This window comes from Pseudomonas sp. Y5-11 (assembly GCF_022368695.1).
In the GTDB taxonomy this organism is placed as follows: Bacteria; Pseudomonadota; Gammaproteobacteria; order Pseudomonadales; family Pseudomonadaceae; genus Aquipseudomonas; species Aquipseudomonas parakoreensis.
Map to the genome: position 1 here is coordinate 720,897 of NZ_CP058974.1, position 115,343 is coordinate 836,239.

A 115,343-nucleotide genomic window follows, 5' to 3' on the forward strand; every position below is an offset into this window, starting at 1 on the left:
TAGCTTCACAGGCTTTAGGGATGGAGTAATTCATCTCCACGACCAAGCGAATGGCTTCTGCTTTTTCCTCTGACGTAACAACCCGATATCCCATGATGCTTCCTTAAATCGACGCTCCTACATCATGGTCTAAAAAAATTCGACCACAACACGGCAGCTCCTACATGATGGATGTAACACTGTAGGAGCTGCCGAAGGCTGCGATCTTTTGATTTTGCAGCAACTCTCGTTTCGTCGCTTGCACCACGAGCGTGCAGACGGGCGCCGCACTGATCGGTATAGTGCCGCCCCTCTTCGCGTGAGCGGTCGTCGGTAACGAGGCCATAACCCATGCGAAACCCGAACTAATAACAAACCCGCGAAATGGACCGGGACGAAACCTTCGCCTCACCTGTTGTGCCGTGCGCAAACCGGTGTAACGCGATGTTTCTGAACATCCAGCATTTGCTTACACAAAAAACAGCGAGGAAAAATCCATGCTCGAAGTCATCAACGACTTCCTCTCAGGGAAAGTACTGATCGTGCTCATTGTCGGGCTCGGTAGCTACTTCACGATTCGCTCGCGTTTCGTTCAATTGCGCCACTTCTTCCACATGTTCGCGGTGTTCCGCGACAGCCTGAAAAGCAGCGGCGGGCAACTCAGCTCGTTCCAGGCCCTGATGCTCAGCCTTGCCGGCCGCGTCGGTGCAGGCAACATCGCCGGTGTCGGCATCGCCGTGACCCTCGGTGGTCCGGGTGCGGTGTTCTGGATGTGGGTGACCGCACTGGTCGGCATGTCCAGCAGCTTCTTCGAATGCACCCTGGCGCAGGTCTACAAGCGCGCCGACGGCGACGGCCTGTACCGTGGCGGCCCGGCCTACTACATCCAGCACGGCCTGAAACTCAAAGGCATGGCGGTGGTGTTCTCGATCCTGCTGCTGGTCACCTACGGCTTCGCCTTCATCGGCCTGCAGTCCTACACCGTGACCCACTCGCTGCAAAACGCCTTTGCCTTCGACCCACGCCACACCGGGATCGTCCTGGCGGTGCTGCTGGCCATCACCTTCATCGGCGGCATCAAGCGCATCGCTGCAGTGTCCGACCTGCTGGTACCGGTCAAGACCCTGGCCTATATCGGCGTGACCCTGTACGTGATCGGCACCCAGATCGAGCACGTGCCAGCCATGCTGGAAACCATCTTCAAAAGCGCCTTCGGTCTCGACCCGGCCTTCGGCGGCCTGCTCGGCAGCGCCATCGTCATGGGCGTGAAGCGTGGCGTGTTCGCCAACGAAGCGGGCCTGGGCAGTGCGCCGAACGTCGCCGCCGTGGCCTCGGTGAAACACCCGGGCGCTCAGGGCGTGGTTCAGGCCTTCAGCGTGTTCCTCGACACCTTCGTGATCTGCACCTGCACCGCGCTGCTGATCCTGTTGTCGGGCTTCTACACCCCGGGCTTCGAAGGTGACGGCATCGTCCTGACCCAGAACTCGCTGGCCGCCGTGGTCGGTGACTGGGGGCGCATCTTCGTCAGCGTTGCGCTGTCGCTGTTCGTCTTCACCTGCATCCTCTACAACTACTACCTGGGCGAAAACAGCCTGCAGTTCCTCAGCCGCAACCGCGCTGTGCTGATGGTGTTCCGCGGTCTGGTGCTGGCGCTGGTGGTATGGGGTTCGATGCAGGATCTGTCGACCGTGTTCGCCTTCGCCGACATCACCATGACCTGCCTGGCCTTCGTCAACCTGATGGCCCTGGCCATGCTGTTCAAGGTCGGCATGCGCGTGATGCGCGACTACGACGAACAGCGCCGCGCCGGCATCAAGCAGCCGGTGTTCGACTCCAGCAAATTTACCGATCTGGATCTGGACCTGAAGGCCTGGCCGACCGAGGCGCCAGCCGCCGGCAAGACCGCAGTCGAGCCGCAAGGCATCCCTGCAGCGCAACGCTGACAGGTGAATGACGGGCGCATCCCCTGCGCCCGTCAGTTATTGTGATGCAATAACCTGTAGGAGCGAGCCTGCTCGCGATAGCTGTCTTTCAGCCAACATCAATGCTGAATGATGAATCGCCATCGCGAGCAGGCTCGCTCCCACAAGGACCTCATCCTTTCGGAGAATCCCCATGAATTCGTCGACTTATCCCGCCGCCCAACACGTCATGGTGCTCTACACCGGTGGCACCATTGGCATGCAGGCCAGCGCCAACGGTCTGGCCCCGGCGTCCGGTTTCGAAGCCCGCATGCGCGAGTACCTGCACAGCCAGCCCGAACTGGTGGTGCCGCAATGGCGCTTCCGGGAAATGTCACCGCTGATCGACAGCGCCAACATGACCCCGGCCTACTGGCAGCAACTGCGCGAAGCGGTGGTCGATGCGGTGGACGTGCAAGGCTGCGACAGCGTGCTGATCCTGCACGGCACCGACACCCTGGCCTACAGCGCTGCGGCGATGAGCTTTCAGTTGCTCGGCCTGCATGCCCGTGTGTGTTTCACCGGCTCGATGCTACCGGCCGGCGTCACCGACAGCGATGCCTGGGAAAACCTCGGTGGCGCGCTGGTCGCTCTCGGCCAAGGTCTGGCGCCGGGTGTGCACCTGTACTTTCACGGTGAGCTGCTGGCGCCGACGCGTTGCGCGAAAGTGCGCAGCTTCGGCCGTCATCCGTTCAAGCGCCTGACGCGTCAGGGCGGCGGCATGAAAGCCACGTCGATTCCGGCAGCGCTGCACTACGACCAGCCAAAACAATTGGCGAATGTCGCTGTGCTGCCACTGTTCCCCGGCATCAGCGCCGGGATTGTCGACGGGTTGCTCGACGGCGGTATCCAAGGGCTGGTGCTGGAGTGCTACGGCAGCGGCACCGGGCCGAGCGACAATCCCGAGTTCCTCGCCAGCCTTGGCCGCGCGCGGGATAACGGCGTGGTGGTGGTCGCGGTCACGCAGTGCCATGAAGGCGGGGTCGAGCTGGACGTTTACGAGGCCGGCAGCCGCTTGCGTGGCGTGGGTGTGTTGTCCGGTGGCGGTATGACCCGTGAAGCGGCGTTCGGCAAGTTGCAGGCGTTGCTCGGTGCTGGCCTGGAATCGGCTGAAGTGCGCCGGCTGATCGAACTCGATCTGTGTGGCGAGCTGATCTGACACCACCCGCCCCCTTGCGGGAGTGATCCCCTGTGGCGAGGGCGCTTGCTCCCGCTCGACTGCGCAGCAATCGCCGTGTTTTGNTGGCGAGCTGATCTGACACCACCCGCCCCCTTGCGGGAGTGATCCCCTGTGGCGAGGGCGCTTGCTCCCGCTCGACTGCGCAGCAATCGCCGTGTTTTGGGGCCGCTACGCGCCCCAGCGGGAGCAAGCTCCCTCGCCACAACAGCGCTCCCACCGTTTGATCTGTGTGCGGCATATAACTTGCTGCCGTTTTCAGCACCCCCAGGCTGGAAGATCACATGCTGCACTCCCACCTCACTACCCTCAACGCCGTCTCTCTAATCCTCAACATCTTCAAAGATGAAGGCCTGTCGAGCGACGCGCTACTGGCCGGCAGCGGCATCAGCGCGGCGGATCTGAACCGCGCCGACACGCGCATCACCACCAATCAGGAAATGCAGGTGTGCGCCAACGCGGTTGCGCTCAAGCACGACATTGGCCTGGAACTGGGCCGGCGGATGCACGTTTCCTGCTACGGCATCCTCGGTTACGCGCTGCTGACCTGTGCCACCTTCGGTGACGCTTTGCGCCTGGCGATTCGCTATCCGGCGCTGTTGGGAACACTTTTCGAACTGAGCCTGGAAGACAATGGCGAGCGCGTCTGGTTCGTCGCTGCCGATTACCGCGAGAGCCCGGAGATGGCGGTGTTCAACGCGGAATTCTGCCTGGTGTCGCTGAAGGTCATCTGCGACGACCTGCTCGGGCATCCGCTGCCATTGCTGGCGACGCGTTTTGAACATGCCGCGCCGGATTATCGCGACAGTTATGCCGAGCACTTCGCCAGCCCGCTGCACTTCGCCGCCAAAGACAACGCCTTCGCCTTCGACCGGCGCTGGCTCGATCAACCGTTGCCACTGGCCGACAGCATCACGCATCAGGCCATGGCCGACCGCTGCCGCAAACAGAACATCGAATTCACCGGACGGCAGGCGTGGCTGGGGCGGATTCGCCAGCTGCTCAGTGCCCAGCTCAATGCAGCACCGGGCCTCGAGGGGCTGGCCCAGCAGATGAAATGCTCGCCGCGCACCTTGCGCCGTCACCTCAAGGACATGGGCAGCAGTTATCAGGAGCTGCTCGACGAACTGCGTTTCGAGCGCGCCAAGCAGATGCTGTGTGAGGATCAGTTGCCGATCTACCGCATCGCCGAGACCCTGGGTTTCAGCGAAACCGCAAGCTTCCGCCATGCGTTCGTGCGCTGGAGCGGCGTGGCGCCGAGCCAGTTCAGACCCTGAAGATCAAAAGATCGCAGCCTTCGGCAGCTCCTACGCCGATCTGTGTAGCAGCTGCCGAAGGCTGCGATCTTTTGATCTGCTGGAAAGGGGCGAATTGCGGTCAGTTTTTTTGGCCATATCGATCCCCTTTTGGCCTTTCCTGCCGTTCTCCGTTGCGCCGCGCGCCGCAACACTGGGGGCAACCGAATCAGCCCCTGCGGAGAACAACAAATGCTGACCATCTACTCGGACGATCACCACCTGCACCACGGCCGCTGCGAGCTCATCGACGGCCAGCTCAAGCCGTGCTTCGAGATGCCATCGCGTGCCGACCACGTACTGCAACGGGTACAGCACCAGAACCTCGGTTCGGTGGAGGCGCCGAAGGACTTCGGACTGGAGCCGATCGCGCGGATTCACAGCCGCGACTACCTCGACTTCTTCAAAGGCGCCTGGGCGCGCTGGACCGAATTCAACACCGACGGCGACCTGCTGCCTTACACCTGGCCGGCACGCACGCTGCGCCAGATCAAACCGACCAGCTTGCACGGCCAGCTCGGCTACTACAGCTTCGACGGCGGCGCGCCGATCACCGCCGGCACCTGGCAAGCCGCCTACAGTGCAGCGCAAGTGGCGCTGACTGCCCAGGCGGAAATCCAGCGTGGCGCACACAGTGCGTTCGCCCTGTGCCGGCCACCGGGACACCACGCCGCCAGCGACTTGATGGGCGGTTATTGCTACCTCAACAACGCCGCCATTGCCGCTCAGGCATTCCTCGATGCCGGCCACAAGAAAGTCGCGATCCTCGACGTCGACTATCACCACGGCAACGGCACCCAGTCGATTTTCTACGAGCGCAGCGACGTGCTGTTCACCTCGATCCACGGCCATCCGGAAGCCGAGTTTCCGTTCTTCCTCGGCTACGAGGATGAACGCGGCGAAGGCGCCGGCGAAGGCTTCAACTTCAACTATCCGCTGCCGGCCGGATCTGGCTGGGAGGTGTGGAGCGCGGCACTGGAGCAGGCCTGTAACGAGATCGACAGCTATGGCGCCGACATCATTGTCGTGTCGCTGGGCGTCGACACGTTCAAGGACGACCCGATCTCGCAGTTCAAGCTCGACAGCCCGGATTACCTGGCGATGGGCAAGCGCATCGCCGCCCTCGGCAAACCGACGCTGTTCGTGATGGAAGGTGGCTACGCCGTCGAAGAAATCGGCATCAACGCGGTGAACGTGCTGGAAGGGTTCGAACAATGAACCGACTCAAGCACTGCATGGCGCCAGCCCTGTGCGCGGCGCTGCTCAGCGTCGGCGTCCACGCCGAAGAACGCACCTTGCGCGTCTACAACTGGTTCGACTACATCACGCCCAAGGCGCTGGAAGACTTCAAGGCGCAGAACAGCCAGACCAAACTGGTCTACGACATCTTCGACACCAACGAAGCGCTGGAAGCCAAGCTGCTGACCGGTAACTCCGGCTATGACGTGGTGGTGCCGTCCAATGTGTTCCTCGCCAAGCAGATCGAGGCCGGGGTGTTCCAGCCGCTGGACCGCAGCAAACTGCCGAACTGGAATCACCTCGATCCGAAACTGATGAAGCTGATTGAGGCCAACGACCCGGGCAACCAGTTCGCCGTGCCATACATGTACGGCACCATCCTGATCGGTTTCAACCCGGCCAAGGTCAAGGCCGCACTGGGTGACAGCGCGCCAGTGGACAGCTGGGACCTGATTTTCAAGGAAGAGAACATCAGCAAGCTCAAGCAGTGCGGCGTCGCCCTGCTCGACTCGCCGTCGGAGATTCTGCCGCTGGCCCTGCAACACCTGGGTCTGGATCCCAACAGCAAAAATCCGGCGGACTATGCCAAAGCCGAAGCGCTGCTGATGAAGATCCGACCGTACATCACTTACTTCCACTCATCCAAGTACATGGCCGACATCGCCAACGGTGACATCTGCGTCGCGGTCGGTTATTCCGGCAGTTTCTCGCAAGCGGCCAACCGCGCCAAAGAGGCGAAGAACGGTGTCGTGGTCGACATGCGCCTGCCCAAGGAAGGCGCACCGATCTGGTTCGACATGCTCGCCATTCCCAAGGGCGCGAAGAATCCGCAAGACGCCTACACCTTCATCAACTACCTGCTGCAACCGGCAGTGATCGCTCCGGTCAGCGACTTCGTCGGCTACCCGAACCCGAACAAGGACGCCACCGGGCTGGTCGATCCGGCGATCCGCAACAACCCCAACCTGTACCCGACCGATGCGGCGATGAGCACGCTCTACACCCTGCAACCGCTGCCGCGTGATGCCGAACGGGCGCGCACACGGGCCTGGACCAAGATCAAGTCCGGCACCTGATCGCTTCGCATGACCAAGACCTGCGCACGCGCAGGTCTTTTTTTGCCTGCAATATCTATCTACCACCTCGAATACTTCACCTGTCACTACCTTGCAACGGATCGCCCACCGCACCCGCGCTGTGCCTGCCGCCCTGCACAAAGGATGTGACCATGACCGAAACACCGAGCCCCTCTTCCACCCCTGCGCTGTCTACCGACCGGGATGCCCTTCTCACGCAACTGGTCACCGGGCCGTCTATCAGAGAGGTGGCGACCAACGCCCTGCAACCTTCGCTCAACAGTCTGTACCCGACACTACGAATCGATCCTCGACTGGCCATGGTCGTGACACCAGGCTGGACCGTTCAGGATCAGCAGGTCGTCCCCGGACCGTGGTATTTCGAATCCCTGACTGACATCCTCGTGCGTCTCGGCGTTGGCGCCACATCGGTGACCTGGCTGGACGGCGAGCACTACCTGACGCTGCAACCTCTGGCACCGACCCCAGTGCAACTGCCCGTCGACATCGAAGCCATCGCCAGACTGCTGAATGAACTGGCACCGTTGCTGTTCGTTGCGTTTGCCGAACAACAGGTCGAATACTGGAATCAGTTGACCCGCGCGTCGATGCCACGCTGGAAGGAGCTCGCCAGATCCCTGCGCGAGCTGTGGAACGTGCAGTCCCATCCAGCTTGGGACGACGACCAGCGCGCCATGGCTCGCGGTCTTTTCGACTATCCGCAAAAAACCACGCGCCATGTTCATGACCACTTTCTCTCACGCGCCTGCCTGATCGACCTGGATACCGATGACAACGGCGTTTCCAGGCACCTCAACGTGCTCGATATGGCGGTCCTGATCGGCACGCTCGGCAAACGTACGCTGATTCTCACGCACACCATCACTCAAGGCTTTCAGGCCTTCGACTCGTTGCAGGCATTGGGCGCGTCACTGCACACGCAGATCGAAGGCAGCCCGCCAGGCACCTTGCAATGGCGATTGATCGAACCTGAGGGCGATTACTTCGACCACTTGGCGTGCAACCTGATCGCCCTCCAGGCCGATGCCATCACTGCGCTCGCCACACAAACCGACTCAATCAGTCTGGCCCCGCCTATCAGCCGCACCACTCACGGACTCAATCCGACAGACAGCCAATCGCCCTCTCGTTTCAAGCAGCTACAGCAAGCACTGCCCGAATGGATGGCCAAGGCATCGTCTACCGATCTGACCGCTTACAGCCGCCACTTGATGGAATTGGCGCAGGTGCAGATCCAGAACAGCGGGCAGTCGTTCGATGACGGTATCCCGCCGATTCAGGAGTTCGCACTGAAGCAACTGCGCGAGGCGATGCTCAAGGACCATCCCGATGCGGCGGAACTGAATCTGGCCGACATCCGGATCGTGGTGGAGAGTGTGGTGGTGTGGGGCGCGTTCGCGCCGCCGCTTGAATCCGAGCGCAGTACCTTCAGCCTTGGCGACCTGGCGCTACAAAACCTCATCAGCCTGCCAACGGGCAACAAAACCGTGTGCAGTCTCAACGGCAGCCCGGTGCCGGCGTGGATGACGGCAAGCTATCTGGCAGCGCTGATCACCACGGTCGACATTGGCCGGACCTATCCCGCCCTGATCAAAAGCAAACTGCGTGATGATTCGCTGGAAAGCCTGCGCCGGCAGAACCTGTTCACCAGCCGCTTGCGCGTTGAACTGCCGCTGCTCGCCTTGCAACAGAAAATCCGCGCACAGGCCGGCGTCGATGAGACGGGGTATCGCTATATCGCTGCCGTCGTGCAGATAGTCGATGCCAATCGCCGGGTTGACGGTCAAGAGATCGTCATTCGCCCGCTGGCCCTCAATCCGGCGTGGCGCCCGGGCCAATCCACGGACGAAGTCGCCAACATGTACGTCATCGGTCCCCGGCAGATGGACAAGGGCCCATGCCTGCTGTACCGGCCTTTGCTTGATCATTGCCTGAGCCAGTACCCCTCGCCGGCCAACCTGCTTTACGCGATCAAGCATTCGCCGACACTGCGGCAATCAGTCCTTGCCTGGCTGCCAGGTAACGTCCGTGCCAATTACGCCAACTATGTGTTCAGCGACGACCGGCCGACGGTATGGTCGCTCTCGCAACTGCTCGCCGACCCACTGACGTCGCTGCAAATGAGCGGAACCCTGGCGCTGGGAACACAGGTTCTCAACACCGATTACCTGGCGTCTGTCTTCAAGGCCAATGTCAGCGCCATGATCGAGCTGGCTGATCGACAATCGATCTCTAACAGCGAAAATCGCTGGGAAAGTTTCAAGCGAGCGGGTTGGCTGATTCTCAACGCCGCGCTGCCGTTTTTCGGGCGTACGGCAGGCACCGCCGCGTGGATCTGGCAAATTCTGGACGACTTGCAGCAAACCCTCGATGCCGGCGTCACCGGTGACACCGAGCAGCAGAAAAGCGCAATGACCGATCTGTTGTTGACCCTGGCCATGGTGCTCGCCCATCACGCCAACACGCGCAACTGGGCACATGACAGAACCGAAAGAGCGTCAGCGACCCTTGCCGACACCGTCAGCAGGCCTTCGACACGCACGCCTGTGACGATTGTTCAGCAGGCCGATGTGCTGGGCGAGCATCCGGTTCAGCACCGAAGTTCATTGCACACCGATACCGCATTGAACCTGGCCAAAACCCTTGATCGCTTCGCCGTCACTCGCCCGGCTTCACTGGTGCCACCGGCCAGCGAAACCGGCCTGCATGCCTATCTTTACCGTCACGCCACCCGCTACTACGCACCAGTAGGTGAACGCTGGTTCGAGGTAACGGTTGAGGCCACGGGTGACGTATCGATCATCAATAGCGAACAGCAGCCTGGGCAACATGGGCCTGCGTTGATACGTAATCGACGGGGCGAATGGTTCGTCGACACCCGCCTGCGTCTGCGCGGAGGAGGCCTGTCCAGACGCCGCCTGGCTAAACGCCAGGAAAACCGCGAACGCATCGCGGCGCTCAAGAAACAACTCACGGAGTTCGATGCCCAGCGCGAACAGGCACGTCAGGAACTGACAGCCGCTTATAACGCCATGAAGGCGGCCAGCGACCAGACATTACTGACCGAGCAGACTCGCTTCCTCGAACTGCTGGAGCGCCGGACCGGAGAATACGCGGCCCCGATCGAGCAGTTGAAAGCGTTGAATCTGCTGGAGACGGTGCCCAACTTCCGTAGCGCCATGACCGAGATGCTCGGTACGCAGTTGTTCTTCAACCAGACCTGGCTCGATCAGCGCAACCCCACATTCGCTCAAGCGCTCAGGGAAACCCTGGTACTGCTTGAAGCACAAGAGGCGGCCCAAGGTGCCGGTGACGTTGCGACCTATCGCAAGATGTCAGACTTAAGCGAAGGCATGATCAACAGGATCGAATTCGCCCACTCGCGCTTCCAGGAACTGAGCCGGTTGGGCAAGAGCGCCGCACAAATCGCCAATACCTATCGCACTAAGCTTCCTGCTTACAGTGTCAACGATCTCAAGGCGCTGCAGGTTTCGCTGGCGCGCGATCTCTGTTTGAAAGAACAGGCGCCGGCAGGCCCGAGCCAGGCGCAAGCCGATCTCGTACGCTTGATCGACAGCAGCAATCTGGTCATCCAGACCTCTCAGGAACTGATGACCGAACACCCCAGCCTCGGGACCAGCGAACGGATCGAAGGCCTCAACGACCTGCTGGAACAGTTTGCCGACATCGCTCAGTCGCTCGAAGATTTTCAGGTCAACCACAAGGACGAAATCCTTGATCTGCCGTTCGAACATCTACGCACCCGAATCGGCGAATTCCAGCAGCAGACCGAAAAGCACCTGGCGCAACTGCTGCTGGATCACGCGCCTGTCAAACCTCTTCCCGGCCCTTCGAGGCCAGCGCCGGCTTCACGCAAACGAGTCATCAAAACCCGTTTCAAAGGCACGGTCGTTGGGGAACTGCGTCCTTCGGCGCCAGGACAACCGATCCTGCTCGATGTAAAAGCGCCCATGACCGGCAACGTGATTGCCACCTTTCATGAAAAAACTCCGGGAGTCTGGGTCGAGCGCGTACAGCCCGGTCGTCGTCACCCCACGGCCTCCGCCACGGATCTCGCCACGCAACTGACTCAAGGCCAGACGCTGCTGGAGGGCGTGGAAGGATTCATCCGACAGACCGAGGTGCACGCGAAAAAGCCCGGGCGCATCCCGATAGAAATCGAAGAATTGTTTCAGCACAAGGCCGAACAGCTTGATGAGCAGGCAAAAAACCTGGAGCAGGCGCGCCTGCGGGCCAACAGCACCGAGGAACCACCCGCGCTGATCGCGCAGCTGCATGCAGCCTGTGGGCGCCTGTACGCCGAGGGTTACCGGGTGCGGGTGCAAATGATCAAACAACAACCGCCCACGGCTGCCCGGATCCAATGGTTATTAAGCAAGGAGGAAGTCGTCATTGTCTCGAGCGGAGCCCGACGCCGATTGAAAGGGCCGCGCAAGGATTACTTGCAGGAGTATGAGATTCGCGAGCGAGGCACCGGCAGGCCGTTATGGTACGCCCACTTCCATTACGACAGCCTCGACGCGCCTGTCGATGCCTTCACGGCGGCCCACCTGAAACTTCAGGAACAGCGGCGCCTGGCCGGCGCCATCGATTTGAGCTCCGCCAGCAGCAACCCGCAAATCATTGCCATCTATCGCAGCGCGATCAGCCCGCAGCAGGCACGCGCACTGTTTTTCAAATGAACCCGCCACGTCAAAAGGAAGTGACCATGAGCAACGATTCAGAGAACGGCGAAACCCGGACACTGCTACAAAAAAGCCTGATCATCCACCAGACCAGTCGCGGCCCGACAATCGATGAGGTCGCCGCCACCATGCTCCGCAAGGCACTGAAAGCGCGCTATCCGCAACGAGATATCGATCCCGATGTGACCAAGATCGCAACACCGCAATGGCAGTGGCTCGACGGTAATCTGATGGCCTTGCCCACCCGATACGAATCGCTGACCCAGACCCTGATCCGCCACTGTCTGAGCGGTTCCAGTGCCAATTATCTGGAGGGCGAACACTATCTGACCCTGAATCCCCAGGCCACGCCCGTGGTGCATCTGGACGTCGATATCGAAACCATTGCCGTTGTACTCAATGACTGCTCGCCCTTGCTGTTCGTGGCTTTTGCCGAACACCAGCTGGAATATTGGAACAGTACTCAACACCAGGTGCCGCGATGGCAGGCCCTGTCCGAAGCATTGCGCAAAGCGCTGGACGTGAGCAGCGCTGACGGTTGGGATGAGATTCAGTGCCGGGTCGCGCGGGCCATCTCTCAGCAACCCGATAAACAGAAACGTCTGATCCAGGACAAAACACTGGCGGCCATTCGGGTATGCCTGCTGGATATGGATGGCGTCGATGCTCAAGGCATCGCACATCACTTTCTTCTGGGGGGCGCTGCCGTGGTGACCGGACGTTACGAGCAACGCGATCTGGTCATGATGTACACCGTGGAAAACGGTTATGAAACGTACGACTCTCTTGAGCAACTGGGTGATTCATTGCCTTCGCGCATCGCATTGCCGAGCGGTCAGAACCTGCAGTGGCAATTATTCGAACCCGAAGGCAATTTCTTTGATCACATGGCCTGGGCGCTGGTCTCCAGCCAGCTGGATGCCATTAAGGCATTGACCCGACAAAGCCTCGTCACCGCAGCACAATCGCCGAGCGGCACTCTTCCCTCTGTGCTGGACGACAGCGAGCCGCCAGCGAACGCACTCATCGGTCTGAACGAGGCAATACCCGACTGGCTGTTTGGCGCATCGGCCGCCGACCTTGATCAGTACAGCCAATCGATCAATGCCCTGGGCCAGCTTTATCGCCAGGCAGACACTGCCCTGCAACCGATTCCGGCTATCGACACTTATGCACAGAACCGTATGCGTGAGGCGATTCTTGCCGAGCAGAAAACTGCTGTCGGGCTGCCGCTGGAGAACTTGCGCATCCATGTCACCCATAGTTTCGAATCGGGCGGCGTGACGCTGCCCAATCCGCACGACACTCACACCGAAACCCTGGCTGAGTACGCACTGCAAAACAGCGCGCCGTATCTGGCCTCCATTACGTTCAGCCCGGCATACCCGGTGCCGTCCTGGCTGACGGTCGCCTACCTGACGAACATGGCGGCCAAGGTTGATATTGGCCAGGCCTACCCTGAACTGATCAGAAACAGATTGATTGACGATCCGGTGCAAGCACCGTTGCAGCAGGCTTTTTACATCAGCCAACTGCAAGCGCTGCTTCCCTTGATTGCGCTGGAGTGCAAACGGCGTGGCCTTGGCGGTATCGATGAGCAGGGTTATCGCTTTGTGCGTGAATGGCTCAAACCGACGCCCGGCCGGCCGCGTACCGTAGGCATCCGTCCCCTGAAGTTCGTGCAGGCCGGGCAGGACAACGGTGACACCGTCACCAATATGTTCATCATCGCTGATCGCAATAACGAGACCGGGCCTTGTCTGCTGTATCGCCCCTTGATGGATCAGCCACTGCTGCAGTTCCCTTCGACACAAAACCTGTTGTACGCCTTGCATCAATCAGGCGCCTTGAGAGATTCGGTACTCGCCTGGCTGGCGGATTCGCAAACCAGCTTCAAATATGAGCAATACACGTTCCCTGTCGGCCTGCCGAGTCCATGGCTGGGGGCACAAATGCTTGCCGAGCCCTGGACCTCCGCGAACTGGGCCGGGCCTGTCGAGTTGTCCACACAAGAGCTGACCGGGGACATGTTTACGGTCCTGTTCAAGACCCATGCACTGGCGATGGCCGAGCTCGCGGACCGTCAATCACTGTCTAATGCGCAACGACGCTGGAACCTGCTGCGCGACAGCGGCTGGGCGCTGCTCAACGTGGCCGCAAACTTTCTCTGCGGCCCGGCCGGAGCCGCGATCTGGGTCTGGCAAAGCATCAGTGAAACTGATCAAGTCGTTGACGCATACAATCGCGGCGATCAGCGTGCCCAATGGAGCGCCATTGCCGACATGCTGCTGAACATGGGGATGATTCTGGCCCATCACGCCGCCGCTCGACGCAAGACCGGCACCCGCACCGCAACAATGCCCAGAGTCGAAATCATCCGCCCGACGAGGCCTGCGCTGCCCACGGTTACGCACATCAATACCGTCATGACTGGCGAGCTGCCTGACAGCCACTGCTCTTCGCTTGCAGCCAGCGGCTCGGTACCTCGTCGCTCGACATCGGCGTTGGCAACGTTTTTGAACGGGCTGGCAGTCTCGCCTCCTGACTTGACCGCGGCCAATCTGGAAACCTTGCTGCGCGGCAAGGCGCCCATGTATCGCCTCAATTCAAAGACCTTTGCCCAGGTCGGTGAGCGCTGGTTTGAGGTCATGGAAAACGATGACGAGCAGGTGCTGATCGTCTATCCGAAGACGCCTTCAAACACCGGGCCTCTGTTGATCCATAACCAGCGGGGTCAATGGTTCGTGGACACACGACTGCGCTTGCGCGGCGGCGCCGGAGGCACAAGCCTCAAGAGCCGGCTCAAGGCTCAGCGCAAGGAAAAGGAAACGCAAAGAAACCAACTGGGCTCGGCCCTGGACGTTTTCAGAGGTCAGGAAGCCACGGCTAACGCCGCCCTGGAAACCGCTCAGACATCATTGCTGGGCAGTTCGGGGCAAGCCCATGAAGAGGCCTCCAGACGCTACCTTGAGCAGGTGGAAAAACTCATAGGCGATTACGACGAGGCCCTGAAAAACCTCGGCCAGTGGCGCCTGCTGGGCGGAACGGAGGGCTATTTCAGCGAGTTGCAGCGCATGACAGTGCTGCTGCAGAAAAACCTCAGCCTCTGGTTCGTCCTCAAACGCAACGCGTACTCGCAGCTGACTCAAAAGCTGGTCGAGAACACCGTGATCGATTCATCGAGCGCATTGCAGTCGCATATTCAGGAGGTGCAACAAACCCTGGCGTTGAGCCAGGAAATGATTGCCCGCCTGAAACAGTCCAGCGACTCCCTCGCCGCGCTTGATGCTACCGGCAGCGCCGGCATGACCACCGCCCAACAATTGCGCAGCCTGCTGCCTGCTTTTACTCAATGGGACTTGAAATCGAATGCCATCGGCATGTCCCATGAATTATGCCTGCGTACCACGGCCACCGAAGCGGCACGGGAAGCAACCGGTGTATTGATTGTCGAAGCGGCAACCGCCAGCCACCAGCATGCCGCCTTGCTCAGATCGCCCGATACGGGACAGAGCGTGGAGGCGCGCATCGATCGCTTGAGCCGGTTGATCGATGTCTATGATGACGCCGAACAACGTCTGGGCGACTTGCCAGGCGAGTACCCCGACATGATCGACCGAACCGAAATCGAGCGAATCAAAAGCCTTATCGGTGAGTTCAGGCAGTTGGCCCAGGAACAATTGAGCGAAGGGCTGCCGGAGAACGCCGACAGAGCCATGCCGCTCGCGGCAAAGCCACCGGTCGCAGGACCGTCTCGCCCCGCCGGCAAGGTCACCAAGAGTCGTCCACGCGATCCTGCACCCGCCAAGCCGGCAACCGCGAGCGACGCGTTGCTGCAACAAGTACTCCCGGTTGCCCCGAAGGCGGCTCCCAAAGCGCACCTCGACGATATCGACATCATCGATGACGCCCTGACGCAAAATGAGCACGTCCAGGCGTTCATCGACCGGACCCGTCGCGATGCGCTCAAACCCAACCGCATACCGGCTGACATGCAGGATCTCTTCAATAATCAGGCCCGCCGACTGGAGCAGTTGGCAAGCAATGTTGAACAAGCCCAGGCGCGCATCGTCGCCGGCGGTGGAACGCGGCTGCCCGTCGCAACCTTGAGCATGGAACTCAACGGCGCCGCCGAGCGCCTGCGCGCCCAAGGCATCGCCGTGCGCGCAGAACTGCTCAAACATCGCCAGCCGCGACAAGCCTACTTGCAATGGCTGCTGGAAAACGACCAAGTGCGGGTCGCAAGAAACGACCAGGGGCGGATCAGGACCAAAAAGCGCCAGGATTATTTTCAGGAATATCAGATACTCGACAGCACTGATCAGGACCGACCGCTGTGGCTGGCGCACTTTCACTATGATTCGCTGGCAGACCCGCCAGAACAATTCACCGCCGCACACCTGAAAATCGCCGATGCACACCTGCAGTCGCTCAGTGCCGAACGTCGTAAAGCCTTGAGTAGTCTGACGCCGCTTGATTACGTCTTGCGCCGGATCAGTGATCCGAGTGTGTTCCTGCAACTCGAACCACGCCCTTGAGAACGGATGCGGGCGCCTGCATGGCTCCCGCTTCAAGTCAAAGGGGTGCACCAAACCGTTCGCAAACGCTGGAGCGCCGCCTCGATCGCCTGTTCAGACACGGCTGCGAAGCCCAGAACCAGCCCGGCACGACGATCGACCGGAACCGTCGAGTCTTCCAGCCAATAGCTGCTCAAGGCATTGATTTCGACATCGACACCGCGCGCCAGATCAATCAGTTCGCGTTCGCGTGCCACATTCTCGACGGCAACGGTCAAGTGCAGCCCGGCGGCGACAGCGGGCAATGGGCCGATGCCCGCAATATCTTGCGGCCAGCCACCGAGCAGACTGTTGCGCCGACTCAACGCCGCGCGACGCATGCGCCGGATGTGCCGCTGGAAATGCCCGGCGGCCATGAACTCGGCCATCACCGCTTGCGTACTGACTTCCGAATGACGCACATCCACGGCGCGCCGTTGGGCAAAGGCATCCACCAATCCCGGCGGCAACACCAGATAACCCAGACGCAATGCCGGAAAAGCGACTTTGCCGAATGTCCCGACATAAAGGACGCGCCCATGTCGGTCAAGGGCAGCCAAAGGGGCTAGCGGCGCACCGCTGTAACGGTACTCGCCATCGTAATCATCCTCGACGATCCAGCCCTGTGCGCGCTCGGCCCAGGCTAACAGCTCAAGCCGTCGAGCCAGACTCATGACCACGCCGGTGGGGTACTGATGCGATGGTGTGACGTAAGTCAGCCGACAGTCCTTCAGGTCCGCCAGTTGATTGCAGTCGATTCCCTCACTGTCCACCGCCACTCCGTGCAACCGCGCACCGACTACGGCGAAGGCATGACCGGCTGCCCGATAGCCCGGATTCTCGATCGCCACGCCGTCACCCGGCTCGACTAACAGCTGTGCACAAAGACTGATCCCCTGCTGCGCGCCACTGGTGATCACAATTTGCTCAGCTGTGCATGGCAGGCCTCGTGAACTGCGCAAATAGGCGGCGATCATGCCGCGTAATCGTGCATCGCCGGCCGGATCGCCGTAACACAGTTGCTGCAGATCCGGTTTGCGCCAGAAAGCCGCATTCAGCTTGGCCCAGACATCGAAAGGAAACAGATCGAACGCTGGAACACCCACCCGAAAAGCCCGGGGCGGGCCACTCGGTGGACGGGACAAATGATTGTTTTTGATGCGCGCCAGCGCAGCACTGTGGATAACCTTGCTGGATGAATCCACAGGCAAATCCAGCCCATCTGTGGATAAGGCTGTGGGTAAGCCTGTTGAAAACCCTGTGGATATTTTTGTGGATAGTTTTTTTGCCGGCAGCACTGTCTGGGGCAATTGGGCAACATACGTGCCGTCCCCCACCCGCCCCTCGATAAAACCCTCGGCATACAACTGGTCATAGGCCCGCACCACGCTGTTTCGCGAAATCGCCAGCGCCAGCGCCAAATCGCGACTGGCAGGCAAGCGCGTGCCACTGGCCAGGCGTCCATCCAGCACGCGCGCGCGCAACGCCTGATAAAGCTGACGGCTCAAACCTTGGCGGCGGTCGAGTTCGATTCCGGCCGGATTGAACGGCATAGACAGTGTGGTCGATTCGGGCATTGCAATGGACCTATGAAATTGGTCATCAATGGCTCTTACAACAGACCAATAGCCTGCCTAGGATGCAGGCATTCGCCAAGGAAAATCTCTCCATGTACACGCCCCGCGCCTTTGCCATCGACGACCTGTCGCAATTGCACGAACTGATCCTCGCCACTCGCCTTGCCATTCTTGTGAGTCACGGTGAAAACGGTCTGCAAGCCAGCCATGTGCCGGTGCTGCTGCACCGCGAACAGGGTCCGAACGGCACGCTGTACGGGCACCTGGCCAAAGCCAATCCGCAATGGAAAGACCTGCGCGACGGCGCCGAAGCGCTGCTGATATTTGCCGGCCCCGACGCCTACGTCAGCCCCGGGTTTTACCCGAGCAAGGCCGAGCACGGCAAAGTCGTGCCGACCTGGAACTACGTCGCCGTGCACGCCTACGGCCACGCGGAAACCTTCAGCGACGGCAGGCGCCTGCTCGACATCGTCAGCACACTGACTGATCGCCATGAAGCCGGGCGCGCGCAGCCGTGGAAGGTCGACGACGCGCCAGCCGACTACATCGACGGCATGCTCAAGGCCATCGTCGGTTTCGCCATTCCCATCGACCGCCTCGAAGGCAAGCGCAAGCTCAGCCAGAACCGCAGCGCCGAAGACATTGCCGGCGTGCGCGAAGGCCTCGCTGCCAGCCCCGACATCAATGACCAGACCCTCGCCCACTTGATGCGTTAAGGAAATCAGCATGAGTCAGATCCAGATCCGCCCGGTGACTGCCGGTGATCACACTGCCTGGCTGCCGTTGTGGCAGGCCTACCTGCGCTTTTACAACACCGAGTTGCCGGACACCGTCACGCACAGCACCTGGCAGCGCTTCCTCGACCCGAGCGAACCGACTCATGCCGCCCTCGCCTGGGCCGACGGAAAAGCAGTGGGCATGGTGCATTTCATCTATCACCGTTCCAATTGGAGCATCGAAAACTCCTGCTACCTGCAGGACCTGCTGGTAGTGCCAGAGACCCGTGGCACTGGCGTCGGACGCCGGCTGATCGAACACGTTTACGCCACTGCCAAGGCCGACGGTTGCTGCAAGGTGCATTGGCTGACCCACGAAACCAATGCCACCGCGATCCAGCTCTACGAGCGCATCGCCGATTGCCCGGGATTCATCCAGTTTCGCAAAGCCATTTAAGGAGCCGCGTGCATGACCACTTCCCTTGCCGACTGGAAAGGCGTCCCGGCGCCCACCAGCAAACTGCTCGAAGGCCGCTTTATCCGCCTGGAAAGACTTGACCCGGCGCGCCACGGCGACGAGCTGTTTAACGCCCTTGAGGGCCCCGGCGCCGACCCTAAGCTGTGGGATTACTTGCCCTACGGGCCGTTTCCGCAGCGCAGCGCGTTCAATGACTGGCTGAACAACCATGCGGCCAGCAGCGATCCGTATTTCTTCAGCATCATCGACCGCGCTACAGGCCAGGTGCAGGGCATTTTGAGTCTGATGTCGATTGTCCCGGCGCAGGGCCGCATCGAGATCGGCCACGTGACCTTCGGCGCGTCGATGCAGCGCTCGCCGAAAAGCACTGAAGCGGTGTACCTGCTCGCCAAATATGCCTTCGCGCTGGGCTACCGGCGCCTGGAATGGAAGTGCAACAACGGCAACGCCCGCTCCAAATACGCCGCCGAACGCCTGGGCTTCAGCTTCGAAGGCGTGTTCCGCCAGCACATGGTGGTCAAGGGCCAGAACCGCGATACCGCGTGGTATTCAATTCTGGATTCAGAGTGGCCGGCGATTGCGGCAGGGTTCGAGCAGTGGTTGAGCGATGCCAACCAGACGCCGACCGGGCAGGTGAAAGGCTTGGTCGAGTGCCGTAGTTAAATCGTCAAAGCAAAATCGGCAGCTCCTACAGGGTGAACATCAATCCCATGCAGGAGCTGCCGCAGGCTGCGATCTTTTGATCTGTTGTTTACCCCAGTTTCTGCGCCAGCACCGCAATGTGTTCCGGCCCGATCCCGCAGCAACCGCCCAAATGGCTGGCACCACGCCGCTGCCAATCCTTCGCCCAGTGCAGATACCCCGGCGGGTCCAGATCGTCGCGCAACGGATCGAGGCCGTCGTTGGCCGTCGCCTCTTTCGGTTGCGGTGGAAACGCATTGGCATACGCGCCGATATGAATCTGCACGCCCAGGCGTTCGAAGGTATCGCGCGCTGCGTCAATCGCCGCGCCGATCACTTCCGGCTGGCTGCAGTTGAACAGCAGCGTCTCGACGCCCAGCTCCGCCGCCACGGCCGCTGCCTCAGCCACCGGCTCACCGGAACGCAGACGCGGTACTTCGTCGGTGTCTTCATCCTTCAAAGTAAACGACAGCCAGAACGGTTTGCCGTCCTGCGGCAGACCGGCACGAATGGAACGCGCCTCGATGATCGAGCTCTGGGTTTCCGCCAGCCACAGATCGACATGCGGCGCCAGGCCGGTCACCAGTGGCGCCAGCAATTCGTTCACCCGCGTCGCTTCGAACAGATCCGGGCGATAGGAACCGAACAGCGGCGGTAACGAACCGGCCACCCGCACCGCTTTGCCCGAAGCCTGCACCGCACGCTGTGCCAGCTCCCCGGCCAACGCCGCCAGAGCCTGACCTTCAGCGGCAAACCGCGCCTCGCCGATATGAAACGGCACGACCGCATAACTGTTGCTGGTGATCACCTTGGCGCCGCTGGCGATGTAAGCGGCGTGCACCGCTTCGACCGCTTGCGGCGCTTCGATCAGGGCCAGCGCCGACCACTCGGGCTGCCGAAACGGCGCCCCGGCGCGTTGCAACTCACGGCCCATGCCGCCATCGAGAATTACCGTGCTTGCTGTGCCCATATGCTTTTCGCTCATATGCTTATGAATATTTCTCACTACCAGAGTAGTTCTTATAACTATTTAATACGCACCATTCGGTTAATAACAACCCCTTTTTCAGGTGTCGACTGTGAAACTTCAACCGCTACTGGCCTTGGGCCTGACGATTCTGGCCGCGTCCACTCAAGCCTTCGGCGGCGCCACACTCGATCGCGTCGAACAGAAAAAAGAACTGGTCGGCGTGCTGATGGAAAGCTACCCGCCCTTCTCGTTTCTCAATGAGCAGAATCAACTCGACGGCTTCGACGTCGACGTCGCCAAAGCCGTCGCGGAAAAACTGGGGGTCAAGCTGCGCCTGGAAACGCCATCCTGGGACGTGATTGCTGCCGGCCGCTGGAGCGGGCGCTACGACATCTGCATCTGCTCCATGACCCCGAGCAAGGCCCGCGCAGAAGTGTTCGATTTCCCGGTCGAGTACTACGCCTCGCCCGCCGTGATCGTGGTCAACGCCAAGGACGATCGCATCCACGGCGCCAAGGACTTGAGCGGCAAAAAAGTCGGCCTGACCAGCGCCAGCAGCTACGAAAGTTATCTGAACAAGAATCTGGTCATCGAAGGCGCCGAAGACACGCACCTGGAGTACCCGTTCGAAGATGTGCAGATCGCTCCGTACGATACCGACAACGTCGCCTTCCAGGACCTGGGCCTGGGCGCCGGTGTGCGCCTGGACGCCATCCTCACCAACCTGGTGACCGCGCAGCCGCGCCTGAATCAGGACCAGCGCTTCAAACTGGCCGGCGCGCCGCTGTACTCGGAGCCGAACTCGGTGGCCATCGAAAAGGGTGATGCCGAGTGGGACGCCAAGGTGCGCGAGGTGTTTGCGCAACTCAAGCAGGACGGCACGCTGAGCACGCTGTCGCAGAAATGGATCGGCGCCGATATCAGCCAATGACTGCCTTCCCGACACCCCCACAGCCGCCGCAACCGGTGGCTGAATCGCGCCTGCAACGGCTGCTTGGTTTCCGCACGCGCCTGTACCTGACCTGGGCGGTGATGTTCAGCCTGTTCGCCGGGTTTTTCCTGAGCTTCGATCTGAAGCTCTCGATCATCCTCGACAAGCTGCCGAATCTGCTTGGCGTGCACCTGGCGCCCAACGGCTTTCTGCAGGGTGCGGCGCTGACCCTGTTTCTTTGCGCGTGCGCCATCGTCGCTTCGTCTTTGCTGGGCTTCGTCACCGCCCTCGCGCGCCTGTCGAAAAGCGCCGTGGCGTTCGGGATCGCCAGTTTCTACACCTCGTTCTTTCGCGGCACGCCGCTGCTGATCCAGATCCTGTTGATCTACCTCGGCCTGCCGCAATTGGGCGTGGTGCCCGGCGCAGTGGTCGCCGGGATCATTGCCCTGTCACTCAACTATGGCGCGTACCTGAGCGAGATTTTCCGCGCCGGCATCCTCGGCGTGCCCTACGGCCAACGCGAAGCTTCGCTGGCGCTGGGCATGCGCGAGAGCGTGATCTTCTGGCGCATCACCCTGCCCCAGGCGATGCGCACGATCATCCCGCCGACCACCAACCAGTTCATCTCGATGCTCAAGGACTCGTCACTGATCTCGGTGATGGGCGTCTGGGAAGTGATGTTTCTGGCACAGTCCTACGGACGCTCGAGCTACCGCTACATCGAGATGCTGACCACGGCGGCGATCATTTACTGGCTGATGTCGATCGGTCTGGAGCTGATTCAGGCGCGCATGGAGCGGCATTATGGCAAGGCTTATGTGCGGCGTAGCTAGGTTAACCAGCACCTTGCGCCAGCGTCGGGTTTTAATTGACCTCTCGTCGGATCCGCACCACGCCCATTTTCAGTCCAAACGGACGAAACACCGCATTCAACGATTTCAATGTCTGGTTGCCCTCGCCATGCTCGATATGCACCAGCGTGCGAACCGATATTTTGCACATCCTGGCAAACTGGGTTTGATGCAGACCGGTCACTTCCACGCGTAGACGGCGAACCGCTTCACCGATCTCCAGTGTCCCTTGGGCCAGCGCCTCTTGAATGTTTTCGATGAGCACCGTGCGCTCGGCTACCGTCATGCTCATTTCAGATCCCACTCTTTCAAGCGTTGCTCCAGATTTTTCAGATGGATTCCCGGGTGATTCATCGTTCTGTCGGGCAAACCGCTCGCCGTCAATAGGTCGGGGAGCGCCGCCAGACGCTGGGCATCTTCACGCAAGCGTTCGAAAGGATCTGATGCGTCAGTCAAACCTGCCAAAGGGTCTTTGGGATCGGTGATATCAGCCAATGCGCGGCACACTCCCCGCCAATCGACCTCTCCCGCCCTCTCCAGATCTTTTGGCCATTTGGTTGTACGGGTCACACCCTCGTCATCCATGACCATCGGGGCCAAGTCATAGATCGGCGCCAGACGAAACGAACTTTCTTGGCGAATAATCGCGGTGTTACGACCATGGTTATCCGAATTACCGAGGATCTTGTTGATCAGATCCCGACGTAAGTAATCCATCACAAGTTCGGGAATCTGGCTAGCCTGTCCTGCTTTTCGCCAGAGCCCGGCGAGCATGCGGATGACATCCATATGGTTCATTGCACTTCCCGGCGCCGTTACTTCAGCCAGTGAATAAATCGACTCGACAGCAAAACGACTAACTTCACCGTTCGTTACTTCTCGATCAAAGCGCTGCATCCACAAGCTCGGCTTACTCGCTTCTTCTAATGCCAAACCTTCTACCGCGATCGTTTCAATGCCGAGTTTCTGAAGCGCCTTGTAGTAATGAAACTCGCTACGCAGGATATCTTGATCGACCAGACTTCCTTTGTTTCTGGCAAATTTTATAAACCAATGCTGCCTGACCTCTTCATCGCCCAATACCGCATCGGGGTACAAAAGGCCGGCCTTGTTTTCAGCCAACAATAGCTTCGGTGCCTCACCGCCTGCCCCTGTAGCACCACCAACTGCCGCGCCTTGCTCATAGGCGTATTCCAAAAAGCGACTGTCGCGGTGAACGACATCCTCACGCTTGAATCCGATGGGCTCACGCTCATCGACAGCCTCGGCCGACTCTTTTACGCGCATATTGCCAATGGGGGCTGGAGTGCTCTGGCCGAGCAGATACAGATCGGCACCGATATGCGCCGGTTTCTCCTGCCCCAGACGCGCAAGCAGAAATCTTTTGGCCGCTCCTGCGGGGGCAATGTCATAGACAAATGCGGGCGTACTGGAGCGTCGCCCTTCCCAATCCAATGGATACAGCGCACTGACGGCTTTGGAAAACGAAGAGCCTATGGCTTCAATATTTTCGACAAGGTATGGCGTCTCGTAGCCGAAACTGCAGCGACTTTCGAACCCCATTTCAGGATTGTCGAACCTTAGAACCATGGCGTCGTGCCATTTCCCAGCACTGAATATCTGTAATGTCAGGTTGTACATGTCTCAACACCTGCATTTAAATGCATTTAAACAGGGAATTCATTGTCCTCAGATGCAATATAGTGCATTTCCACGGATGATGGCGCGGTGCAATATGCAACAAAATGCAGATAAGACTGAGTTTAAGATCATCTGAACGCAAAATAATGCAGGGCATCCTCCGACTTCATTCTGTAAGAACCCCTCGCTATACGGACGGCCCGCTCATAACCAAAGGCCCTCCATCAATGCCCTACAGCGGCGAGATTGGCAGCAACAGTCGCAACCACGGGTTGATCGGGCAGTCGCAGATGAGTTTCTGATCATTACAAGCTGCTATTGGCAATTCAATTTGTAGGAAATGACAACGCGACAGCACGGCGCAATCCGCCAGTCTTTGTCGAGCCGCCCTTTTCCGAAGATCAAACAGACACAGCCCGCAGCACCGAGCGATCCGGCTGACATCGGTGCCTGCAGGCTCCAACTTAGAGTTTGGCCTCCTTCCACGAGAGGCTGAACTCGATGCCCGTTCAATTCCACTTTCGACCCAAACACCTGACACTGGCCATTACCCTGGCCATGGGATGTGCTGATCTGTCCATGGCTCAGGACACACCGCCCGACACTCAAGCCATCTCTCCCGCGCCCACTGAAACATTCAAATCAGCGATCAACGCTTTCGCCAATCATCCGGACACCGTCCAGCTGAAGGTCAGCAAAGCGTATCCGGCGCAGGAGGGTGTAGCGCTGGCGCTCGATGGCCGCAACGATCTTGTCACCGTGCAATCTCGGGGCAGTTTCGCCGGTCTGGTCGACGGTGGCGGGGGCGACAACCTGCTGCAACTCGACGCGAACAAGAAAGGCGTGCTGGGTGAAACCCGTAACTTCAGCGGGCTGGAGGTCAGGCGCGGGAGCTGGACCCGTAGCGGACCGGGTGATTTCAACATCGGCGTACTGGTCCATCCGAAGGCAATGCTGGTCAACGATGGGCAAATTCTGGGTACGGCAGTGACCGAGGGTATTCTGATCAACAAAGGAGCGATCAATGGCGGCGCCACTGTCGCGGCTGGCGGTGACCTGACCAACCAGGGCCTCATTGACGGCACGGTGGATGTTCATGAAAACGCCCATATAGCCGGGAATGGTGCGGTTAATCATTTGAACCTGCACGGACGCATGACCGTCGACGATGTCTATGGCGCACCCAAGATCGCGGGAGATCTGCGCCTGGCCCGTTCTGCCGTGCTGGCCTATGCCGTGGATGCCTCCGGCAACAGTCAGACGGTGGTCGTAAAAGGAACCGCGCACTTGGGTGACGCCACCCTGAAACTCGTCACCGCCGGCGACTATCCGCAAAGCAGCCAACACACCGTTCTGCAAGCGGAACAGATTGAGGGACAGTTCGGCACCGTTGAAAACGATCTGGCATACATGACTCCGACGCTGCACTACGAAGCACAACGAGTGGGCTTGCTCTATGCCCGTAACGATGTGCCGCTCGAAAAACTTGCGACCACGCAGAGTAGTCAGGCGCTCGCCCAAAGCATTGACGAGACACCCTCCCCATCTCAGCAACCTCAGCAACCTCAGCAACCTCAGCAACCTCAGCAACCTCAGCAACCTCAGCAACCTCAGCAACCTCAGCAACCTCAGCAACCTCAGCAACCTCAGCAACCTCAGCAACCTCAGCAACCTCAGCAACCTCAGCAACCTCAGCAACCTCAGCAACCTCAGCAACCTCAGCAACCTCAGCAACCTCAGCAACCTCAGCAACCTCAGCAACCTCAGCAACCTCAGCAACCTCAGCAACCTCAGCAACCTCAGCAACCTCAGCAACCTCAGCAACCTCAGCAACCTCAGCAACCTCAGCAACCTCAGCAACCTCAGCAACCTCAGCAACCTCAGCAACCTCAGCAACCTCAGCAACCTCAGCAACCTCAGCAACCTCAGCAACCTCAGCAACCTCAGCAACCTCAGCAACCTCAGCAACCTCAGCAACCTCAGCAACCTCAGCAACCTCAGCAACCTCAGCAACCTCAGCAACCTCAGCAACCTCAGCAACCTCAGCAACCTCAGCAACCTCAGCAACCTCAGCAACCTCAGCAACCTCAGCAACCTCAGCAACCTCAGCAACCTCAGCAACCTCAGCAACCTCAGCAACCTCAGCAACCTCAGCAACCTCAGCAACCTCAGCAACCTCAGCAACCTCAGCAACCTCAGCAACCTCAGCAACCTCAGCAACCTCAGCAACCTCAGCAACCTCAGCAACCTCAGCAACCTCAGCAACCTCAGCAACCTCAGCAACCTCAGCAACCTCAGCAACCTCAGCAACCTCAGCAACCTCAGCAACCTCAGCAACCTCAGCAACCTCAGCAACCTCAGCAACCTCAGCAACCTCAGCAACCTCAGCAACCTCAGCAACCTCAAGAGCCTGAGACACTTCGCCAGACAAGCAAAGCCATCAGCGCGGCCACCCCTCAAAATACTGCCGTCACGGCCCTGCTCGGCTCCAGCAAGCCGACGGCCAGCCTGGCTCTCGAACAACTCGCCGCCGGCAGCAACGCCAACCTCGCCAAAGCCACACTGAGCAGCGTCAATCCGCTCAGCGCCAGCATGCTTTCGGCCATGCATCAACTGGACAGCGGCAATGGCGCGCAGAGCTCAGGGAATGCACCGCGCCGAGCGGCTGGTGGCGAAGGCAACGGGCGGGTCTGGCTGCAGGCACTGGGGCATGGCGGCCAGGTAGATCGTGACGCCGCCAGTGTTCTGAAGCATTCCACCCAAGGTCTGGTCATGGGGTCCGACTGGCGAATCGACGAGCAATGGCACGTCGGCCTGATGGGTGCAAAAGCGCAGACCCGCTTCGATGCCCGGCAGTACGACGGTGATCTCGACAGCTGGCACCTCGGCGCCTACGCGTTGCGTCAGGATGGCCCGTTAGCCTTGCGCTTGGGCGCCTCGTACGGCAGCCATGACGGCAGCGGCAAACGTCGCGTTGCGTTCAAGGGTTTCAGCGATCGGCTCAACAGCAGCTATGACGCCAGCACCCAGCACGCCTTTGCCGAAGTCGGCTACAACCTCGGTCGTGGCAACGTCAGCATCGAGCCGTTCGCCAGCGTCGGCTATCAACGCTATCAACGTGACGGCTACACCGAGAAAGGTGGCGATGCGGCGCTCAAGGTTCAGGGTCAGACCCAGGCGAATCCGAGCAGCACCCTCGGCCTGCGCCTGGCGAACATCAGCCAGCTGTCCAACGGCATGCAACTGATGCCGCGTCTGAGCGCCAGCGTGAAACACACCTACGGCGATCTGGATAACGTAACGCGCCAGCAACTGGTCAAGGGTGGCAGAAGCTATGAAGTCACCGGCGCCGGGATGGATCGCAACAGCTTTACGCTGGACGCCGGTCTGGACCTGACGCTGTCCGATCGCAACGCCCTGGCCATAGGCCTCACCGGTGAGGCCGGCAACGACAGCCGCAGTTACGGCGTGGCAGGCCAGTGGCGCATGGCGTTCTGACACAACGCTACCCTGTAGGAGCTGCCGCAGGCTGCGATCTTTTGATCTCCAAGAGCAAAGTCAAAAGATCGCCGCCTGCGGCAGCTCCTACAGAGAACGGCATATTGCAGGCGAAAAAAAAGGGGAGCACATGCCCCCCCGAGGTTTAAAGCGTTGGATCGCGGCGGTTATCTCAGCCTTCGATCTCGATCAGGATTTCGCCCGGGTTGACCCGGTCGCCCTTGGCCACATGAATGGCGGTGACCTTGCCGGCAATCGCTGCCTGGACTTCGGTTTCCATCTTCATCGCTTCGGTGATCAATACAGCCTGGCCAGCCTTGACGGTGTCACCCTCCTTGACCAGCACATCGACGATGTTGCCTGGCATGGTGGTGCTGACATGGCCCGGTGCCGACGCCTGCTTGCGTTTGCTGCTGCCACCGCCGACGAATTCGTTGAGCGGTTCGAACACCACTTCTTCCGGCATGCCGTCGATGGACAGGTAGAAGTGACGCTTGCCTTCGGCCTTCACACCGACACCGGTGATGTCGACGCGGTAGGTTTCGCCGTGGACGTCGATGACAAACTCGGTCGGCACGCCTTCGCCGCCGGCCTTCGCCACACCACCGGCCTCAGGGATCGGCAACAGCACTTCCGGAACGAGGGTGCCGGCGGCACGTTCTTCGAGGAACTTGCGCCCGATGTCCGGGAACATGGCGAAGGTCAGCACGTCTTCTTCGGACTTGGCCAGTGCGCCGATGTCGGCACGCAACTTGGTCATTTCCGGCTTGAGCAGATCGGCCGGACGCACGTCGATCACCTCTTCGCTGCCGATGGCCTGACGACGCAACTTCTCGTTGACCACGCCCGGCGCCTTGCCGTAACCACCTTGCAGGTACAGCTTCACTTCATTGGTGATGGTCTTGTAGCGCTCGCCAGCCAGCACGTTGAAGAACGCCTGAGTGCCGACGATCTGCGACGTCGGAGTCACCAGCGGCGGGAAACCAAGGTCTTCACGCACCCGCGGGATTTCCGCCAGCACTTCGGCCATGCGGTTCAGCGCGCCCTGCTCTTTCAACTGGTTGGCAAGGTTGGAGATCATCCCGCCCGGCACCTGGTTGACTTGCACACGGGTATCGACTGCGGTGAATTCGCTTTCGAACTGGTGGTACTTCTTGCGCACGGCGTAGAAGTACAGACCGATTTCCTGCAGCAGCTCGAGGTTCAGACCGGTGTCGTATTCGGTGCCTTTGAGCGCAGCAACCATCGACTCGGTGCCCGGATGACTGGTGCCCGAGGCGAAGCTGGAGATCGCGGTATCGATGTGATCGGCGCCGTTTTCAATGGCTTTCAATTGGCACATCGCCGCCAGACCAGCCGTGTCATGCGAGTGGATGAACACTGGCAGCGACTGCTCGGCCTTCAAGGCGCGGACCAGTTCACCGGTGGCGTACGGGGTCAGCAGACCGGCCATGTCCTTGATCGCCACCGAGTCGCAACCCATGGCTTCCATCTGCTTGGCCTGCGCCACGAACGCGTCGATGGTGTGCACCGGGCTGGTGGTGTAGGCGATAGTGCCTTGCGCATGTTTGCCGGCAGCTTTCACCGCTTCGATGGCCACGCGCAGGTTACGCACATCGTTCATTGCGTCGAAGATACGGAATACGTCGATGCCATTGACTGCGGCCTTGGCGACGAAGGCTTTGACCACGTCATCGCTGTAGTGGCGGTAGCCGAGCAGGTTCTGCCCGCGCAGAAGCATTTGCAGGCGGGTGTTGGGCAGCGCGGCACGCAGTTGACGCAGGCGCTCCCACGGGTCTTCTTTCAGAAAGCGTACGCAGGCGTCGAACGTCGCGCCGCCCCAGCACTCCAGTGACCAATAACCGACCTTATCGAGCTTGTCGCAGATCGGCAGCATGTCTTCGGTGCGCATACGGGTGGCGAGCAGCGATTGGTGAGCGTCGCGCAGGATGGTGTCGGTGACAAAGATCTTCTTGCTCATTCTTATATTCCTCACAGGCCTGCGTGGGCGGCGATGGCGGCGGCGATGGCCAGGGCCAGCTCTTCGGGTTTGCGCTTGATCGAGTAGTTGGTCAGTTCAGGGTGGCTTTCAACGAAGCTGGTATTGAACTGGCCGCTACGGAATTCCGGATTGCGCAGGATTTCCTGATAGTACGCGGCGGTGGTCTTCACGCCTTGCAGGCGCATGTCGTCCAGCGCGCGCAGGCCACGGTCCATCGCCTCTTCCCAGGTCAGCGCCCAGACCACCAGTTTCAGGCACATCGAATCGTAGAACGGCGGAATGGTGTAACCGGTATAGATCGCCGTGTCGGTGCGCACGCCCGGGCCGCCGGGAGCGTAGTAACGCGTGATCTTGCCGAAGCTCGGCAGGAAGTTGTTTTTCGGGTCTTCGGCGTTGATGCGGAACTGCAACGCGAAACCACGGTGCTGAATATCTTCCTGCTTCACCGACAACGGCAGGCCGGAAGCGATGCGGATCTGTTCGCGGACGATGTCGATCCCGGTGATTTCTTCGGTGATGGTGTGCTCCACCTGCACCCGGGTGTTCATCTCCATGAAGTACACCTCGCCCTCGGCGAGCAGAAACTCCACGGTGCCGGCGTTTTCGTAACCCACAGCCTTGGCCGCGCGCACCGACAGGTCGCCGATGTAGGCGCGCTGTTCCGGGGTCAGTTGCGGGCTCGGGGCGATCTCGATCAGCTTCTGGTTGCGGCGCTGGATCGAGCAGTCACGCTCGAACAAGTGCACGACGTTGCCGAAGCTGTCGCCGAGGATCTGCGCTTCGATGTGTTTCGGGTTGACGATGCATTTTTCCAGGAACACTTCCGCCGAACCGAAAGCCTTGGTCGCTTCGGAAATCACCCGAGGGAAATTCTGTTCGAGTTCTTCGCGGCTGTTGCAGCGACGGATGCCGCGCCCGCCACCACCAGAAGTAGCCTTGAGCATCACCGGGTAACCGATGCGGTCGCCTTCGGCCAGGGCTTCTTCGATACCGGAGACGTTGCCTTCGGTGCCTGGGGTGACGGGTACGCCGGCCTTGATCATGCTGCGCCGGGCTTCAGTCTTGTCGCCCATGCGGCGAATGACTTCCGCCGACGGGCCAATGAACTTGATTCCGCGTTCGGCGCAGATGTCTGCCAGCTCGGCATTTTCCGACAGGAAGCCGTAACCGGGATGCAATGCATCGCAACCGGTTTCCACCGCCAGGTTCACCAGCTTGCGCGGGTTCAGGTAACCGGCCAGAGGCTCGGCACCAATGCTGTGGGCTTCGTCCGCACGCTTCACATGCAAGGCATGCCGGTCGGCGTCGGAAAAAATCGCAACCGAGCGAATGCCCATTTCGGCGCAGGCTCGCACGATTCGTACGGCAATCTCACCACGGTTGGCGATCAGGATCTTTGTTATCACTTGGAGGTTCCCTTGAGCCGGTGGCACCACGACCTGCTAGACCCAGGTCGACGCGTGACTAAATGTTTCAATTTAGTCGCAGCCCCACACTAGCGCTCGCAAGGGATTAACAAAAATGAATAAAAATTGGGTCAGGCATAAGCAAAGACTTATAGTTAAACCATCAGCCTGCCGTTAGAGCCTATAAGAAATGCGTAAGTCCTTGATGCGTATGACATTACGCCAATTGCAGATCTTCAACGAAGTGTGTGATTTACGTTCCTACAGCCGCGCCGCCGATGAAATGTCTCTAACACAACCGGCCGTCAGCCTACAGATTCGTCAGCTGGAAGAGCTGATCGGCCAGCCGTTATTCGATTACGTCGGCAAAAAACTCTACATGACCGAGGCCGCCGAAGCCCTGCAGCGTGCCAGCCGGGACATCTTCGGCCGCCTGGAAAACCTCGACATGCAGCTGTCGGACATGCAGGGCTCGCTGCAAGGCCAGTTGAAGCTAGCGGTGGAATCCAGTGCCAAATACTTCGTGCCGCACCTGTTCGCCGCGTTCAAGCGCCAGCACCCGGAAGTGAACCTGCAGCTGACTGTGGTCAACCGCGGCCAGGTGATTCGCCGCCTCTCGGACAACCGCGATGATCTGGTGATCATGTCGATGGTGCCGCAGGACATGGGTCTGGAGTTTCTGCCGTTTCTGAACAACCCGATTGTCGCCGTGGCGCGCCCGGACCATCCGCTGGCGCACATGGGGCCGCTGCGTCTGCAGGATCTTGAGCCTTACACGCTGCTGATCCGCGAACCGGGCTCAGGTACGCGATTGGCTTGTGAAGAGTATTTCAAAGAGAAACGCGTGCACTTCACCCAGACTCAGGAAGTGGCCTCGGCCGAAGCTCAACGTGAATGCGTCGTGGCGGGTCTGGGCCTGGCGCTGTTGACGCGCCACGCCCTGAACCTGGAACTGGCGACCGGCGGCCTGGTGGAGCTGCCGGTCGAGGAGCTGCCGCTGTTTCGCAGCTGGTGTCTGGTGCAAGCCAAGGCCAAACGGCTGTCACCGGTGGCGCATGCCTTCCTGGCGTTTATCCGCAGCGAGCGGGTGCAGATCAGCGCGCTGGTTGAGCGTTTCGACGGGAAACTGCCGGTGCGGCCTGCCAGTAGTTGAATTCGATGTCCTCGGGAAAATCGCTGATTTCGCTCTGAAGCTGACGAAGTTCGAAGCGATCTTCGATGGCGCGACGGAATTCCATGCGGCGCTGGTCTTCCTGCTGACGACGGGTTTTCGCGGCGCTGTTGCGTTCTTCGTAGGGCTGAGCCATTTCGAGTCTCCCAAGGCGAGTACGGGAGTTTCACGATAGGCGTGAGGGATGACGGTTTGGCTGCGCGGGGATGACAGTGCGATGAAACTTTGCCGATTGCGTTTCATTGTGGCGAGGGAGCTTGCTCCCGCTGGACTGCGAAGCAGGCCCGGCCTTTCAGGGCCGCTGCGCGCCCCATCGGGAGTAAGCTCCCTCGCCACAAAAGCAGACTTTAGTCATCCAGGGCTTTCACGGCCTTGGGGGACAGCCGCAAGCTGCGCAGGCTGCGCTTCACGCTCTTCAGGTGATTGACCAGACTCGGCCCACGCGCCATCGCCACGCCCATCGCCAGCACGTCGATCACCACCAGGTGCGCAATGCGCGAGGTCAGCGGCGTGTAGATCTCGGTGTCTTCGTGTACATCGATGGCCAGATTGACCGTCGACAGCTCGGCCAACGGTGTCTGACTCGGGCACAAAGTGATCAGCGAAGCGCCGCTCTCGCGCACCAGGTTGGCAGTGATCAGCAGATCCTTGGAGCGCCCGGACTGAGAAATGCAGATCGCCACATCGGTCGGCTTCAAGGTCACCGCCGACATCGCCTGCATGTGCGGGTCGGAATACGCCGCAGCGGTCAGCAGCAGACGGAAGAACTTGTGCTGCGCATCCGCCGCCACCGCGCCCGACGCACCAAAGCCGTAGAACTCGACGCGCTGCGCCTGGGACATCAGCGTCACGGCACGCTGCAATTCCACCGGATCGAGCTTCTCGCGAACCTCCATCAGCGTATGCAATGTGGTGTCGAAAATTTTCAGGCTGTAGTCGGCGACCGAGTCGTCTTCATGGATCGCGAACTGGCCGAAGCTGGCACCGGCGGCCAGGCTCTGCGCCAGTTTGAGTTTGAGATCCTGAAACCCGGAGCAGCCAATGGCCCGGCAGAAGCGCACGATGGTCGGTTCGCTGATGCCGACGCTGTGGGCCAGGTCGGCCATGGAACTGTGCATCACCGCCGCAGGGTCAAGCAGCACGTGGTCGGCGACCTTGAGCTCCGACTTGCGTAACAGGTGACGTGACTGGGCGATGTGTTGCAGCAGATTCAAGGGGCTGGACTCTTCTTATGGGCAAGGATGTAGCACGCTTGTAGTTATACTACATGAATTGGCTTTTTGCCTGCTCAATGCGTAACTCCATGTCCCCATATCAGGCGCGATGGAGTGCATGTAGCCCTTAAAGCGGTTTTTCCTGTTCGCGCAACAGCCCGGCCAGACGGTCGGCCTCCACCGGACGACTGATCAGATAACCCTGCACTTCGTCGCAGCACTCGACGCGTAAAAAATCCAGCTGCTCTTGCCGCTCGACACCTTCGGCCACCACTTTCAACGACAGCCCGTGAGCCATGGCGATGATCGCCCGGGTGATCGCCGCGTCCTCACTGCCCTGCCCCAGCCCGCGAATGAACGCCTGATCGATCTTCACGTAATCCACCGGAATCCGCTTGAGGTAACTCAGCGACGAATAGCCGGTACCGAAATCGTCGATTGCCAGCTTCACCCCCAGATCGCGCAGTTGCTGGAAGGTCGCGATGATGTGTTCGACGCTGTCCAGCAGCTGACTCTCGGTGAGTTCCAGTTCGAGGTAGTGCGGCGCGAGCCCGGTTTCCTCCAGCACCTGCCGCACCAGACTGACCAGTTTGCCCTGACGCAGTTGATGCACCGACAGGTTCACCGATACCCGAATCGGCGCCAGCCCCTGGCGCTGCCACTCGCACGCCTGCCAGCAGGCCTTGCGCAGCACGAATTCGCCGATCGGGCCGATCAGTCCGGTTTCCTCGGCCAGGCCGATGAAGTCCCCCGGCGGCACCCGGCCCATGGTCGGATGATCCCAGCGCACCAGCGCTTCCGCCGCATTCAGGCGCCCGGTTTGCAGGCACAGCTTCGGCTGGTAGAACACCTTGAGCTGCTTGTCTTCGATGGCTTTGCGCAACTGGTTCTCCAGTTGCAGACGCTCAAGGGTGCTGGCCTGCAAGCTGTCGGTATAGAACTGGAAATTGTTGCCGCCCAGGTGCTTGGCGTGTTGCATGGCCATGTTCGACTGACTGACCAGCGCGGCAATCTCTCGGGCGTTGTCCGGCAGCATGCTGATGCCCATCGAGGCACTGACCACCAGCTCATGCCCTTCGACCGTCAACGGCAGGCGCAGCTTGCTCGACAGCCGCGTGGCGACTCGCGCCAGGCTCGACAGGTTGCCGTAAGCATCGAACAGCACCGCGAACTCGTCACCGGACAGTCGCGCAATGGTGTCGGCCTCCGGCAACGCGTTGACCAGACGTCGGGCCATTTTCTGCAGCAGTTGGTCCGCGACCTCATGACCAAGGCTGTCGTTGAGCAGCTTGAAGCGATCAAGATTGATGTGCAGCAGCGCCAGACTGCGCCGGCCGCCCTGACGCACGCGCTGATGGGCTTCGTGCAGGCGCTCGCGGAACAGCGAACGATTGGCCAGCCCGGTGAGTTCATCGTAGTGCGTCAGGTAGCGCATGCGTTCTTCGGATTCGCGCCGCGCGGAAAGATCGGCGAAGAAGCCAACGATATGACTGACGTTTCCCCGACTGTCGCGCACCGCATTGAGTTGCAGCCACTGCGGATACAGCTCGCCGTTCTTGCGGGTTTCCACCAGTTCGCCCTGCCAGCTGCCGTGCTGCTGCAGCGCGTGGCGGATCGAAACGTAATGTCGCCGCGCATCACGACTGCACGGCAGCTCGACGACATTGCGCCCGAGCATGTCTTCGATGTCATAACCGGTGACCCGGCTGAACGCCTGATTGATCGCAATCAGCGCGTAGTTCGGGTCGAGAATGACGATACCTTCGCTGGCCGCTTCGAACACCGTGGCCGCCAGTCGCTGCTGTTCTTCAAGGCTTTTGCTCGCGCTGATGTCGCGCCGGGTGCCGACCATGCGGATCACCCGGCCACTGTCACTGCGCTCCACAGCGCGGCCGCGGTCTTCGATCCATACCCAATGGCCGTCACCGTGCCGTACGCGGTATTCGATCTGATAGTCCTCGGAGCGCCCCTTCAGGTGCTCGATCAGCGCCTGCTTGAGTCCAGGCACATCCTCGGGGTGCAGGCGTGGCTTGAGGTCGCGCAGGATCGCCGTGACGTATTCAGGCGCGAGGCCGAACAACTCCTGAATCTGCGTGTGATGGACTTCGTCGGTTTGCAGGTTCCAGTCCCACAGCCCCAGCTCACTGGCCTTCAACGCCAGGGCCAGACGGGCTTCGCTTTTGCTCAACGCCTGATTGGCTACGTCCAGTTCGCGACTGCGCTGCGCCACGCGATCTTCCAGCTCGATCTGTGCTTCACGCAATTGGCCCTCGGCGCAGCGCCGCTGTTCGATTTCCTTGGCCAGCGCCTGATTGAGCTGCTCGCTGCGGTTCTGCGCCTGCTGCAGGTGCTCGATCAGGTGCTGGTTCTGAAAACGCCGCAGCAAGCCGCGGTCGATCAACCGATTGACCTGCCATGCCACCACACTCAGCGAGCCGAGCAGAATCAGCCCGAGCCAGCCCCAGCCGCGGGCCTGTTCGTCGCCGCCCCAGAACAGGTAGCCGATCGCCGGCAGCAGGCACGGCAAGGTAAAGGACAGAAACGCTGGCAGGCTGACGGCATAAGCAACGCTGGCCGACAATGTCGCGGCGCCGATCAGGCCGAACACCCAGGCTTGCTGCATGAAGTTGTCGGCGGGCACCAGTGCAATGCCGGCGCCAGCCAGCGTCAGGCCGGTCATGGTCGAGCCTAAGAGGAACATGCGGAACCAGATCGGCTGGGCCTGACGGTCCGGGATCGCCGAATCGAACGCCGCGACCTGAATCACCCGCAGCGCCACTAGCGACAACAACCAGACCAGCCAGATGCTGACCACGAAATAGCGCTGCGGGCTCCAGAGCAAAGCGGCGCAGACCAGACCATTGAGCAACATGAACATCGTCGGCAGCAGCGAGCCCTGATACAGCAGGCGCGTGCGTTCGACCGCCATTTCGACGGCGTAATGCTTGCGGATGACCCGGGGTTCCACAGAGGGGCCCGACAGGTCTGAGCTGAGGGTCTTGTGCAATGTTGTTGTTCTTATAAGAGTGAGCATTGGGCCCGAAACGTGGACGGAGCATACACAAGCAGCCCCCGTTGCCAAACTGCTCCAGATCATAATTTGCCGGAAACTTTTCCCGTCCGATCACCGGCAAAACCCGCAAAGCGAGGCGGGCCGAAGCCTGTAGCCAGTGACCGACCGGTCGTCATCGACGGCGCTTTCATCGGCTAATGCAAAGCTCGGTTTGCCCGGGCCTGCGGCGCACCCTAGAATGCCCCGATGCGCGATGATCTCTCCCTTCTGCTGAACTCCCTCAACGATGCCCAACGCCAGGCCGTAGCAGCCCCCGTTGGCCGTCAGTTGGTCCTGGCCGGTGCCGGTTCCGGTAAAACCCGAGTGCTGGTGCACCGTATCGCCTGGTTGATCCAGGTGGAAAACGCCTCGCCCCACTCCATTCTGTCGGTGACCTTCACCAACAAGGCCGCTGCCGAGATGCGTCATCGCATTGAGCAGTTGCTGGGTATCAACCCGGCCGGCATGTGGGTCGGTACCTTCCACGGCCTGGCGCACCGCCTGTTGCGGGCGCACTGGCAGGAAGCCGGGTTGAGCCAGACTTTCCAGATTCTCGACAGCGACGACCAGCAACGCCTGGTCAAGCGGGTGATCCGCGAGCTGGGGCTGGACGAGCAACGCTGGCCGGCGCGTCAGGCCCAATGGTTCATCAACGGGCAGAAAGACGAAGGTCTGCGCCCACAGCACATTCAGGCCAGCGGCGACTTGTACCTGGCGACCATGCGCGGCATCTATGAAGCCTACGAGGCGGCCTGCCAGCGCGCCGGCGTCATCGATTTTTCCGAACTGCTGCTACGCGCCCTCGACCTGTGGCGCGATCATCCGGGTCTGCTGGCGCACTATCAAAAGCGCTTCCGCCACATTCTGGTGGACGAGTTCCAGGACACCAACGCCGTGCAGTACGCCTGGTTGCGCCTGCTCGGCAAGGGCGGTGACAGCCTGATGGTGGTGGGTGACGACGATCAGTCGATCTACGGCTGGCGCGGGGCGAAAATCGAGAACATTCATCAGTACTCGTCCGACTTCCCGGATTCGGTGACCATCCGCCTGGAGCAGAACTACCGCTCCACCGCCGGCATCCTCAAAGCGGCCAACGCCTTGATCGCCAACAACACCGGACGCCTCGGCAAAGAGCTGTGGACCGACGGTGGCGATGGCGAAGCGATCAACCTGTATGCCGCGTTCAACGAACACGACGAAGCACGCTATGTTGTCGAAACCATCGAAAGCGCGCTGAAAACCGGCCTGGCTCGCAGCGACATCGCGATTCTTTACCGCTCCAACGCCCAATCGCGCGTTTTGGAAGAAGCCTTGCTGCGCGAGCGCATTCCGTACCGTATCTATGGCGGCCAGCGCTTCTTCGAGCGCGCGGAAATCAAGAACGCCATGGCCTACCTGCGTTTGCTGGAAGGTCGCGGCAACGATGCCGCGCTGGAGCGGGTCATCAACGTCCCGGCCCGTGGCATTGGCGAGAAAACCGTCGAGGCGATCCGCGACCATGCCCGTCACAGCGATGTGTCGATGTGGGAAGCGATGCGGCAACTGGTCGCCAATAAAGGCCTGACCGGTCGTGCTGCCGGCGCCCTGGGGGCGTTTATCGAGCTGATCGAAAATCTCGCCGCCAAGTGCATGGAGATGCCGTTGCATTTGATGACCCAGACCGTCATCGAACAATCGGGGCTGATCGCCTATCACGAAGCGGAAAAAGGCGAGAAAGGCCAGGCCCGGGTAGAAAACCTTGAGGAACTGGTCAGCGCCGCGCGCAACTTCGAAAACACCGAAGAAGACGAAGAGCTGACGCCACTGGCGGCATTCCTCGGCCACGCGTCGCTGGAAGCCGGCGACACTCAGGCCGACGAGCATGAAGACAGCATTCAACTGATGACCCTGCACAGCGCCAAAGGCCTGGAATTCCCTTACGTGTTCCTGGTGGGCATGGAAGAAGGCCTGTTCCCGCACAAGATGAGCCTGGAAGAACCGGGACGCCTTGAAGAGGAACGCCGTCTGGCCTACGTCGGTATTACCCGCGCCATGCAGAATCTGGTGATGACCTATGCTGAAACCCGACGCCTGTACGGCAGCGAGACCTACAACAAGGTTTCGCGTTTCGTCCGCGAGGTGCCGAAGGGGCTGATCCAGGAAGTGCGTCTGTCGAACAGCGTCAGCCGACCGTTTGGCGGCAACCAGTCGATGAGCGGCAGCAACCTGTTCAGCGGCAGCGAGATTCCGGAAACCGGCTTCAGCCTGGGTCAGGCAGTACGCCATTCGATCTTCGGCGACGGCGTGATCCTCAACTTCGAAGGTTCCGGCGCGCAGGCACGGGTGCAGGTGAATTTCAGCGAAGGCAGCAAGTGGCTGATGCTGGGGTATGCCAAGCTGGAAGCGATCTGACGCCGGTTTCGCTTTTCTGTGGGAGCGAGCCTGCTCGCGAATGACATCACCGTGGTTGATCTGATAAACCGCAGTGTGGCTTTCGCGAGCAGGCTCGCTCCCACAGGGGTCGGCGTTGGATGATCTAACAAGGATATTTGCATGGGCTCAGGCTTCTTCTCTTCCTGGACATTCTGGGCCCTGCTCTCGGCGACATTCGCCGCGCTGACGGCGATCTTTGCCAAGATCGGCATCGAAAACGTCAATTCCGACTTCGCCACTCTGCTGCGCACCATCGTGGTACTGGTCAGCCTGGCCTTGATTTTGTACGCGACGGGCCAATATCAGTCCTTGGGATCAATTTCCGCCAAGAGCTACCTGTTCCTGCTGTTGTCCGGCCTGGGTACCGGCGCGTCGTGGCTGTGCTATTTCCGCGCGCTGAAAGTCGGCCCGGCTTCGCTGGTCGCGCCAGTGGACAAGCTCAGCGTGGTGCTGGTGGCGGTGCTCGGCGTGATCCTGCTGGGCGAGAAGCTCGACCTGCGCCAATGGGGCGGCATCGGCCTGATCACGGCCGGTGTGGTGATGCTGGCGCTACGTCGTTAAGCGATTTCTCGCTGAACCTATCCCTTTTTCCTACAGACAAAAGTACATGGCCTTATTGCTTCGACGGAGCTGAACGTAACCTGTCAGGCAAAAGCCCGAAACACTCTCTCGCTAGCCAGTAACACTTCAGCTGTGCAACATGGCGCGCGTGTCTCCACAAACGGGAATTCCCTTTATGAAACGTTTTCTTAGCATCGCCATGGCGTTGTGCATCGGCCTGACGATGAGCCTCGACGCCAACGCCAAGCGCTTTGGTGGTGGCAAAAGTGCCGGCGCTGCGCCGACGCACCAGACCAGCCAGATGGCTCCTTCTTCCCCAGGCATGGGCGGCGCAGCAGCGACCGCTGGTGCAGCCGGCGCTGCCGGTGCCGCGGCCAAGGCTGGCGGCGCTTCGAAATGGCTCGGCCCTCTGGCCGGTATCGCCGCCGGTGGCCTGCTCGCGTCCATGTTCATGGGCGGCGGCTTCCAGGGCATGCAGATCTTCGACATCCTGATCATGGCCGTGATCGCGTTCGTGATCTTCCGCTTCATCGCCGCTCGTCGACGCAAGCAGCAGGAGCACCTGGCTCCGGCCGGCGCGCCGATGCAGCGTGAAGTATTCGAACAGAAGCCTGCTGCCATGGGTTCGATCTTTGGTGGTTCGGCTGCTCCGGCTGCCGCTCGTCCGGTGATCAACGCGCCAGCCTGGTTCAACGAACAGCGCTTCCTTGAAGCCGCGCGCAGCCACTTCCAGTCGCTGCAGCAGCACTGGGACGCCAACGAAATGGACAAGATCGCCGAGTTCGTGACCCCGCAGATGCTCGAGTTCCTCAAGCGTGAGCGTGCGGATCTGGGCGATGGCTTCCAGTCGACCTACATCGACAACCTGCAAGTGCAGCTGGACGGCGTGGATGATCGCGCCGACAAGACCATCGCCACCCTGACCTTCAGCGGCGTGTCGAAGACCTCGCGTTTCGACCAGGGCGAAGTGTTCAGCGAAAGCTGGAACATGGAACGTCCACAGGGCGAGAACCAGCCTTGGCTGGTGGCCGGTATCCGCCAGAACGGCTGATCCCCACCGCGTTACGCATGTGGTAATAAAAACCCCGGCTCAGGCCGGGGTTTTCTATTTCGCGGTTGCATCTATAGCGAGCTACTGTATAAACCGGCCCATATAAACCGCGCCATTCAAGCAAGAGGATCCCGGACGTGGAAGAAATCATCGAACAACTGCGCGAAGCCAACGAACCCGTACCGGTTCCCCTGGAGTTGCCCGACGAAGACCAATTGGTGGAAATCGAAGAAGAACTCTTCATCAACATCCCGTTCGTCTTCAAAGAGTTTCTGCTGACCGTCAGTGATGTGGTTTACGGCAGCCTCGAGCCGGTGACCGTCACCGACCCGCAATCGCACACCTACCTGCCGGAGGTTGCAGCCAACGCCTGGGACATCGGTGTGCCGCGCGACCTGATCCCGATCTGCCAGGACGGCGACGACTACTACTGCGTGGAGGAAGACGGCACCGTCGTGCTGTGGTCCGGCGAAGAAGAGCTGATCACCGAAGAGTCCTGGGAATCGGTGTGGCACTGGGCGCGGGACGTCTGGCTGGAAAGCTGATTCGCCAAACGCCCGGGTGGGTCAGTGCCCCGACGACTCCTTGTGGTTGTCGAGGGTTTCCAGCAGGGCCACCTGCATCCGCGTGTGCACACGGATGAACCAGCGCCAGAGCAGCGCCGCCACGGCGGCCGCGACTACGGCGACCAGCACCAGCAACTTGTTGGTCGGCAGGATACTGGCCGACAAGGCTGCCAACAGCAGGAAGATCACCAGCAGCGAGAGGATCGGGATCACTTCGGAGATCACCCGCCGCACTCGCTGCGTGTGCCGCCCGGCCATCTCCGGCTTCACGCCCATCTCCGCCAGCAGCATCGACAGCGCCTTGAGCTTGCGATACGCGGCGATCAGGAACGGCAGCGACAGCAATAGCGCACCGCCCCAGATCAACGCCTTCTGCCAGCTCGGATCAGCGACCCAGTCCTGCATCCACTCCGACAGCCGTCCGGCAAAGAACGCACCGCTGAAGAAGATCGCGATCACCAGCGCCAGGTTGACCCCGACCTGCAACAGAATCCGCCGGATCATCGCCGCCAGCATCGCGCCCTCGCCTTGCGGCTGAATGCTGCGCAGCCACTCGCCGTACATGCCGAATACTCGGCCCAGACGCTTGGGTACCGCCGCAGAGAGTTTGATCGATAGCGGATCGGCCGCGCGGATCAGGTATGGCGTCAGCAGCGTGGTGATCACCGACACCGCCACCGCGACGGGATAAAGGAAGTTGCTGGTGACCTGCAGCGTCATCCCGAGCGCGGCGATGATGAAGGAAAATTCGCCAATCTGTGACAGCCCCATCCCGACCCGCAGTGAGGTGCGTCCGTCATTGCCGGCGATAAACGCCCCGAGGCCACAGGACAACATCTTGCCGAGCACCACCGCCACGGTGATTACCGCGATCGGCCACGCGTATTGCAGCAGGATCATCGGATCGAGCATCAGGCCGATGGCGACGAAGAAGATTGCACTGAACAGGTCGCGAACCGGTTCGATCAGGCGCTCGATCTTCAGCAACTGCCGCGACTCGGCCATGATCGCGCCGATCAGGAAGGCGCCGAGCACCATGCTGTATTCGAGCTTGACCACCAGCAGGCAGAAGCCGAAACACAGGCCGAGCACGGTGATCAGCAGCATCTCGTTACTTTCGAATTTGGCGACATAAGCCAACAGACGCGGCACCAGCAGAATGCCGATCACCAGCGCGACGATCATGAACAACGACAGTTTGCCAACCGTGGAAAACACTTCGCCCGAACTGACCGTGCCGCTGACCGCGATGCTCGACAGCAAGGCGATGATGCCGATGCCGAGGATGTCCTCGACGATCAACACGCCGAAGATCAACTGGGCGAAGCGCTCGTTCTTCATCTTCAGGTCGTTGAGCGCCTTGACGATGATGGTGGTCGAGGAAATGGCGAGGATTGCGCCGAGAAACAGCGAATCCATGGTGTTCCAGTCGAACCAGCGGCCGATTTCATAGCCGATCCAGATCATCAGGACAATTTCGAGGAACGCCGCGATAAACGCCGTGGCCCCGACCTTGAACAACTTGCGCAGGCTGAACTCCAGCCCGAGGCAGAACATCAGGAAAATCACCCCCAGCTCGGCGAGGGTCTTGATGGTTTCTTCGTCGTGGATCAGTCCGAACGGCGGTGTGTGCGGGCCGATGATGAAACCGGCGACGATGTAGCCGAGCACCACCGGCTGCTTGAAGCGGTGAAACAGCACGGTGACCACACCTGCGACCAACATGATCACTGCCAGGTCCTGAATAAAGCTGATGGCATGCATGGTGTGGGCTCCTTGTATGACATGACCCGCCGTGAGACTTCAGAAAGCTCTGAGCGAGTTGGGTAAAAATCCGCTTTTTGTGTAGGAATTGCCCTTGGGCAGGGCCTTTTGCAGGTTAACACCGCGACTTCCGGCTGGAAGGCGGTGCAATATAAGGAAACAGATCGGTCGCGGCGTGACGGCAGCCAGCCGTCTGGCGTCCCGATAACGGTGCTTTTGAAAAAGCCACCAGGCACCCGCAGAGGTGCGTCCAGCCATCCAGCCTTGATCCGTGAGAACGTTATGGAACCCGGAAACGCCCAACTGTCGATGACGGTATTGATGACCCCCGACATGGCCAACTTCTCTGGCAATGTCCACGGCGGTACCCTGCTCAAATACCTCGACGAAGTGGCCTACGCCTGCGCGAGCCGCTATGCCGGCCGCTACGTGGTGACGCTGTCGGTGGATCAGGTGATTTTCCGCGAGCCGATCCATGTCGGCGAACTGGTGACCTTCCTCGCGTCGGTCAACTACACCGGCAATACTTCGATGGAAGTCGGCATCAAAGTAGTGACCGAGAACATCCGCGAGCGCTCGGTACGCCACACCAACAGCTGCTTCTTCACCATGGTGGCGGTGGATGACCAACGCAAACCGGCCGCCGTACCGCCGCTGCAACCGCAGAACAGTGAAGACAAGCGTCGTTATATGCAGGCGCAGCAGCGTCGGCAGATTCGTCAGGAGCTGGAGAAGCGTTATCAGGAGATCAAGGGCGACGCTTAAAGCAAAAGATCGCAGCCTGCGGCAGCTCCTACAGAGGATTAATGTTCACCCCTGTAGGAGCTGCCGCAGGCTGCGATCTTTTGAACAATAACGCGATTACAGACTGATCGCCGTCGCCTCGAATTTCACCCGCGGATGCGCGATCCGGTCCTGCGCCCGCACCAGTTGCAGCTCGTAACTGGCACACGCCTGGGTCTCCAGCAGCACCTCATGCACCGCCGCTGCTGTGAACTCGAACGCCGCCACAAGGCTGTCGCCCAGCAGCACCCGCGCGAGGAACAGCCCGGACGTCAGATCGCCCACGCCCACCGGCTGACGCGGAAACGCCAGCAGCGGACGGCGCAAGTGCCAGCTTTCATCAGCGGTCACCAACAACATCTCGAAACCATCCGCCGGCTTGCCCGGATAATCCAGATGCTTGACCAGCACCGCTTTCGGCCCGCGCGCCAGCAGCGCCCGGGCCATCGCCAGGCAATCGAACAACGACTGCGGCTTGCGCCCGGAGAAGCTGTCCAGTTCCAACTGGTTCGGACACATGATGTCCGCCACCGCCGCGGCTTCTTCCAGCAGAAAGTCGCTGACTTCGGCCGGCACGCTGCAGCCTTTCTCCGGATGGCCCATCACCGGGTCACACAGATACAACGCCTTCGGATTGACCGATTTGATGCGCTCGACACCACGGAGAATCGCCCGGCCCTGCGCGGCGCTGCCCAGATAACCGGAGAGTACAGCGTCGCAGTTGCCCAGCTCGCCAATGGCGGCAATGCCGTCGACCAGTTCGGGGATCTGCTGCGGCGCCAGCACTTCACCGGCCCATTGGCCGTACTGGGTATGGTTGGAGAACTGCACGGTGTTGAGCGGCCAGACGTTCACCCCGACCCGCTGCATCGGAAAAACCGCAGCGCTGTTGCCGGCGTGGCCGAAGACCACATGGGACTGAATGGCGAGCAGATGAGGCGTACGTTTCATTCGGGTTATTCCGTAAAACGATTGAAATTCAAGCCGCGCAGTATGCGACGAAACACAGCCTGTACGACAGACCGGCGACGCAGTTAAGCTGGACCAATCTTTTGGAGTTTCTTGTTGATGCTGACCCTCGAAAACATCTTCGTGCTGATGCTGTTCGCCGCTGCCGGCGCATGGCTTTGGCACAACCACGGCTTGCGCGAGCGGGCGCTGGAGCGGGTCAAGCAGCATTGCATCAACGTCGGCGTCGAACTGCTGGACGGTAACGTCGCGTTGAAAAAAATCGGCTTGATCAAGGATGCCAGCGGCCGGCGGCGCCTGGCCCGGGTCTATAACTTCGAGTTCACCGTGACCGGCGAAACCCGGCACAACGGCACCATCACCCAGTTTGGTGCGCACAGCGCTCAGATTGAACTGGCGCCCTACCCGGCGCCGTTCGACGACACGCCACCGGTGGTTGAGGTTACCCGCCCACGGGCCGAAGTGATCGAGCTGAGCCAATGGCGTCAGGAACACAACAAGTGGAAGCCTTGAACTAACTCACCTGAATCTGGCATTGCGCCAGGCCTGCCTGCAAATCAGTGACATTGTGCGCGTCGGCAAAAATCAGCTCGATACGCGAATCCCGGCGCCACTCACTGGGCTGCCAATCCAGTTCAGCGTTATCCACGGCATTGGCCGAGATCCAGCCCTCGGCGCTATGGATAACCAGTTTCGCCCGCCGCCAGTTCAGGCTCTGCAGCCATTGGCTCAGACGTTGCGTATCGAACCTCTGTCCCGGGTGCCAACGCCAGCCGATGCTCCAACCGCCCTCTTGTGCCTGACTCAGGCAGATCGGCGATGCCGGGTCGCTCCAGAGCGCCGGAATCGGTCCCGCCCCCTGCGGCACAACAAGGTTATCCACACCCGCCAGTGCTTGCGCCGTCACACCCGGCAACTCGCGTAAAGACAGTTGCGCCTGCTGCGTCCAGATCAATTTGACCGCCGGCAAACGCTCGGCGATGGTCTGCCGCACAGCCTCATCCAGACCTTCTGTCTTGTTCAGCAACAGCAGACCGGCGCTGCCCAAAGCGTCCTGCTGAGCGGGTGGCAACGCTTTCCCGGCTGCCAGTGCCTGGGCATCCAGCACTGACACACAGGGCTGCAGCGCCAGTACACCCAACCACGGCGTCTCACCCAACTGCTTGAGCAATTGCGCCGGATGGCCCAGTCCGGACGGCTCGATGAACAGCCGATCCGGTCTGGCCTTGCGCAGCAAACGACCGAGGCCGATTTGAAACGGCGCACCGTTCACGCAACAAAGGCACCCTCCGGCGACTTCGCCCAGTGCGATACCATCGCCATCGCGGGTCAGCAGCGCCGCGTCGAGGCCGATCTGACCGAATTCGTTGATCAGCACCGCCCAGCGCTCGCCTTCCGGCCGTTGGGCCATGAGCTGGCGAATCAGACTGGTCTTGCCGGCGCCCAAAGGGCCGGCGATGACATGGGTAGGAATGTTCTGCAACATGACTGGGCGTTTTCTGAGGGGATTGGACATGCGTTGGATGGGATGGTCGTTGCTGTTGATGTTGCTGTCGAGCGAAGCCTTGGCTCAAGCCTGCGTTGTGCACAGTCAGGGCGAGCGACTCGACGTCAAGGTTTGCCAGCAAAACCGCAGTATTCCCGAGAAGCTGTTCAGCGACGGGTTCTGCCAACCGACCCTGGCCGGGCAGAAAGTCGAGGTGCAGTACGTCGATCAATGCCCGAGCGGCGCGTTCGGCGTGTGCAGCAACGCACAAGTCGCCAATATGCCCTATCGCCAGGATATCCACTATTACGGCGTGGCTTCAGACATGGCGTATTTGAAGCCGTATTGCGAAGGCCAGAGCCAGGGTAAATGGCTCAAGCCTTGAGCCGTCAACCGAGCCAGTCGAGCGTCAGCAGCAACCGTCGTTCACCCGCTGGCAGTTGCGGAGAACGATGGATCAGACCGAAGCCTTCGTTGCCGTGCCATTTCTCGCCTTTCAATAGCGCCACGTCGCCACTCTGCAGTTGCTGGATGTTCGCCATGTCGTTTGGCTCAGCGTTCGCCTGGCCCAATTGCTCACGGTCCATCGCGCCCTCCTCGAGCCACTGACTGCCGATTCCGCCATACGTGGTGATCAGGCGCACCGGCACATGATCGACGTGGAAGCGCGGACACATGGCCTTGTCCAGCACCCGCAGGCGCAGGCCAATACGCCGTGCACCCAGCAGGCAGGCGAAGGCACTGACCAGCCATCTCAGATCAGCGACAAAGCCTTCGTAGCCTTCCAGGTCACGGAACCCGGCGGCCAGTCCACTGAGATCAGGCTCGCCGTCTTCATCCGGCAATTCGAGGCAGAGCGACTGCGTCAGTGGCTCGTTGAGCGACAGCAACAACGCTGCGAAATCGGCGATGTGCAGCGGCAGTTGGCGCTGCCAGACCGCAAGATTGACGTCGTCTTCGAGGATTCGAGTCAGCGTTTTCGGCGTCGCCCCATGATGCTGATGACGTACTCGATTCTGCTGCAGCTTGAGCGCAAGCATCAGGCGGCCTCATCGTGCCAAGGGCCGAACGGATCCGGCAGCGTGCGCCAACGGTCTACGCCAGCAGCCATTTCTTCGTCAGTCAGCAGGCAGGCATCAAGCTCCGACTTGAGCTGTACGAAATCGATGTTCTGACCAATGAACACCAGCTCCTGACGACAATCTCCGACACTCGGCGTCCAGTTTTCCATGATTGCTGCGGTACTGTCCTGATCCTGCGGCCATTGGTTTTTCGGCACGAAACGCCACCAGCGTCCAGCGAAACCGTGGCGCATCAGGCCGCCTGCCTGCGACCAGCTTCCTGCGTCGGAGGGTTTGCTGGCCAACCAGAAAAAGCCCTTGGAGCGCAGTAATTTGCCGTTCGTCCATGGACGGTCAATGAAGCTGTAAAAACGCTGCGGATGGAACGGGCGGCGTGCGCGATAAGCCGTGGAAGCAATGCCGTACTCGGTGGTTTCCGGCACATGCTCACCGCGCAATTCCTGCAACCAGCCCGGGGCTTGGGCGGCTTTGGCAAAATCGAATCGGCGCGTGTTGAGGATCTTCTCCAGCGGCACCTCGCCCATCACCATCGGGATGATTTCCGCCTGGGCATTGAGGCGCTTGAGAATTGCCGTGAGTTCGTCACGCGCCTGGCGGCTGATGAGGTCGATCTTGCTGATCAGCAGTACGTCGGCAAACTCGATTTGTTCGATCAACAGGTCGGTGATCGAGCGTTCATCTTCGTCGCCCAAAGTCTCGCCGCGGGACGCGAGGCTCTCGGCAGCCTGATAGTCGAGGAGAAAGTTCACGCCATCGACTACCGTGACCATGGTGTCGAGTCGAGCAACGTCGGCGAGGCTCTGACCCAGCTCATCGCGGAAGGTGAAGGTTTCGGCGACCGGCAGCGGCTCGGAAATACCTGTGGATTCGATGAGCAGATAATCGAAACGGCCTTCGCGAGCAAGTTTGCTGACCTCTTCCAACAGGTCCTCGCGTAACGTACAGCAGATACAACCGTTGCTCATCTCTACCAGTTTTTCTTCAGCACGGTTCAGGCGGACATCGCGCTGGACTTCGCTGCCATCAATGTTGATCTCGCTCATATCGTTAACGATGACTGCAACGCGCAAACCTTCTCGATTACGTAGTACGTAATTCAAAACCGTACTTTTTCCAGCGCCGAGAAAGCCCGAAAGAACGGTCACGGGAAGCGGAGATGACATTGGATAATCCTCATCAGATGGTGGCCGATGGGCGTTTATGCCGGATTTGGCGTAACGCGCCTCGTTCTAGAGCTTCAAGACAGCGTGACGGCAGAAGCTGACGCTTTAAATCGGCGGACTCAGGCTCAATAAAATTAATGTTATAGTATAACAATATGAATTAGCCAGACCTGCTCTTGCCCAAACCGATAAAGAGCATGAAGCTGCATGCCATCTGCCCGTCGGGAACCGTGATGAAAAATGTCCTGAAATGCTCGCTAATGAGTCTGGCATTGCTGTCGGGTGCCAACGTATGGGGACAAGCGCCGATGCTCGCCAAGTGCACACACAGCGCTAACCTGCTGGCATGTGTCGATGCGCAAGGCAACGCCTACAGCGTGAATACGGCGGGCCGCACGATTTACCTGCGTGGCTTTGAAAAGGACGGCAAACGCTACTGGGCGCAGACCAACAGTCGGTTCGGCCAACTGACGTTCTTCACCGGCATCGCCTCTGACGGCGAAGCCTGGGTCGGCTATACCCGTCGCGTGGGCTGGACGACGATCAATCGCTTCTCCAGCTCAGGCGGCAGCAGCGCGAAGTTCACCTGCAGCCGGATCACCGGCTGCTAAACCTGCACCTTTTGCGCCTGCTGCCAGGCGATGTAGCTGTCGGTTGGCGGGTTCTGCTGGAAATAGCGCTGCAATCCTTCAAACAACCCATTAGCGATAGCCTGTTGATGTCGAGTTGTCACCAGGCGCTGGCTGTCACGCGCGTTGGAAATAAAGCCGGTTTCTACCAGGATCGACGGCACATCCGGCGACTTCAGCACCGCAAATCCCGCCTGTTCCACGCGCTTTTGATGCAATGTGGTGATGCCCTGCAGACTGCCCAATATGCTGCTGCCGAGTTGCAGACTGGCGGCGATGGTGGCGTTCATCGACATGTCGAGGATCACGCCGGCGAGCATCGGATCCTTGTCCTTGAGATTGAGCAGACTGGTCGCGCCAAGCAGATCTGCGCCGTTCTCGCGCTGTGCCATGAAGCGTGCAGTCGCTGACGTCGCACCCCCTTCTGACAGGCAATACACCGAAGCTCCCGACGCCGTCAGTCGCGGCGCTGCATCGGCGTGCACGGAGATAAACATGTCGGCCTTGTGCTGACGGGCAATGTCTACACGCTTGCGAAGGGGCACGAAAAAATCGTCATTGCGCACCAATTTCACGTCGAAGCCCTTCTCCTTTTTAAGACGTTTGGCGAGCAATTGTGCGATGGACAGCACCACGTCCTTTTCCCGCTCACCCTTTGCGCCGACGGCGCCAGGGTCTTTACCACCGTGTCCGGGATCAACCACGACAATGATGTCGCGTTTAAGGTGATGGTTATTCGTGGATGTTTCACGTGGAACCACTGCGCTGCTCAGCACTTTATCGGCGTTCATCAGGTCGAGCACCAAACGGTGTCCTTGACCATCCTGCGGTGCCAAAACAAAGCTGTTCAATACAACGGGAGTGTTCAGATCGAGAACGATCCGGGTATCGCCTTGACCAAAATGCCCGGCGCGGATCGAGCGAATGGCCGTATCTGCTAACGGCAATTGACTGAAATCACCACTCAGACTCGCCCCGGACAGGTCAATGATCAAGCGCTCTGGCGCGCTCAACGTGAACGTTTTGTAGCGCACCGGGCCGCTTAAATCGAAGACCAGTCGCAGCTTTTCACCCGAACGCCAGAGCCGCGCATTTCGCACTTGGGTTGCCGAGACACTGAAGGGCAGAGCCAAGGCTGCGCTGGTCAAAAACAAACTGAGCAAGTGGCGTCTGTGCATATGAAAACCCGTTCATGAAAAAAGCATCGTGATTTGAATTGTTATAATGTAACATCCAATTCAGTCAACACGATGGTTCCGAACATGAATTCGCTGACACTTCCGGATATCGCCACTCAAGCCTCTCGACAAGCATTACCGCTTGAGTGGGTGGGAATGCGCGGCATTGCCTTGCCGGTTTTATTGGATGGCCAGCGTCTGAGCGCTAAGGCAGATGCAGGCGTCAGTCTTGACGATGGTGAGGCGCGTGGCATTCACATGTCGCGTTTGTATCTGGCCTTGGCAACGCTTGAGCAGCAGAACCTTTCTCCACGGGTTTTGCATCAGGTACTGGACGATTTTCTGGCCAGCCACGAGGGCTTATCCAGCAATGCCTACCTGAATATCCACAGCGAAGTGCTGCTGAAACGACCCGCGTTGGTCAGCCCACTGGCGGGGTGGAAAAGCTATCCAGTGAGCATTTCTGCCAGCCTCAAAAACAACGTGTTCCACGTGGAACTCAAGATCGATGTGCCCTACTCCTCGACCTGCCCGTGCTCAGCCGCATTAGCGAGGCAACTGATCCAGCAGCAGTTCATCGATGATTTTGCCAACAAGCCACTGCAGCACGCTGAAGTTCTGGCTTGGCTTGGTTCCAGCCACGGCATCGTTGCCACTCCGCACAGCCAACGCAGCACCGCGCAATTGCACATGCATCTGGACGAGTTTATCGATGAGCTGCCCCTCAGCGTGATCATCAATGACGCTGAAGCCGCACTGGGCACCGCCGTGCAAACCGCCGTGAAACGCGCCGACGAACAAGCCTTCGCGCTGGCCAACGGGCAGAACCTGATGTTCTGCGAAGACGCCGCGCGACGACTCAATCTGGCCCTGCGGCGCTGCCCCGGTGTCAGCGGATTCCACCTGCGAGTGATTCACGCTGAAAGTCTGCACGCCCACGACGCCGTCGCCGAAAGCCACTGGCATCGAGAACACGCATGATCCGCTGCCATTCCTTGAGCTGGGGCGCGCCAAGCCAACCGCTGACTTCACCACTGACGGTCACGCTGGAAAGTGGCAGTCTGAGCGCTATCGTCGGCGCTAACGGCTGCGGTAAAAGCAGCCTGCTGAAAGTCATCGCCGGGCTGCAAAAACCCTTGACCGGAAAAATTGCGCTAGGGGTTCCACGCCAAGGAGGATTGTCGTTCCTGCCGCAACAGCAACACCTCGATCGACAGTTTCCCATCAGCCTGGAAGAACTGGTGGCTGCCGGGTTCTGGGGCCGTCGATTGTCGACCCAACTGCGCGCACAGCGCCTCACTCATGCACTCGATAATTGGCACTTGAGCGGACTCGAGAAGCGCCCACTGATGGCGCTCTCCGGTGGCGAACTGCAACGCGCATTGCTCGCCCGTTTGAGTCTGGCTGACGCGCCGCTACTCCTTCTCGACGAACCCCACGCTGCGCTCGACGAACTGGGTCAGCAATTGCTTTGGCAACACATCCACGCCTGGCACGCCGAAGGTCGAACCTTGTTGGTGGTCTGCCACGACCTGGCCGCCGTCCGCCAACACATCCCGCAGACACTGCTGATCAAAAACCACGAATGCGTGTTTGGCGACAGCGTCGAGCTGATCCAGCAAACACCTGGCACGCAGGTGGCTTGATGCTCACCGTCGCTCACCTTTGGCAACCGTTCAGCGAGTTCCTGTTCATGCGCCGAGCGCTGCTCGGCGGACTGGTATTGGCCTGCAGCACAGCACCGCTCGGCGTTTTTCTTATACTGCGGCGCATGAGCCTGATCGGCGACGCCGTCGCTCACGGCATTCTTCCCGGCGCCGCATTGGGCTTCTGGTTCGCCGGTCTGAGTCTGCCCGCGCTAACGCTCGGTGGCCTGGGTGCGGGCCTGAGCATGGCCGGGCTGGCCGCGTGGATTACCCGTCGCACCGGTTTGCGCGAAGATGCCAGCCTCGCCGCGATCTACCCGATCTCGCTCGCCAGCGGCGTGCTGATTCTCGGCATCGCCGGCAAACGCCTCGACTTGCTGCACTTGCTGTTCGGCTCGGCGCTCGCCGTCGACGGCCCGACCCTCAACGGCATGTTATGGGTCTCGGCCCTCAGTCTGATCGCCATGGCCGTCATCTACAAACCGCTGCTGCTCGACACCCTCGATCCTCTATTCCTGCAAACCGTCAGCCGCCTCGGCCCTCTCGCCCACGGCGTGTTCCTGACCCTGGTGGTGCTCAATCTGGTGATCGGCTTCCAGGCCATCGGTGCATTAATGGTGGTGGGTCTGATGATGCTGCCTGCCGCTGCCTCACGGTTCTGGAGTCGTCGTCTGCCAAGCCTGATTGCCATCTCCGCACTCATTGGCTGCCTGTCGGTGTGGCTTGGATTGTTGCTGTCGTTCGACTACTCGCTGCCCAGCGGGCCGGCCATCGTGCTGGTCGCGGGGTCCGCCTACTTGCTGTCCGTGGTGTTCGGACCGGTTCACGGTCTGCTGCGCCGCCCGCCTTTGCTCACATCCCAATGAGGTGTTTCCCGATGCGCGTTCTACTCGTGTTGTTCAGCTTGCTGCTGTCGATGTCGTTATCGGCGGCGGAAAAATTGCCGGTGGTCACCAGCTTCAGCATCCTCGCCGACATGGTGCATCAGGTCGGCGGCGAGCATATCCAGATCACCAACATGGTCGGCCCGGACGCCGACGCGCATACCTATGAGCCAACACCGGACGACGCCAAAGCGCTGCTCAAAGCCAAACTGATCATCAAGAACGGCCTCGGTTTCGAACCATGGCTTGATCGACTGGTGACCAGCACCGGCACCCAGGCCCCGCTCATCAGTGCCAGCCACGGTGTGATTCCGCGCTCGCTCGATGAAGACGGTGAAACCATTCCCGACCCGCACGCCTGGCACAACCTGGCTAACACTGAGCTGTACATCGCCAATATCACCAAGGCGCTGATCGCTGCCGATCCGGCGAACAAGGCCGATTATCAACGCAACAGCCAGACCTACCTGAAACAGATCTACGCCCTGCTCGCCGAAGCCAAGACCAAGCTCGGCTCGCTGCCACCGGGCAATCGCAAGATCGTCACCAGCCACGACGCCTTCGGTTATCTCGGACAGGCCTACGGCATCGATTTCATGGCGCCGCAAGGTCTGTCCACCGAGCGCGAGCCATCGGCCGCCGAAGTCGCTGCACTGATCACGCAGATCCGTCAGGCCAAGGTCAAAGCGGTGTTCATGGAAAACATCAAGGACGCGCGTCTGCTCAAGCAGATCGCCGAGGAAAGTGGCGCGCATATCGGCGGCACGTTGTACTCCGATGCCCTCGCCGCCAGTGGCCCCGCCAGCACCTTTACCGGACTGTTCGAATACAACCTCAACACCCTTTACGACGCGCTGAGCCAACCATGATCCGCAAAAACCCTTCCGGCGATTTGCCGCAAATTGCCGAGTCGGCCTACGTCGACAAAACCGCGATCATCTGCGGCAAGGTGATCATTGGCGAGAACGTTTTCGTCGGCCCCTACGCAGTGATCCGCGCCGACGAAGTCGACGCTTCGGGCACGATGGAGCCGATCACCATCGGCGCCAATTCGAACATCCAGGACGGCGTGGTGATCCATTCCAAATCCGGCGCTGCCGTGACCATCGGCGAATTCACCTCGATCGCTCACCGCTCGATCGTGCATGGCCCGTGCGTGGTCGGCGACCGGGTGTTCATCGGCTTCAACAGCGTGCTGTTCAATTGCGTGGTCGGTGACGGCTGTGTGGTGCGGCACAACTCGGTGGTCGATGGCCGCGATTTGCCGGACGCGTTCTACGTGCCCTCCACCACCCGCATCGGCCCCAACACCGACCTCTCGCAGTTCCCGCCGGTGAGTGTCAGCGCCTCGGAGTTTTCCGAAGACGTGGCGCGCACCAACGTCGATCTGGTGCGCGGTTACAAAGCCTTGCAGAACGAGTTCTGAACCATGAGCAGCGTGCTGATTCGCAACGCCAGACTGGTCAATGAAGGACGCGAGTTCGACGGCGATCTGTTGGTCAGCCATGGTCGCATCGTCAAGATCGCAGGCCGCATCGACGGTGAAAATGCCCGTGTGGAGATCGACGCCAATGGCCAATGGCTGTTGCCGGGCATGATCGATGACCAAGTGCATTTTCGCGAACCGGGAGCGCCGGCCAAAGGCTGCATCCACACCGAGTCACGCGCAGCGGTGGCGGGTGGCATCACCAGTTTCATGGACATGCCCAACACCCAACCGGCCACGCTTACCCTCGAAGCGCTGGCGGATAAAAAGCGTCGGGCGGCGATCAACTCCGTGGCCAACTATGGCTTCCACTTCGGTGTGAGTCAGGACAACCTCGACACCGTAGCCGCGCTCAACCCCTGCGAAGTGGCCGGGGTCAAAGTGTTCATGGGCGCCTCCACTGGCAACATGTTGGTGGATGATCCGCAGACTCTCGAACGTCTGTTCGCCGAGGTGCCGACGATACTGCTGGCGCATTGCGAACACACACCGAGCATCGAGGCCAATGCAGCACGTCTGCGCGAACGCCTCGGCGACCACCTGCCGGCGAATATCCACGCACTGATCCGCGATGCCGAAGCTTGCTACCGATCCTCTTCGCTGGCGGTGGAACTGGCCAGACGTCACGGCACCCGCCTGCACGTTTTGCACCTGACCACCGCTCGCGAGCTGGAGCTGTTCGAAGACAAACCTCTCACTCAAAAGCACATCAGCGCTGAAGTCTGCCTGCACCACCTGCTGTTCGATGACCGCGACTATCCAGCACTCGGCAACCTGATCAAATGCAACCCGGCGATCAAGAACCAGGCCGACCGCGATGCCTTGCGCGCGGCGCTGCTGAGCAACCGGCTGGATGTGATCGGCAGCGATCATGCACCGCACACCTGGGCGGAAAAACAGCGTCCTTACACCGAAGCACCGTCCGGTTTGCCGCTGGTGCAACACGCCCTGCCGGCACTGCTGGAACTGGTGGCCGATGGCGTGCTGCCGATCACCACGTTGGTGGCGAAGACCAGCCATCGGGTGGCGGATCTTTTTGCGATTCCGGATCGGGGTTATTTGCGCGAGGGGTATTGGGCGGATCTGGTGCTGGTTGAGCCCGCGGCCATGGAGGTGTCGCGGCAACCGATTCTGTCGCAGTGCGGATGGTCGCCGTTTGCTGACAAGACTTTCCGCTATCGGGTGAATACGACGTTGGTGTCGGGGCAGATTGCCTGGCGGGAGCAGCGCATCAACGAAAGCTGTCAGGGGCTGCCGCTGCGGTTTATGCGTTGAATGATCAGGTGTCTGACAGAACGTCTTCGCGAGCAGGCTCGCTCCCACAAGGAGTCGCGCTGGCCCTGTGGGAGCGAGCTTGCTCGCGAAGCTTTTAAGCTCTTGGCTTCACAGTGCCGCAATCCTGACCCAACCACACCGCACGGGTTTCCAGACTGCCCTTCTGGTTGATTCCGATCGCATTGAACGTGCCGTTGGCCACGGTGGTGAACTCACGATCACTGAGGAACGTCGCGACACCCGTGCCTTGCGCTTTCGGGCAGCTGAAGCGGAATTTCCACTGGTTGCCGGTGCGCTCGGTGATCTGCTGCTTGCAGCCCGACTGCGGATCGGCCAGCGGAATATCGTTGGTCGCGACCTGCTGCGGCGTCAGGCAGGCACGAATGCCCTTGCCGCCGATGTTGATCCCGTTCTTCTCGAGCGCCGCCCGCTGTTGCGGGGTCATCTGGCCTTGCAACTGGCCGAGGATCGATTGCACATCCATGGGCTGGTCATCGACTTTGACGTTGCTCGAGGTCATTTCCCACAGCCCCGGCTGCAGCATTTGCGCCTGCGCAACCACCGGCATTGCCAAACCCAGGCCCAGCGCCAAACCCAGCAGACGAACGTTCATCGAAAAAACTCCTGATCAGTAGTGGCCGTTAGACGTCGGCCGATTGCTTCGGTTCATGCACCAATTAAATAGCGACATTCGCCTCGGAACATGGTCTGTTACGCATTGAGTCTTCAGGAGCAAGGCTGCCCCATGGATTATTTTGGACCGCACATTTTCGGCTATCTGATCGCCCTCATACATAGCCTCGGCTTGATCGCCGCGATCCACGCGGTGCTGACCGTTCGCACCGCCCAAGGCTCGATCGCCTGGGCATTGTCGCTGATTTTCATTCCCTACCTGACACTCATCCCTTATCTGGTTTTCGGCCGCAGCACCTTCGACGGCTATATCAAGGCACGGCGCCAGGCCAACGAACAGATGCGCCAGGCGATCTCCGAGTTGAACTGGCGACCGTGGGTCGAAGAAGCCCTCACCGCCCGCGCCTCAAATGCCTATGCCTCGCTACGGGCCATGCCCAAACTGGGGCGGATGCCATGCCTGGCGAATAACGAAGTGCAACTGCTGGTGAATGGCCACGCGACCTTCGAGGCGATTTTCCAGGCCATCGATCAAGCGCGCGAAGCCGTACTGATCCAGTTCTTCATCATCCATGACGACCGCCTCGGACAGCGCCTGCGCGATCTGTTGCTGAAGAAAGCTGCCGAAGGCGTGGCGATTTATCTGCTCTACGACCGCATCGGCAGCCACGCCCTGCCCCACAGTTATGTACAGGCGTTGCGCGATGGCGGTGTCGAGGTCAAAGCCTTCGCCACACGTAGCGGCTGGCTCAATCGCTTCCAGGTGAATTTCCGCAACCACCGCAAAATCGTCGTGGTCGATGGCGTGCTCGGCTTTGTTGGCGGGCACAACGTTGGCGATGAATACATGGGCGAGAAGCCGCCGTTGGCGCCATGGCGCGATACCCATGTGCAAGTGCGCGGGCCGGTAGTGGCCTGCATGCAGGAGTCATTTGCCGAGGATTGGTTCTGGGCTGCGCGCACATTGCCGCCGCTGATCCTGCCGGATGTTTACCCGGACGACGGCGTGCTCTGTCAGTTGCTGGCCAGCGGACCGGCCGACGCCTACGAAACCTGTTCGCTGTTCTTCGTCGAAGCGATCCACGCCGCAACCGAGCGGGTGTGGATCACCAGCCCGTACTTCATTCCCGATGAAGCCGTGTTCGCCGCGTTGCGCCTGGCGGTGCTGCGCGGCGTCGACGTGCGCCTGCTGCTGCCATCGCGCCCCGATCACCGCATCGTCTACGCCGCGTCCAGCCTGTACGCATTCGAAGCGGTGCGCGCCGGCGTGCGGGTGTTCCGCTACGAACCGGGGTTCCTGCATCAGAAAGTGGTGTTGATCGACAGCGAAATCAGCGCCATCGGCAGCGCCAATCTGGACAACCGTTCGTTCCGGCTGAATTTCGAAGTGATGCTACTGACCGTCGACAGCGAATTCGCCGCCCATGTGGAACGTATGCTCAACGATGATTTCGAGCAGGCTTACGAGGTTGCCAAAGAGGAAAGCCGGGAGATCCACCGCCTGCAACAGCTCGGCATGCGGATCGCCCGGCTTATTTCACCGATTCTCTAGAAGCCCATCACCCTCTCCAAGGGAGAGGGCAGGGTTCAGGCATCAAGGGTTGTAGATGTCGTCACGGGTCCAGGGCAGTTCATGGCTGCCGTCCGGATGAGCCTTGACTGCCAGAATCTGATGCAGATTGATCCAGCCCCGGGCAAACGCGTAGGCACACCCGGCCAGATACAGGCGCCAGATTCGCAGCGCCTGATCCGGCACCAGTTTCCCGGCGGCCTCGAGGTTATCCTCCAGCCGCTCGCTCCAGTGATCCAGCGTGCGCGCGTAATGCAGGCGCAGGCTTTCGACATCGACGATCTCCAGCCCGGCTTCGCTGATCTCGGCCGAGATCATCGCCAAGTGTGGCAACTCGCCGTTGGGGAACACGTATTTCTCGATGAAGTCGCCGGCACCGCGCCCCACCGGGCGGCCGTCGGTGTGCTTGGCGGTGATGCCATGGTTCATCACCAGGCCGCCCTCCTTCACCGCGCCAAACAGGACTTTGCAGTATTCGGCGAGGTTGGCGTGGCCAACGTGTTCGAACATACCGACGCTGACCACCTTGTCGAATCGCCCGTCCTGCGGCAGGTCGCGGTAGTCGAGCAGTTGCAGTTCGACCTGGTCTTCCAGGCCTTCGGCCTTGACGCGCTCACGGGCCAGTTCCAGCTGTTCCTTGCTCAGGGTGATGCCGAACACTTTGGCGCCGAATTCACGTGCGGCGTAACGCGCCAGACCACCCCAGCCGCAACCGACATCCAGCAGGTAATCGCCCGGCTGCAAACGCAGCTTGCGACACAGATGGCGGAATTTGGCTTGCTGCGCCTGCTCCAGGGTTTCGCTGCCCGTTTCGAAATACGCGCAGGAATACGCCATGTCGCTGTCCAGCCACAGCTGATAGAACGCGTTGGACAGGTCATAGTGATAGGAAATGGCTTTGGCGTCGGTTTCCTTGTCGTGCACTGCACGCACCGGCTGAGCGCCTTCATCTTCATCGAGCAAGGCGCTGCTCAATTCGTCGCAGACCCGGATGACCTCGCTGATCGAGCCCTCCAGTTCAAGCTTGCCTTCAACAAACGCCGCCCCCAGCGCGTCGAGGCTTGGATGGGTGAACTGGGTGACCATCGTCGGGTCCTTGACCACGATGGTGACGCTGGGCGTCGGCCCCAGATTGAACTCATGGCCATCCCAGAGTCGTAAGCGAAGCGGAAGCTGCAGATTCTGTAAGGCCGGTGGAAGTTGCGCGAGCATGGAAAATCCCCCCTTGTTTCAGACGTCAGATCTGAGGGTAGACCATCCTTGAAAAATAGCAGGCTATCGATTTAATTAGCCGAGACTATCGTTTCAGACGCTCCAGCAAGCCGGAATGCAACCCGTGTTTTCGATCCGGAAACCGGCAATGACGTGTGCGCCTTCTACATAGATGACTGCCTATTCGGCGCACAGTTCGCTGCAACTCATTTCAAGGACCATCCTTGAGCTTGAGCAATGGCTCCTGAAACCGCAGCAGCCGTCCGGCATTGCCCAACACCAGCAACGTGCTGAGGTTGTGCAGCAGCGCGGCGATCATCGCCCCGGCCGCGCCGAGCCAGCCGAAGGCGGCGAAGACGACAATCGCCAGTGTCCAGCCCAGACCGATGATCACGTTAACCTGCAAGGTTCGTCGGCATTGGCGGCTGAGCCGCACACAAGTACCGAGGCGGCGCAGATCACTGCCGATCAAGACGATATCCGCCGAGGCCAGCGCGATGTCAGCGCCGCCCGCGCCCATTGCGACACCGACCACACCAGCCTTCAGTGCCAGCGAATCATTGATGCCGTCGCCCACCACCATCGGCCGAAAACCGTTGTCGATTTCCTTCAGTACGCGGTTGAGTTTGTCCTCGGGCAGCGCCTGCGCTTCCAGCTCTTGCAGGCCGACCTCGCGGGCCAGGGTCTGAGCAACACTTTGGCGGTCGCCGGTCAGCAGCAACTGGCGACCCAGACCGAGCTCGCGCAATTCGCTGAGGGCAAAGCGGGCTTCCGGTTTGACGCTGTCGGCCAGCAACAGCCAGGCGACAAATTCGCCGTTCAGTGCCAATCCGGCAATCGGCCCGTCGTGCTCGGGAACGGTGGTGGTGACGATGCCCAGTTGCGCGAACAACTCGGGCCGGCCCAACGCCGCCTCGCCTTGGGCGGTCGTGGCGACTACACCGAGACCCTGACGCTCATGAATATCCGTCAGCGGCAGGCTCTGGTCCTGACTGACCAGCCCGGCCAACGCGCGGCTGACCGGATGGCTGCTGGCCGCGCCTAGGCTGGCGGCCAGTGCCATCACCGAGGCCTGATCCAGCCGTGGGCTGCTGATCGATTGCAAACGCAAAGTGCCGTAAGTCAGCGTGCCGGTTTTGTCGACCACCAGTGAAGTGAGATCTGCCAACTCCTCAAGGAACGCCGAACTGCGAATCAGAATGCCGTGGCGCGCCGCCACCGCCACGCCGGCAATCGCTGTGGCCGGTGCCGACAGCACCAAAGCGCAAGGACATGCCGCCACCAGCACCGCGAGCATCGCCTGCGCGTCATGGGTGACAAACCAGGTCACCGCTGCCAGCAACAACACCAGCACCATGTAGCTACCGGCATAGCGCTCAAGCAGGCGCGTGATGGGCGGCTTCGAGCGCTCGGCGTTCTGCATCAGCGCGATGACTTTGCCCAGCGTCGATTGATCGCCGGTACGGGTCACCTCGATGCGCAGCAAGCCATCGAGGTTGATCGCGCCGCCAAACACCGTCATGCCCACCGCCGCTTCCACCGGAATCGACTCACCGGTAATTGACGCCGTGTCGAGGCTGGCCTGGCCGAACAACACTCGGCCATCCGCTGGCACCCGATCTCCGGCGCGCACCTCGACCTTGTCGCCGGGCTGGAGCGTGCCGTTATCGACTTCGATGATCGAGCCATCAGTCTGAATCTTGCGCGCGTGGCTGCGGGTCAACTGGCCGAGGGCGTGAATCGCTTCCTGCGAGCCGATCACGCTGCGCTCTTCCAGCACGTGGCCGAAGATCATGATGATCGGCAGCAACGCGGCGGTCAGCAGATCGCCGGTCGCCCATGCACCGAGCATCGCCAGGGCAATCAATTGATCGGTGATGCCGTGCAGGCTTGGATAGCGCAGGCTGTACCACGCCGAGCGCATCACCGGCACCGCCACCAATAGAGAAGCGAAACCCAGCAGCAACTGACTGACACCGGTTTGCTCCGGTAACAGCCAGCGCCAGAGCAGACCGAGGCCGAGCAAGCCAAGGGCGAGCATCGCCAGGGTCAATTGCCGTGCGGCGCGGCGCTGTTCGGCCGAGGACAACAGACTCGGTGCGGCAGTGGTCGCAGTCATTTACTGGCTCCCTGAATGATCAGGCGGGAATCGTCTTTTGGATCGACCGTGGTCACGGAACCGGCCTGGCCGAGAATCTTCGGCATGCGTTCACGGTACAGCCGCAGGAGCATCTGCGGGTCGGTACCCTGTTGTTGCGCTTTGGCCAGGCTCAGCACCGTGGCGGTGTCGGCAGCGGCTTTTGCCAGCCGTTCGCTGGCCTGCGCGTGGGCCACTTGCAGGGTGCGGTCGGCTTGTTCATTGGCGGTCTGGGTGAGTTTTTCTGCTTCGGTGCGTGCATTGGCGACGGCTTTGTCGGCTTGCTGACTGGCGGTCAGAACGGCGTTGAACGCACTGACGGCCGGGTCTGGCAGACTCGACTGCACGTCGACACGCGCCACTTCAATGCCGATGCCCTGCCCGCTCGCCTTCAACTCTGCCAAGCGCTTGTTGATGCCTTGCACCAGATCACCGCGCAGACGCTCACGTCTTTCGGCAGCCTGGTTATCAGCACCGATCAACTCCGGACGGGCAACCAGAATCGTGTCCAGATCCCGCGCGGCGGTCAGAGCCACAGCGCTGCGGGTGACCAGCCGATCCAGCGCTGGCAGCACATGATCACCCTGCAGGACGAATTCGTAAGGGTCGGTCACTTTGTAAAACACCCGCACATCCAGTTGCACCACGCCGGCGTCCCCCGTCAGCAAGTAACCGGAACCGGCCAGGGCATCGCTCAGCGGTGTGGCGAAAGTCGCTACACGATCAGCCTTGATCGCCTCACTGCTGCGCAGCAGGTTTTCCACTCGGCGCTCAATCACCCGATCCGCTGCCGGTAGTAAAACCACCTGCTCGAACGGCTGCGGCCAGGCCAGCAAAAGCCCGGCATTCTGAATACGCTGCAGCGCGCCAAAATGCAGAACCACGGCCCGATTTTGCGGATCGATCTGCCGCACATTGGAAAACGCCCAAGCCAACGCAGCCAATACCGTCACAGCGTACAAGGCGAAAAACGCCAAACGTCCGGCCTGAATCCACGGACTGCTCAACGAATGTGTTCCACGTGGAACTTCATTACTCATGGCTGCGATCCGGATTTGTTTTCGACATTCGGCGGGCCGTCCACCAGCACGCGGAATGGCGCGGCGTCGGTACGCAGGATCAGCTTGGTGTCCGGCGTGACGATAGTGCCCAGGGTGTCCAGCGAACGCAGCAGGTTGTACAACTGCGGCGATCCAGCGTAGGCACGGCCATAAATTTGCGCCGCTTCGACTCGGGATTGCGCTTCGATTTCTGCGGCTTTAACTGTCGCGTCAGCCTGAACAATTCGTGCATCGCGCTCGGCGGCAGATCGAATTTGCGCCGCTTCTCGCTTGCCGATGGCGGTGCGTTCGGTGGCAATTGTTTCACGCTCGGCGCGCATCCGATCGACCGTGGCGGTGAGCGTGACCGAAGGCAAGGTCAGGCGTTCGATGCCCACCTGCACCACACGCACACCGTAAGTGGCCAGCAACTGCTGGTCGATCTGCTGACGCAGTTGCGCTTCGAAACCGGCAATACGCACTTTGCCGGCATCGGTATTCACCAGATCCGCCAGGTCGAAACTGCTGGCGGTGGTTTCCAGCGCCGAGCCGACAAAGGTGCGAATCTGCCGCGCCGCTTCGTCCGGCTGGTTCTGCACCGCGCGCATGAAACGCTGCACGTTGTCCGGATCGCCCTGCACCTGCCACGCCACGTAGGCCTGAACGATGATGCGCAAACCGTCGCGGGTACCGACGTCCTGTAAACCGCTGGAAGTGGTACGCAAGCGCAGGTCTACCGGGATCGCCGCTTCGAACGGCGCCGGCCAGCGCCAGCTCAAACCCGGCTCAAGCAGCACCCGCGAGGGATTACCGAAACGGGTGATGACCGTGGCCTCCCCCGAGCGCACTTGCACCAGGCTCGCCGCCGCGATGGCAAACCCCACCAGCAACAGTGCCCAGCCCATCCGCCGCCAAGGGAACGGTCCCGCGTCTTCCGGCGCACCGTGGTGATGGTGATGATGCCCATGATGATGGTGATGCCCGGCGTGGCCGTGATCGTGGCCGCTGTGGTCATGGGAATCGTGAGTGTGCGACTGGCTCAAGGGGCAACTCCTGGTTGAGCGGTGGTACGCGCAGGCGTCGGATCAGCCGGCAGCGTGAACGTACGCAGGTCGATGGTCGGCGCATTGCTGCTGCCGCCTAAACGGTGGTCGAGTACCAACAGTTTGGCCTTGCTCAGCCCCAGGCTGAGCTGACTCAGATATTGCTCAAGCACGAACGCCTGACCGGCGCTGGCGTAGGCTTTCTGTTCAGCGCTGAACTTAAGGTCTGCGGCCTGCGCCGCCGCATTGATTTCACGGGCGCTGGCACTGGCCTGATCGCGGGCGAGGCTGGCTTGCAACTGCGCCTGATTACTGGCTTCGGCCGCCGCACCGCGCTCACGAGAGATCAACGCCTGCGCGCCGATCTGTGCCGCTTGCACGCCGTGATAAGCATTGGCGGCACCGGCCGGCGGGTGAATGGCTTCGACCACGGTGGCGAGAATTTCCACGCCACTGTCGAGTTTCTGCAGATCGCCCTGCACCGCGCGACCGATCTCATCGCCCAGCCCTATCCGGTCAGCACCGAGCAGACCGTCGAGGGTACGCGAGGCAAAATCGTGCACCAGAATCCGGCTCGCAGTGCTGCGAATCAGCGTCGGCACATCGGCATTGTTGTAAGTTGCGGCCAAAGCATCCTGATCACTCAGACCAATGCGATAAACGAAGCGCACGTCCATGTTGACGATCTGAAAGCTCTGCTGATCGCCACGGCTGCTGGCGATCACTTGGGATTTGTCGTTAACGTGGCTGGCATCCCACAAGCGGTTGGCGGTCAACGGCGCCGGGCCTTCGGCAAGCTCAGCCTGGGTTGGCGCCGGAGCATCGCCGAAGCTGGTTGCCAATTCGTGCACCACGCCGTTCTCGACGCTCAATACACGGCCCAGTGGCCACGGCAAACCGGCGTGCAAGCCAGGGCCAAAGACTTGTACCGGTTTGCCGAAGCGCTCGTAGATACCGCGCCCCTGCAGCGGGATTTCGTGGATCCCGGTCAGCAGCCAGCCGACGGCGGCGACCAGCGCCAGCACCGGCAGAAAAGCGCGGCGCATGTAGCTGAACGCCCAGATCTGGCGCAAATCGATGCCGAAACGGTTGTGCAATTCGTGCTGCAAAGCGAGTAACGGCTGTGGTGGCCAACGCAGCATATCGGCAACAAAACTGCGCGCCAGCAGGGTCGGTTCCAGCTGCTCGCGTCGAGGGCTGAACACCGACAGAACTGCGCGCAATAGCAACTCGATCGCGACCAATCCCGGCAGGATCCCGATGAGAACCGCCAGCCGCACCGGCCACACGGAAGTTTCACTGGCAAACAACAGGCACATCGCACCCAGTACCAGACTGATGATCGCGACGCGCGACAGTTGTGCGAGCGAACCGGCTTCCGGCCATTGCGCCGGGTTTTCCTGAGCCAGTTGCCGCTCCAGCACCAGCAAGCCGAAACCCAACAGCAACATCAGCGCGGCGCCCACCGTGGCCGATAACCCGACTGCAGCGGCAGGCAACGTCAGATTCCACACCTGCCCGATGGCCAGCACAATCAGCACTGACCAGCCGCCCAGCCACAACGTGGCCGCGCCAATCTGACCGAGCAGGTGCAGACCGCGCTGACTCAATCGCTCCAGCACCCGTTCGTACCAGCCGTCAGGAGCGGTTTGCTCGACCTCGTTCAGCGGTTGCTGCGCCACTGGGTGCATGACCCGCGCGCGCCATTGCGTCACCCACCACGCCGATTGCAGTCCGGCGACCAGCACCAGCAACGCCGCGCCCAGATTCACCAGCAAGGCCGGCCATATCGATTGCGCGGCAAACAGCTCGACAAACAACGCCAGCACCCACCCTGCCCCGGCCAATCCACCGAGGCCGAAGGCCAGACGGCGCAATCGTCGCCCCTGCGCAGCCGCTTGTTGAAAGCGCGGCAACCCGGTCACTTGCGTGCCATCGACATCCAGATCGACTTGCATATCACCCCAAAGCCATTGATTCACCGGTCTTATCGTTACGATATAACGAAAAGCGTGAAATATTCGTACACAAATACGCCTATCTAAAGATGCGCAACCTGTCGCTTGCCTGAAGCCTTGACCGAAATGTCCGGAAACGCACATATTACGTTCGTAATTTTAATCGCCTACTACTTTTAGCGATCCGCATCCCCAACGAGGAGCAAGAGCATGAGTCACTACGACGTGGTCATTCTGGGCGGCGGCCCCGGTGGTTATAACGCGGCGATCCGCGCCGGCCAGTTGGGCCTGAAAGCGGCGTGTGTGGAAGGCCGCGCCACCCTCGGCGGCACGTGCCTGAACGTCGGTTGCATGCCGTCCAAGGCCTTGCTGCATGCTTCGGAGCTGTACGACGCGGCCATGGGTGCGGAGTTCGCCAACCTCGGCATCGAGGTCAAACCCACGCTCAACCTCGCGCAAATGATGAAACAGAAAGACGACAGCGTGAGCGGCCTGACCAAAGGCATCGAGTTTCTGTTTCGCAAGAACAAGGTCGACTGGATCAAAGGCTGGGGCCACATCGAGGGTCCGGGCAAAGTCACGGTGACCGACGATCAGGGCAACACGACCGAGCTGAGCGCCAAGGACATCATCATTGCCACCGGCTCCGAACCCACGCCCCTGCCCGGCGTCGAGATCGACAATCAGCGCATCCTCGACTCCACTGGTGCACTGTCGCTGAGCGAAGTACCGAAGCATCTGGTGGTCATCGGTGCCGGAGTGATCGGCCTGGAGCTGGGCTCGGTCTGGCGGCGTCTCGGCGCCCAGGTGACCGTGGTCGAATACCTCGACCGCATCTGTCCGGGCGTCGATGCCGAGGCCGGCAAGACCCTGCAGCGTTCGCTGAGCAAGCAAGGCATCAGCTTCAAATTGAGCTCGAAGGTCACCAGCGCCACGCCCTCGGCCAACGGGGTGCAGCTCAGCGTCGAACCTGCAGCGGGCGGCAGCGCCGAGTTACTGGACGCCGACTACGTACTGGTCGCGATCGGCCGGCGCCCATACACCAAAGGCCTGGGCCTGGAGAACGTCGGCCTGAGCACCGACAAGCGCGGCATGCTCGCTAACCGCCAGCACCGCACCGAAGTCAATGGCGTCTGGGTAATCGGCGACGTAACGTCCGGGCCGATGCTCGCGCACAAGGCTGAAGACGAAGCGATGGCCTGTGTCGAACAGATCGTCGGCAAGGCCGGCGAGGTCAATTACGACTTGATTCCCAACGTCATCTACACCCGGCCGGAACTGGCCAGCGTCGGCAAGACCGAAGAGCAACTGAAGGCCGAAGGACGTGCCTACAAAGTCGGCAAATTCCCGTTCACCGCCAACAGTCGGGCGAAGATCAATCACGAAACCGAAGGCTTTGCCAAAGTCCTCGCCGACGAACGCACAGACGAAATCCTCGGTGTGCACCTGGTCGGCCCGAGTGTCAGCGAAATGATTGGAGAATATTGCGTGGCCATGGAGTTCAGCGCCTCGGCCGAAGACATCGCGCTGACCTGCCATCCGCACCCGACCCGCTCCGAGGCGCTGCGTCAGGCGGCGATGAATGTCGAAGGGATGGCGACGCAGATGTAGGTGGTCACCCAAACCCTGTGGGAGCTGGCTTGCCAGCGATGGCGTCAGTCCTGTAACCGTTGCGGTCGCTGACACACCGCTATCGCTGGCAAGCCAGCTCCCACAGTTGACCGTGTTCCTGCTGGAGGATTGCGGTCGAATGTGGGAGCAACCCGCTCTACCGCGGAAGATGCCCCAACGGCAACGCCCCCGGCGTCTTCACGGTGTGAATCGCAAAGTTGCTGCGAATGTCACTCACCCCCGGCAGCTTCAGCAGACAGCCGCTGAGAAAGCGGTCATACGCGCGCAGGTCCGGCACCACCACTTGCAACAGAAAGTCCGATTCCCCGGACACCAGAAACGCTGAAATCACCTCCGGCAGTGCCGTGACCGCTGCGTAAAAGGCTTCGGCCTGCTCATCGTTGTGGCGCTCGACCTTGACCCCGACAAACACCGTCAGCCCCAACCCCACCTCATCGCGATCGAGGTTGGCCTGATAGCCACGAATCACCCCGGCCTCCTCGAGCATCCGCACCCGACGCAGGCACGGTGACGCCGACAGACCGATCTCATCCGCCAGTTCGACGTTGCTCAGCCGGCCGTTGCGTTGCAGCGCCGCGAGAATCTTGCGGTCAAAAGCGTCGAGTTTCATGGTTGGCAGATCCTGCTGGTCAAGGGGCCAAAAGAAAGCAGGTTATGCCAATCCTGTGGCTTTTTGAAGCTGACTTCGCAAGCACCTGCCCCGCCCTTGCGCCCTAAACTTTGCTCACCGAATCGACAACGAAAGGGCTGCGACATGACAAGTATCTGGCTGTTTTTTCTGGCATTGGCGGTGGTCTTCCTGTTGCCGGGGCCGGACATGATCCTGTTGCTGCAAACCGGTGCCCGCCAGGGTCGCGGTGCGGCGCTGGCAACCGCCGTTGGCCTGGCGATCGCCCGAGGCTGTCACGTGGCATTGGCGGCACTGGGTCTGGCGGCGCTGTTCAAGGCGGCGCCGTGGACGTTTGATATGGTGCGTCTGGCCGGGGCGGCGTACCTGCTGTGGATCGGCATTCAATGCCTGCGCAGCAGCTTGCTGCCGAACCTGAACACGCCCGCCGTGACACACGCCCAAGGACAATGGCGCGAGGCGATTCGCCGTGGCCTGCTGACCAATCTGCTCAATCCCAAGGCGTTGCTGTTCTGCTCGGTGCTGTTGCCGCAATTCATCGTCAATGACGGCGCAGCGGTACTGACCCAATTTGCCACCCTCGGCGTGTTGCTGGTGGGCGTCGGGCTACTGTTCGACAGCGCCTATGCCCTGACCGGCGCCGCATTGGGCCGTTGGCTGCAACACAGTCCAACCGCCCAACGCGTTCAGCAATGGCTGTTCGGCAGCCTGTTGATCGGCTTTGCCGTGCGCCTGGCGTTTATCCAGCAGGCTTAGGGCTTGCGTGCCTTGCGCCGACGACTAAGCAACACCAAGGCGCCCGCACTGAACAGCACCAGGACACCGACCACCGGCCATTTGTACGGACGCAACGTATTGCGTACGGCATCGGTCACCTGGGTGACGTAACGCTTGTCGGCGTTTTCGAAATCCGGGTACGGGCACTGATTGCCGAAGTCCACCGCCCAAGGCACGTACGGGCCTTCGTTGACGTAGCGTCGATACAACGCGCTCTGTTCTTCAAGGCTGCTGTTGAAACCGGCGGCATTGCACAACACCGCAGCAAACGCCTGACTGGTGTGCGGCAAGTTGTCGGCAGCCCGGCTGGCCAGCGCGGTGGCGACAAAACGGTAGTGATAACGCTCGTCCGGTTGCGCCTGGCTGGCCTTCTGGCGCTGGACTTCAGCCTCGGCCACCAGCGGCCCGACTTTCAGCTCGGTGTTTTCCAGACTGTAGCTGCCGCCGAACGTGGCGTAATCCGGCGCCATCTCGTAACCGAGAATGTCCATGCCCCATTCACGTGCGGTCCACGCCGCGTTGTACAAGGCGCTGGCGCGTTTGGTCGGCCACCACGCAGCGTCGGCCTTCATTCGTTGTTCGCCGTAGAGCCGGGCCTTGTGCTGCAGATCCGGATTGTCGAAATAGCCGACCGCTTCCTCGTAATGTCCTTCACGCAGCAAGCGCCGTCCCAGCAGATTGCGCAGGCTGGCGGCGACCGGCAGCGGCACGTAGTTGTCGCGCTGCTGTTGGGTCAATGCCGGCGGCGCCGGTACGTTGTCATCGACATAGCGCTTGAGCTCATCGACCCTCAGCACGCGCTCGGCCACCGTTGCCGCGTCGAACCAGTAGATGCTGTTGCTGCGATACAACTGCACGAACGCTTGCAGGTATTCGCCACGTTGCAGCGCGAGAATCGCGCTCTCACCCTCGACCCGGCATTTCGGCTGGACGGTTTCGAAGTCCCAGTCCGGGGTGCGCCGGTAGCCCCAATCCTCGCTCTGCGGGAAAGCCTGCGCAGCTTTGGCATAGGCGGCAGCCGCGGCATTTTTATCACCGTCACGCACCGCCAGCTTGGCCCGCAACCACCACGCCAATCCGCCGTCACCGGCATTCTCAAGGAAGGCTTTGGCGCTGGCGTAATCACCTTGTTGATAGTTCATGGCCGCCAGTCGATCGGCGTTTTCCAGGCTGCCACGGGTACTGTCCTGCAGCAGCTTGATCAGCTTCTTCTCGTTCGGCGGTTGTTCGTCGAACGACCAGCCCATCCGGCTGATCAACGAGGCGGTAACCAATTGCTGCACAGCCTTGCGCTCCAGCAACTTGGCCAGTTGCGGCTCGGGCAGTTCGGCCAGCTCATTCATCAGTTGTTTCAGCGAGGTATAACCCACGGCCGAGCCGTGCAGGTTCTGCGCTTCGTACAATTCGATGGCGCCGTTCCAGTCACCGGCGTTGCGCAGCACTCGCGCCTCCTCACCGAGACTGGCGACACCGAGTTCCAGAGGATCGCTGAAGCCATCGATGCTCAATTGTCGTGCCTGACGGAAGGCTGCGCGTGCGTCCTCCAGCACTTCGATGACATCGCCCGCCTCGGCACTCATGGCAAACCAGGCGCGGCCCAGGGAGTACGCCGCCCAAGTGCTGCGCAGCGGGCGCTGATCGGCCGGCAGCGCCAGCACTTTGTTGAAATATTCGACAGCCAGTGGATGATCGCCGGTGGCAAACGCCACCGCGCCGGCCACGTACAAACGGATTTCCGCTGGCAGACTGGCGCCCTGCGCCTCGACCTGACGCGCATCGGTCAGGCCACGCAGCTGCTTGACCAGCGCCTGTTGCTCGGCGCTCAGACCCACCTGTTCGGCTTTTTCGCGAAGCGCCGCAGGTTCGTTCCCGTCGCCGTACATGTCGTCGGGATTGTGCGTCGCGGCAGTAACGTTCTTCAGTCCGGCAATGGTTTTGCCGAGGCGGCTGATCTCGAAGTTGAAGTTGCCCTCCGGCAGCTCGGCCAGGCTTTGCCCACGATTGTCGAGCAGGCGCATCGGAAAGTCCGGGCCGCAGGCCAGCGCCGAACCCAGCGGCAGGCTGAGGCTCAGGCAGAGCAGATGGCGGGGCCAGTTACGGGTCAACATGCGAACCTCCTTGATCAATAAATGCACAGCGCGCCCAACCGATGGCGCGTTGTCCACCCGCCGGCAGACGACCGTCGCGCAGGCGGGTGAAGGTAAGCAGATCCGCGCTTTGTTGCAACGCGTAACCGGCGAGCGCATCGGCGCCCTCGCAAGCGCTGGCCTTGACGGTGATGCGCGTGGGCCAGGCACTATCGAGGTTACCGACATTGCGCAGGGCGATGTCCTGCAGACCATCGTGGTCGCTGAACGTCAGACCGAGCCGGCTGCTCAACGTATCGCCAAGGGCCACAGCGCGCAGCGTACTGAGGCTCCAGGCGCGACGATCATTGGCCAGCGGCAGACGAAACCAGATCAACCCGGCCAGATGTTCCGGGCGATCCTCGCGCATGTCACTGGCCAGTCGGCTCAATTGTTGAGGATCGGCGAGCAATTCGCGCCGCTGGCCGCCGCGCTCGAGTGGCACTTCACTTTCCACCACCGGAACGCCATCGGCATCCGGCAGCAGCGCCACGCCGTAGGCCGGCAGCGCCAGATAAAACGGTTTGTCGCTCACCCGCCCCCAGGCCTTGGCCCAGCGCCGCGCCTGCCCGGGGTCGAACAGACCACGACGCGGATCGCTGACCGCGTGCACCTGCAGCACACTGCTGTCGACGCTGGCCAGCAGTGCCGGCAGTTGCGAACTGTCGAGCCACGCCGGCAACGCAGTGATGCTCAGCGGCAAGTTGGCCGGCAATGCAACACGCAGACGCACGAGAAATTCGCTATACGCCGGCAGACGCGCATTACCGGCGTCGTGATCGATCTCGACCCCGCTCACCGTCAGGCCCTGCGCTTGCCAGTCAGCCAGCATCTGAAGGATCTGTGTGTTCACCTGTTGCTGATCGAGCGCCTTGAGCTGACCGTCGAGACGAACCACCGCAATCAGCGGTCGGCCATCGCGCTTGAGCAACGCCGCATCGATTTGCGCCCGATGCCAGCCGTCATTGGGGAATGCCTGCAAGGCCAGCACGCGCAATGTCGAGAAGCTCTCGCGGCTTTCGCGCAGGGCAGCGTCATGGGCCGGCGTCCATTGACGTTGCCAGATATAAAGTTGTTGATCGAGGGCGGGGGCATCCTTCCGCTCGCAAGCAGCGAGCAGCAGCGTTGCCGCGATCAAAATCGAAAAGCCGAACCGCATGAAATGCTTATTCCCTGCCAATACAAAAATGCAGGGTACACAAATCCCTGGAGGAGCGACTCAAGGCTTGCGGGCAATGATCACCTGACTCTTTGCCACGACCGCGTCCAGCGCCTGCTTGATCTGCGCACCACGGGGCGAATCGAGCACCGCTTGCCAGGTGTTGGCCCAATGTTCGAGCAACGGGTGATCAGGGTTGCTGAAATCGACCTTGGCTTCCCAGAACAACAGCATCCACATCGACCAGTAAAAACCGTACTGGCTGTGGCTGATGATCTCCAGCCCGGCGTCGCTGACCAGCGTCTTGAACTGATCTTCACTGATGATGCGAATGTGGTTGGGCTTCTGGAAATACTCCGGCGCCGCAATGTCCTTCTGCAAATCTTCCGAGCTTGGGTGCGGCACGCTCAGCAGGTACAGCGCACCGGACTGACCGACCCGCACCAGCTCGGCGAGAAACTGCGCCGGGTCGTCGACGTGCTCGATGACTTCGGTGGAGACCACTCGGGTAGCGGTGCCGTCGGCGATCGGCAACGGATTACAGTCGGTGACATGACACTCGACGCTGCGCGCCGGGGTATCGCTCAGGCGTTGGCGGGTGGCCTCGACCTTGGCGCCGTCGATGTCGGCGATGATGATCTTCGCCCCGCGCATGCCGCAAAAATGCACGTTGCCGCCGTCACCACAGCCGACATCGAGCAAGGTGTCATCGGCAGTCACCGGGAAGCCCTTGAACAGCTCGCCGGTCTCCTGGTTGAACCAGCCGCTGAGCTTGGCATCGTAGAGACCGAGCATGTACGGATCGACCTTGTCCGCCACCGGGGCGACGGGTTGCGCGGGGGCCGGTGCAGGCGTCGCCGCCGTGAGTTTTTTCAATAGGCTCAGCATGAGGTGGCTCCGGGGGTTGAAACGGCAGTTCGGGACGTGTCGAGGCGCCGCACCAGGGCGGCACCGCGATTGCGCATCGGCATTTCGATGAAGCGGTAGTTCAGCTCGCTGAGCAGCACGATCAGGCCGAAGGCGATCAGCAAGGTGAGAATCGGGTGCCCGGCCGGGCTCGGCAAATCGGCAGCCTGCAGCCGGAAAATCAGCTCCCGCACCAGCAGGTAGGCCGGGATATGAATCAGGTAAATGCCGTAGGAACGACTGCCGATCCACGCCATCAGCCGCTGCAAATGGCCCGCCGGCAGCAGGTAATCGCGGTTGTAAGAAGCAATCCACACCAGCAGCGCGCCGAGCACGGCAATCGAGCCGATGCGGTAAGGCGCGAAGGTGAAACGGTCGGTGGCCATGAAACTCATCAGCAGTGCCACGCCGATCAGCACTGATACCCCGGCCCACGGCCGCCGCAGAAACGTCGGCTGCCAGCGCTGCCAGGAAGGTTGCGCGCTCCACAGCGCCAGCAGCACGCCGAGCGCCAGGGCATCAGTGCGCACCACCATCAGCAACGGCGTGCGCAAGGTGAACAGTTGCACCGCCACCAGCGCCAGCAAGGCCCAGACCAGATGTTTGCGGCACAGCACAATCAGCAGCGGGAACAGCAGGTAGAACTGCTCCTCCAGCGCCAGGCTCCAGTAGACAAAACTGCTGCCGTATTCGTAATGAAAAAAGCTGTCGGCAAAACGGAAATTGGCGTACTGCAACACCCCCGCCAGCGTCGCCTGCAAGTTGGCGTGCAAGCTGCCAAAGGCCCCGGAGCGGTTGAGAAACACGCACGCCAGCAGGATCAACGCCAGCCACAACCAGGCCGACGGCAACAGGCGAAACACCCGGCGCAGCCAGAAATTGCGCGTCTGCTGCCAGCACTCCTGACGCGTCGTGCAGCCTTGCAGCGCGGGGATCAGACTGCGCGCGATGACGAAGCCGGAGATCGCGAAAAACAGATCAACGCCCCACCACGGTTGCGCCCAGGCATGAATGTTCTCCAGCAGCGGCACCGTGTCGGTGAACAGGCTGCCCTGCAAGTGATGGAACAGCACGCCGAGCACGGCGATGGCACGCAGCACCTCGATGTCCATGATCCGCCTGGCGCTCATGGCTGGTCCCCGGTGCAGGTTTCGCCAGCCAGCGGTTTGCGGGCGATGATCACCTGGCTCTTGGGCATGAAGCGGTCGAGCATCTGCTTGATCGCCAAACCGTCGGGCTGCGCCAGCAGGTCTTGCCAGGTCCGTGCCCAGCTTTCCATCAGCGGCGGATACGGCGCCTGAATCCGGTCGCGTACCGCGCCACCGAGGTCCCGGCCGGCAGCGCGTTCGCTGGCCCAGAAGAAGATCATGCCCATCACCCAGAAGAAGCCGCTGGCCTGCCGATGCTCGATCACCAGCCCGGCGTTCTCCACCAGTTCGGCAAAGCGCTGCTCAGTGAAAATCTGCACATGATTGGGCGTCTGGTAATAACTGGCCGGGGCGATGCCTTGTTGCAGGTGCTCGCCCACCGGCGCCGGCACACTCAGCAGATACTGCGCACCGGGGCGGCCCATGCGCACCAGTTCGGCCATGAACGGTTCCGGCTGGTCGATGTGCTCCAGCACTTCCATGCACACCACTTTGCTCGCGCAACCGGCGGCCAGCGGCAATGGCAGGCTGTTGCTGACCAGCCCCAGATTCGGCTTTGTGCTCTGCGCCTCAACCTGCCGGGCCAGATCGCGAACCTTGTCATGTTCGCTGTCGGTGAAAATTACCGAGGCGCCATGCCGCACAGCGAACAGCGTCGCCACGCCCTCGCCGCAACCGACGTCGAGCAAGGTGTCGTCAGCCGTGATCGCGAAGCCCTTGAGCAACTCGCCGCTGCCCGGCAAAAACCAGCCGTCGAGAATCGCGTCATGCAACCCCACATCCCGTGGCGAGACCTGCGCGCTTGGCGCAGGTGCAGGTGCAGCAGGCGACGGAACCGGGAGCAAGCGTGCGAGCAGACGCCGGATCATGCGCCCGAGGCTTCCACGGGGAACGGCTTGAGGGCCTGCGCACGCTGCGCAAAAAACCTCCGCAGACGTTCTTCTGCACTCGCCTGACTGCAGAACTTCTGCAGGTTGTGAACGGCATGCCCGGACATTCGCGCATAGCGTTCGACGTCGTTTTTCGCCACCTCATAACTGTCGCGGTACGCAGCGCACAACGAGTCCCAATCGGTCATGTAGCGCAAGGTACGGTAAGCCGCGCGTGGGTCGTGAGGCCAAGCCGTAAGCTCGTCGGTGGAATCAACGATGAACGCGTTGTCGCTGTCGACGTAATCGGCCATCGCCGTGTTCAGCGGGGCGATCGCCGGTTTGCCGCAGGACATGAACTCCATCAGCGGCAGGCACTGCCCTTCGCCATAGGAGCTGTTGACCACATAGCTGGTGGCCTGCACCAGCGCTTCGTAGTCGGCGTCCGCCAGATAACCGTGGATCAGCACGATCCGGCACTGGTAGGACTGGTTCTTGTACAGGTGATGCAGCATGTCATTCAGGGCATTGGCGATGTCATGGTGCGTGAGCTTCAGCACCAATGTCGCATCGGCGACGTCACGGAACGTGGTGCAGAAGGCACTGATCATGTCCTGCCAGTTCTTGCGCCCGTCGTACGGGTTGAACACCGAGGTGTAGACCACGCCGTCCAGTTGCAGCTGGCAGTCCTGCGGTGGCCCGGCAAACGACATTGGCGTGCCTTCGCGCAACCCCGGCGGACCGTATGCGCGCAGATCCACCGTGCGGCTGTCGAGCAACAGGCCACGCAACTTCAACTGCACCGCTTCGACCACAGGTTGCTTGCGCAACTGCGCACCGCGTGCGGCAAAACGGTCCCAGACTGGCGCGGGTATCGCGCAGATCGGATAGTCCGCGCCCATCACGTCGCAGACTGCGTTCACCGTGAAACTCGAATGGGTAATCGCCATGCCGCAGGCGTTCAACACCACGCGCCAGTCGTGACGTGGCTCGCCGTGCCAGCTTTCGGTGGGGATGGTGCTGAATTCCCAGGCAAATACCGGGATGGTCGGGCAGGCGTAATGAATCGGTGTGCGATGCGGCGGCGAGAACGACAGGAACACGCACGCTTCGCCACGGCTCAGACAATCGAAGTACAGGCGATCAACCAGTTCGTCCGGGTTGCTCACTTCAATGACTTGCCCAAGGCGTTCCAGCACCGGGCGGAATTCCTTGAGCACGAAGTAATAGCTGTACTCGGGCCGGCCGAGGTTCTGCTGGATGTTGCTCTTGTTGGTTTCCGAATGAATGATGATCAGCATGATGCAGTCCCCGCTTCGGCGATCAGCTGTGGGCTTGCACTCGGCGTCAGTTGAAAAAACTGCGCCAGACGCTGCTGCACCGGAGCAAAACTGCAGTACTCGCGCATGCGCTCATTGGCCGCCAGGGCCATGGCCTGATAAGCCACCGGATCGTTTTTGGCCATGGCGTAACTGTTTTCGTAGGCGGTTTTCAACGAGCCCCAATCCGGACGATGGCGCAGGGTGCGGTAGAGGATCCGCACGTCATCCGGCCAGATCGTCGGCTCACGGCCGGACTTGACGATGAAGCCGACGCGCTCGTCGATGTAGTCGTGCATTGCCGTGTGGTCCGGCGCGATCACCGGACGAGCGCAGGACATGAATTCCATCAGTGGCAGGCACAAACCTTCGCAGCGGGACGCGTTGACGTAGAAACTGGCAGCACCGTACAGCCTGGCGAACTCTTGGTCTTCCAGGTAGCCGTGCATGACCACCACCCGGCAGGCGAAAGGCGACAGCTGCGACAACAAGGTAATCAGGTGCACGTAGTAAGTCGCCAGATCGTTCTGCGTCATCTTCAGCACCAGCGTGGCATCTTCGACATCGCGCATGGCCCAGCAGAACGCCGTGATCAGGTGATGCCAGTTCTTGCGTCCGTCTTCAGGGTTGAACACGCTCACATAGACCACACCGCTGACCTCGGTCTGTACCGTGGCACTGATGTCCGGCAGGCTGGCCTGCGGATGCTCGACCACCGGCGGTGTTTCGACGATGACGGCCGGCGGCAACGGCTCGGGGGCCGGGCTACGTAACCGGAAGAGCTGGCGGCGCAGGGCGAGCGGCAGCAAGTCGCGAACGGCTTCGCGATACCACAGCAACAGATTGTGCTTGAGCAAAAACAGCGGCCCGTGGTCAGACGAGGTCGCGGCGGCGCGATAACTTTCGCGCAGGTAGTGTTTGGTGATGAACGCACGTCGGCGCAAGGTCAGTGGCGGTAATGGCGCTGCTTCGGGCGTAACCACCGCGTCGGGCTGCGGCTCCTGCACATCGACAGCGGGTGCGATCAGCCCATCGGCGGACAACCCGAGCGTGCGGCTATCGATAATGCAGCCCTTGATCTGCAACACCGTGCCTGGGTTGACCGGCGCAGCAGGGTACTGCTGGCGCACCCCGGCAAACCCTTCCCACAACGGTGTCGGCAATACCAGGACCGGGAAATCTTCGCCCATGGTCCGGCGAATGGCTTGTGCCGTGTGACTGGACAACGTGATCGCCCGACCGTGGCGGGCCAGGATCTGGCTCCAGTCATGCCGGGCATCTTCATGAGGGTCATCCGGGATCGAGTCGTACTCCCACGCGATCACGCAGACCACGGGGCATTGCAGGTCGGTCGGGGTTTTATGCGGCGGCGCAAACGAAAGAAAAAGGCAGTCCTGACCGGCCAGTTGCAACTGCCGATACAACGGGTCGACTTCGGCCGCCGACGACACGACGTGCACCTGTCCAAGGCTTTCCAGCACAGGACGGTAGGCCTTGAGCACGAAGTAATAGCTGTATTCCGGACGCCCCAGACTCTGGCTGATGGAGCGGTCATTGACGTCCGAGTAAAGAATGAAATTCATGGCATCCCACGGTGACACCACCATCCCGGCAGTTTCACGCTATGACGGCCAGGCGCTGAATCGAGTCGGGATCACCGCTGCTCGTCCTTCGTCCTGAGCTCGTCTTCGTTCTTGTTTTAGTGGCTGGTTTCACCCTGTTGCGCAACAACCCCGGCGAACCTGGGGAGATGGCGACGAGGGCCATTCTAAACACATCCTTTGCGAATCCGGGAACCGCCCGACAAGAATAAATAGGGCTACGCTGACGAGAACTGACCGGTCACGGTTTGCGCTGTTGAAATTGCCGATCATTTGGCACAGATTGGTAACAAATAACTACAACAACGACTTTGCCGATTGTCCTGCCGGTCTTTCTCATCCGGCCTGACAGACTTTTCCCCAAAGCCTATGGGAAAGTGGCGAAGGTTAAAGACCAAGGGGTCAGTGTTTGAAAAAGCGTCTGTTCATCACGGGCCTCAGTGGGTTCGTGGGACAACATCTCCAGTCGCATCTGGAACAGCCTGGCTCGACGTGGGAACTGCTGCCTGCGGCGGCGCCTTACGATCTCACGGCTGCGACCAGCCTCACCGATCTGTGGCCACAATTGCCCGACGCGGTGATTCACCTGGCCGGTCAGACCTTCGTTCCCGAAGCTTTCCGTGACCCTGGCCGAACGCTCGAAACCAATCTGCTCGGTACCCTCAATCTGTTACAGGCCCTCAAGGCCCGCGGTTTTCGCGGGACGTTCCTGTATGTCAGTTCCGGCGACGTCTATGGACAAGTCGACGAGAGCGCCCTGCCCATTACCGAACTGCAACCGCCCTGCCCGCGCAATCCATACGCGGTGAGCAAACTGTCGGCAGAGTTTCTCAGCCTGCAGTGGGGCCTGAGTGAAGGCTGGCCAGTGCTGGTGGCGCGGCCGTTCAATCACATCGGCAGCGGGCAGAAAGACAACTTTGTCATCGCCAGTGCTGCACGCCAGATCAACCGCATCAAACAAGGCCTGCAAGCCGCGCAACTGGAAGTCGGCGACATTGACGTCACGCGCGATTTCCTCGATGTCGGCGATGTGATCTCGGCGTATTTCGCTCTGCTGGAAAAGGGTACGCCGGGGCAGGTCTACAACATTTGCTCGGGCCGCGAGCAAAGCATCCGCAGTTTGATCGAGCAAATGGCCGACCTTGCCGAGGTCGACCTGCAACTGGTCCAGGATCCGGCGCGCATGCGCCGCGCGGATCAGCGTCGCGTTTGCGGCAGTCATGCAAGGCTTGCCCAAGTCACGGGATGGGCGCCGAAAATTACAACACAACAATCCCTGCGGGCGATCCTGTCCGACTGGGAGCAGCGAGTACGACAAGAATGAAAAGTGCACTGATCACAGGGATCACCGGCCAGGACGGCGCTTATCTGGCCAGACTGCTGCTCGACAAGGGCTACAAGGTTCATGGTCTGGTCGCACGGCGCAGCAGCGATTCACGCTGGCGCCTGCGCGAGATGGGCGTCGAAGGCGACATCGTCTACCTGGACGGTGACATGGCCGATGCCTGCTCGGTGCAGCGCGCGGTGATCAAGTCGGCGCCGGACGAGGTCTACAACCTGGCCGCACAAAGCTTCGTCGCCGCGTCCTGGAATCAACCGGTGACCACCGGCATCGTCGATGGCCTGGGCGTGACCCACCTGCTCGAGGCGATCCGCCAGTTCAGCCCGCACACCCGTTTCTATCAGGCCTCGACCAGCGAAATGTTCGGTCTGATCCAGGCTGAGCAACAGGACGAGAACACGCCGTTCTACCCGCGCAGCCCCTATGGTGTCGCCAAGCTCTACGGCCACTGGATCACCGTCAACTACCGCGAAAGTTTCGACCTGCACGCCAGCAGCGGCATCCTGTTCAACCACGAATCGCCACTGCGCGGCATCGAATTCGTGACGCGCAAGGTCACCGACGCCGCTGCCCGGATCAAACAGGGCAAGCAGCAGGAACTGGCCCTGGGCAACATCGACGCCAAACGCGACTGGGGCTTTGCCGGTGACTACGTCGAAGCCATGTGGCTGATGCTGCAGCAGGACAAACCTGACGATTTCGTGGTCGCCACCGGCATCACCACCACCGTGCGCGAGATGTGCCGCATCGCTTTCGATCACGTCGGTTTGAACTACCGCGATTACGTGAAGATCGACCCGGCGTTCTTCCGCCCCGCCGAAGTCGAAGTGCTGCTCGGCAACCCGGCCAAGGCGCAGCGCGTGCTGGGCTGGAAACCGAAAACCGACCTCGACACCCTGATCCGCATGATGATGGATGCGGACATGAAACGCGTCGCCAAGGAGTAGGCCATGCTGATCCCCGTGATTCTGTCCGGCGGCGCCGGCACTCGTCTGTGGCCGGTGTCCCGCGAGGGCCATCCCAAGCCGTTCATGACCCTGCCCGACGGCCAGTCGCTGCTGGGCAAGACCTATCAGCGTGCCGCCGCATTGCTGGACGGCTGGGGCGACATCGTTACGGTGACCAACCGCGAATACTACTTCCAGAGCAAGGATCACTATTGCGCCGCCCACGTATCGCGCCATCGTGGACACTTCCTGCTGGAGCCGACCGGGCGCAACACCGCCCCGGCGATTGCTGCGGCGGCCTTGTCACTGCAAGCGTTGCACGGTGACGACGCGATCATGGTGGTGATGCCCGCCGACCATTTGATCGTTAATCAGCAAGCCCTTAAGAGCGCCGTCGAACACGCGGTCAACCTGGCGAAGGACGGTTATCTGGTGACCTTCGGCGTACTGCCGACCGCCCCGGAAACCGGCTTCGGCTACATCGAAACCGGCGCGCCACTGGATGCCAAAGGCGCGGCAAAAGTGCAGCGTTTCGTGGAAAAGCCTGACCTGCAAACCGCCACGCATTATTTGGAAAGCGGCAACTTCCTGTGGAACTCTGGCATGTTCTGCTTCACCACCGCGACCCTGATCAACGAGCTGCAATTGCACGCACCGGAGTTGCTGGAGCAGACCCGCGCCTGCATGGAGGCCAGCGCCCCGGTGGAAACCGTCGGCTGTCTGCAACAGGAACTGTCAGCAGCGCTGTTCGCTGAGATCACCGACATCTCCATCGATTACGCGTTGATGGAACGCTCGGACAAGGTCGTGGTGGTGCCCGCCGGTTTCGACTGGAGCGACATCGGTTCATGGGGCGCCGTGGCAGCACTGGTACCGGCCGATGCCGACAACAATCGCGCCAGCGGCGAAGCGGTGTTCATCGACAGTCACAACAACTTCGTGCAGAGCGAAGGCCGGCTGGTGGCCGCCGTGGGTGTGGATAACCTGATCATCGTCGACACCGCCGACGCCGTGCTGGTGGCCCACGCCGATCGTGCCCAGGATGTGCGGCGCGTCGCCAAGCAGCTCAAGGACAAGTCCCACGAAGCCTACCGCCTGCATCGCACGGTCAGCCGTCCGTGGGGCACCTACACGGTGCTAGAGGAAGGCCCGCGCTTTAAGATCAAGCGCATCGTGGTCAAGCCCGGCGGCAAGCTGTCACTGCAAATGCACCATCACCGCAACGAACACTGGGTGGTGGTCGAAGGCATGGCCAAGGTCACCAACAACGGCAGCGGCACGCATCTGGTGGCCAAGAACGAATCGACGTTCATTGCCGCCGGGCACCGCCATCGCCTGGAAAACCCCGGCGTGATCGACCTGGTGATCATTGAAGTACAAAGCGGCGAATACCTGGGTGAAGACGATATCGTGCGCTTCGAAGACCAATACGGCAGGACGGTTTGATGCTGCTTTCCCTGTATCGCTCGCTGCGCAGCTACCGCGGATTCATCCTCGGCAGCGTCAAGCGGGAGTTTCAGGCGCGTTATCGCAATTCGCTGTTCGGCGCGCTGTGGACCGTGCTCAACCCGTTGTCGATGATCGTCGTGTACACGGTGATCTTTTCCCAGATCATGCGCGCGCGCCTGCCGGGTGTGGATGACGGCCTGGCCTACAGTGTGTACCTGTGCGCCGGCCTGCTGACCTGGGGACTGTTCGCGGAAATCACCTCGCGCAGCCAGAGCATGTTTCTGGAAAACGCCAACCTGCTGAAGAAAATCAGCTTCCCGCGGATCTGCCTGCCGGTGATTGCGCTGCTCAACGCCGGGATCAACTTCGCGATTATCCTGGCGCTGTTTTTCGGTTTTCTGCTGATCAGCGGGCGCCTGCCCGGCATGGCTTTGCTGGCGCTGATTCCACTGTTGCTGGTGCAGGTGATCTTCGCCGCCGGGCTGGGGATGATCCTCGGCATCCTCAACGTATTCTTCCGCGATGTCGGACAGATGTTCGGCATCTGCCTGCAATTCTGGTTCTGGCTGACCCCCATCGTTTATCCACTGTCGATCCTGCCGCCGGGCATCCAGCACCTGATCAGCCTGAACCCGATGACGGCACTGATGACCAGCTACCAGAACGTGTTCCTCTACAACCAGTGGCCGAACTGGCCGTCGCTGCTGCCGTTGCTGATCCTCGGCCTGCTGTTCTGCGCCATGGCCCTGCGCCTGTTCCGGCAACGTGTCGGCGAAATGGTGGATGAACTCTGATGGGACATATACGCGTCAGCGGCCTGGGCAAGGCCTACAAGCAATACCCCAATCGCTGGAGCCGGTTGTTCGAGTGGCTGGTGCCGTTTTCCGGCACCCGGCACCACTTGCACTGGATCCTGCAGGACATCGATTTCGAGATTCAGCCCGGCGAAGCCGTCGGTATCGTCGGGGTCAATGGCGCGGGCAAAAGTACGCTGCTGAAGATGATCACCGGCACCACGCAACCCAGCTGCGGGCAGATTCAACTGCAAGGTCGCGTGGCCGCGCTGCTGGAACTGGGCATGGGTTTCCACCCGGATTTCACCGGGCGTCAGAACGCGTTCATGGCCGGCCAGTTACTGGGCATGCAGGTCGAAGAGATCGAAGCCTTGATGCCGCAGATCGAAAGCTTTGCCGAAATCGGCGAAGCCATCGATCACCCGGTGCGCACGTATTCCAGCGGCATGCAGATGCGCCTGGCTTTCAGCGTTGCCACCGCACGTCGTCCGGACATCCTGATCGTCGATGAAGCGCTGTCGGTGGGCGATGCCTACTTCCAGCACAAAAGCTTCGAGCGCATCCGCAACTTTCGCAAGGCTGGCACCACGCTGTTGATCGTGTCCCACGACCGTTCGGCGATTCAGTCGATCTGCGACACCGCAATCCTGCTGGAGAACGGCCGCCTGGCCATGAGGGGCAAACCCGAAGAGGTCATGGATTACTACAACGCCATGCTCGCCCAACGCGAAGGGCAGATCGTGCGCCAGGAAATGCTCGCCAACGGCCAGGTGCAGACCATTTCCGGGACTGGTGAAGCGGGGATCGTCAGCGTGCGCCTGCTCGACGCTCAAGGGCGCAGCCTGGAAGTGGCGGAAGTCGGCCAGCCAGTGGTGCTGGAAGTGCAGACCGAGGTGCGCGAAGACATCGAGCGTCTGGTGTTGGGCTTTCTGATCAAGGATCGCCTCGGCCAGGCGATCTACGGCATCAATACCCATCGCCAGGACCAGGCGATCAGCGACCTGAGCGCCGGTGAACAGGTGACATTCCGCTTCGCCTTCGATATGCGCCTGGGCAAGGGCAGCTATTCGGTGGCGCTGAGCCTGTCGCGTCTGGATTCGCATCTGGATCGCAATTTCGAATGGCGCGATTACGGTCTGGTCTTCCACGTCATCAACAACCGTCAGGAAGACTTTGTCGGTTGCTCATGGCTGCAGGCCCGGACCGAGATCAGCCGCTCCAGCGAACACCCGGCGCAGCAGGCAGACAAGGAGATCTCGCGATGACACGACTGTTGATGGAGTGCACCTACGTTTTCGAACACCCGTCCGCCAACTCGGGCATTCAACGCGTGGTGCGCAACGTCATTCAACAGTTGCCAGAAACCAACGCCGAGCGCGAATGCATCCCGGTGGTGATGCTCGACGGTGCCCTGTATGAGGTGAAAAGCCTGGCGCCGATCAAAACCCCGACAATCAATCTGACCAGCCTGCGGGTGAAGCTGGAACAGTGGGCCAACAGCTTCTGGTTGCGCCATCGCGCTCTGGAACGACGCCGGCCTTTCAGCCAGTCGCATTTCGCCCGGCGAGTGCTGTACGTGCTCTGCCGGCTCATGGCGTTTGCCTGTTTCAGCCTGCCGATGCGCGTACTCGGGCGCCTGCTCAAGGGCAAACCGATCCCCGAGCGTTGTGTGCCGTTGCAACATCGGGCCGGCGATCAACTGGTGTTGCTCGATTCCTCCTGGCACGCCAACTTTTTCCCCTTGGCCGAACAACTCAAACGCGATGGCGTGGGTATCGTTTCGGTAATCTACGACCTGATCCCGCTGACCCATCCGCAGTTTTGCGACGCGGGTCTGGTCAAGGTGTTCAATGACTGGTTCGACTGGATTGCACGCACGGCCGATGGCTATGTCGCGATCTCGACCACCATTCGTGATCAGGTGCGCCAGGAGATGTTGCGCCGGATCGGCACGCAACAGGTCCAGCAGCGCTGGTTCGACTACTTCCACCTGGGTTCCGAACTGGACCTGACCGACGCCGCAGCCGAGGTCGATCGCAACCTGCTGAACCTGTTCAAGACCCCGGAGCCGGTGTTCCTGATGGTCAGTACCATCGAGCCGCGCAAGAACCACGCCTACCTGCTCGATGCCTTCGAACGTGCCTGGGCGGCTGGCTCCACGGCGCGCTTGTGCATCGCCGGGAAAATCGGCTGGAAGTGCGAGGCGCTGATCGAGCGGATCCGCCAGCATCCACAACTGAACCGTCGCCTGTTCATGTTCAACTCGCTGTCGGACAAAAGCCTTGAGCATGCCTACTCCCACGCCACCGCGCTGGTATTCCCGTCGCATGTTGAAGGGTTCGGCCTGCCGCTGGTGGAAGCCATGCAACGCGGCTTGCCAGCGATGGCCAGCGACATTCCGGTGTTCCGCGAAATCGGCGGCGATTACATGGCGTATTTCGACCTGCACAATCCGCAGAGCCTTACCGACCTGGTGCTCGGGATGGAGCGCTCGGGTGAGTTTCCGGCATCTCTGAGCCTCGACCAATGGCGTTGGCTGAGCTGGCGCGAAGCAAGCGCACAACTGGTGCAGCGTATCGAGCGCAACCTGAACCATCCACTGCCCGCATCCGAAGGCCAGCATGCGCATTGCTCTTAACGCGCGGATTCTTCAGGCGCCACGCACTGGCATCGGCCACTACGTCGCCGAACTGGTCCGCGCCTTGCGCGACACAACCGATGTCGAAGTGGCGTTGTTCCACGGCTGGGGCTGGAGCTCGGCCCTGCCGGAAGCGGCCATGCCCGGCTACTCGCGCCTGACGCCACTGCTGCGGCAGATCCCCGGGGCCTATCAGGCGCGGCGCTGGCTGGAACAGAAACGTTTCGATCAGGGCCGCACGCAAGGCATCGACCTGTATCACGAGCCGAGCCTGTGGCCGCTGGCCTTCGATGGCCCGACCGTGATCACCCTGCACGACCTGACCCATCTGCACTTTCCTGAGACCCAGCCCTTGGCGCGCCTCAAGGAAATCGAACGGCGTCTGGCGGCTGGCGTGCAACAGGCGCAACGGATCATCACCGACTCGCAGGCGATTGCCGACGAGGCCCAAGCCTGGTTCGGTCTGCCGGCCGAGCGTTTTGTGGTGGCGCCACTGGGTGTGGCCGAACGCTTCCACCCACGGCAACCCGACGCCCTCGAAGCGGTGCTCAAGGCACATGCCGTTGCCCCGCGCGAATATTTCCTGTGTGTCGGCACTCTGGAGCCGCGCAAGAATCTGAGCCTGGCATTGCGCGCCCATGCCCTGCTGCCGGAGGCCGTGCGCCAGCGTTTTCCACTGCTGATCGTCGGCATGGCCGGTTGGCAGCAGACGCAGTTCAGCGATGAGCTGCGCCAGGCCCTCGCGTCGGGTCACGTATGCCTGCTCGGCTATCTGCCGGATGAACAGGTCGCGCAACTGCTGGCCGGCGCCCGGGCGCTGGTGTTTCCGTCGCGGTATGAAGGCTTCGGTTTGCCGGTACTTGAGGCCATGGCCAGCGGCACCCCGGTGATTCTCACCCGTTCTTCAGCCATGCCGGAAGTCGCCGGCGCGGCGGGCAACTACATTGAAGCTGATGATGCACAGGGCTTGCGTGATGCGCTGATCCGCCTGATCGACGATCAAGCGCATTGGCAGGCCTGCCGAGAAACCGGATTGCACAGGACGCGGCTATTTTCCTGGGAACGTTGCGCACAGGCCACCGCCGGTGCCTACCGCCAGGCCATGGGAGGCTGAATGCGAGTTCTTCATTTTTTCAAGACGTACCTGCCAGATTCGGTCGGCGGCATCGAACAAGTGATCTTCCAGCTCTGCGAAAGCGGCGCGCATCACGGCATCGATGGTCAGGTGCTGACCCTCAGCGCCGACCCGACCCCTCCCGTGATGCAACTCGGCTCACACGAAGTGCATCGCGCCAGACTCGACATCCAGTTCGCCTCCACCGGGTTTTCCTGGAGCGTGTTCAAACAGTTTCGCGAACTGGCGGCCGAAGCCGATGTGATCAACTACCACTTTCCTTGGCCCTTCATGGACCTGGTGCACTTTGCCAGTGGCCTGAACAAACCGAGCGTGGTGACCTATCACTCCGACATCATTCGCCAAAAACATCTGCTCAAACTCTACCGCCCGCTGATGAACCGCTTCCTGGCCAGCGCCGACCGGATTGTCGCGGCCTCGCCGAACTACCTGCACACCAGCGACGTGTTGCAGCAGTTCCAGGACAAGACCCGGGTGATTCCATACGGTTTGAACAAGGCGGGTTATCCACAGGCCGACAGCGACCGCATGAATCGCTGGCGCCAACAGCTTGGGGACAAGTTTTTCCTGTTCGTCGGGGTCATGCGTTATTACAAGGGTCTGCACATCCTGCTCGATGCCTTGAAGGACGTGGATTATCCAGTGGTCATCGTCGGTGCCGGGCCGCTGGAACTGGAACTGCATGCTCAGGCTGCCGCGCTGGGACTGCGTAATATCCACTTCCTCGGGCGTCTGGGCGATGAGGACAAGGTCGCCCTGCTGCAACTGAGCTACGCCATCGTATTCCCATCGCATCTGCGCTCCGAAGCGTTTGGCATTTCGCTGCTCGAAGGCGCGATGTACGGCAAACCGATGATCTCCAGCGAGATCGGCACCGGCACCAGCTACATCAATATCCACAACGAAACCGGGTTGGTGGTGCCACCGAGTCATCCACAGGCGTTTCGCGAGGCGATGCGTACCCTCTGGGAAAACCCCGAACGCGCGGCGGCCATGGGCATCAAGGCCGAGGCGCGGTACCGGCAGTTGTTCACCGCCGACGAGATGGGCCGCAAGTGGACCGCGTTGTATCAGGAGCTGCTCGAAGAGAAAGACCTGTCTTACGCCTGATCCACCACAACACATCAATCCTCTGTAGGAGCTGCCGCAGGCTAAGATCTTTTGATTGTAAAAACCCAGGATCAAAAGATCTTAGCCTGCGGCAGCTCCTACAGGGGAATTGCGTTACAGATCCAGCACCAGCAATTGTTCGCTCTGCGCCGGCACCGCGCAGCAAATTAGCACCTGCCCCGCTTCCGGCATGTCCGCCGGGGGCTGTGGATAATTCACCGCGCCACTGACCAGGCGTGTCTTGCAGGTGCCGCACGAACCTCCCCGGCAACTGAACTCGGGGCGCAGGCCACGGCTTTCTGCGAGCTCCAGCAGACTGCCGCCGTCCGGCTGCCAGCGCGCCTCCTTGGCAGAACGCTCGAACATCACCGGCACTGACGTGATCGCGGCCGGTGGCTGCTCGATGACCACCGCATCCGGGTCCGGCAGGCGCTTGAGCGTTGACGGGCCGAAGGTTTCGGCGTGAATCCGTGCGTCGCGAATGTCCAGCTCGCGCAGACCGTCGTAGACACCTTGGGTGAAAGCGCCGGGGCCACACACAGCAAAATCGATCTGGTCGTAATCCTCGACCTCCAGCAGATCACGCAGCAGTGCCCCGTCGATACGCCCACGGCGGTCGAAATCCACGCCTTCATGCACGTCGGCTTCCGGCTGGCTGAGCAGGCGAATCACCCGCACCGCGTCGCCAGCACTTTCCAGCAAGCGATCAAGTTCCTGGCGAAATGGCTGATCGGCCAGGCTGCGCGAACTTTGCAGCAACCACGTCGGCCGAATCCGCCGAGTGCGCAGGCCTTGATACACCACCTCGCGCAGCATCGACAGCAACGGTGTAATGCCAACCCCCGCCGCCAGCAGCACCAACGGCCGTTGTTCCAGCGGCACCACTGTGAAGTGCCCCTGTGGCGCCCGTGCCTCAAGAACATCGCCGACCCGGATCTGCTGGTGCAAATGGCCTGAGATCAAGCCCTCGCGTTTCACACTGATGCGCAGGAAATCATCCGATGGCGCACTCGACAGGCTGTAGGTGCGGATATGCGTTTCCCCGTTCAGAGTGAAGCGCAGCGGCAGATGCTGGCCGGCCTGAAACACTGGCATCCCTGCACCGTCGTCCGGTTGCAGATAGATCGAGCGGATGTGCTGGCTCTCCCTTTCGATACGGGTTACCCGCAGCGGCCGCCAGCGGTCACCGAGAGCCTTGGCCTGCAGACGTGCGTCCGCCTGGGCCCAGGTGCCGGTCAACAGGCTGGTGGGCGACATACCGTCGAAGCGCCAGCGCAGGGCCAGTGCCGCCGGACGCCGCACGAGTTTCTCGACCTCGAATGTCCACAGACGCTCGGCGCCCTGGAACGCTTCAATCTGCGGCCCTTCAAGGATGATTTCGGTCCGCCCGCTCAGTTGCAGCACATCGCCTGTGGAAAAGTCGATGAACAGCAGACCAGCCTTGGGATTGAGCAGCAGATTACCGAGCGTGTTGAAGTGCAGGTTGCCGGCAAAATCCGGGATGGTCAGGCGATTACCTTCGACCCGGACAAATCCGGCTTGCCCGCCACGATGGGAAACATCCACCGCACGTTGTCCGTCGGCATCGACGTAACTGGCGACAAAGAAGGTGTCGGCGCCTTCGATCATCGCCCGGGCCGCGTCATCAAGACCGTTGCCGTGCTGCGCTGGCCGCGTCTGCGGATCGCTCAGCGGTACGCGCTGGAACTGGCGTAGCTGGATGTATTGCGGACAGTTGCCGAAAGCCTGATCCACGCTCACCTCGAAACCCTGCTCGGTGAGATTGGCGACATGACCGTTGAGGCGATTGCGGCGACGGGTATGCAATTCAATGCCGAGCAATCCGATCGGTTCGCCATTGCGCAATTGCGCTGGATCATCAGCAGCGGGTTGGCTGGCGAAATGCAGATGCCCGGGATCAGGCGAATGAGCAAACCCTGGCGCGCCTTCGAGCACACTGGCCCATGGACGCCCGTCACCATCGACCGCGCCGTACAGCATGAACGGCAATTGCTCATAAAAGCCGCGGTGTTGATCCGGCATCCAGTCGCGAATCACTTTTCGGCCAAAGGCCTCCATGCGCTCGGCAACGCCGACATGGGCCTGCAGTTGTTGCTCGCCAGCGTGCCACGGTGAACGTTCCATCACGCCTCTCCCCGCGCCGCCGGCGCATTGTGGATAACTCGATCAGATCAGGGCTGAACCTCAGGCAGTCTTTTGCAGACCAGCGACCGTGCGCGGCATGCCGACAAAACCGGGCAAGGCTTCAACCCGCGCCAGCCAGGCACGCACGTTGGCGTAGTCGTCCAGCGCCACGTTGCCTTCCGGCGCATGGGCGATATAACTGTAGGCGGACACGTCGGCGATGGTCGGCTCGCTGCCGGCAAGATAGGGGGTCTTGCCCAGTTCCACGTCCATCACTTTGAGCAGGTTGTGCGCACGGGTAATCGCTTCTTCAGCATTCAACTGTGCGCCAAACACCGTCACCAATCGGGCAGCAGCAGGTCCGAAAGCAATCGGTCCGGCAGCGGCGGACAACCAGCGCTGCACCCGTGCCGCACCCAGCGGATCGGTCGGCAGCCAGCGACCATTGCCATACTTGAGCGCCAGGTACACCAGAATCGCGTTGGAGTCGGCCAGCACTACGCCGTCATCGTCGATCGCCGGCACCTGGCCGAAACTGTTGATCGCCAGATACGGCGCCTGCTTGTGTTCACCCTTGGCCAGATCGACCAGAATCAGTTCGGTCGGCAGTTGCAGCAGGGACAACATCAGCTCCACCCGATGGGCGTGGCCGGAACGCGGGAAGTTGTAGAGTTTGATCGCTTGCATGGTCGACTCCGCTGGAGGTGGCGCCGTTCGGGATGGCAGCGCCGATGGAGGCCATCTTCCCCCCATCCTCAAAGCAACAGAATCACCAGCAATCGCAATCGATTATTTCACTGGATGAAATAACGCCGCGTTCTGCAGCGCCGGATGCTCTCGCAAGGCTTTCACTGCATGGTCTACAAAGCTGCGCACCCGCGCCGGTGCCTTGCGTCCGCCCTGATACACCACATGGATCGGCAGCGGCGGCAGTTCGAAGTCGGCGAGGACAATTTCCAGCTCGCCGCAGGCCACCTTGCCGGCGACCTGATAAGACAACACCCGGGTCAGCCCCAAGCCCAGACAGGCCGCAGTAATCGCCGCCTGATTAGCGGTGACCACCAGCCTCGGTTCAGGCCGCACGCTGATCGCTTCGCCCTGGTCCACAAACGGCCAACTGCGCAACTGGCCGATGGCCGAGGTCGCCACCACCGGCGCGCCGGCCAGCGCCTGTGGATGCTCGGGGCGGCCGTACCGGGCCAGATAGGCCGGCGACGCACAGATCACCCGTCGCACTTCGCCAACCCGGATCGCGTGCTGATTGCTGTCCGGCAACTCACCGATGCGCACCGCGACATCGATGCCCTCCTCGACCATGCTCACCACCCGATCAACCAACAGCGCATTGATCGAAACGTCCGGGTATTGCGTCAGATAAGTCGTCATCAGCGGTGTGACGAACAGCTCCCCGAACAATACCGGCGCAGTCACCGTCAATTGCCCACGGGGCTGGGCGTGACTGCCGGCCGCCGAATCCTCGGCTTCCTGCACCTCGGCGAGAATTCTCCGACAGTCTTCCAGATAACGCTGACCCGCTTCGCTCAGATGCACACTGCGCGTGGTACGAATCAGCAACTGCGTACCGATGCGCTGCTCCAGCGCTGCAACCGCGCGGGTGACACTGGCGGCGGACAAGCCAAGGCGTCGCGCCGCTGCCGAGAAGCCCTGCTCCTGAGCCACCGTGGCGAAGATCTGCATTTCCTGGAATCGGTCCATGGATGCCCTCGAGTCGGATACAAAAATCGCAGCCGAGGCTGCGATTTTTGCGGGTCTGGGTACCAACAACATAGTTTGACACAACCCATCGCGTAAATCGGGGTCTGTAGGATGATTCGCGATAAAGACAACAGCAACATAGATTGACACAGATGGGCTGCGCTTCAAATACAGGGCCGGGCTGCTCCCAACATAGTGTGACACCAACAACTGAAGTAAGCGGTCAGGAGGGGAGCAGCATAATCTGCGGTCTTCAGCACAAGCTCAGTGCGATGTCTAAATCTGTGCGCAACCTACGGCCGGCTCCCATAAGCACATAAACCGTATTTTTCGTCTCAAACAAGCAGTTGTGAGTGAAGGAAACCCCCAACGTTGATCTGACCCAATCACCAGGCGCAAAACGACCTTTTCTATCTTGGATAACCGTCAATGCGTAAACCAAGGCAGGGATAAGCCCTCTATCGGTGATGGCTATTCGTTGACGTGTTGTAACTTCGAGATCCAAGATTACCCAATCAGCAACAAGGCAATATGCACGGGAAGGAAAATGCAGACCTGCGAATGTCACTGCATCTAAATCGGGGAGTGGGCACCCGTTTATGTTTTCGCCTGCGGAAAGCAGCGAGGTAAACGCCGCCAAATTCATTCATCCCTCCAGCCGGTCGGTAAACTGACTCGAACGTGAATCATCCATAAGCATAGCTCTCAGCGAACAGCCTGGTACCGATGGCGACGAATAGTAGCCAGGTCGCCTCACACCTGGTTTCTCAACTCTCCCTTTATCTCACTGAACGGGATGATTTCTATTGGCGGCGTCACAGCACAAATCGGTTTACGCCAATAATCCACGCTATGCCATTGGCCGTGCTTGAACCCAACCTCTGGGTAGGTGCCGATGTGGGTGAACCCGAGTGCTTCATGGATACCTATACTTCCTGCGTTGGGTAAGGCAATGCCGGCATAGGCTGCATGAATCCCCTGTTTCTCTAGAACTGGTAGAAGCTGCTGATAAAGCGCACGACCAACCCCTTTTCGGTGCACAGCCGGATCAACATACACGGTGACATCCGCCGACCATCGATAGGCTTCTCTCGCTCGATGCTCGCTTGCGTAAGCGTATCCAACGACGTTGCCCTCCACCTCGGCTACCAGATAGGGATGCGGCGGTAGTGTTGCGGTTATTCTTGATGCCATCTCATCAACAGTCGGTGGTATCAGCTCGAACGAGATGACTGAGTTCAAACCATTGGAGCATAGATAATCTGGATGGCAGGGGCATCAGATGGTGTAGCAACCCTCACTTTGTAATTCATGTCTTTCCTTACTGCCCCTTTAAAAAATCGCGTTTGAAAGGCTGAACCACCTTAAGGCCTAGCCCTTCAGGATGTCGCGATAGGAACGTGAACTACGCCTTGAGCGGGCTTACCGCATCCACGAACCGTAGAGAGCATCGTTCAGTGAATTGTGAGCTTTTGCTCATGGGGACTAGGCTGCGGGATATCCACGACAACGTCTTTAGCACCGAGAACCTTCGCCAGGAACAGCGCCGTTAACCCACCGAAAAACTGCGCGATGATGAACAGCGCTACGTCTGACATCCGTATCCCCGAGAATGTATTGGTGAACACGCGAGCAATCGTCACCGCCGGATTCGCACTTAAAAACCAGTCGGACCCTACGCATGCGCTTCAAGTTTAAATCATGCCGCCCGTCAGGAGACACATGCGAAGATTCGTTGTAAATAGGAGCCACTCATCGGTGGGTATGTGCCGCAGAAATATTTTTTTGAAAAAAAATACAGACATTACAGAATTGTAATTCTTCAATCATCTCCCTGTTATCTTCAAATTGCAACGATACAAGTCGGCGACGATACGAAAGCGCAACGCGCTTTCCGTAAACAATAATTCCAGCCGAAGAACTTACTAGTTCTGCCAAACCTAAGGAGTGATTAATGGATAACAATACAAAATTCTCAATGGCCGCTTTAGCGTTGGTTGTCAGTTCTGGGCCTTCCATGGCATTCGCAGAGGAAAAGACTGGGGGATTTATCGAAGATAGTAGTCTTTCCGTGCTAAATCGAAATTTCTACTTCAATCGTGACCATCGTAACGGGCAATCAAGCCCCACAGGCAATGGTTATTCAGAGACTTGGTCGCACGCGATCATCAGTAAATTTGAATCCGGTTTTACTCAAGGCACTGTCGGTGTGGGCGTCGATGCTTTCGCGATGATTGGGTTGAAGCTTGATACGGGTGACGGTCGAAATGGTGGTCGTAGTTCGTTCGATGTACTGCCTGTCAATGGCGATGGTGAGGCTCGAGATGAGTACACAAAAGTCGGTGGGGCAGCAAAGGTTCGCGCTTTTGACACAGTAGTGAAAGTTGGTGATGTTTTTCCAGCGAACCCCGTCGTGGCTTCTGGCGACTCAAGACTACTACCCGAAAGTTTCCGCGGTGTAACCGCGACCAATACCAGCATTGAAGGACTGACTGTTCAAGGTGGTCGCCTGCACGCCATGAGCCAACCAGTCTCCAGCAATATGCGCGACAACTTCGCGACATTCTATGCAGGGCCTGTTAATTCACCTTGGGTAGGCTATTTCGGCGGCGACTACAACGTTAACAAAAATATCATCGTTAGTCTCTATTCCAGTCGCCTCAAAGACGCTTGGAATCAATACTATGCGGGCACGGGATTGAATTACTCACTGTCTGATCAGCTTTCTGTATTCGGTGGCGTGAATTACTACAAGGCCGTTGATGAAGGAAAGAAACTGCTGGGAGAATTCGACAACAATATTTGGAGCGCTAAAGTTGGCGTGAAGTATGGTGCGCACTCACTTGCACTTTCTCACCAGCGAAATAATGGTAATGACGACTTCGACTATCTGCGTCAGTCGGACTCTATCTTTCTCGACAACTCGATCCAATACAGCGATTTTAACTCGCCAAAAGAACGTTCGTGGATGGTTCGCTACGACCTCGACATGAGCTCGTACGGCGTACCAGGCCTGTCGTTTATGACACGTTATGGTCGCGGCACCGACGCTGACTATTCCAACGCTAACGCAACATACATGAGGCGCGATGCAGACGGGAACCCGTTGACAGATCAGAAACGTTGGGAGCGCGACATTGAGGTGAAGTACGTCGTTCAGACAGGTTCCTTGAAAGATATGTCTTTCCGCTTGCGGCAAGCGAATACTCGCGCAACCGCTTTTGAATCGGATCTGGATGAGGTCCGTGTGATTGTTGAGTACCCACTCGCCATTCTGTAATACCTAAACGGGAAAATTCTCGGTTCTTCTAAATTGTCCCATTTTTGATTGAAAATTTCAAAATTGTAATTTTTCAATCATCTCCACGTTAACTAGGATTGCTTATAGTGAGTGGGAGTTATTAGGAATCTAGCTAGCGCATCTGGTTAGATCTCTACAGACAAGTAGCAAGCCTGTGAAAATCTGGAAACTCATTGTTGCTCAGTTAAAGCTACAATTTCACCTTTAGAAGCTCCTTCGGAAAAGGGTGAATTTTTAAGACGTCCCTCGGGACGTCTTTTTTATACCTGTTCGAAGCGAATCTAAAAAACGCCCGATTCCTATTTTTCATATCAGTCGAGCGTTATAGATTGTTCAGATAGTAGGATAGCTACTAGCCACCACGTTTGCGACACTCTCCAGCCACAGTGTACCTAATCGTATTTAGCTGCCCATTTGAATCTTCATAAGTCATGGCGGCTGGCACCACCGCGCAGACTTTTGCAGGCCGCACCACACTGATCACTTTCACAACATCCATCTTCATTCCGTACTCGTATTGTTTCGCTACAGGTGCGCTTTTCCCTTGGCTAATAGCATACTGCTCCATAGCTTTAGCATTAGCCGCCATCATTTTCTCAAAGGTTTTGTCTCCTCCCCCTTCAGCAGAGACAAGAGAGGATAACGCCAGAGTTCCAGCGAGAGTAATAATGCTCATGAATTTCATATTGAGTACCTCATATATTAACAGTTACCAGAATATCAACTAGAACATTGCGTAGGTGTGGCGCCAGGATTACCGATGTCCAATCTGCCATCCAAAAAAAACCGCAACCGGAAACCGGAAGCGGTTTTTTTTATTCAGCGTACTGCTACATTTACATTTCATCAGTCTCATCTTTAGCATCACTTGACACTACTGGCTCGATTTTTCCTTCTTTAGCCACGTACTTCTCCATTGCTAGATCATTTGCGACCATCATTTTCTCAAAGGTTCTGTCTCCGCCACCTTCGGCTAAAGCAACTGAAGAAAGGACTAAAGCACTCGCAAGAGCAAAAATTTGAGCAATTTTCATACTGACACCTCATCTAGTTGACACTCTTAGGGTATCAATTCGAACCTATCAACACGGTGGCGCCTAGATTACAGATTCGTTATGTTGCGCACATAAAAAAGCCCCCCATCGAATCTCGATAGGAGGCTTTGAGAAAACTAAATTATATGGATGCTATTTTGTCGTCTTTGGTTTCTTCCTCGTCTCGGCGGTGCACCCATTGATAAAGAGCAGGCAGTATCAGCAGAGTCAACACAGTTGAGGATAGGATTCCCCCGATTACTACGGTAGCTAGGGGTCTTTGAACCTCTGCCCCCGTTCCGGTTGCCAGTGCCATCGGAATAAACCCAAGAGAGGCCACGAGAGCTGTCATCAACACCGGACGTAAACGTGTGAGAGCCCCTTCATTAATTGCGGAACTTAAAGAATGTCCTTCCTCGCGTAGATTACGTATGAAAGCGATCATCACCAGACCGTTTAGCACCGCCACTCCCGACAACGCGATGAAACCAACACCTGCCGAGATCGATAGCGGGATGTCTCTCAGCCATAAAGCCATGACACCCCCTGTCAATGCGAACGGAATACCAGTAAACACCAGTAGGCCATCCTTGAGGTTGTTGAACATCATGAACAAGAGTGCGAACACCAGAAGCAGGGCAACCGGCACTACAATCTGTAGTCGCTTGGCAGCGGATTGGAGCTGCTCGAACTGCCCTCCCCAAGTGGTCCAGTAACCGGATGGGATTTGCACTTCCTTATCAATGGCGCTACTGGCCTCCTGTACAAAAGAGCCGATATCACGCCCACGCACGTTGGCGCTGACGATCACCAGACGCTTGCCGTTTTCTCGGCTGACCTGGTTAGGTCCCAACACTAGATCGAGGGTCGCCACCTCTGAAAGAGCTATGAATCCGATCTGGTCAGCATTGGTGTTGAGCAACGCCGGTACCGGGATTAGCAATGTGGACAATCCCTCGAGATCCTTACGCATCGCGTCGGATAAACGCACCACCATGTCAAATCGGCGGTCTCCCTCATACATCGTACCGGCTTGTCGACCGCCAACTGCCACCGCAATGGTGTCTTGCACGTCGCCTACGTTGAGTCCGTAACGGGCGGCTTTGTCGCGGTCGATGTTGATGGTCAGTACCGGCAGTCCCGACGTTTGCTCAACTTTGACCTCGGAGGCACCATTGATCTTCAGCATTGATGCGGCGATTTTTGCAGCGGTGCCGTTGAGCACCGCCATGTCATCACCGAATACCTTGACCGCCACATCACTACGTACGCCTGAAATCAACTCGTTGAAACGCAGTTGAATAGGCTGAGAAAGCTCATAGTTGCTTCCGGGCATCGCAGCTGCAGCTTTTTGAATATCGTCTATCAATGCCTCCCTTGATTTATTCGGATCAGGCCATTGACTCTTCGGCTTGAGCATCACATAGCTGTCAGAAATGTTTGGAGGCATTGGATCGGAGGCAATTTCGGCAGTACCTGTACGACCAAACATCCGTTTGACCTCCGGTACTTTTGCCAATACCAGGGTTTCAAGGCGTTGCTGCATCTCTACCGATTGCGTCAGGCTGGTACCTGGGACACGCAATGCTTGCAACGCGAAATCGCCTTCGCTGAGACTCGGCACAAACTCACTACCCATCCGACTTGCGACCACACCGCATATTGTGATCACGCCTAATGCCATGGCGAATGCCAACGATCGATGGCCCATGACCCAGTCCAAAGCTGGAGCATACATCCGGCGGGCGCCACGCATGATGACGTTTTCTTCTTCCTTGACCTTGCCGGTCACGAACATCGCAATCGCAGCAGGGACAAAAGTTACTGACAACAACATCGCCCCCAGTAAGGCGATCACTACGGTGAAGGCCATCGGGTGGAACATTTTTCCTTCGACGCCAGTAAGCGCAAAAATCGGTAGGTACACGACCATAATGATCAACTGACCGAAAATTAATGGTCGGCGTGCTTCCTTGGCAGCAGCGAATACTTCGTGAAAACGTTCAGAGCGAGTGAGGATGCGCCCGTGGTGTTGCTGCGCATGGGCCAAACGCCTGATGGCGTTTTCAACAATTACCACCGCACCGTCGACGATGATGCCAAAGTCCAAAGCCCCAAGGCTCATCAGGTTGGCGCTAACTTTATTGGTAAACATGCCGGTGAATGTGAACAACATAGCGAGCGGGATAACCATGGCAGTGATCAGCGCTGCACGTATATTTCCCAAGAACAGGAATAGAATCGCAATCACTAGGATTGCACCTTCGATCAGGTTCTTTTTTACCGTGGCAATCGCCTTGTCCACAAGATTGGTACGGTCATAGACAGTGACTGCTACAACCCCTTTTGGCAGTGAACGGTTGATTTGCTCAAGCTTGTTGGCAACGGCCTGCGCCACGGTGCGGCTGTTCTCGCCGATTAGCATGAACACTGTGCCGAGCACCACTTCACGACCGTTTTCGGTCGCTGCTCCCGTGCGCAATTCACGGCCGATATCCACGGTTGCAACATTCTTCACACGTATTGGCGTACCGTCGACATTGGCCATGACGATATTGGCGATATCGTCGGTGGTTGCTACTTGACCAGGTGCACGAATCAGTAACTGTTCGCCGCTGTGCTCGATGTAACCGGCACCGACGTTAGCGTTGTTGCGCTCCAGCGCTGTAACAAGGTCAGTCAGCGTGAGCTTGTAAGCGGCCAAGCGTTTTGGATCGGGCGCAATCTGATACTCCTTGGCAAACCCGCCAATGGTATTGATTTCGGCGACCCCAGGAACATTGCGCAGTTGAGGCTTGATGATCCAGTCTTGAATCACCCTCAGGTCGGTCGGCGTATAGGGACTGCCGTCCTCCTTGACAGCCCCCTCTTCAGCCTCGACCGTCCACAGGAAAATCTCACCAAGACCGGTTGAGATCGGTCCCATGACAGCTTCCACACCTTCTGGCAGTTGCTCTTTGGCCACCTGTAATCGTTCGTTGACCAATTGCCGAGCGAAGAAGAGGTCCGTGCCCTCTTTGAAAATAACAGTAACTTGCGACAAACCCGAGCGTGACAGCGAACGAGTTTGTTCTAGAGCCGGTAAACCAGCCATTGCTGTTTCGATGGGGAACGTGATGCGTTGTTCGGTTTCCAGTGGTGAAAAACCTGCTGCCCCCGTGTTGATTTGCACCTGGACGTTGGTGATATCGGGAACCGCGTCGATCGGCAGCTTCTGATAGCTTGCTATACCGAGGCCGGCCATGAGGAAAACCGCGAGCAGTACGATAATGCGCTGCTCGATGGCAAATTGGATCAGGCGTTCGAACATGAGAACCTTCTCGTGGAAATGGCGGATCAGTGGGCGTGTTCAGCCGAGGCTTTACCCAATTCTGATTTCAAAATGAAACTACCGGCGGCGGCGATTTGAGCTCCGGGCTCCAGGCCTTCCTTGATCTCGACCAGACCCGCCGAACGACCACCTGTCTCCACTGGCTGAGCTCTAAACCCGTCCTCCGTTCGAACGAAAACAGTTTGCTTGTCCTCGACCGTCTGAAGAGCCGCCTCTGGTACAGCGACCTTTGTCTGCCGAGTACCGGTGTCAACCTGCACGGTCACAAATAGCCCCGGACGCCATGCACCTTGTGGATTTTCCAATGTCACGCGGACCGTGGCTGTACGGGTTTGCTCGCCCAACAAACTGCCGACATAGGCCACGGTTCCAGTGACTTCAGCATTCAACTCCGGCGCACTGACCTTGACCGATTTGCCTACGAGTACCTTGTTCAAATCCTTTGGTGAGACTCCAAAGGTCACCCACACACGCGACAAGTCGGAGAGCGTAAAGGCATTGGTGGTTTCGCTGACAACTTCACCGAGGGCCAAATGTTTCTCGACTACAACCCCGTCAAACGGCGCACGCAATTCATATCGATTACCCCCGCTGGCGACCGAGCTACCACTCAGTACGCTAATTTTTTGCCGAGCATTGCTGAGAGCAATTTCAGCTTCTTGCAAAGCCTGGCGGGCTTGCAGGAAGTCCTGTTCTGCAGAGATTTTGTCCTGCCATAACTGTCGCTCTCGCTCGTAGGTAGTACGCGCCAACTCAAGACGACGTTGCGCAGCGGCTTGTTCACTGCGCTGATCAGAAATTTGTTGGCTAGCGATTACGGCCAGCAACTGACCTTTTTTCACTGGTTGACCAAGATTGGCATGAACCGACTCAACGACACCAGGTACGCGGGGCACCACGTGCGCAGTGCGGTCTTCATCAAAACGGATTTCTCCAGGAAAGGGCAATGAAAGGCTGATGCTCTGCGCTTTCGCTTCAACCAGTTGGATGCCGGCAGAGCTGATCTGCTCTTCGCTCAGAGTCAAATGACCCTCTTCAGCTTCGCCTTCTGCGTGTTCGCCCTCGGCCGGTTTTCCGTCAGCAGTTTCATCGCCGTGATCGTCATAGCCTTTGCCCTCCTGAGTCTGAGCTTCAGCTGAAGGCACCGATGGGCTTGTCATCCAAAACGAACCGATGCCTATACCTATTGCCAAGGTTAGTGCCGAGACGAGGATTAGTTTTTTATCCATGGAGACTCCCTGCGCAACCCAGTCGGCATTCACGGATTAACGTGGTATTGCGATACTGAGCAGCGGTAAAAAAAGCGTTATATGAAATTCACGGGGTACGAGTGAGAATGGCAACATCACCGAAAATTCGCTCGATACGCACCCAGGCGTCTGTCGCCTCGGCGATGGCTTGGATGTATTGCGTGCGAGCGCTAATCAATGTGCGCTGAGCATCGAGCACGTCGAGAAAGTTAAACTTACCCATTTCGAAACCTCGGGTAGCGGTATCGACGGCACTTTGCGCTGCAGGCAGGATGGTTTGATTGAACGACGCCACTTCAGTGTTAGCAGTCAGCCACTGATCTAAGGTGGTTTGGATCTCTGTGCGCAGTCGTAACTCACTGGCATTCCGAAGGTCGCGAGATTGATCGGCACGGCGGGCTGCGGCCAGTACGTTGCCTTGGTTACGGTTAAACAACGGGATGGGCATAGATAGCCCTACGACATTCACCCGCTCGCGCTCACGCTCGTCGTATTGACTCCCGATACTCACGGTCAGGTCCGGAATTCGACGAGCCTTCTCAAGACCAAGAGAGGCTTCCCGCTGATCTATTTGCAGTTTTGCTAATCGTAGCTCTGCAGTTTCACCAATTCGGCTAAACAGCAGCGACGAATCGGGCACGGTTGGCATCGACCGATTTGGATCACCTACGGACACAAATGCAGGCAAAGGCGCCCCCATGACCTGAGCGAGTCTCTGGTAGGCACTGGCCTCATCCCGCTCAGCCCGCCTCAACTCTAGGCGCACTTCTGATAGCTGAACCTCTGCGCGCGTACCTTCAACGGGTGAGGATTTGCCACTCTTGATGCGACCTTGCGCTGCACGCAAACCGCGCTCGGCGAGCTCAAGTGATTGACGTGACAGCAGCAGTCTTTGCTGAGCCGTTGAGGAACTATAAAAAGCCTGAATGACATCGGCACGCAGAACGTTACGCTTGCGCTCCAACTCAATCCCCGCTGCGTCCTGAGCTCTATTGGCCACTTCAATCCTAGCTCCACGCTTACCGCCAAGCTCTATCGGCTGGCTGATCATTACCGTCGTGGTGCGCGAGTTTCGCCGAGTATCTTCAGCCTCCCAGGAAACCTCAGGGTTTGGAATCAATCCAGCCTGCTGTCGCTCTCCCTGAGCAATACCTGTCTCCCATTGAGCGGCCGCTAGGTCTGGGTTGTTGGAAAATGCAGTTTCAAGCGCTTGATCCATTGTGAGCATTTGAGCGTTTGCGGCTAACAAAGGAGCATTCAAAAGAGCAAGGATCGAAATAAGACCTGCTTGTAGCATGGTTTTATGCGTGATTGGGTGAGCAATAAACTTTCTAAACCGAAGTAATTCCATCATTCCCCAAAACCTTTATACAAAAAGAATTTCCCATGAGGCAAATATAATTCCGTACACCTATCAACAAGGTGACTGAAGAATTACAAATACGTTATCTAACGAATAAGCCTCACTTAATGCATTAGGATTAGGGCAATAAGTGCTCGCACCAAGCGACATCCCTAGACAAAAACGGGAGGCGGCTCTTGTACTACAGGGTGACGAGGGTCGCACGAAACCTTGTTAGTTTTAAACTCTATGATCCCAGAAAATTAAAAATGCAACCAGAATCCAACGTTTAAACAGATGGTTAACTTTAAACAGATTCTACGAAAAGAGCCATTACGAACCACTTTAAGAAGGGTTAATTCCTATGCGTATTCTTGTGATAGAGGACGAGCCAAAGACTGCTGAATACTTACATCAGGGTCTAACTGAAAGTGGCTATATTGTAGATTGCGCATCGACAGGAGCTGATGGACTCCATCTGGCACGGCAGCAAGCTTATGATCTGGTATTACTTGACGTAAATCTTCCTGAAATGCACGGATGGGACGTTCTTGAAAATATTCGGCGGTCTAGCAGTACTAGGGTAATGATGCTTACTGCAAGAGGACGCTTAGAAGATAAAATTAGAGGATTGGATCTGGGGGCTGATGACTATCTTGTCAAGCCATTTGAATTTCCAGAGTTGCTGGCAAGAGTACGCACTCTAATGCGTCGTAGCGAACACATACCAATTCAAGAAGTGTTAAAAGTTGCTGATCTTGAACTTGATCAAGGAAGGCATCGCGCATTTCGCGGAAAACAACGCATAGATTTGACGACGAAAGAATTCGCACTGCTCCATCTATTAATGCGTCAATCTGGAGAGGTGTTATCTCGTACTCAGATCATTTCATTGGTTTGGGACATGAATTTTGATTGCGACACCAATGTTGTCGAAGTTTCGATACGTAGGCTCAGAGCTAAAATAGATGACCCATTTGAAACTAAATTAATCCATACGCTCCGCGGCGTAGGTTATGTACTGGAGGAGAGAAAATGAAGCAAGTCAGCCTGTCAATGCGATTGGGTTTGACAGTAAGTATAATGGGAGCAGTACTAGTAGTTTCTTTAGCGATTCTGGCCTATTTAGCGCTTACCCACGAGCTTGATTTGCGTGCAAAAAACAGCTTAGAAAAGAAAATGAATCAAATTGAGCACAGTTTACTGATGGATATCAGTACTAGCAACATGAGCCTAAAGCCACACGCACTATTAGATCAAGTGCTAGGGCATGACAATCTTAATCTCACTATTTTTGATGATGAAAATCTGAGTGTCCCTGTCCTGAGTTTTGGAGCAGATATAACCGTAGTTTCTAGGAGCAAAATCGGAGCAACCGATAGCACTAAGATTTCTTACTACTCCTCGGCACAGGAAAGCGAAAATCACATCCTCACAGCAGCGAAACTCATGAGGCTAAAAGATGGTGAATTCGTATCAGTCTTGCTGACTATGGACCGCTCGAATGATGAATCACTGTTAAGCTCTTATTTGAGTTCAACCATCGTAGCGGTTCCGCTGTTGTTGATCCTTATTGGTATCAGTGCTTGGGCGATAGTGCAACGCGGATTGTCCCCACTCCGGGAATTCTGTGAAGTTGCGGGAATGGTATCAACCCAAGATCTCAGTCACCGACTCTCCGTTGTCAATATGCCCCAAGAGATCAGTGAGCTAGCTCATGGCATAAATTTCATGCTTCACCGACTTGATAGCGGAGTCCAACAACTCACTCAGTTTTCAGATGATTTGGCGCATGAGTTGCGGTCACCGATTACGAACCTTATGGGGAAAGCACAGGTAACTCTTTCTCGTGATCGCTCAGTAAAGGAGTATAAGTCTGTACTAGAGTCTTGCACCGAAGAGTTGGGGCGAGTCACTAGAATTATATCTGATATGCTTTTTTTAGCCCAAGTAAGTCACCCAGCCGCACTTGTACCATTCGAAAACATTTTGCTGGAAGACGAAGCTTTAAAAGTAATTGATCTTTTTTCTCTTTCGGCTGAAGAAAAGTGCGTCGGCATAACCGTCAGTGGTCAGGGTAAAGTTTCAGGCGATCGACTCATGATTCAGCGCGCCATTTCGAATCTTTTATCAAACGCCATTCGTCACTGCCCGATAGAAGAGTCGGTTGTTATTTCCATTGAAACGCGAACCGAAGAAGTCTCCCTTTCAATAAGCAATCCCGGAGTGGGAATTGAACGCCATCACTTGCTTAATATCTTCGATCGTTTCTATCGAGTGGATAATAGTCGCTCACGAGCTGAAGGTGGCACTGGATTAGGATTGGCTATTGTCCGATCTATCATGAGCCTCCATCATGGAACAGCAGATGTCTTTAGTATACCAGGGCATCCGACAACCTTCAGAATTACATTCCCGAAGAACATTTCAACTAGTAACTTAAACTCTCAAAGACCGGGGGAGGTTTTTAGTTAGGATTTAATTTAATCAAAAGCAATATAAAACAGCTTGGCTGCACGAGTCAGATCACTAGGTAATATATAAGTGGGGATCGATGCTTAAAAACCCAAAGACAACATTACTCTTTTTGCTCAGCCAGAGATGAAACCGATGACTCACCAATGGATAGTGAAGATTTAATAGCCCTGTGCAAAATATAACCTTCGTCAAGATACATTACTAGTGCCCAAGAGCAATCCAACGTGAACATCTATTGGTACCGATCTTTGTGATACCCACCTATTACGCAGGTTGATCATGCCTTCATGGATAATCACTCGAGAGTGTGTGGTCTTGCAGATATAGCGTCGCAACCCCCTACTTCGGAATTAAGCTAAATTCAGCATGTTTATTCTAAACTGCAAATCGTATAGACTTTCGTGCAATCTAGATTTTAACGTTATCTTAAGCGCTTGGTGCAAAATTAAATCCCTACTGCAGAACCATTCCGCTTCCTGAGACAATTTTAGAGATTACATAACTGCCTTTCTATAATCAATATTTTCAGCGCGTTTAATTTAGTGCAATCCAATTATTTCGCACAATATCAAAATAAGAATGGCTAAACGGGGTTAATGGGCACGCGACTCAAGGACATATCCAGCACCTCGCAATGTATGGATAAGCTTGTCGTCAAAAGGATCATCAATTTTAGCTCGAAGCCTCCTCATTGCTACTTGAACAACGTTCGTGTCGCAATCACTACTCAGACCCCAGACAGAAGACTTAATCTGCGTGCGCGATAGCGTCGTGCCTGATTGACACATCAAAAAGTGTAGCAAGGCGAACTCCTTGTTAGTCAGGTCAATTCGCTGGTTAGCGCGAAAGGTCCTGTGCCTACCCAGATCGAGCTCCAAATCGCCAACGCGAAGCACATTTAGCGATGCCGACGACCCAGTTCGACGCATTAAAGTACGGACTCTAGCTAACAACTCAGGAAACTCAATTGGTTTGACCATGTAATCGTCAGCGCCTAGATCAAAACCCAAGACTTTATCCTCAACACTACCTTTCTCGGTAAGCATCATGATCGGGGTAATAATTACCTCGCGAATACTTACAAGTAGATCCCAGTCGTCACTTTGCGGGGGGTTTACGTCTAGTACTACAAGGTCATAAGCCTGTTGGGAGACTAAGTTTATGCCATCGATTCCGTTTTGTATGCAATCAACGATAAAGCCGCTTTCAGTCAGACCCTGGCGCAAATAATGAGCGGTTTTCGGATCGTCTTCTATTATCAAGATACGCATTTATTATAAAGTCTCGATACTAATTGAAAATACCACCACACTCATTTAGGCAACTTTACTCACCGGTTCACTTTAGCATCTCAACTGGATGAGTTAAGCCATTACAGAATATCGCGCATTTTTTCAGTTTCTGTTAAATGAGTGAATTGAGACACACGACCATACGGCAAATAGATTTTAGACTACTTGATGACGATAGATGGTCTTATTACAAATTTGTAATTCTTCAGTCACCCTCGCGATAACTCTTATGCAGTACATTGAGCATGCAATATATCTAAACACTCTAGACGCTGCAGATGTCCCTACTGTTAAACGATGAAAACGGCGCGCCTTGGGGGCGAAAATTTTGTGATGCCATCTCGCATTAGAAAAATGTTGTGGTCGGCTGATTCCCTGCCTCGGGAATCATTGATGACGACCGCGCATGAGCCAGCCAATGTAAGACGAGGAACAGTCACCAACCCGTATTATCAAATGAGCCAAGACTCGCAGACGCCGAGCGGGAAATACAGAATAGCGCAGCCAGGCTTTAACAGAGTTTGAACCCCGATGCCGTACTAAAAACGGCTGCCAAAGCTTTCAACGAATATTTGAAATCAACTGCAAGGCGTCGCCTGACTCCGAGGAGTGTGCGTTATGCGAGTACGGCGATGTTTCGCGCAATGAGGATTATCGGCATTCGAAAGTGGTGAACTTGGTAAGCGCATCAAGACCGCTTTGGTCTCTCATCCGCAACTAGAATTCCTTTTTAGACAACTAGTCGCGCCTATCAGAATAGTGATCTAAACAATTTCATCACCTATGCCTTCGATACTAAGACAGATGCGCAACGTCAGCAAGAAAACCATACCCCCGCGACCCAACCACCATCATTTCGCTCCAAAAAAAATTGTTTTTTAAGTCAAGTCGAGCGGATCTATCAGTACAACACTTACTTGGGGGGCATCTCATGAAAAAAATCCTCATCGGTTTTGGCGTTTTGGCGGTTTGGCTAATCGTGGAGCTTCAACCAACCGAGGAAAGCGTTGAGGGTCACTGGTGCATCCATGAATTACATCGCTCTGTTGCTGATTTTTTCTTCCCTAAAACGTAGCGGCAGTCCAGTGACAGTTTGCGCGCACGATCATGTCGAGATATTCCGAGATACCCATGAATAAAAAAATACCAATTCTGAGTACGAAAATTATACTCAGTAGCAATCAATTAATTATTGCAGTTTCAACTTGGCTTCTGTTGTTCAGTAACTGGCCATTTTGGCGAGTTGTTTGGAAAAGCGTGGGAGGCCTACAAGACGGAAGCATCTTATTTGTGCTTAGCCTGCCTTGGTTCGTGTTGATGTGGCTGTACGTGTTACTCAGCGCGATGGCTTGGGGACGCTTCATAAAGCCTGTGCTAGCCATTGTTCTGTTGGTTGCGGCAGCAGCGAGTTACTTTATGAATAGCTACGGCATTGTAATTGACTACAGCATGCTAACGAATGTTATTCAAACAGACATCTCTGAGACCACGGACCTGCTGAACTGGGAGTTACTGCGATGGATGCTGGGTTTTGGTGTTCTACCGGTGCTGCTTATCACCCGAGTCCGTTTGATACAACGATCGCGCACCCGCGCGCTTGCTCATCGATTGATGGGGCTGGCGGCAGCACTTACCTGTTTGGCAATCATCGTATTTACGCTTTACCAATCTTATGCATCGCTCGTACGTAACCATCGCGAACTCAGATTGATGTTAGTTCCTTCGAATGTGGTTTCGGCAATCCATGGGTATATGCGTCGCCAGCTAGCACAGCCCACAGAACTAAAAATCATTGGTGCTGATGCCCGCCAAGGAGAAACTACTGCGAGTGTAAAAAAATCACGCCTGACGTTGTTAATTGTGGGTGAAACCGCTAGGTCCGCGAACTTCTCGCTTAATGGCTACACACGCGATACCAATCCGGAATTGACTCGGCGTGGTGTCTTAAGTTTTACCAATGTCAGTTCATGTGGAACAGCTACGGCAATCTCCTTACCTTGCATGTTCTTGGATGCGGGTAAACAAGGCTATAAAGACGGTATGGCGTTACGGAGAGAAGGCTTATTAGACGTGTTGCAGCGGGCCGGAGTATCGGTACTTTGGAGAGATAACAATTCGGGTTGTAAAGGTATTTGTGACCGAGTAAAAAATGAGAAATTGAACAATCAGAAAACATCAGGATTATGCAGAGCAGGCGAGTGTTACGACGAAGTCTTATTGCAAGACCTGCAAGCTTACTTGGATCAACAACAGGGTGATTCAGTCGTGGTTCTCCACATGAAAGGTAGTCACGGCCCATCCTACTACAAGCGCTACCCACGCGAATTCGAGCGATTTGGTCCCGTTTGTGATAATAACCAACTAGAGCGATGTACGCGCGAGAGCATAGTCAGTGCCTATGATAACAGTATCGTCTATACAGACTATGTACTTGGACAAACGATTGACTTGCTAAAGCGCAACGCTGAGCGCTTTGATACGGCTATGCTTTACGTCTCTGATCACGGTGAGTCTCTCGGCGAGAACGGGATATACTTGCACGGACTGCCTTATGCTATGGCGCCCAAAGAGCAGACTAGCATTCCCATGGTTCTCTGGATCTCCAAAAACATGCAATCTCGTCAAAAACTAGACGTTCAATGCTTGAGGGAACAGCGAGGCGCATCACTATCCCATGACAACTTATTCCATTCGATATTAGGATTGATGAATATCCAAACTTCGGCATATCGACCTGAGCTTGATCTGTTTAGCGCATGTCAATCCAAAGCCTTGGCCTCATTAAAACTTACTTCAATGACTGGCCAGCAGCAGTAATAGCAGCCAACTAGTGGCAAGAATGAAGTCTAAAGATCATCATTAAAATTAACGCACACTCCACTCAGAGCCATTCATATTAGAATGGTAAGTTTTCAAGCATCTAAAAAAACTGCGACCGACTGTCCGTCTTTTTATTTGACGATTCAGTCGGCCTTTGCAACACTCAATACGAGTATGCCTTCCAGGTGCTTTGCAAATAAAGTAACTCTAAAACTATAATATAAATATATTTAAAATTAACTGCAGTGGGGTTCCTCGGTGAATTTGCGCGAAACATCGACCGCTCCCAAAGCTTCCAATGTTCGGCGTCCTATCAGTACGGGATAGTTCATCTCGCCTCGATCTTTCAGAGAAAATTCCTCTTTATAAATTTTATCTCCTATGCACATCGTCATCATGACGACTGGACGATGTTCAGCGCCGCCGGCACCTCTAACTTTTACATTTCGTTCAATCCGTCGTTCGAAGAGTGCGCTACTCACCTTCTTAGTTTTGGTGTCTTTGACTTTAACGTTAAACCGAATCCATTCTTCTCCATCTTTTTGGAATCTTTTTAAGTCCTTCGCATCCATGGATGACGTAAGAGCCCCAGTATCCAACTTTATTTTCACGGCGATATTTTCTGGTAAAAGTATCCCTTCTTCAATCCACCCGAATACCTTTTCTGGTCTAGCCGGGCTCGACAAAACCGGCTCTACTGTTAGAGACAAAAGCATTATCATGCAGAGCACAATTTAAAATAATTTTTTCATTTTAACTAGCCCTCTGGGGTGGATCCCCGAAATAACAACTTGTCTTAAAAGTGGAACTCAATTAGTGGACCTTGCCTTCATAATCGTCAACTAATTGGCTATGGAAATCTGCTTTTTCCATTTGTACAGTAGTATGACTGATCTGAAACTCTTCACTCATAAGCGACGTGACTTCAGTTAAAATATCTTGTTCACTGCGGGAGGTATAGTCAGCGACCAGGTGAACGCTCATTACACTCTTACCACTGGTTAAAGCCCATATATGCAAATCGTGCACATTTTTTACTCCTACGATTCCGTATATTTTCGCCTCCACCTTTTGAATATCGATGCCCTCTGGAACGCCCTGCAGTAATATATTCATGCTTTCCTTGAGCAGTGACCAAGTCCTAGGCAGCACCCAGAATCCGATACCTGCTGCAACAAGTGAATCAACCCAACTCCAACCGGTGAAGCGGATTACAAGCGCTGCAATGATGACGCCAATAGACCCCACCATATCGCTCCAAACCTCTAAATAAGCGCCCTTCACATTGAGACTTTCCCCACTAGCGGCACTCAACAGACGCATTGAAATGAGGTTAACTATCAGTCCCATCACTGCAATTACTAACATGCCCGTCGACTGAATTTCTGCGGGGGCGTTAAGTCGAAGATACGCTTCATAGACAATGTATATAGCGACTAAAAACAACAAGACAGCATTGAATGTGGCTGCAAGTATTTCGAATCGTGCATACCCGAACGTGCGCTTCCTGTCAGCAGAGCGTTTGGCAATATGAATAGCCAGCAAGGATATTGCCAAAGCCACAACGTCTGTCAGCATATGCGCAGCATCCGACAGTAAGGCTAGGCTGCCCGTGACAAAGGCTCCGATGACCTCAGCAATCATAAAACTTGTCGTCAGGGCGAGTGCGATCCATAACATCTTTTCATGACCCGCACGTACTTGACCGTGACTGTGCCCTGAACTCATGATTTTTCCCCAAATGTAGCCTAATGAAGATCCAACGAGTGGACTGTAGAATATAAAGACCTACTAGCACCCAAACCGTTCCATATCATCAAACCAATCATTCAAAGGTGGATACTGGTTTGATGTAGTATTCAGATCATAAGCGAGAAATCGCCATCTTAATCAAATAGTTCCTGCAAAAACGATTTTTTGCGACTCGGTTGTCCCTGATGCCCACTTTGACTTTGATGGCCACCTTCTTTCCATCCACCGCTGTGGCTCCCTCGATCTCCATGACCATGCTTATTCCCGTACTGGTTGTAACCAGGTTGTTCTGCTGGCGTCGAACTTTGGACAGGTGATGTGAGGTTCTGTGGAAGCAATCTAACGGTCTCTTGTCGCTGACTACGCTCAATAATCTTGTCGAGTTCACCTCGGTCAAGCCAGACACCGCGGCATTGCGGGCAATAGTCAATTTCTATGCTCTGGCGCTCAGTCATTACTAAAGCTATATCTTTGCAGATAGGACATTGCATATTTAATTCCTTATGTGAGTAATCAATTTTGACAATGTAGCTTTCGAATCAATACCGCAATAGTTGTGGTCCATTGAATACCACAAGCGGGCTCGTCCCCATATCGGCGAAAAGAGCCATCCACAAAGTTGCTTGGCCGGGCGAAGACGCTTTTATCTTTCATCCTCACCTCGCGATCTACTTCTTTAGCAATCGAAGTCCATTGAGCACGACAAGTATGCTCACTCCAACGTCTGCAAAAACAGCCATCCACATGGTGGCCAAACCCATGAGGGTGAACACAAGGAAAATGGCCTTAATACCTAAGGCGAACAAAATGTTTTGCTTAAGAATCACAGCTGTCTCGCGTGACAGGCGGACGAAGGCCGGAATCTTGCGCAGATCATCATCCATTAAAGCAACGTCAGCCGTTTCAATAGCGGTTCCCGTGCCAGCCGCGGCCATGGCGAATCCGATCTGAGACTTGGCCAATGCAGGTGCATCGTTTATCCCATCACCGACCATCCCCACCACGTGCTTACGGCCCTTCAATTGATCAATTACTGAAAGCTTGTCGCTGGGCAACAAGTTTCCCCGCGCCTCATCTATCCCAACTCGTTTGGCAATCGCATCAGCCGTGTACGAATTGTCGCCTGTAAGCATCATGGTCTTGATACCCAATGCATGCAGCTCCTTGATCGCTGTCTGGCTTGAGTCCTTTACGGTATCGGCTACAGCAAACAACGCAAAAACCTGACTGGCGCTGGTCAAGGCTACGACTGTTTTGCCTTGGCGCTCCAGGCTAGTCAGAGATTCGTCCAACTGCGAAGTACCGAGCCCCAACTCCTGGATCAGTCGGTGATTGCCCAGGTAGAAGAGCTGGCCTTCAATCATCCCCTTTACCCCGCGACCGGGAAGGGCCTCAAAACTCTCCACTTGCAGGAACGTTGATGCGTCCGAGCCTTCGTACTTGGCAATTGCCTGTGATACGGGGTGATCCGAGCGTGCACTGAGGCTGGCGGCAACAATCTGAGGATGTACCTCTGAGTCTTCGGCTACCGGAATGTAGTCTGTCTGAACCGGTTTCCCATGGGTAATGGTGCCGGTTTTATCGAGCGCGACGAAACTCAGCTTGGCGCCTATTTCCAGGTAGATGCCGCCTTTAACCAAAATGCCTTTGCGAGCCGCTGCCGCCAGACCACTGACGATGGACACCGGAGTGGAAATGACCAGCGCACAAGGGCAAGCAACCACCAGAAGCACCAGTGCACGATAGATCCAGTCAGTCCACAATCCGCCCATAAACAGTGGTGGGAATACCGCAATCGCGACGGCGAAAAAGAACACCCCTGGCGTATAAATTTTGGCAAACTTATCAACGAACCGCTGGGTTGGAGCTCGCGAACTTTGGGCTTCTTCAACCGCGTGAATGATTCGAGCAAGGGTCGTATTGTTGGCCTCAGCTGTCACTCGATACTCGAAGGAGCCGGATTCGTTAATGGAGCCGGCATAGACAGGATCATCGACATCTTTTTCGATGGGCAAGCTCTCGCCCGTGATGGGCGCTTGGTTAACAGTAGAGTTACCAGAAGAGACTTTACCATCCAGGCCAATTCGTTCGCCGGGGCGGACACGAACCAAGGCCCCAATCTCGACCGTTTTTACATCGACTTCCAGCCAACTACCGTTGGGTTGGCGCACGGTAGCTCGTTCAGGGGTCAAGTCCATCAGCCCCTTGATCGCATTGCGCGCACGATCCAGCGATTTCGCTTCGACCATTTCCGCAACGGTGAAGAGAAACATGACCATCGCGGCTTCTGGCCACTGTCCGATCAACACCGCTCCGGTAACCGCGATGCTCATCAGCGCGTTGATGTTCAGGTTGAGGTGTTTGATCGAGATCAAACCCTTCTTGTAGGTCGTAGGCCCGCAGAGCACGATGGCGAACAAGGCTATGACCGCTATCACCCATTCAGGCGCGGAGTTAGTGAAGTGCAGGACTTCAGCACCCACGGCAGCGACACCGGAAAGCGCTAATGGCCACCATGTGCTCTTAGGTGATTCCGCCTGGGGAAGGACTTCTGGCGTATCTGCGCTGGTTGCATTGCCATTAGCCCTCAAAGGTTCGGCGTGCATGCCCAGCGATAGCACTGCTGCCTCGATACCCAAGGTGTCGGGTAGCTCGTGCCAGACAGCCATCGTGCGGTTCATCATGTTGAACTCGAGCTTTTGAATGCCGCTCATCTTCGCGAGCTTGTCCTCGATCATGGTCTGCTCGGAAGGACAGCACATCTGCCCAATCCTGAAACTGCTGAAACGAGTCGCTTCGTCGGTATTGGTGGGAGACACGTTTTCGATGCCGACTTTGGGACTACCCGCAGCAGATGGTGGGCAGCAAGCATCGATAAAAAGGTCATTATCAACCGTAGCAGCAGGCTGGCTCGGCTCGGCAAGGCTGTACAGGGCAGATGGCGGTGCTACGACAGCGCAGTTCGATTTACTGATATCGGAGCCGGGGGAGCAGCAACCCGCGCCCTTTACTGAAGAAGGCGCTGAGCTGACGTCCAAAGTTTTCGCGGAGCAGCAACTACTGTTGGACTGTGCTGTAGTTGTATTACACATAGTCGCGGCAGGTGCACAGCAGCCGGTCGGTGCTGCCGGGTCAAATACCTCAACGGCGGCGTCACTTTTCGGTGTTTGTTCATCACCGCAACAGCTTTTCATAAAGGCACTCTCCACAATTTATTGTGAAGAGTGAACACCCTATAGCCACTATAAGGTCAAGCGGATTGTCGAGCCCGGTGAGCTTTTTTCATTCCGCATTCCGCACGCGCCCTTATTAACGAGCTTGGTTGATTTCGCTCCAAATCAGATCGTAGAGCTGTTGAGCGCCGAAGTTAGTCAGGGGTTTACCGTTAACGAAAAATGTCGGTGTTCCCTTCACACCTACAGTTTTGGCATCAGCGGCATCTCTTTCTATCGTGGCGGTGATCTCCGGCGACATCATGTCCTCACGAGCCTTAGCCACGTCCAAGCCCGCTTGGGCCGCTACGTCCCAAGCTGCTGATGCTTTCGCATCGTCATGCCACTGCGGTTGAGCAGCGAGGACAGCTTCAAGTACCGGCACAAAAACACCCTGCTTACGTGAAGCCTCGAGCAGACGTATGGCTTCTTCAGACCCTACGTGAAGCTTCACATAGCGCAGCACTAAGCGAACATCGCCTGGGTGTTGTGACATCATCTTTTTGACGATGGGGTAGAAGGCACGGCAGCTTTCACAAGATGGATCGAAGAATTCTACGATTGTCACCGGGGCGTCGGCAGGGCCGAAGCTTGGTGAGTTAAACCGCACTAGCGCGCTGGTTTGCGGTACAGGTGCTGTAGCCTGGGGCACAGTGGCAGCACGATTGTAGAAAAATGCTGCGACGGCAAAGCCTACGATGGCTAGCACGCTGATGGAGAGGACGACGGCGCGTCTGCTCATACGGTAAATCTCCGACGGATAAGAACGAGAAAAATGATCAGCAGGCTGAACGCGCCCAGCGATAAAAGTGGCAGCGGAACACCACTGAGGATGGTCATGTCGGCACCGGAGCAGGAAGGGCCGGCCCCGCAAGGTTTGATGCTTTCAGGAATCAGTCCGAAATAAAGCAGGTTGTGATACAGAGCGATGAGCCAACCCATGACTGCTAATGGCAGTGCATAGCGCCAAACACCGGTGTCCGATAAACAGCAGGCGACGCCCAATACCAGGACGAGTGGAAACATGAAGGCTCGTTGAAACCAACAGAGCACACAGGGCAGTTGCCCCATGACTTCACCAACGAATAGCACGGCGATTGTTGATACCAGAGCAAGCAACCAGGCACAGAGCAACAGCGCCCAAGCTCCGGATTGATGTTGTTTTAAGGGGGCTTCCATAGGATTCAGTCCACTTTTCTATTGAGCGCACGCAGATTTGCTTATCGCCTAAGGCGCGTAGAATGAAGATTCTAGCAACTATAAGGTCAAGCGAAATGAGTTCGACCAAATACACAGTCGGTGATCTGGCGAAGGCGACTGATACCAAAGCGGTGACCATCCGCTATTACGAGCAGGTCGGCCTCCTGCCTTCTGCAGGGCGTTCAGCATCAGGCTATCGCTTCTACACCGACGAGGAGCGCGACCGTCTATTGTTCATCCGACGTAGCCGCACACTGGGCTTCAGCCTTGACGATGTTCGAGAGTTGCTGGGCTTTGCGGATAACCGCGACGCTTCCTGCGCCAGGGTGGACGCAAAAATCGAGGGGCAGTTAGAGCAGGTTCGAATGCGCATCCGAGACCTGCAAGGCTTGGAGGTGGAGTTGGAGCGTTTGATTGCTTGTTGCGAGGGCGGCGTGATCGAGCAGTGCCGTATTATCGAGTCGATGTCCAATCCCCGTTAAGGATGCTAACCGGCCACCCCACAATTTTGGCGGGAGTCCTGTTGAATGAACTGATCATTTATATCGACTATGTGGTGGTTTCGACTCCGTCTTGGCGGTATCAAGAGTCGCAGGTGCAATGACGTAACGCACGCCGTTGAGGGATGAACCAACGCTTGGGCTTTGATGCCTATACCGGCTAGAGCGTTTGCGTTGATCATAGTGATTGACTCTCAGATTCAGTGATAGTCATAGAAGTGGGCATGCTGCTGCCCGTTATTTCCGTCCACACTGTTAACTGTGGCAGGATTAAAATGACATGCCTTCAGACACCTGAATCAGCATTTCTTCAACTAGATGTGTGCCGTGAGACGTAGTGACCATTGCCAGTGGGCTTTTTCCCAAAAAACGGGCTTTGGGTTTGGAAAGCCATTGCTTGGCCTTCCCTTCGTCCCCGAACATGATCTCGGCCATGGCGGTAATGTGTGCGAACCGGAACAGGCGATCGCTCTCATCCGACGTTAAAAGCTGATCGCTTGCCAATTTTGTTTTGAGCGTTTTGGGGTGAATGATTATGTCGCGTTCTTGCGGATTTACGGTGCCATCAGCACAAAGCGATGAAATCAGGCCGGCCGAAAAGCCAGCTACTATCATGTCGTGAATGTCTTGATCCGAAGCGTTGGAAGGGATATGGAGATACGCAGCCAACCGCTTGCGGTAAGCATGATAGGCATCCTCACGCAGGACTCCAGCAAACATCGGCCGTACTGATATTGCACTGTTCATGGGCGTCAGCACTAATGTGCCATTCGCTATCGTTAGCTCTAAATGATCACCAACACCTAACCCCATTTGGTCAAGCAACTCTGGAGGTAGGTCAATGATGATGTCGCCAGTACCGTCCTCAGTATTCTGGCACTTGACTATCCAATGCTCGCTCATGATTGTCCGGCCCTCATCCGCGACTAGAGAATGACACACATCATTATGCTCGGGCGCAGAGCTGACCAAAGGAACGTGCACTCCTCCAGTAGACATGCACTGCCGCTGCTCGAACGCCGGATAGCGAGTGCAACAGCAAAAAATGGGGCAATGGCTTTGCCGCCTTTCCACCGTCACATGGTTACGAGCTTGGTAACCGTCCGGCCAAGTCATCTACCCAGCCCTGCAAAGCGAAGACATGGTGTGCACTTAAATTAAGTGGACACCAGTTCTAGCCTTTTAAGCGGGTATTTCATGCAGCCAACACGCCGTTCCTATTCCAAATCCTTTAAAGCCCAGATCATTCAAGAGTGCGCCCAACCAGGCGCTTCGGTTGCCAGCGTCGCGCTCGGTCATAGCCTCAACGCAAACCTCGTCCACAAATGGATTCGGCTGCAAGCGCAGAAAATCCCGGCGCCGCCACCTGCATTTATTCCGTTAGCCATGCCGCTGGCCGGGGCGAACTCCCATCCAGCATCATCGAATATCTGCGTTGAAATACAGCACCCGCGCGGCATCATCAAAGTGAACTGGCCCACTGAAAGTGCTGCCGCCTGCGCGGCTTTTCTTCGAGATATTCTGCGATGATTCGCATCGACTCTATCTGGCTCGCCACCGAACCGATGGACATGCGCGCAGGCACCGAAACGGCGCTAGCCAAGGTGATCGCGGTGTTCGGTGCGGCGCAGCCGCACTGCGCTTATCTGTTCGCCAACCGTCGC

96 protein-coding genes and 2 pseudogenes (1 of these 98 only partly in view) are annotated in these 115,343 nt (G+C 58.3%); 48 read left to right on the forward strand and 50 right to left on the reverse strand.

Annotated features, from left to right (window positions below; all coding sequences use genetic code 11):
• Window positions 1-476 precede the first annotated feature (476 nt).
• The 7 genes from HXW87_RS03275 (at window position 477) to HXW87_RS03305 (ending at window position 15,992) form a co-directional block, all read left to right on the forward strand.
• Complete coding sequence (locus HXW87_RS03275) at window positions 477-1,922, forward strand: alanine/glycine:cation symporter family protein (protein ID WP_239778423.1); 1,446 nt, start codon at window positions 477-479, stop codon at window positions 1,920-1,922.
• Window positions 1,923-2,094: 172 nt separating this feature from the next.
• Entirely contained in the window at window positions 2,095-3,099 is a 1,005-nt protein-coding gene (locus HXW87_RS03280) for an asparaginase (RefSeq protein ID WP_121182786.1), read from the forward strand.
• 302 nt (window positions 3,100-3,401) lie between these two features.
• On the forward strand, window positions 3,402-4,394 hold the full coding sequence (locus tag HXW87_RS03285; RefSeq protein ID WP_239778424.1) for an AraC family transcriptional regulator: 993 nt from the start codon (window positions 3,402-3,404) through the stop codon (window positions 4,392-4,394).
• 210 nt (window positions 4,395-4,604) lie between these two features.
• Window positions 4,605-5,630: a histone deacetylase family protein gene (locus HXW87_RS03290; protein ID WP_182403093.1), complete on the forward strand. Its 1,026-nt coding sequence runs from the start codon at window positions 4,605-4,607 to the stop codon at window positions 5,628-5,630.
• On the forward strand, window positions 5,627-6,727 hold the full coding sequence (locus HXW87_RS03295) for a polyamine ABC transporter substrate-binding protein (RefSeq protein WP_239778425.1): 1,101 nt from the start codon (window positions 5,627-5,629) through the stop codon (window positions 6,725-6,727). The genes HXW87_RS03290 and HXW87_RS03295 overlap by 4 nt, the downstream gene beginning before the upstream one ends.
• Window positions 6,728-6,879: 152 nt before the next feature.
• Window positions 6,880-11,451: a DUF6543 domain-containing protein gene (locus HXW87_RS03300; RefSeq protein WP_239778426.1), complete on the forward strand. Its 4,572-nt coding sequence runs from the start codon at window positions 6,880-6,882 to the stop codon at window positions 11,449-11,451.
• Between the two features lie 26 nt (window positions 11,452-11,477).
• Window positions 11,478-15,992 (forward strand): hypothetical protein, encoded by a 4,515-nt coding sequence (locus HXW87_RS03305; protein ID WP_239778427.1) that lies wholly within the window; start codon window positions 11,478-11,480, stop codon window positions 15,990-15,992.
• Between the two features lie 32 nt (window positions 15,993-16,024).
• Here the strand turns inward: HXW87_RS03305 and HXW87_RS03310 are convergent, their stop codons facing one another.
• Entirely contained in the window at window positions 16,025-17,587 is a 1,563-nt protein-coding gene (locus HXW87_RS03310) for a PLP-dependent aminotransferase family protein (protein ID WP_239778428.1), read from the reverse strand.
• A gap of 92 nt (window positions 17,588-17,679) precedes the next feature.
• On the opposite strand from HXW87_RS03310, the gene HXW87_RS03315 reads away from it, so the two are divergent.
• Genes HXW87_RS03315 through HXW87_RS03325 form a run of 3 tightly spaced genes read left to right on the forward strand, consistent with a single transcriptional unit; the run spans window position 17,680 to window position 19,444 of the window.
• Window positions 17,680-18,303, forward strand: coding sequence for an FMN-binding negative transcriptional regulator (locus tag HXW87_RS03315; RefSeq protein ID WP_182403103.1), 624 nt, complete (start codon window positions 17,680-17,682; stop codon window positions 18,301-18,303).
• Between the two features lie 10 nt (window positions 18,304-18,313).
• Window positions 18,314-18,760 carry a GNAT family N-acetyltransferase gene (locus tag HXW87_RS03320; RefSeq protein WP_239778429.1) on the forward strand — a complete coding sequence of 149 codons (447 nt, stop codon included), beginning with the start codon at window positions 18,314-18,316 and terminating at the stop codon, window positions 18,758-18,760.
• 12 nt (window positions 18,761-18,772) lie between these two features.
• A complete protein-coding gene (locus tag HXW87_RS03325; protein WP_047297329.1) occupies window positions 18,773-19,444 on the forward strand; it encodes a GNAT family protein in 672 nt (223 codons plus the stop codon).
• Window positions 19,445-19,532: 88 nt separating this feature from the next.
• Here the strand turns inward: HXW87_RS03325 and HXW87_RS03330 are convergent, their stop codons facing one another.
• Window positions 19,533-20,432 (reverse strand): homocysteine S-methyltransferase family protein, encoded by a 900-nt coding sequence (locus tag HXW87_RS03330; RefSeq protein ID WP_239778430.1) that lies wholly within the window; start codon window positions 20,430-20,432, stop codon window positions 19,533-19,535.
• 109 nt (window positions 20,433-20,541) lie between these two features.
• Between HXW87_RS03330 and HXW87_RS03335 the strand changes: the two genes are divergently transcribed.
• Together HXW87_RS03335 and HXW87_RS03340 are read left to right on the forward strand one after the other, a co-directional pair.
• Window positions 20,542-21,363: an ABC transporter substrate-binding protein gene (locus HXW87_RS03335; protein ID WP_222017547.1), complete on the forward strand. Its 822-nt coding sequence runs from the start codon at window positions 20,542-20,544 to the stop codon at window positions 21,361-21,363.
• Complete coding sequence (locus HXW87_RS03340; protein WP_047297332.1) at window positions 21,360-22,196, forward strand: amino acid ABC transporter permease; 837 nt, start codon at window positions 21,360-21,362, stop codon at window positions 22,194-22,196. The genes HXW87_RS03335 and HXW87_RS03340 overlap by 4 nt, the downstream gene beginning before the upstream one ends.
• Window positions 22,197-22,227: 31 nt before the next feature.
• On the opposite strand, the gene HXW87_RS03345 is transcribed toward HXW87_RS03340, so the two are convergent.
• The 4 genes from HXW87_RS03345 to HXW87_RS03360 all read right to left on the reverse strand — a co-directional run bounded on the left by HXW87_RS03345 (window position 22,228) and on the right by HXW87_RS03360 (window position 26,286).
• Complete coding sequence (locus tag HXW87_RS03345; protein ID WP_239778431.1) at window positions 22,228-22,506, reverse strand: helix-turn-helix transcriptional regulator; 279 nt, start codon at window positions 22,504-22,506, stop codon at window positions 22,228-22,230.
• Window positions 22,503-23,855 (reverse strand): HipA domain-containing protein, encoded by a 1,353-nt coding sequence (locus HXW87_RS03350; RefSeq protein WP_239778432.1) that lies wholly within the window; start codon window positions 23,853-23,855, stop codon window positions 22,503-22,505. The genes HXW87_RS03345 and HXW87_RS03350 overlap by 4 nt, the downstream gene beginning before the upstream one ends.
• A gap of 642 nt (window positions 23,856-24,497) precedes the next feature.
• A complete protein-coding gene (locus HXW87_RS03355) occupies window positions 24,498-25,202 on the reverse strand; it encodes a hypothetical protein (protein WP_239779196.1) in 705 nt (234 codons plus the stop codon).
• The gene (locus HXW87_RS03360; RefSeq protein WP_239779197.1) at window positions 25,168-26,286 is read right to left on the reverse strand and encodes a hypothetical protein; all 1,119 of its coding nucleotides are present in this window, start codon (window positions 26,284-26,286) and stop codon (window positions 25,168-25,170) included. Before HXW87_RS03360 ends, HXW87_RS03355 begins: the two co-directional genes overlap by 35 nt.
• Before the next feature lie 5 nt (window positions 26,287-26,291).
• Between HXW87_RS03360 and HXW87_RS03365 the strand changes: the two are divergent.
• Window positions 26,292-27,353 (forward strand): annotated as a pseudogene (locus HXW87_RS03365) (autotransporter outer membrane beta-barrel domain-containing protein); the annotation flags it as partial.
• 172 nt (window positions 27,354-27,525) lie between these two features.
• On the opposite strand, the gene oadA reads toward HXW87_RS03365, so the two are convergent.
• Window positions 27,526-29,334: a sodium-extruding oxaloacetate decarboxylase subunit alpha gene (gene oadA / locus HXW87_RS03370; protein WP_007962245.1), complete on the reverse strand. Its 1,809-nt coding sequence runs from the start codon at window positions 29,332-29,334 to the stop codon at window positions 27,526-27,528.
• An 11-nt stretch (window positions 29,335-29,345) separates the two neighbouring features.
• Window positions 29,346-30,761, reverse strand: a complete 1,416-nt coding sequence (locus tag HXW87_RS03375) for an acetyl-CoA carboxylase biotin carboxylase subunit (protein WP_041073867.1) — start codon at window positions 30,759-30,761, stop codon at window positions 29,346-29,348.
• Between the two features lie 190 nt (window positions 30,762-30,951).
• Between HXW87_RS03375 and HXW87_RS03380 the strand changes: the two genes are divergently transcribed.
• A complete protein-coding gene (locus HXW87_RS03380) occupies window positions 30,952-31,914 on the forward strand; it encodes a LysR family transcriptional regulator (RefSeq protein WP_041073865.1) in 963 nt (320 codons plus the stop codon).
• Here the strand turns inward: HXW87_RS03380 and HXW87_RS03385 are convergent.
• From HXW87_RS03385 to HXW87_RS03395, 3 genes are all read right to left on the reverse strand, one after another.
• Window positions 31,856-32,068 carry a hypothetical protein gene (locus HXW87_RS03385; protein WP_239778433.1) on the reverse strand — a complete coding sequence of 71 codons (213 nt, stop codon included), beginning with the start codon at window positions 32,066-32,068 and terminating at the stop codon, window positions 31,856-31,858. The two genes, HXW87_RS03380 and HXW87_RS03385, sit on opposite strands and share 59 nt — an antisense overlap.
• Before the next feature lie 211 nt (window positions 32,069-32,279).
• Entirely contained in the window at window positions 32,280-33,146 is an 867-nt protein-coding gene (hexR, locus tag HXW87_RS03390; protein WP_007962240.1) for a transcriptional regulator HexR, read from the reverse strand.
• Between the two features lie 127 nt (window positions 33,147-33,273).
• Window positions 33,274-36,180 (reverse strand): GGDEF domain-containing phosphodiesterase, encoded by a 2,907-nt coding sequence (locus HXW87_RS03395; RefSeq protein ID WP_239778434.1) that lies wholly within the window; start codon window positions 36,178-36,180, stop codon window positions 33,274-33,276.
• 225 nt (window positions 36,181-36,405) lie between these two features.
• Here HXW87_RS03395 and uvrD point away from each other — a divergent pair, with 225 nt between their 5' ends.
• The 4 genes from uvrD (at window position 36,406) to HXW87_RS03415 (ending at window position 40,767) form a co-directional block, all read left to right on the forward strand.
• On the forward strand, window positions 36,406-38,589 hold the full coding sequence (uvrD, locus tag HXW87_RS03400; RefSeq protein WP_041073860.1) for a DNA helicase II: 2,184 nt from the start codon (window positions 36,406-36,408) through the stop codon (window positions 38,587-38,589).
• A 141-nt stretch (window positions 38,590-38,730) separates the two neighbouring features.
• Window positions 38,731-39,171, forward strand: a complete 441-nt coding sequence (locus HXW87_RS03405) for an EamA family transporter (RefSeq protein WP_027610340.1) — start codon at window positions 38,731-38,733, stop codon at window positions 39,169-39,171.
• Between the two features lie 175 nt (window positions 39,172-39,346).
• Complete coding sequence (locus tag HXW87_RS03410) at window positions 39,347-40,222, forward strand: Tim44 domain-containing protein (RefSeq protein ID WP_041073858.1); 876 nt, start codon at window positions 39,347-39,349, stop codon at window positions 40,220-40,222.
• A gap of 137 nt (window positions 40,223-40,359) precedes the next feature.
• Window positions 40,360-40,767, forward strand: coding sequence for an SMI1/KNR4 family protein (locus HXW87_RS03415; protein ID WP_108184257.1), 408 nt, complete (start codon window positions 40,360-40,362; stop codon window positions 40,765-40,767).
• A gap of 21 nt (window positions 40,768-40,788) precedes the next feature.
• Here the strand turns inward: HXW87_RS03415 and HXW87_RS03420 are convergent, their stop codons facing one another.
• Window positions 40,789-42,552, reverse strand: a complete 1,764-nt coding sequence (locus HXW87_RS03420) for a cation:proton antiporter (protein ID WP_041073855.1) — start codon at window positions 42,550-42,552, stop codon at window positions 40,789-40,791.
• Between the two features lie 282 nt (window positions 42,553-42,834).
• Here HXW87_RS03420 and HXW87_RS03425 point away from each other — a divergent pair, with 282 nt between their 5' ends.
• Entirely contained in the window at window positions 42,835-43,317 is a 483-nt protein-coding gene (locus HXW87_RS03425) for an acyl-CoA thioesterase (RefSeq protein WP_003229693.1), read from the forward strand.
• 96 nt (window positions 43,318-43,413) lie between these two features.
• On the opposite strand, the gene pdxY is transcribed toward HXW87_RS03425, so the two are convergent.
• Window positions 43,414-44,286 (reverse strand): pyridoxal kinase PdxY, encoded by an 873-nt coding sequence (gene pdxY / locus HXW87_RS03430; protein WP_047297339.1) that lies wholly within the window; start codon window positions 44,284-44,286, stop codon window positions 43,414-43,416.
• 117 nt (window positions 44,287-44,403) lie between these two features.
• On the opposite strand from pdxY, the gene HXW87_RS03435 reads away from it, so the two are divergent.
• Window positions 44,404-44,817 (forward strand): DUF3301 domain-containing protein, encoded by a 414-nt coding sequence (locus HXW87_RS03435; RefSeq protein WP_025112628.1) that lies wholly within the window; start codon window positions 44,404-44,406, stop codon window positions 44,815-44,817.
• Window position 44,818: 1 nt separating this feature from the next.
• On the opposite strand, the gene HXW87_RS03440 is transcribed toward HXW87_RS03435, so the two are convergent.
• Window positions 44,819-45,790, reverse strand: a complete 972-nt coding sequence (locus tag HXW87_RS03440) for a CobW family GTP-binding protein (protein ID WP_239778435.1) — start codon at window positions 45,788-45,790, stop codon at window positions 44,819-44,821.
• A 28-nt stretch (window positions 45,791-45,818) separates the two neighbouring features.
• Between HXW87_RS03440 and HXW87_RS03445 the strand changes: the two genes are divergently transcribed.
• On the forward strand, window positions 45,819-46,175 hold the full coding sequence (locus tag HXW87_RS03445) for a hypothetical protein (protein WP_047297341.1): 357 nt from the start codon (window positions 45,819-45,821) through the stop codon (window positions 46,173-46,175).
• Between the two features lie 4 nt (window positions 46,176-46,179).
• Here HXW87_RS03445 and HXW87_RS03450 read toward each other — a convergent pair whose 3' ends face one another.
• A complete protein-coding gene (locus HXW87_RS03450) occupies window positions 46,180-46,830 on the reverse strand; it encodes a DUF1826 domain-containing protein (protein WP_239778436.1) in 651 nt (216 codons plus the stop codon).
• Window positions 46,830-48,035: a zinc metallochaperone GTPase ZigA gene (zigA, locus tag HXW87_RS03455; protein ID WP_239778437.1), complete on the reverse strand. Its 1,206-nt coding sequence runs from the start codon at window positions 48,033-48,035 to the stop codon at window positions 46,830-46,832. Before zigA ends, HXW87_RS03450 begins: the two co-directional genes overlap by 1 nt.
• Window positions 48,036-48,268: 233 nt before the next feature.
• Between zigA and HXW87_RS03460 the strand changes: the two genes are divergently transcribed.
• On the forward strand, window positions 48,269-48,646 hold the full coding sequence (locus tag HXW87_RS03460; protein WP_095669266.1) for a glutamine synthetase: 378 nt from the start codon (window positions 48,269-48,271) through the stop codon (window positions 48,644-48,646).
• On the opposite strand, the gene HXW87_RS03465 is transcribed toward HXW87_RS03460, so the two are convergent.
• Window positions 48,643-49,842: an N-acetylmuramoyl-L-alanine amidase gene (locus HXW87_RS03465; RefSeq protein ID WP_095667963.1), complete on the reverse strand. Its 1,200-nt coding sequence runs from the start codon at window positions 49,840-49,842 to the stop codon at window positions 48,643-48,645. The genes HXW87_RS03460 and HXW87_RS03465 overlap by 4 nt on opposite strands.
• Before the next feature lie 84 nt (window positions 49,843-49,926).
• Between HXW87_RS03465 and folE2 the strand changes: the two genes are divergently transcribed.
• The 6 genes from folE2 to HXW87_RS03495 are packed head-to-tail and all read left to right on the forward strand — an operon-like array spanning window position 49,927 to window position 55,133.
• Window positions 49,927-50,823 carry a GTP cyclohydrolase FolE2 gene (gene folE2 / locus HXW87_RS03470; RefSeq protein ID WP_047297345.1) on the forward strand — a complete coding sequence of 299 codons (897 nt, stop codon included), beginning with the start codon at window positions 49,927-49,929 and terminating at the stop codon, window positions 50,821-50,823.
• Window positions 50,820-51,488: an ATP-binding cassette domain-containing protein gene (locus HXW87_RS03475; RefSeq protein ID WP_095667962.1), complete on the forward strand. Its 669-nt coding sequence runs from the start codon at window positions 50,820-50,822 to the stop codon at window positions 51,486-51,488. The genes folE2 and HXW87_RS03475 overlap by 4 nt, the downstream gene beginning before the upstream one ends.
• A complete protein-coding gene (locus HXW87_RS03480; RefSeq protein WP_095667961.1) occupies window positions 51,488-52,354 on the forward strand; it encodes a metal ABC transporter permease in 867 nt (288 codons plus the stop codon). Before HXW87_RS03475 ends, HXW87_RS03480 begins: the two co-directional genes overlap by 1 nt.
• 11 nt (window positions 52,355-52,365) lie before the next feature.
• Window positions 52,366-53,241 carry a metal ABC transporter substrate-binding protein gene (locus HXW87_RS03485; protein WP_095667960.1) on the forward strand — a complete coding sequence of 292 codons (876 nt, stop codon included), beginning with the start codon at window positions 52,366-52,368 and terminating at the stop codon, window positions 53,239-53,241.
• Window positions 53,238-53,798 carry a DapH/DapD/GlmU-related protein gene (locus HXW87_RS03490; protein WP_047297349.1) on the forward strand — a complete coding sequence of 187 codons (561 nt, stop codon included), beginning with the start codon at window positions 53,238-53,240 and terminating at the stop codon, window positions 53,796-53,798. Before HXW87_RS03485 ends, HXW87_RS03490 begins: the two co-directional genes overlap by 4 nt.
• Before the next feature lie 3 nt (window positions 53,799-53,801).
• Window positions 53,802-55,133, forward strand: coding sequence for a dihydroorotase (locus HXW87_RS03495; protein WP_095667959.1), 1,332 nt, complete (start codon window positions 53,802-53,804; stop codon window positions 55,131-55,133).
• A gap of 94 nt (window positions 55,134-55,227) precedes the next feature.
• Here the strand turns inward: HXW87_RS03495 and HXW87_RS03500 are convergent, their stop codons facing one another.
• Window positions 55,228-55,746, reverse strand: coding sequence for a DUF3617 domain-containing protein (locus HXW87_RS03500; RefSeq protein ID WP_027610324.1), 519 nt, complete (start codon window positions 55,744-55,746; stop codon window positions 55,228-55,230).
• Window positions 55,747-55,878: 132 nt separating this feature from the next.
• Between HXW87_RS03500 and cls the strand changes: the two genes are divergently transcribed.
• Window positions 55,879-57,318, forward strand: coding sequence for a cardiolipin synthase (cls, locus tag HXW87_RS03505; RefSeq protein ID WP_095667958.1), 1,440 nt, complete (start codon window positions 55,879-55,881; stop codon window positions 57,316-57,318).
• 42 nt (window positions 57,319-57,360) lie between these two features.
• Here the strand turns inward: cls and cfaB are convergent, their stop codons facing one another.
• From cfaB to HXW87_RS03530, 5 genes are all read right to left on the reverse strand, one after another.
• A complete protein-coding gene (gene cfaB / locus HXW87_RS03510; RefSeq protein WP_047297352.1) occupies window positions 57,361-58,548 on the reverse strand; it encodes a C17 cyclopropane fatty acid synthase CfaB in 1,188 nt (395 codons plus the stop codon).
• 211 nt (window positions 58,549-58,759) lie between these two features.
• A complete protein-coding gene (locus tag HXW87_RS03515; protein ID WP_239778438.1) occupies window positions 58,760-60,667 on the reverse strand; it encodes a heavy metal translocating P-type ATPase in 1,908 nt (635 codons plus the stop codon).
• Window positions 60,664-61,725, reverse strand: coding sequence for a protease modulator HflK (locus tag HXW87_RS03520; RefSeq protein WP_239778439.1), 1,062 nt, complete (start codon window positions 61,723-61,725; stop codon window positions 60,664-60,666). The genes HXW87_RS03515 and HXW87_RS03520 overlap by 4 nt, the downstream gene beginning before the upstream one ends.
• Complete coding sequence (locus HXW87_RS03525; protein ID WP_047297355.1) at window positions 61,722-62,768, reverse strand: protease modulator HflC; 1,047 nt, start codon at window positions 62,766-62,768, stop codon at window positions 61,722-61,724. Before HXW87_RS03525 ends, HXW87_RS03520 begins: the two co-directional genes overlap by 4 nt.
• Window positions 62,765-64,726, reverse strand: coding sequence for a protease modulator HflK (locus HXW87_RS03530; protein WP_239779136.1), 1,962 nt, complete (start codon window positions 64,724-64,726; stop codon window positions 62,765-62,767). Before HXW87_RS03530 ends, HXW87_RS03525 begins: the two co-directional genes overlap by 4 nt.
• A gap of 210 nt (window positions 64,727-64,936) precedes the next feature.
• Between HXW87_RS03530 and lpdA the strand changes: the two genes are divergently transcribed.
• Window positions 64,937-66,337 (forward strand): dihydrolipoyl dehydrogenase, encoded by a 1,401-nt coding sequence (gene lpdA / locus HXW87_RS03535; protein WP_121182844.1) that lies wholly within the window; start codon window positions 64,937-64,939, stop codon window positions 66,335-66,337.
• 157 nt (window positions 66,338-66,494) lie between these two features.
• Here lpdA and HXW87_RS03540 read toward each other — a convergent pair whose 3' ends face one another.
• Window positions 66,495-66,968: an Lrp/AsnC family transcriptional regulator gene (locus HXW87_RS03540; protein WP_041073817.1), complete on the reverse strand. Its 474-nt coding sequence runs from the start codon at window positions 66,966-66,968 to the stop codon at window positions 66,495-66,497.
• Between the two features lie 144 nt (window positions 66,969-67,112).
• Here HXW87_RS03540 and HXW87_RS03545 point away from each other — a divergent pair, with 144 nt between their 5' ends.
• Window positions 67,113-67,742 (forward strand): LysE family translocator, encoded by a 630-nt coding sequence (locus tag HXW87_RS03545; protein ID WP_182403147.1) that lies wholly within the window; start codon window positions 67,113-67,115, stop codon window positions 67,740-67,742.
• Here the strand turns inward: HXW87_RS03545 and HXW87_RS03550 are convergent.
• From HXW87_RS03550 to HXW87_RS03580, 7 genes are read right to left on the reverse strand one after another with little or no spacing between them, the layout of a single operon-like run.
• The gene (locus HXW87_RS03550; RefSeq protein ID WP_239778440.1) at window positions 67,739-69,871 is read right to left on the reverse strand and encodes a hypothetical protein; all 2,133 of its coding nucleotides are present in this window, start codon (window positions 69,869-69,871) and stop codon (window positions 67,739-67,741) included. The genes HXW87_RS03545 and HXW87_RS03550 overlap by 4 nt on opposite strands.
• Window positions 69,858-71,048 (reverse strand): DUF3142 domain-containing protein, encoded by a 1,191-nt coding sequence (locus tag HXW87_RS03555; RefSeq protein ID WP_239778441.1) that lies wholly within the window; start codon window positions 71,046-71,048, stop codon window positions 69,858-69,860. The genes HXW87_RS03550 and HXW87_RS03555 overlap by 14 nt, the downstream gene beginning before the upstream one ends.
• A gap of 60 nt (window positions 71,049-71,108) precedes the next feature.
• Complete coding sequence (locus HXW87_RS03560) at window positions 71,109-71,936, reverse strand: class I SAM-dependent methyltransferase (RefSeq protein ID WP_047297362.1); 828 nt, start codon at window positions 71,934-71,936, stop codon at window positions 71,109-71,111.
• Window positions 71,930-73,084: an acyltransferase gene (locus tag HXW87_RS03565; RefSeq protein WP_047297363.1), complete on the reverse strand. Its 1,155-nt coding sequence runs from the start codon at window positions 73,082-73,084 to the stop codon at window positions 71,930-71,932. The genes HXW87_RS03560 and HXW87_RS03565 overlap by 7 nt, the downstream gene beginning before the upstream one ends.
• Entirely contained in the window at window positions 73,081-73,971 is an 891-nt protein-coding gene (locus HXW87_RS03570; protein WP_239778442.1) for a class I SAM-dependent methyltransferase, read from the reverse strand. Before HXW87_RS03570 ends, HXW87_RS03565 begins: the two co-directional genes overlap by 4 nt.
• Window positions 73,968-75,272 carry a glycosyltransferase gene (locus tag HXW87_RS03575; protein WP_121182859.1) on the reverse strand — a complete coding sequence of 435 codons (1,305 nt, stop codon included), beginning with the start codon at window positions 75,270-75,272 and terminating at the stop codon, window positions 73,968-73,970. Before HXW87_RS03575 ends, HXW87_RS03570 begins: the two co-directional genes overlap by 4 nt.
• Window positions 75,266-76,873 carry a glycosyltransferase gene (locus HXW87_RS03580; RefSeq protein ID WP_239778443.1) on the reverse strand — a complete coding sequence of 536 codons (1,608 nt, stop codon included), beginning with the start codon at window positions 76,871-76,873 and terminating at the stop codon, window positions 75,266-75,268. Before HXW87_RS03580 ends, HXW87_RS03575 begins: the two co-directional genes overlap by 7 nt.
• A gap of 427 nt (window positions 76,874-77,300) precedes the next feature.
• Here HXW87_RS03580 and HXW87_RS03585 point away from each other — a divergent pair, with 427 nt between their 5' ends.
• From HXW87_RS03585 to HXW87_RS03620, 8 genes are read left to right on the forward strand one after another with little or no spacing between them, the layout of a single operon-like run.
• Window positions 77,301-78,215, forward strand: a complete 915-nt coding sequence (locus tag HXW87_RS03585) for a GDP-mannose 4,6-dehydratase (protein ID WP_239778444.1) — start codon at window positions 77,301-77,303, stop codon at window positions 78,213-78,215.
• Window positions 78,212-79,180 carry a GDP-mannose 4,6-dehydratase gene (gene gmd, locus HXW87_RS03590; protein WP_047297367.1) on the forward strand — a complete coding sequence of 323 codons (969 nt, stop codon included), beginning with the start codon at window positions 78,212-78,214 and terminating at the stop codon, window positions 79,178-79,180. The genes HXW87_RS03585 and gmd overlap by 4 nt, the downstream gene beginning before the upstream one ends.
• A gap of 3 nt (window positions 79,181-79,183) precedes the next feature.
• A complete protein-coding gene (locus tag HXW87_RS03595; RefSeq protein ID WP_182403153.1) occupies window positions 79,184-80,626 on the forward strand; it encodes a mannose-1-phosphate guanylyltransferase/mannose-6-phosphate isomerase in 1,443 nt (480 codons plus the stop codon).
• On the forward strand, window positions 80,626-81,423 hold the full coding sequence (locus tag HXW87_RS03600) for an ABC transporter permease (RefSeq protein WP_047596956.1): 798 nt from the start codon (window positions 80,626-80,628) through the stop codon (window positions 81,421-81,423). The genes HXW87_RS03595 and HXW87_RS03600 overlap by 1 nt, the downstream gene beginning before the upstream one ends.
• Window positions 81,423-82,688: an ABC transporter ATP-binding protein gene (locus tag HXW87_RS03605; RefSeq protein WP_047297370.1), complete on the forward strand. Its 1,266-nt coding sequence runs from the start codon at window positions 81,423-81,425 to the stop codon at window positions 82,686-82,688. Before HXW87_RS03600 ends, HXW87_RS03605 begins: the two co-directional genes overlap by 1 nt.
• Window positions 82,685-84,061, forward strand: coding sequence for a glycosyltransferase family 1 protein (locus HXW87_RS03610; RefSeq protein ID WP_239778445.1), 1,377 nt, complete (start codon window positions 82,685-82,687; stop codon window positions 84,059-84,061). The genes HXW87_RS03605 and HXW87_RS03610 overlap by 4 nt, the downstream gene beginning before the upstream one ends.
• On the forward strand, window positions 84,045-85,175 hold the full coding sequence (locus HXW87_RS03615) for a glycosyltransferase family 1 protein (protein ID WP_239778446.1): 1,131 nt from the start codon (window positions 84,045-84,047) through the stop codon (window positions 85,173-85,175). Before HXW87_RS03610 ends, HXW87_RS03615 begins: the two co-directional genes overlap by 17 nt.
• Window positions 85,176-86,306, forward strand: a complete 1,131-nt coding sequence (locus tag HXW87_RS03620; protein ID WP_239778447.1) for a glycosyltransferase family 4 protein — start codon at window positions 85,176-85,178, stop codon at window positions 86,304-86,306.
• A 114-nt stretch (window positions 86,307-86,420) separates the two neighbouring features.
• Here HXW87_RS03620 and HXW87_RS03625 read toward each other — a convergent pair whose 3' ends face one another.
• From HXW87_RS03625 to HXW87_RS03650, 6 genes and pseudogenes are all read right to left on the reverse strand, one after another.
• The gene (locus HXW87_RS03625; protein WP_239778448.1) at window positions 86,421-88,451 is read right to left on the reverse strand and encodes a pyridoxamine 5'-phosphate oxidase family protein; all 2,031 of its coding nucleotides are present in this window, start codon (window positions 88,449-88,451) and stop codon (window positions 86,421-86,423) included.
• Between the two features lie 60 nt (window positions 88,452-88,511).
• Window positions 88,512-89,138 carry a glutathione S-transferase gene (locus tag HXW87_RS03630; protein ID WP_131670793.1) on the reverse strand — a complete coding sequence of 209 codons (627 nt, stop codon included), beginning with the start codon at window positions 89,136-89,138 and terminating at the stop codon, window positions 88,512-88,514.
• Between the two features lie 102 nt (window positions 89,139-89,240).
• Window positions 89,241-90,167 (reverse strand): LysR family transcriptional regulator, encoded by a 927-nt coding sequence (locus HXW87_RS03635; RefSeq protein WP_239778449.1) that lies wholly within the window; start codon window positions 90,165-90,167, stop codon window positions 89,241-89,243.
• Window positions 90,168-90,420: 253 nt separating this feature from the next.
• Window positions 90,421-90,813 carry a hypothetical protein gene (locus tag HXW87_RS03640; RefSeq protein ID WP_140396033.1) on the reverse strand — a complete coding sequence of 131 codons (393 nt, stop codon included), beginning with the start codon at window positions 90,811-90,813 and terminating at the stop codon, window positions 90,421-90,423.
• A gap of 107 nt (window positions 90,814-90,920) precedes the next feature.
• Window positions 90,921-91,480 (reverse strand): annotated as a pseudogene (locus HXW87_RS03645) (arsinothricin resistance N-acetyltransferase ArsN1 family B).
• A gap of 141 nt (window positions 91,481-91,621) precedes the next feature.
• Complete coding sequence (locus HXW87_RS03650) at window positions 91,622-91,795, reverse strand: hypothetical protein (RefSeq protein ID WP_230679402.1); 174 nt, start codon at window positions 91,793-91,795, stop codon at window positions 91,622-91,624.
• Between the two features lie 326 nt (window positions 91,796-92,121).
• Here HXW87_RS03650 and HXW87_RS03655 point away from each other — a divergent pair, with 326 nt between their 5' ends.
• On the forward strand, window positions 92,122-93,447 hold the full coding sequence (locus HXW87_RS03655) for an OprD family porin (RefSeq protein WP_042561899.1): 1,326 nt from the start codon (window positions 92,122-92,124) through the stop codon (window positions 93,445-93,447).
• 373 nt (window positions 93,448-93,820) lie between these two features.
• Here the strand turns inward: HXW87_RS03655 and HXW87_RS03660 are convergent, their stop codons facing one another.
• From HXW87_RS03660 to HXW87_RS03680, 5 genes are all read right to left on the reverse strand, one after another.
• On the reverse strand, window positions 93,821-94,153 hold the full coding sequence (locus HXW87_RS03660; RefSeq protein WP_042561900.1) for a DUF2790 domain-containing protein: 333 nt from the start codon (window positions 94,151-94,153) through the stop codon (window positions 93,821-93,823).
• Window positions 94,154-94,304: 151 nt separating this feature from the next.
• A complete protein-coding gene (locus HXW87_RS03665) occupies window positions 94,305-94,502 on the reverse strand; it encodes a co-regulatory protein PtrA N-terminal domain-containing protein (protein WP_042561901.1) in 198 nt (65 codons plus the stop codon).
• Window positions 94,503-94,644: 142 nt separating this feature from the next.
• Window positions 94,645-97,812, reverse strand: coding sequence for a CusA/CzcA family heavy metal efflux RND transporter (locus tag HXW87_RS03670; protein WP_042561902.1), 3,168 nt, complete (start codon window positions 97,810-97,812; stop codon window positions 94,645-94,647).
• Between the two features lie 26 nt (window positions 97,813-97,838).
• Window positions 97,839-99,062: an efflux RND transporter periplasmic adaptor subunit gene (locus HXW87_RS03675; protein ID WP_042561903.1), complete on the reverse strand. Its 1,224-nt coding sequence runs from the start codon at window positions 99,060-99,062 to the stop codon at window positions 97,839-97,841.
• 88 nt (window positions 99,063-99,150) lie between these two features.
• Window positions 99,151-100,380, reverse strand: a complete 1,230-nt coding sequence (locus tag HXW87_RS03680; RefSeq protein ID WP_225138954.1) for a TolC family protein — start codon at window positions 100,378-100,380, stop codon at window positions 99,151-99,153.
• A 409-nt stretch (window positions 100,381-100,789) separates the two neighbouring features.
• On the opposite strand from HXW87_RS03680, the gene HXW87_RS03685 reads away from it, so the two are divergent.
• Together HXW87_RS03685 and HXW87_RS03690 are read left to right on the forward strand one after the other, a co-directional pair.
• The gene (locus HXW87_RS03685; protein ID WP_080896080.1) at window positions 100,790-101,464 is read left to right on the forward strand and encodes a heavy metal response regulator transcription factor; all 675 of its coding nucleotides are present in this window, start codon (window positions 100,790-100,792) and stop codon (window positions 101,462-101,464) included.
• Window positions 101,461-102,900 (forward strand): heavy metal sensor histidine kinase, encoded by a 1,440-nt coding sequence (locus tag HXW87_RS03690; protein WP_042561904.1) that lies wholly within the window; start codon window positions 101,461-101,463, stop codon window positions 102,898-102,900. The genes HXW87_RS03685 and HXW87_RS03690 overlap by 4 nt, the downstream gene beginning before the upstream one ends.
• Before the next feature lie 596 nt (window positions 102,901-103,496).
• On the opposite strand, the gene HXW87_RS03695 is transcribed toward HXW87_RS03690, so the two are convergent.
• Complete coding sequence (locus HXW87_RS03695) at window positions 103,497-104,174, reverse strand: heavy metal response regulator transcription factor (RefSeq protein ID WP_047297377.1); 678 nt, start codon at window positions 104,172-104,174, stop codon at window positions 103,497-103,499.
• Between the two features lie 952 nt (window positions 104,175-105,126).
• Between HXW87_RS03695 and HXW87_RS03700 the strand changes: the two genes are divergently transcribed.
• Together HXW87_RS03700 and HXW87_RS03705 are read left to right on the forward strand one after the other, a co-directional pair.
• A complete protein-coding gene (locus HXW87_RS03700; protein WP_155401178.1) occupies window positions 105,127-105,270 on the forward strand; it encodes a hypothetical protein in 144 nt (47 codons plus the stop codon).
• Between the two features lie 56 nt (window positions 105,271-105,326).
• Complete coding sequence (locus HXW87_RS03705; RefSeq protein ID WP_047297378.1) at window positions 105,327-107,012, forward strand: phosphoethanolamine--lipid A transferase; 1,686 nt, start codon at window positions 105,327-105,329, stop codon at window positions 107,010-107,012.
• A 239-nt stretch (window positions 107,013-107,251) separates the two neighbouring features.
• Here the strand turns inward: HXW87_RS03705 and HXW87_RS03710 are convergent, their stop codons facing one another.
• The 4 genes from HXW87_RS03710 to HXW87_RS03725 form a co-directional block, all read right to left on the reverse strand.
• Window positions 107,252-107,737 carry an ATP-dependent zinc protease gene (locus HXW87_RS03710; RefSeq protein WP_155416825.1) on the reverse strand — a complete coding sequence of 162 codons (486 nt, stop codon included), beginning with the start codon at window positions 107,735-107,737 and terminating at the stop codon, window positions 107,252-107,254.
• Between the two features lie 91 nt (window positions 107,738-107,828).
• Entirely contained in the window at window positions 107,829-108,743 is a 915-nt protein-coding gene (locus tag HXW87_RS03715) for a cation diffusion facilitator family transporter (protein ID WP_042561907.1), read from the reverse strand.
• A 158-nt stretch (window positions 108,744-108,901) separates the two neighbouring features.
• Window positions 108,902-109,258 carry a zf-TFIIB domain-containing protein gene (locus HXW87_RS29545; protein ID WP_080896081.1) on the reverse strand — a complete coding sequence of 119 codons (357 nt, stop codon included), beginning with the start codon at window positions 109,256-109,258 and terminating at the stop codon, window positions 108,902-108,904.
• A 177-nt stretch (window positions 109,259-109,435) separates the two neighbouring features.
• Window positions 109,436-111,529: a heavy metal translocating P-type ATPase gene (locus HXW87_RS03725; RefSeq protein ID WP_047297379.1), complete on the reverse strand. Its 2,094-nt coding sequence runs from the start codon at window positions 111,527-111,529 to the stop codon at window positions 109,436-109,438.
• On the opposite strand from HXW87_RS03725, the gene HXW87_RS03730 reads away from it, so the two are divergent.
• Window positions 111,471-111,995 carry a hypothetical protein gene (locus tag HXW87_RS03730; protein ID WP_162184570.1) on the forward strand — a complete coding sequence of 175 codons (525 nt, stop codon included), beginning with the start codon at window positions 111,471-111,473 and terminating at the stop codon, window positions 111,993-111,995. The genes HXW87_RS03725 and HXW87_RS03730 overlap by 59 nt on opposite strands.
• A gap of 81 nt (window positions 111,996-112,076) precedes the next feature.
• On the opposite strand, the gene HXW87_RS03735 is transcribed toward HXW87_RS03730, so the two are convergent.
• Complete coding sequence (locus HXW87_RS03735; protein ID WP_042561909.1) at window positions 112,077-112,721, reverse strand: thioredoxin domain-containing protein; 645 nt, start codon at window positions 112,719-112,721, stop codon at window positions 112,077-112,079.
• Window positions 112,718-113,158, reverse strand: coding sequence for a disulfide bond formation protein B (locus HXW87_RS03740; RefSeq protein WP_047297380.1), 441 nt, complete (start codon window positions 113,156-113,158; stop codon window positions 112,718-112,720). The genes HXW87_RS03735 and HXW87_RS03740 overlap by 4 nt, the downstream gene beginning before the upstream one ends.
• A 95-nt stretch (window positions 113,159-113,253) precedes the next feature.
• Here HXW87_RS03740 and HXW87_RS03745 point away from each other — a divergent pair, with 95 nt between their 5' ends.
• Window positions 113,254-113,661, forward strand: a complete 408-nt coding sequence (locus tag HXW87_RS03745) for a helix-turn-helix domain-containing protein (protein WP_042562261.1) — start codon at window positions 113,254-113,256, stop codon at window positions 113,659-113,661.
• 288 nt (window positions 113,662-113,949) lie between these two features.
• Here HXW87_RS03745 and HXW87_RS03750 read toward each other — a convergent pair whose 3' ends face one another.
• Window positions 113,950-114,582 (reverse strand): antitoxin Xre/MbcA/ParS toxin-binding domain-containing protein, encoded by a 633-nt coding sequence (locus tag HXW87_RS03750; RefSeq protein ID WP_080963325.1) that lies wholly within the window; start codon window positions 114,580-114,582, stop codon window positions 113,950-113,952.
• A 294-nt stretch (window positions 114,583-114,876) separates the two neighbouring features.
• On the opposite strand from HXW87_RS03750, the gene HXW87_RS03755 reads away from it, so the two are divergent.
• Both HXW87_RS03755 and tnpB read left to right on the forward strand, forming a co-directional pair.
• On the forward strand, window positions 114,877-115,209 hold the full coding sequence (locus tag HXW87_RS03755; RefSeq protein WP_108184288.1) for a transposase: 333 nt from the start codon (window positions 114,877-114,879) through the stop codon (window positions 115,207-115,209).
• Window positions 115,206-115,343, forward strand: partial view of an IS66 family insertion sequence element accessory protein TnpB gene (gene tnpB / locus HXW87_RS03760; protein ID WP_042561913.1) — the 5' portion only. It continues 198 nt past the right edge of the window; the window shows 138 of its 336 coding nt (coding positions 1-138); it begins with the start codon at window positions 115,206-115,208; the stop codon falls past the right edge of the window. The genes HXW87_RS03755 and tnpB overlap by 4 nt, the downstream gene beginning before the upstream one ends.

Bases quoted from the DNA above. Each gene is read 5' to 3' on its own strand.
- HXW87_RS03600 (WP_047596956.1), top strand. From the start codon at position 80,626: ATGCTGCTTTCCCTGTATCGCTCGCTGCGCAGCTACCGCGGATTCATC.
- HXW87_RS03580 (WP_239778443.1), bottom strand. From the start codon at position 76,873: ATGAATTTCATTCTTTACTCGGACGTCAATGACCGCTCCATCAGCCAG.
- HXW87_RS03410 (WP_041073858.1), top strand. From the start codon at position 39,347: ATGAAACGTTTTCTTAGCATCGCCATGGCGTTGTGCATCGGCCTGACG.
- HXW87_RS03595 (WP_182403153.1), top strand. From the start codon at position 79,184: ATGCTGATCCCCGTGATTCTGTCCGGCGGCGCCGGCACTCGTCTGTGG.
- HXW87_RS03440 (WP_239778435.1), bottom strand. From the start codon at position 45,790: ATGTTGCAGAACATTCCTACCCATGTCATCGCCGGCCCTTTGGGCGCC.
- HXW87_RS03485 (WP_095667960.1), top strand. From the start codon at position 52,366: ATGCGCGTTCTACTCGTGTTGTTCAGCTTGCTGCTGTCGATGTCGTTA.
- HXW87_RS03675 (WP_042561903.1), bottom strand. From the start codon at position 99,062: ATGGATAAAAAACTAATCCTCGTCTCGGCACTAACCTTGGCAATAGGT.
- HXW87_RS03475 (WP_095667962.1), top strand. From the start codon at position 50,820: ATGATCCGCTGCCATTCCTTGAGCTGGGGCGCGCCAAGCCAACCGCTG.
- HXW87_RS03520 (WP_239778439.1), bottom strand. From the start codon at position 61,725: ATGAGTAATGAAGTTCCACGTGGAACACATTCGTTGAGCAGTCCGTGG.
- HXW87_RS03710 (WP_155416825.1), bottom strand. From the start codon at position 107,737: ATGATAATGCTTTTGTCTCTAACAGTAGAGCCGGTTTTGTCGAGCCCG.
- HXW87_RS03725 (WP_047297379.1), bottom strand. From the start codon at position 111,529: ATGTGCTGTCCTTCCGAGCAGACCATGATCGAGGACAAGCTCGCGAAG.
- oadA (WP_007962245.1), bottom strand. From the start codon at position 29,334: ATGAGCAAGAAGATCTTTGTCACCGACACCATCCTGCGCGACGCTCAC.
- HXW87_RS03555 (WP_239778441.1), bottom strand. From the start codon at position 71,048: ATGCGGTTCGGCTTTTCGATTTTGATCGCGGCAACGCTGCTGCTCGCT.
- folE2 (WP_047297345.1), top strand. From the start codon at position 49,927: ATGAATTCGCTGACACTTCCGGATATCGCCACTCAAGCCTCTCGACAA.
- cfaB (WP_047297352.1), bottom strand. From the start codon at position 58,548: ATGCTCGCGCAACTTCCACCGGCCTTACAGAATCTGCAGCTTCCGCTT.
- HXW87_RS03755 (WP_108184288.1), top strand. From the start codon at position 114,877: ATGCAGCCAACACGCCGTTCCTATTCCAAATCCTTTAAAGCCCAGATC.
- zigA (WP_239778437.1), bottom strand. From the start codon at position 48,035: ATGTCATCTCCGCTTCCCGTGACCGTTCTTTCGGGCTTTCTCGGCGCT.
- HXW87_RS03460 (WP_095669266.1), top strand. From the start codon at position 48,269: ATGAAAAATGTCCTGAAATGCTCGCTAATGAGTCTGGCATTGCTGTCG.
- HXW87_RS03465 (WP_095667963.1), bottom strand. From the start codon at position 49,842: ATGCACAGACGCCACTTGCTCAGTTTGTTTTTGACCAGCGCAGCCTTG.
- uvrD (WP_041073860.1), top strand. From the start codon at position 36,406: ATGCGCGATGATCTCTCCCTTCTGCTGAACTCCCTCAACGATGCCCAA.
- HXW87_RS03695 (WP_047297377.1), bottom strand. From the start codon at position 104,174: ATGCGTATCTTGATAATAGAAGACGATCCGAAAACCGCTCATTATTTG.
- HXW87_RS03385 (WP_239778433.1), bottom strand. From the start codon at position 32,068: ATGGCTCAGCCCTACGAAGAACGCAACAGCGCCGCGAAAACCCGTCGT.
- lpdA (WP_121182844.1), top strand. From the start codon at position 64,937: ATGAGTCACTACGACGTGGTCATTCTGGGCGGCGGCCCCGGTGGTTAT.
- HXW87_RS03705 (WP_047297378.1), top strand. From the start codon at position 105,327: ATGAATAAAAAAATACCAATTCTGAGTACGAAAATTATACTCAGTAGC.
- HXW87_RS03350 (WP_239778432.1), bottom strand. From the start codon at position 23,855: ATGTACAACCTGACATTACAGATATTCAGTGCTGGGAAATGGCACGAC.
- HXW87_RS03450 (WP_239778436.1), bottom strand. From the start codon at position 46,830: ATGCTTGCGCTCAAGCTGCAGCAGAATCGAGTACGTCATCAGCATCAT.
- HXW87_RS03500 (WP_027610324.1), bottom strand. From the start codon at position 55,746: ATGAACGTTCGTCTGCTGGGTTTGGCGCTGGGCCTGGGTTTGGCAATG.
- HXW87_RS03680 (WP_225138954.1), bottom strand. From the start codon at position 100,380: ATGCTACAAGCAGGTCTTATTTCGATCCTTGCTCTTTTGAATGCTCCT.
- HXW87_RS03625 (WP_239778448.1), bottom strand. From the start codon at position 88,451: ATGGAACGTTCACCGTGGCACGCTGGCGAGCAACAACTGCAGGCCCAT.
- HXW87_RS03715 (WP_042561907.1), bottom strand. From the start codon at position 108,743: ATGAGTTCAGGGCACAGTCACGGTCAAGTACGTGCGGGTCATGAAAAG.
- HXW87_RS03630 (WP_131670793.1), bottom strand. From the start codon at position 89,138: ATGCAAGCGATCAAACTCTACAACTTCCCGCGTTCCGGCCACGCCCAT.
- HXW87_RS03610 (WP_239778445.1), top strand. From the start codon at position 82,685: ATGACACGACTGTTGATGGAGTGCACCTACGTTTTCGAACACCCGTCC.
- HXW87_RS03565 (WP_047297363.1), bottom strand. From the start codon at position 73,084: ATGAGCGCCAGGCGGATCATGGACATCGAGGTGCTGCGTGCCATCGCC.
- HXW87_RS03635 (WP_239778449.1), bottom strand. From the start codon at position 90,167: ATGGACCGATTCCAGGAAATGCAGATCTTCGCCACGGTGGCTCAGGAG.
- HXW87_RS03515 (WP_239778438.1), bottom strand. From the start codon at position 60,667: ATGACTGCGACCACTGCCGCACCGAGTCTGTTGTCCTCGGCCGAACAG.
- HXW87_RS03735 (WP_042561909.1), bottom strand. From the start codon at position 112,721: ATGAGCAGACGCGCCGTCGTCCTCTCCATCAGCGTGCTAGCCATCGTA.
- HXW87_RS03480 (WP_095667961.1), top strand. From the start codon at position 51,488: ATGCTCACCGTCGCTCACCTTTGGCAACCGTTCAGCGAGTTCCTGTTC.
- HXW87_RS03285 (WP_239778424.1), top strand. From the start codon at position 3,402: ATGCTGCACTCCCACCTCACTACCCTCAACGCCGTCTCTCTAATCCTC.
- HXW87_RS03445 (WP_047297341.1), top strand. From the start codon at position 45,819: ATGCGTTGGATGGGATGGTCGTTGCTGTTGATGTTGCTGTCGAGCGAA.
- HXW87_RS03315 (WP_182403103.1), top strand. From the start codon at position 17,680: ATGTACACGCCCCGCGCCTTTGCCATCGACGACCTGTCGCAATTGCAC.
- HXW87_RS03540 (WP_041073817.1), bottom strand. From the start codon at position 66,968: ATGAAACTCGACGCTTTTGACCGCAAGATTCTCGCGGCGCTGCAACGC.
- HXW87_RS03435 (WP_025112628.1), top strand. From the start codon at position 44,404: ATGCTGACCCTCGAAAACATCTTCGTGCTGATGCTGTTCGCCGCTGCC.
- HXW87_RS03420 (WP_041073855.1), bottom strand. From the start codon at position 42,552: ATGCATGCCATCAGCTTTATTCAGGACCTGGCAGTGATCATGTTGGTC.
- HXW87_RS03325 (WP_047297329.1), top strand. From the start codon at position 18,773: ATGACCACTTCCCTTGCCGACTGGAAAGGCGTCCCGGCGCCCACCAGC.
- HXW87_RS03700 (WP_155401178.1), top strand. From the start codon at position 105,127: ATGAAAAAAATCCTCATCGGTTTTGGCGTTTTGGCGGTTTGGCTAATC.
- HXW87_RS03395 (WP_239778434.1), bottom strand. From the start codon at position 36,180: ATGCTCACTCTTATAAGAACAACAACATTGCACAAGACCCTCAGCTCA.
- HXW87_RS03550 (WP_239778440.1), bottom strand. From the start codon at position 69,871: ATGTTGACCCGTAACTGGCCCCGCCATCTGCTCTGCCTGAGCCTCAGC.
- HXW87_RS03490 (WP_047297349.1), top strand. From the start codon at position 53,238: ATGATCCGCAAAAACCCTTCCGGCGATTTGCCGCAAATTGCCGAGTCG.
- HXW87_RS03330 (WP_239778430.1), bottom strand. From the start codon at position 20,432: ATGGGCACAGCAAGCACGGTAATTCTCGATGGCGGCATGGGCCGTGAG.
- HXW87_RS03530 (WP_239779136.1), bottom strand. From the start codon at position 64,726: ATGCAAGTCGATCTGGATGTCGATGGCACGCAAGTGACCGGGTTGCCG.
- HXW87_RS03745 (WP_042562261.1), top strand. From the start codon at position 113,254: ATGAGTTCGACCAAATACACAGTCGGTGATCTGGCGAAGGCGACTGAT.
- HXW87_RS03310 (WP_239778428.1), bottom strand. From the start codon at position 17,587: ATGCCCGAATCGACCACACTGTCTATGCCGTTCAATCCGGCCGGAATC.
- HXW87_RS03620 (WP_239778447.1), top strand. From the start codon at position 85,176: ATGCGAGTTCTTCATTTTTTCAAGACGTACCTGCCAGATTCGGTCGGC.
- HXW87_RS03275 (WP_239778423.1), top strand. From the start codon at position 477: ATGCTCGAAGTCATCAACGACTTCCTCTCAGGGAAAGTACTGATCGTG.
- HXW87_RS03750 (WP_080963325.1), bottom strand. From the start codon at position 114,582: ATGAGCGAGCATTGGATAGTCAAGTGCCAGAATACTGAGGACGGTACT.
- HXW87_RS03685 (WP_080896080.1), top strand. From the start codon at position 100,790: ATGCGTATTCTTGTGATAGAGGACGAGCCAAAGACTGCTGAATACTTA.
- HXW87_RS03380 (WP_041073865.1), top strand. From the start codon at position 30,952: ATGCGTAAGTCCTTGATGCGTATGACATTACGCCAATTGCAGATCTTC.
- HXW87_RS03320 (WP_239778429.1), top strand. From the start codon at position 18,314: ATGAGTCAGATCCAGATCCGCCCGGTGACTGCCGGTGATCACACTGCC.
- HXW87_RS03655 (WP_042561899.1), top strand. From the start codon at position 92,122: ATGGATAACAATACAAAATTCTCAATGGCCGCTTTAGCGTTGGTTGTC.
- HXW87_RS03740 (WP_047297380.1), bottom strand. From the start codon at position 113,158: ATGGAAGCCCCCTTAAAACAACATCAATCCGGAGCTTGGGCGCTGTTG.
- HXW87_RS03300 (WP_239778426.1), top strand. From the start codon at position 6,880: ATGACCGAAACACCGAGCCCCTCTTCCACCCCTGCGCTGTCTACCGAC.
- HXW87_RS03665 (WP_042561901.1), bottom strand. From the start codon at position 94,502: ATGAAAATTGCTCAAATTTTTGCTCTTGCGAGTGCTTTAGTCCTTTCT.
- HXW87_RS03640 (WP_140396033.1), bottom strand. From the start codon at position 90,813: ATGAATTTGGCGGCGTTTACCTCGCTGCTTTCCGCAGGCGAAAACATA.
- HXW87_RS03545 (WP_182403147.1), top strand. From the start codon at position 67,113: ATGACAAGTATCTGGCTGTTTTTTCTGGCATTGGCGGTGGTCTTCCTG.
- HXW87_RS03405 (WP_027610340.1), top strand. From the start codon at position 38,731: ATGGGCTCAGGCTTCTTCTCTTCCTGGACATTCTGGGCCCTGCTCTCG.
- HXW87_RS03660 (WP_042561900.1), bottom strand. From the start codon at position 94,153: ATGAAATTCATGAGCATTATTACTCTCGCTGGAACTCTGGCGTTATCC.
- HXW87_RS03730 (WP_162184570.1), top strand. From the start codon at position 111,471: ATGCCGCTCATCTTCGCGAGCTTGTCCTCGATCATGGTCTGCTCGGAA.
- HXW87_RS29545 (WP_080896081.1), bottom strand. From the start codon at position 109,258: ATGCAATGTCCTATCTGCAAAGATATAGCTTTAGTAATGACTGAGCGC.
- HXW87_RS03575 (WP_121182859.1), bottom strand. From the start codon at position 75,272: ATGCTGATCATCATTCATTCGGAAACCAACAAGAGCAACATCCAGCAG.
- HXW87_RS03570 (WP_239778442.1), bottom strand. From the start codon at position 73,971: ATGATCCGGCGTCTGCTCGCACGCTTGCTCCCGGTTCCGTCGCCTGCT.
- HXW87_RS03495 (WP_095667959.1), top strand. From the start codon at position 53,802: ATGAGCAGCGTGCTGATTCGCAACGCCAGACTGGTCAATGAAGGACGC.
- HXW87_RS03670 (WP_042561902.1), bottom strand. From the start codon at position 97,812: ATGTTCGAACGCCTGATCCAATTTGCCATCGAGCAGCGCATTATCGTA.
- HXW87_RS03560 (WP_047297362.1), bottom strand. From the start codon at position 71,936: ATGCTGAGCCTATTGAAAAAACTCACGGCGGCGACGCCTGCACCGGCC.
- HXW87_RS03290 (WP_182403093.1), top strand. From the start codon at position 4,605: ATGCTGACCATCTACTCGGACGATCACCACCTGCACCACGGCCGCTGC.
- gmd (WP_047297367.1), top strand. From the start codon at position 78,212: ATGAAAAGTGCACTGATCACAGGGATCACCGGCCAGGACGGCGCTTAT.
- HXW87_RS03425 (WP_003229693.1), top strand. From the start codon at position 42,835: ATGGAACCCGGAAACGCCCAACTGTCGATGACGGTATTGATGACCCCC.
- cls (WP_095667958.1), top strand. From the start codon at position 55,879: ATGGATTATTTTGGACCGCACATTTTCGGCTATCTGATCGCCCTCATA.
- HXW87_RS03305 (WP_239778427.1), top strand. From the start codon at position 11,478: ATGAGCAACGATTCAGAGAACGGCGAAACCCGGACACTGCTACAAAAA.
- HXW87_RS03615 (WP_239778446.1), top strand. From the start codon at position 84,045: ATGCGCATTGCTCTTAACGCGCGGATTCTTCAGGCGCCACGCACTGGC.
- pdxY (WP_047297339.1), bottom strand. From the start codon at position 44,286: ATGAAACGTACGCCTCATCTGCTCGCCATTCAGTCCCATGTGGTCTTC.
- HXW87_RS03690 (WP_042561904.1), top strand. From the start codon at position 101,461: ATGAAGCAAGTCAGCCTGTCAATGCGATTGGGTTTGACAGTAAGTATA.
- HXW87_RS03295 (WP_239778425.1), top strand. From the start codon at position 5,627: ATGAACCGACTCAAGCACTGCATGGCGCCAGCCCTGTGCGCGGCGCTG.
- HXW87_RS03605 (WP_047297370.1), top strand. From the start codon at position 81,423: ATGGGACATATACGCGTCAGCGGCCTGGGCAAGGCCTACAAGCAATAC.
- HXW87_RS03340 (WP_047297332.1), top strand. From the start codon at position 21,360: ATGACTGCCTTCCCGACACCCCCACAGCCGCCGCAACCGGTGGCTGAA.
- HXW87_RS03345 (WP_239778431.1), bottom strand. From the start codon at position 22,506: ATGAGCATGACGGTAGCCGAGCGCACGGTGCTCATCGAAAACATTCAA.
- HXW87_RS03280 (WP_121182786.1), top strand. From the start codon at position 2,095: ATGAATTCGTCGACTTATCCCGCCGCCCAACACGTCATGGTGCTCTAC.